99 protein-coding genes are annotated in these 115,343 nt (G+C 37.4%); 28 read left to right on the top strand and 71 right to left on the bottom strand.

Translation table 11 applies throughout. The features are described 5' to 3' along the window. Nucleotides 1-178 precede the first annotated feature (178 nt). Nucleotides 179-1,387: a hypothetical protein gene (locus NK356_RS00930; RefSeq protein ID WP_253315962.1), complete on the bottom strand. Its 1,209-nt coding sequence runs from the start codon at nucleotides 1,385-1,387 to the stop codon at nucleotides 179-181. Nucleotides 1,388-1,475: 88 nt separating this feature from the next. On the opposite strand from NK356_RS00930, the gene NK356_RS24095 reads away from it, so the two are divergent. Beyond that, on the top strand, nucleotides 1,476-1,598 hold the full coding sequence (locus NK356_RS24095; protein ID WP_301287903.1) for a hypothetical protein: 123 nt from the start codon (nucleotides 1,476-1,478) through the stop codon (nucleotides 1,596-1,598). A gap of 2 nt (nucleotides 1,599-1,600) precedes the next feature. Next, complete coding sequence (locus tag NK356_RS00935; RefSeq protein ID WP_034697956.1) at nucleotides 1,601-2,092, top strand: hypothetical protein; 492 nt, start codon at nucleotides 1,601-1,603, stop codon at nucleotides 2,090-2,092. 35 nt (nucleotides 2,093-2,127) lie between these two features. On the opposite strand, the gene NK356_RS00940 is transcribed toward NK356_RS00935, so the two are convergent. Further along, on the bottom strand, nucleotides 2,128-2,973 hold the full coding sequence (locus NK356_RS00940; RefSeq protein WP_253315963.1) for an AraC family transcriptional regulator: 846 nt from the start codon (nucleotides 2,971-2,973) through the stop codon (nucleotides 2,128-2,130). Nucleotides 2,974-3,063: 90 nt separating this feature from the next. Between NK356_RS00940 and NK356_RS00945 the strand changes: the two genes are divergently transcribed. The 6 genes from NK356_RS00945 (at nucleotide 3,064) to NK356_RS00970 (ending at nucleotide 8,506) form a co-directional block, all read left to right on the top strand. Next, nucleotides 3,064-4,047 (top strand): polysaccharide deacetylase family protein, encoded by a 984-nt coding sequence (locus NK356_RS00945; protein ID WP_253315964.1) that lies wholly within the window; start codon nucleotides 3,064-3,066, stop codon nucleotides 4,045-4,047. A gap of 100 nt (nucleotides 4,048-4,147) precedes the next feature. Further along, nucleotides 4,148-4,534: a DoxX family protein gene (locus NK356_RS00950; protein ID WP_253315965.1), complete on the top strand. Its 387-nt coding sequence runs from the start codon at nucleotides 4,148-4,150 to the stop codon at nucleotides 4,532-4,534. A 243-nt stretch (nucleotides 4,535-4,777) separates the two neighbouring features. Then, the gene (locus tag NK356_RS00955) at nucleotides 4,778-5,713 is read left to right on the top strand and encodes an NAD-dependent epimerase/dehydratase family protein (protein WP_253316060.1); all 936 of its coding nucleotides are present in this window, start codon (nucleotides 4,778-4,780) and stop codon (nucleotides 5,711-5,713) included. A 134-nt stretch (nucleotides 5,714-5,847) separates the two neighbouring features. Next, complete coding sequence (locus NK356_RS00960; RefSeq protein ID WP_253315966.1) at nucleotides 5,848-6,756, top strand: AraC family transcriptional regulator; 909 nt, start codon at nucleotides 5,848-5,850, stop codon at nucleotides 6,754-6,756. A gap of 7 nt (nucleotides 6,757-6,763) precedes the next feature. Next, the gene (locus tag NK356_RS00965; RefSeq protein ID WP_253315967.1) at nucleotides 6,764-7,453 is read left to right on the top strand and encodes a type 1 glutamine amidotransferase domain-containing protein; all 690 of its coding nucleotides are present in this window, start codon (nucleotides 6,764-6,766) and stop codon (nucleotides 7,451-7,453) included. Between the two features lie 558 nt (nucleotides 7,454-8,011). After that, the gene (locus tag NK356_RS00970) at nucleotides 8,012-8,506 is read left to right on the top strand and encodes a DoxX family protein (protein WP_051934514.1); all 495 of its coding nucleotides are present in this window, start codon (nucleotides 8,012-8,014) and stop codon (nucleotides 8,504-8,506) included. 537 nt (nucleotides 8,507-9,043) lie between these two features. Here the strand turns inward: NK356_RS00970 and NK356_RS00975 are convergent. From NK356_RS00975 to NK356_RS01060, 18 genes are all read right to left on the bottom strand, one after another. Beyond that, nucleotides 9,044-10,561 (bottom strand): TSUP family transporter, encoded by a 1,518-nt coding sequence (locus NK356_RS00975; RefSeq protein WP_253315968.1) that lies wholly within the window; start codon nucleotides 10,559-10,561, stop codon nucleotides 9,044-9,046. Between the two features lie 5 nt (nucleotides 10,562-10,566). Further along, nucleotides 10,567-13,443, bottom strand: a complete 2,877-nt coding sequence (locus NK356_RS00980) for a TonB-dependent receptor (protein WP_253315969.1) — start codon at nucleotides 13,441-13,443, stop codon at nucleotides 10,567-10,569. Between the two features lie 358 nt (nucleotides 13,444-13,801). After that, complete coding sequence (locus NK356_RS00985) at nucleotides 13,802-15,478, bottom strand: NADPH-dependent assimilatory sulfite reductase hemoprotein subunit (protein WP_253315970.1); 1,677 nt, start codon at nucleotides 15,476-15,478, stop codon at nucleotides 13,802-13,804. A 35-nt stretch (nucleotides 15,479-15,513) separates the two neighbouring features. After that, complete coding sequence (locus tag NK356_RS00990) at nucleotides 15,514-17,226, bottom strand: sulfite reductase flavoprotein subunit alpha (protein WP_034697981.1); 1,713 nt, start codon at nucleotides 17,224-17,226, stop codon at nucleotides 15,514-15,516. Beyond that, nucleotides 17,216-18,061: a uroporphyrinogen-III C-methyltransferase gene (gene cobA / locus NK356_RS00995; RefSeq protein ID WP_253315971.1), complete on the bottom strand. Its 846-nt coding sequence runs from the start codon at nucleotides 18,059-18,061 to the stop codon at nucleotides 17,216-17,218. Before cobA ends, NK356_RS00990 begins: the two co-directional genes overlap by 11 nt. A 23-nt stretch (nucleotides 18,062-18,084) precedes the next feature. Further along, on the bottom strand, nucleotides 18,085-18,996 hold the full coding sequence (gene cysK, locus NK356_RS01000; protein WP_253315972.1) for a cysteine synthase A: 912 nt from the start codon (nucleotides 18,994-18,996) through the stop codon (nucleotides 18,085-18,087). Nucleotides 18,997-19,022: 26 nt separating this feature from the next. Continuing rightward, nucleotides 19,023-19,853 (bottom strand): serine O-acetyltransferase EpsC, encoded by an 831-nt coding sequence (gene epsC / locus NK356_RS01005; RefSeq protein ID WP_253315973.1) that lies wholly within the window; start codon nucleotides 19,851-19,853, stop codon nucleotides 19,023-19,025. 5 nt (nucleotides 19,854-19,858) lie between these two features. Further along, nucleotides 19,859-21,097: a sulfate adenylyltransferase subunit 1 gene (locus NK356_RS01010; protein WP_253315974.1), complete on the bottom strand. Its 1,239-nt coding sequence runs from the start codon at nucleotides 21,095-21,097 to the stop codon at nucleotides 19,859-19,861. 107 nt (nucleotides 21,098-21,204) lie between these two features. Then, nucleotides 21,205-22,113 (bottom strand): sulfate adenylyltransferase subunit CysD, encoded by a 909-nt coding sequence (cysD, locus tag NK356_RS01015; protein WP_034697996.1) that lies wholly within the window; start codon nucleotides 22,111-22,113, stop codon nucleotides 21,205-21,207. Nucleotides 22,114-22,125: 12 nt separating this feature from the next. Continuing rightward, nucleotides 22,126-22,839, bottom strand: a complete 714-nt coding sequence (locus tag NK356_RS01020) for a phosphoadenylyl-sulfate reductase (RefSeq protein WP_034697999.1) — start codon at nucleotides 22,837-22,839, stop codon at nucleotides 22,126-22,128. A gap of 83 nt (nucleotides 22,840-22,922) precedes the next feature. Next, a complete protein-coding gene (locus tag NK356_RS01025; protein ID WP_051934516.1) occupies nucleotides 22,923-23,339 on the bottom strand; it encodes an Rrf2 family transcriptional regulator in 417 nt (138 codons plus the stop codon). Further along, nucleotides 23,336-23,995 (bottom strand): GNAT family N-acetyltransferase, encoded by a 660-nt coding sequence (locus NK356_RS01030; RefSeq protein ID WP_253315975.1) that lies wholly within the window; start codon nucleotides 23,993-23,995, stop codon nucleotides 23,336-23,338. The genes NK356_RS01025 and NK356_RS01030 overlap by 4 nt, the downstream gene beginning before the upstream one ends. Before the next feature lie 252 nt (nucleotides 23,996-24,247). Further along, nucleotides 24,248-26,395, bottom strand: coding sequence for a zinc-dependent metalloprotease (locus NK356_RS01035; protein WP_253315976.1), 2,148 nt, complete (start codon nucleotides 26,393-26,395; stop codon nucleotides 24,248-24,250). Nucleotides 26,396-26,477: 82 nt separating this feature from the next. Beyond that, entirely contained in the window at nucleotides 26,478-27,743 is a 1,266-nt protein-coding gene (locus NK356_RS01040) for an FAD-binding oxidoreductase (RefSeq protein ID WP_253315977.1), read from the bottom strand. Nucleotides 27,744-27,752: 9 nt separating this feature from the next. Next, nucleotides 27,753-28,751 (bottom strand): 4-hydroxyproline epimerase, encoded by a 999-nt coding sequence (locus tag NK356_RS01045; RefSeq protein ID WP_253315978.1) that lies wholly within the window; start codon nucleotides 28,749-28,751, stop codon nucleotides 27,753-27,755. Next, complete coding sequence (locus tag NK356_RS01050) at nucleotides 28,748-30,232, bottom strand: aldehyde dehydrogenase (NADP(+)) (RefSeq protein WP_253315979.1); 1,485 nt, start codon at nucleotides 30,230-30,232, stop codon at nucleotides 28,748-28,750. The genes NK356_RS01045 and NK356_RS01050 overlap by 4 nt, the downstream gene beginning before the upstream one ends. Beyond that, a complete protein-coding gene (locus tag NK356_RS01055) occupies nucleotides 30,229-31,152 on the bottom strand; it encodes a dihydrodipicolinate synthase family protein (RefSeq protein WP_034698018.1) in 924 nt (307 codons plus the stop codon). Before NK356_RS01055 ends, NK356_RS01050 begins: the two co-directional genes overlap by 4 nt. 93 nt (nucleotides 31,153-31,245) lie before the next feature. Beyond that, nucleotides 31,246-32,130: an AraC family transcriptional regulator gene (locus NK356_RS01060; protein WP_253315980.1), complete on the bottom strand. Its 885-nt coding sequence runs from the start codon at nucleotides 32,128-32,130 to the stop codon at nucleotides 31,246-31,248. Between the two features lie 187 nt (nucleotides 32,131-32,317). Here NK356_RS01060 and NK356_RS01065 point away from each other — a divergent pair, with 187 nt between their 5' ends. The 3 genes from NK356_RS01065 to NK356_RS01075 all read left to right on the top strand — a co-directional run bounded on the left by NK356_RS01065 (nucleotide 32,318) and on the right by NK356_RS01075 (nucleotide 36,800). Further along, nucleotides 32,318-33,712, top strand: coding sequence for an aminopeptidase P family protein (locus NK356_RS01065; RefSeq protein ID WP_253315981.1), 1,395 nt, complete (start codon nucleotides 32,318-32,320; stop codon nucleotides 33,710-33,712). A 14-nt stretch (nucleotides 33,713-33,726) separates the two neighbouring features. After that, nucleotides 33,727-35,898 (top strand): S9 family peptidase, encoded by a 2,172-nt coding sequence (locus tag NK356_RS01070; RefSeq protein WP_081906506.1) that lies wholly within the window; start codon nucleotides 33,727-33,729, stop codon nucleotides 35,896-35,898. A gap of 296 nt (nucleotides 35,899-36,194) precedes the next feature. Continuing rightward, the gene (locus tag NK356_RS01075) at nucleotides 36,195-36,800 is read left to right on the top strand and encodes a DNA-3-methyladenine glycosylase (RefSeq protein WP_034698023.1); all 606 of its coding nucleotides are present in this window, start codon (nucleotides 36,195-36,197) and stop codon (nucleotides 36,798-36,800) included. A 3-nt stretch (nucleotides 36,801-36,803) separates the two neighbouring features. Here NK356_RS01075 and mug read toward each other — a convergent pair whose 3' ends face one another. Next, nucleotides 36,804-37,307 carry a G/U mismatch-specific DNA glycosylase gene (gene mug / locus NK356_RS01080; RefSeq protein ID WP_253315982.1) on the bottom strand — a complete coding sequence of 168 codons (504 nt, stop codon included), beginning with the start codon at nucleotides 37,305-37,307 and terminating at the stop codon, nucleotides 36,804-36,806. A gap of 232 nt (nucleotides 37,308-37,539) precedes the next feature. Between mug and NK356_RS01085 the strand changes: the two genes are divergently transcribed. Then, on the top strand, nucleotides 37,540-37,857 hold the full coding sequence (locus NK356_RS01085) for a multidrug efflux SMR transporter (RefSeq protein WP_034698029.1): 318 nt from the start codon (nucleotides 37,540-37,542) through the stop codon (nucleotides 37,855-37,857). 188 nt (nucleotides 37,858-38,045) lie between these two features. Here the strand turns inward: NK356_RS01085 and NK356_RS01090 are convergent, their stop codons facing one another. From NK356_RS01090 to NK356_RS01110, 5 genes are all read right to left on the bottom strand, one after another. After that, complete coding sequence (locus NK356_RS01090; RefSeq protein ID WP_253315983.1) at nucleotides 38,046-38,747, bottom strand: LytTR family DNA-binding domain-containing protein; 702 nt, start codon at nucleotides 38,745-38,747, stop codon at nucleotides 38,046-38,048. After that, entirely contained in the window at nucleotides 38,728-39,765 is a 1,038-nt protein-coding gene (locus NK356_RS01095; RefSeq protein WP_253315984.1) for a sensor histidine kinase, read from the bottom strand. Before NK356_RS01095 ends, NK356_RS01090 begins: the two co-directional genes overlap by 20 nt. A gap of 184 nt (nucleotides 39,766-39,949) precedes the next feature. Then, a complete protein-coding gene (locus NK356_RS01100) occupies nucleotides 39,950-40,345 on the bottom strand; it encodes a DoxX family protein (RefSeq protein ID WP_253315985.1) in 396 nt (131 codons plus the stop codon). A gap of 356 nt (nucleotides 40,346-40,701) precedes the next feature. Then, complete coding sequence (locus NK356_RS01105; RefSeq protein ID WP_253315986.1) at nucleotides 40,702-41,205, bottom strand: TlpA disulfide reductase family protein; 504 nt, start codon at nucleotides 41,203-41,205, stop codon at nucleotides 40,702-40,704. 1 nt (nucleotide 41,206) lies between these two features. Beyond that, on the bottom strand, nucleotides 41,207-41,635 hold the full coding sequence (locus NK356_RS01110; RefSeq protein WP_034698043.1) for a hypothetical protein: 429 nt from the start codon (nucleotides 41,633-41,635) through the stop codon (nucleotides 41,207-41,209). Nucleotides 41,636-41,786: 151 nt separating this feature from the next. Here NK356_RS01110 and NK356_RS01115 point away from each other — a divergent pair, with 151 nt between their 5' ends. Further along, complete coding sequence (locus NK356_RS01115) at nucleotides 41,787-43,445, top strand: FAD-binding dehydrogenase (protein ID WP_253315987.1); 1,659 nt, start codon at nucleotides 41,787-41,789, stop codon at nucleotides 43,443-43,445. 18 nt (nucleotides 43,446-43,463) lie between these two features. Next, on the top strand, nucleotides 43,464-44,267 hold the full coding sequence (locus tag NK356_RS01120) for an SDR family oxidoreductase (protein ID WP_253315988.1): 804 nt from the start codon (nucleotides 43,464-43,466) through the stop codon (nucleotides 44,265-44,267). A gap of 166 nt (nucleotides 44,268-44,433) precedes the next feature. Here the strand turns inward: NK356_RS01120 and NK356_RS01125 are convergent, their stop codons facing one another. The 7 genes from NK356_RS01125 to NK356_RS01155 form a co-directional block, all read right to left on the bottom strand. Continuing rightward, a complete protein-coding gene (locus tag NK356_RS01125; protein WP_253315989.1) occupies nucleotides 44,434-45,243 on the bottom strand; it encodes a phosphatase PAP2 family protein in 810 nt (269 codons plus the stop codon). 33 nt (nucleotides 45,244-45,276) lie between these two features. Next, a complete protein-coding gene (locus NK356_RS01130) occupies nucleotides 45,277-47,697 on the bottom strand; it encodes a TonB-dependent receptor (RefSeq protein ID WP_253315990.1) in 2,421 nt (806 codons plus the stop codon). Nucleotides 47,698-47,748: 51 nt separating this feature from the next. Beyond that, nucleotides 47,749-48,504, bottom strand: coding sequence for a hypothetical protein (locus NK356_RS01135; RefSeq protein ID WP_253315991.1), 756 nt, complete (start codon nucleotides 48,502-48,504; stop codon nucleotides 47,749-47,751). 96 nt (nucleotides 48,505-48,600) lie between these two features. Next, nucleotides 48,601-49,887: a HAMP domain-containing sensor histidine kinase gene (locus tag NK356_RS01140; protein ID WP_253315992.1), complete on the bottom strand. Its 1,287-nt coding sequence runs from the start codon at nucleotides 49,885-49,887 to the stop codon at nucleotides 48,601-48,603. 45 nt (nucleotides 49,888-49,932) lie between these two features. Further along, the gene (locus NK356_RS01145) at nucleotides 49,933-50,286 is read right to left on the bottom strand and encodes a four helix bundle protein (protein WP_034698058.1); all 354 of its coding nucleotides are present in this window, start codon (nucleotides 50,284-50,286) and stop codon (nucleotides 49,933-49,935) included. 23 nt (nucleotides 50,287-50,309) lie between these two features. Further along, nucleotides 50,310-50,999: a response regulator transcription factor gene (locus NK356_RS01150; RefSeq protein WP_253315993.1), complete on the bottom strand. Its 690-nt coding sequence runs from the start codon at nucleotides 50,997-50,999 to the stop codon at nucleotides 50,310-50,312. A 72-nt stretch (nucleotides 51,000-51,071) separates the two neighbouring features. Further along, nucleotides 51,072-52,064, bottom strand: coding sequence for an aldo/keto reductase (locus tag NK356_RS01155; RefSeq protein WP_051934519.1), 993 nt, complete (start codon nucleotides 52,062-52,064; stop codon nucleotides 51,072-51,074). A 223-nt stretch (nucleotides 52,065-52,287) separates the two neighbouring features. Between NK356_RS01155 and NK356_RS01160 the strand changes: the two genes are divergently transcribed. From NK356_RS01160 to NK356_RS01170, 3 genes are all read left to right on the top strand, one after another. After that, nucleotides 52,288-53,556 (top strand): NAD(P)/FAD-dependent oxidoreductase, encoded by a 1,269-nt coding sequence (locus NK356_RS01160; protein WP_034698066.1) that lies wholly within the window; start codon nucleotides 52,288-52,290, stop codon nucleotides 53,554-53,556. Nucleotides 53,557-53,592: 36 nt separating this feature from the next. Next, a complete protein-coding gene (locus NK356_RS01165; protein ID WP_034698069.1) occupies nucleotides 53,593-54,585 on the top strand; it encodes an SDR family oxidoreductase in 993 nt (330 codons plus the stop codon). A gap of 123 nt (nucleotides 54,586-54,708) precedes the next feature. Continuing rightward, entirely contained in the window at nucleotides 54,709-56,556 is a 1,848-nt protein-coding gene (locus tag NK356_RS01170; protein WP_253315994.1) for a chloride channel protein, read from the top strand. A 166-nt stretch (nucleotides 56,557-56,722) separates the two neighbouring features. Here NK356_RS01170 and NK356_RS01175 read toward each other — a convergent pair whose 3' ends face one another. The 10 genes from NK356_RS01175 to NK356_RS01220 all read right to left on the bottom strand — a co-directional run bounded on the left by NK356_RS01175 (nucleotide 56,723) and on the right by NK356_RS01220 (nucleotide 70,966). Next, entirely contained in the window at nucleotides 56,723-57,667 is a 945-nt protein-coding gene (locus tag NK356_RS01175) for an aldo/keto reductase (protein WP_253315995.1), read from the bottom strand. Nucleotides 57,668-58,062: 395 nt separating this feature from the next. Continuing rightward, a complete protein-coding gene (locus NK356_RS01180) occupies nucleotides 58,063-59,871 on the bottom strand; it encodes a hypothetical protein (RefSeq protein WP_253315996.1) in 1,809 nt (602 codons plus the stop codon). Between the two features lie 212 nt (nucleotides 59,872-60,083). Beyond that, entirely contained in the window at nucleotides 60,084-61,235 is a 1,152-nt protein-coding gene (locus tag NK356_RS01185) for an efflux RND transporter periplasmic adaptor subunit (RefSeq protein WP_253315997.1), read from the bottom strand. 7 nt (nucleotides 61,236-61,242) lie between these two features. Continuing rightward, the gene (locus NK356_RS01190) at nucleotides 61,243-65,580 is read right to left on the bottom strand and encodes a CusA/CzcA family heavy metal efflux RND transporter (protein WP_253315998.1); all 4,338 of its coding nucleotides are present in this window, start codon (nucleotides 65,578-65,580) and stop codon (nucleotides 61,243-61,245) included. Between the two features lie 286 nt (nucleotides 65,581-65,866). Next, nucleotides 65,867-66,229, bottom strand: a complete 363-nt coding sequence (locus NK356_RS01195) for a hypothetical protein (protein WP_156106525.1) — start codon at nucleotides 66,227-66,229, stop codon at nucleotides 65,867-65,869. Nucleotides 66,230-66,361: 132 nt separating this feature from the next. Then, complete coding sequence (locus NK356_RS01200) at nucleotides 66,362-66,931, bottom strand: Crp/Fnr family transcriptional regulator (protein ID WP_034698089.1); 570 nt, start codon at nucleotides 66,929-66,931, stop codon at nucleotides 66,362-66,364. A 53-nt stretch (nucleotides 66,932-66,984) separates the two neighbouring features. After that, on the bottom strand, nucleotides 66,985-67,731 hold the full coding sequence (locus NK356_RS01205; protein ID WP_253315999.1) for a siderophore-interacting protein: 747 nt from the start codon (nucleotides 67,729-67,731) through the stop codon (nucleotides 66,985-66,987). A gap of 2 nt (nucleotides 67,732-67,733) precedes the next feature. After that, complete coding sequence (locus tag NK356_RS01210) at nucleotides 67,734-68,909, bottom strand: MFS transporter (protein ID WP_253316000.1); 1,176 nt, start codon at nucleotides 68,907-68,909, stop codon at nucleotides 67,734-67,736. Between the two features lie 85 nt (nucleotides 68,910-68,994). Beyond that, nucleotides 68,995-69,603 carry a hypothetical protein gene (locus NK356_RS01215; RefSeq protein ID WP_253316001.1) on the bottom strand — a complete coding sequence of 203 codons (609 nt, stop codon included), beginning with the start codon at nucleotides 69,601-69,603 and terminating at the stop codon, nucleotides 68,995-68,997. Between the two features lie 580 nt (nucleotides 69,604-70,183). Beyond that, a complete protein-coding gene (locus NK356_RS01220; RefSeq protein WP_253316002.1) occupies nucleotides 70,184-70,966 on the bottom strand; it encodes an AraC family transcriptional regulator in 783 nt (260 codons plus the stop codon). Between the two features lie 71 nt (nucleotides 70,967-71,037). Between NK356_RS01220 and NK356_RS01225 the strand changes: the two genes are divergently transcribed. Further along, the gene (locus tag NK356_RS01225) at nucleotides 71,038-72,243 is read left to right on the top strand and encodes an MFS transporter (RefSeq protein WP_253316003.1); all 1,206 of its coding nucleotides are present in this window, start codon (nucleotides 71,038-71,040) and stop codon (nucleotides 72,241-72,243) included. Between the two features lie 69 nt (nucleotides 72,244-72,312). Here the strand turns inward: NK356_RS01225 and NK356_RS01230 are convergent, their stop codons facing one another. Then, on the bottom strand, nucleotides 72,313-73,425 hold the full coding sequence (locus tag NK356_RS01230; protein ID WP_253316004.1) for a serine hydrolase: 1,113 nt from the start codon (nucleotides 73,423-73,425) through the stop codon (nucleotides 72,313-72,315). 70 nt (nucleotides 73,426-73,495) lie between these two features. Then, nucleotides 73,496-74,263 carry an MBL fold metallo-hydrolase gene (locus tag NK356_RS01235; RefSeq protein WP_253316005.1) on the bottom strand — a complete coding sequence of 256 codons (768 nt, stop codon included), beginning with the start codon at nucleotides 74,261-74,263 and terminating at the stop codon, nucleotides 73,496-73,498. 92 nt (nucleotides 74,264-74,355) lie between these two features. On the opposite strand from NK356_RS01235, the gene NK356_RS01240 reads away from it, so the two are divergent. Then, nucleotides 74,356-74,670, top strand: a complete 315-nt coding sequence (locus NK356_RS01240; RefSeq protein WP_034698105.1) for a helix-turn-helix domain-containing protein — start codon at nucleotides 74,356-74,358, stop codon at nucleotides 74,668-74,670. 127 nt (nucleotides 74,671-74,797) lie between these two features. Here NK356_RS01240 and bioA read toward each other — a convergent pair whose 3' ends face one another. The 5 genes from bioA to NK356_RS01265 form a co-directional block, all read right to left on the bottom strand. Continuing rightward, on the bottom strand, nucleotides 74,798-76,090 hold the full coding sequence (gene bioA, locus NK356_RS01245; protein WP_253316006.1) for an adenosylmethionine--8-amino-7-oxononanoate transaminase: 1,293 nt from the start codon (nucleotides 76,088-76,090) through the stop codon (nucleotides 74,798-74,800). A 429-nt stretch (nucleotides 76,091-76,519) separates the two neighbouring features. Next, the gene (gene bioB / locus NK356_RS01250; protein WP_034698110.1) at nucleotides 76,520-77,503 is read right to left on the bottom strand and encodes a biotin synthase BioB; all 984 of its coding nucleotides are present in this window, start codon (nucleotides 77,501-77,503) and stop codon (nucleotides 76,520-76,522) included. After that, entirely contained in the window at nucleotides 77,503-78,117 is a 615-nt protein-coding gene (bioD, locus tag NK356_RS01255; protein WP_034698112.1) for a dethiobiotin synthase, read from the bottom strand. Before bioD ends, bioB begins: the two co-directional genes overlap by 1 nt. Before the next feature lie 73 nt (nucleotides 78,118-78,190). Continuing rightward, nucleotides 78,191-79,300 (bottom strand): pyridoxal phosphate-dependent aminotransferase family protein, encoded by a 1,110-nt coding sequence (locus NK356_RS01260; protein WP_253316007.1) that lies wholly within the window; start codon nucleotides 79,298-79,300, stop codon nucleotides 78,191-78,193. Continuing rightward, nucleotides 79,293-79,916 carry a hypothetical protein gene (locus NK356_RS01265; RefSeq protein WP_253316008.1) on the bottom strand — a complete coding sequence of 208 codons (624 nt, stop codon included), beginning with the start codon at nucleotides 79,914-79,916 and terminating at the stop codon, nucleotides 79,293-79,295. Before NK356_RS01265 ends, NK356_RS01260 begins: the two co-directional genes overlap by 8 nt. A gap of 66 nt (nucleotides 79,917-79,982) precedes the next feature. Between NK356_RS01265 and NK356_RS01270 the strand changes: the two genes are divergently transcribed. Then, entirely contained in the window at nucleotides 79,983-81,473 is a 1,491-nt protein-coding gene (locus NK356_RS01270; RefSeq protein WP_253316009.1) for a PLP-dependent aminotransferase family protein, read from the top strand. A gap of 396 nt (nucleotides 81,474-81,869) precedes the next feature. On the opposite strand, the gene NK356_RS01275 is transcribed toward NK356_RS01270, so the two are convergent. From NK356_RS01275 to NK356_RS01315, 9 genes are read right to left on the bottom strand one after another with little or no spacing between them, the layout of a single operon-like run. Next, entirely contained in the window at nucleotides 81,870-83,060 is a 1,191-nt protein-coding gene (locus tag NK356_RS01275) for a PepSY domain-containing protein (protein ID WP_253316010.1), read from the bottom strand. A gap of 2 nt (nucleotides 83,061-83,062) precedes the next feature. Then, a complete protein-coding gene (locus NK356_RS01280; RefSeq protein ID WP_081906507.1) occupies nucleotides 83,063-85,504 on the bottom strand; it encodes a TonB-dependent receptor in 2,442 nt (813 codons plus the stop codon). Next, nucleotides 85,491-86,879 (bottom strand): AMP-binding protein, encoded by a 1,389-nt coding sequence (locus tag NK356_RS01285; RefSeq protein WP_253316011.1) that lies wholly within the window; start codon nucleotides 86,877-86,879, stop codon nucleotides 85,491-85,493. Before NK356_RS01285 ends, NK356_RS01280 begins: the two co-directional genes overlap by 14 nt. 4 nt (nucleotides 86,880-86,883) lie before the next feature. Then, complete coding sequence (locus NK356_RS01290; protein ID WP_002979498.1) at nucleotides 86,884-87,129, bottom strand: acyl carrier protein; 246 nt, start codon at nucleotides 87,127-87,129, stop codon at nucleotides 86,884-86,886. A 1-nt stretch (nucleotide 87,130) separates the two neighbouring features. Continuing rightward, complete coding sequence (locus NK356_RS01295; RefSeq protein ID WP_253316012.1) at nucleotides 87,131-88,534, bottom strand: MATE family efflux transporter; 1,404 nt, start codon at nucleotides 88,532-88,534, stop codon at nucleotides 87,131-87,133. Next, entirely contained in the window at nucleotides 88,531-90,342 is a 1,812-nt protein-coding gene (locus NK356_RS01300; RefSeq protein WP_253316013.1) for an IucA/IucC family siderophore biosynthesis protein, read from the bottom strand. The genes NK356_RS01295 and NK356_RS01300 overlap by 4 nt, the downstream gene beginning before the upstream one ends. A gap of 7 nt (nucleotides 90,343-90,349) precedes the next feature. Beyond that, nucleotides 90,350-91,666 (bottom strand): lysine N(6)-hydroxylase/L-ornithine N(5)-oxygenase family protein, encoded by a 1,317-nt coding sequence (locus tag NK356_RS01305; RefSeq protein WP_253316014.1) that lies wholly within the window; start codon nucleotides 91,664-91,666, stop codon nucleotides 90,350-90,352. Then, the gene (locus NK356_RS01310) at nucleotides 91,659-94,067 is read right to left on the bottom strand and encodes a GNAT family N-acetyltransferase (RefSeq protein WP_253316015.1); all 2,409 of its coding nucleotides are present in this window, start codon (nucleotides 94,065-94,067) and stop codon (nucleotides 91,659-91,661) included. Before NK356_RS01310 ends, NK356_RS01305 begins: the two co-directional genes overlap by 8 nt. Then, nucleotides 94,039-95,565 (bottom strand): aspartate aminotransferase family protein, encoded by a 1,527-nt coding sequence (locus NK356_RS01315; protein ID WP_034698137.1) that lies wholly within the window; start codon nucleotides 95,563-95,565, stop codon nucleotides 94,039-94,041. Before NK356_RS01315 ends, NK356_RS01310 begins: the two co-directional genes overlap by 29 nt. A 216-nt stretch (nucleotides 95,566-95,781) precedes the next feature. On the opposite strand from NK356_RS01315, the gene NK356_RS01320 reads away from it, so the two are divergent. Together NK356_RS01320 and NK356_RS01325 are read left to right on the top strand one after the other, a co-directional pair. After that, the gene (locus NK356_RS01320; RefSeq protein WP_034698140.1) at nucleotides 95,782-96,879 is read left to right on the top strand and encodes a TauD/TfdA family dioxygenase; all 1,098 of its coding nucleotides are present in this window, start codon (nucleotides 95,782-95,784) and stop codon (nucleotides 96,877-96,879) included. 445 nt (nucleotides 96,880-97,324) lie between these two features. After that, on the top strand, nucleotides 97,325-98,731 hold the full coding sequence (locus tag NK356_RS01325) for a serine hydrolase (RefSeq protein WP_253316016.1): 1,407 nt from the start codon (nucleotides 97,325-97,327) through the stop codon (nucleotides 98,729-98,731). Between the two features lie 199 nt (nucleotides 98,732-98,930). On the opposite strand, the gene NK356_RS01330 is transcribed toward NK356_RS01325, so the two are convergent. From NK356_RS01330 to NK356_RS01365, 8 genes are all read right to left on the bottom strand, one after another. After that, complete coding sequence (locus NK356_RS01330; RefSeq protein ID WP_034698143.1) at nucleotides 98,931-99,743, bottom strand: alpha/beta hydrolase family protein; 813 nt, start codon at nucleotides 99,741-99,743, stop codon at nucleotides 98,931-98,933. Between the two features lie 173 nt (nucleotides 99,744-99,916). Then, on the bottom strand, nucleotides 99,917-100,894 hold the full coding sequence (locus tag NK356_RS01335; RefSeq protein WP_034698146.1) for a 3-oxoacyl-[acyl-carrier-protein] synthase III C-terminal domain-containing protein: 978 nt from the start codon (nucleotides 100,892-100,894) through the stop codon (nucleotides 99,917-99,919). Nucleotides 100,895-101,026: 132 nt separating this feature from the next. Then, a complete protein-coding gene (locus tag NK356_RS01340) occupies nucleotides 101,027-101,614 on the bottom strand; it encodes a Crp/Fnr family transcriptional regulator (RefSeq protein WP_034698377.1) in 588 nt (195 codons plus the stop codon). Nucleotides 101,615-101,656: 42 nt separating this feature from the next. Then, the gene (locus tag NK356_RS01345) at nucleotides 101,657-102,178 is read right to left on the bottom strand and encodes a GNAT family N-acetyltransferase (protein WP_253316017.1); all 522 of its coding nucleotides are present in this window, start codon (nucleotides 102,176-102,178) and stop codon (nucleotides 101,657-101,659) included. A gap of 18 nt (nucleotides 102,179-102,196) precedes the next feature. Further along, a complete protein-coding gene (locus tag NK356_RS01350; RefSeq protein ID WP_253316018.1) occupies nucleotides 102,197-102,778 on the bottom strand; it encodes a nucleosidase in 582 nt (193 codons plus the stop codon). A gap of 102 nt (nucleotides 102,779-102,880) precedes the next feature. Beyond that, nucleotides 102,881-103,582, bottom strand: a complete 702-nt coding sequence (locus NK356_RS01355) for a DsbA family oxidoreductase (protein ID WP_034698156.1) — start codon at nucleotides 103,580-103,582, stop codon at nucleotides 102,881-102,883. A gap of 259 nt (nucleotides 103,583-103,841) precedes the next feature. Next, entirely contained in the window at nucleotides 103,842-105,008 is a 1,167-nt protein-coding gene (locus tag NK356_RS01360) for an MFS transporter (RefSeq protein ID WP_253316019.1), read from the bottom strand. Nucleotides 105,009-105,015: 7 nt separating this feature from the next. Further along, nucleotides 105,016-105,945: an alpha/beta hydrolase gene (locus NK356_RS01365; RefSeq protein ID WP_253316020.1), complete on the bottom strand. Its 930-nt coding sequence runs from the start codon at nucleotides 105,943-105,945 to the stop codon at nucleotides 105,016-105,018. Nucleotides 105,946-106,104: 159 nt separating this feature from the next. On the opposite strand from NK356_RS01365, the gene NK356_RS01370 reads away from it, so the two are divergent. Continuing rightward, on the top strand, nucleotides 106,105-106,488 hold the full coding sequence (locus NK356_RS01370; protein ID WP_034698162.1) for a helix-turn-helix domain-containing protein: 384 nt from the start codon (nucleotides 106,105-106,107) through the stop codon (nucleotides 106,486-106,488). 56 nt (nucleotides 106,489-106,544) lie between these two features. On the opposite strand, the gene NK356_RS01375 is transcribed toward NK356_RS01370, so the two are convergent. Continuing rightward, nucleotides 106,545-108,167 carry an IS1182 family transposase gene (locus NK356_RS01375; protein WP_253316021.1) on the bottom strand — a complete coding sequence of 541 codons (1,623 nt, stop codon included), beginning with the start codon at nucleotides 108,165-108,167 and terminating at the stop codon, nucleotides 106,545-106,547. 154 nt (nucleotides 108,168-108,321) lie between these two features. Beyond that, nucleotides 108,322-109,506, bottom strand: a complete 1,185-nt coding sequence (locus NK356_RS01380; protein ID WP_253316022.1) for an MFS transporter — start codon at nucleotides 109,504-109,506, stop codon at nucleotides 108,322-108,324. 244 nt (nucleotides 109,507-109,750) lie between these two features. Between NK356_RS01380 and NK356_RS01385 the strand changes: the two genes are divergently transcribed. Beyond that, complete coding sequence (locus NK356_RS01385) at nucleotides 109,751-110,482, top strand: MBL fold metallo-hydrolase (protein ID WP_034698381.1); 732 nt, start codon at nucleotides 109,751-109,753, stop codon at nucleotides 110,480-110,482. Nucleotides 110,483-110,498: 16 nt separating this feature from the next. On the opposite strand, the gene NK356_RS01390 is transcribed toward NK356_RS01385, so the two are convergent. Then, nucleotides 110,499-110,840 (bottom strand): hypothetical protein, encoded by a 342-nt coding sequence (locus tag NK356_RS01390; RefSeq protein WP_051934527.1) that lies wholly within the window; start codon nucleotides 110,838-110,840, stop codon nucleotides 110,499-110,501. 527 nt (nucleotides 110,841-111,367) lie between these two features. After that, a complete protein-coding gene (locus NK356_RS01395) occupies nucleotides 111,368-111,997 on the bottom strand; it encodes a chloramphenicol acetyltransferase (protein WP_253316023.1) in 630 nt (209 codons plus the stop codon). Between the two features lie 209 nt (nucleotides 111,998-112,206). On the opposite strand from NK356_RS01395, the gene NK356_RS24210 reads away from it, so the two are divergent. The 4 genes from NK356_RS24210 (at nucleotide 112,207) to NK356_RS01415 (ending at nucleotide 115,311) form a co-directional block, all read left to right on the top strand. Next, nucleotides 112,207-113,067, top strand: a complete 861-nt coding sequence (locus NK356_RS24210; protein ID WP_367399289.1) for an NAD(P)-dependent oxidoreductase — start codon at nucleotides 112,207-112,209, stop codon at nucleotides 113,065-113,067. Between the two features lie 11 nt (nucleotides 113,068-113,078). After that, entirely contained in the window at nucleotides 113,079-113,525 is a 447-nt protein-coding gene (locus NK356_RS01405; protein WP_034698173.1) for a PPC domain-containing DNA-binding protein, read from the top strand. Between the two features lie 47 nt (nucleotides 113,526-113,572). Beyond that, nucleotides 113,573-114,157 (top strand): Crp/Fnr family transcriptional regulator, encoded by a 585-nt coding sequence (locus NK356_RS01410; RefSeq protein ID WP_253316025.1) that lies wholly within the window; start codon nucleotides 113,573-113,575, stop codon nucleotides 114,155-114,157. Between the two features lie 86 nt (nucleotides 114,158-114,243). Then, the gene (locus tag NK356_RS01415) at nucleotides 114,244-115,311 is read left to right on the top strand and encodes an SDR family oxidoreductase (protein ID WP_253316026.1); all 1,068 of its coding nucleotides are present in this window, start codon (nucleotides 114,244-114,246) and stop codon (nucleotides 115,309-115,311) included. Nucleotides 115,312-115,343 lie beyond the last annotated feature (32 nt).

Here is a 115,343-nt window from a genome sequence, read left to right on the forward strand (position 1 = left end):
ATAGGAACGGGCTATTATCCTGAGCGTAGTCGAAGGGAGCCCGTTTTAACAATAAGCAAAAAATCCGATGGCTTTAGTCAAAACTTAATACTTGTAAAGTTTTGGCTGAAGCCTTTAATAAGGAAACAAAAAACAAGCGGGCTGAAGCCCGCTTCTATTGATAATATAATTAAAACTTCTAACAATAAAACATACATTCATAGCTGAAAAGTTTTCCTTCTTTGAATGTAAAAATAAAGACCCCTGCATCTCCATTCTGAATATAATATTCGTGGGGAGAAGCAATCCAGTGTGTTGAGAGCAAATCTCCAAAACGGGTAACAAAATCCCTTTCATTATAATTGGAATCCATGCGTTCATTTCCGAGAATTACAGCTTCACCGTTGTTAAAAGACATTTTGTAAATACTTCCGGAAATTTTTCCTTTATATTCTTCAAAGGCTACAATAATGTTAGGGTTTTTATAAAAATATTGAGGTTCCCAGCCACATTCAGGGGTATTGGGAATGTCTTTTACCTTCTGCATTTCCAACTGTTTCACCTGTGCCTCTGTAATTTTTCCATCAAAAAGTTGGGTTTCTTTCCATAGGAAATGCATATTCAAATCTTTCAGCTTTTTCTCATAGATTTCAGTTTGGGGCTTTTTCGCCAATTGATCTGCCAGAAGAAGTTCAAAATCGATATCTGTTTTTGGATTTTCTATCCCTGAATAAGATTCTTTCCAATAAAGTAATGCTTGTTTAAGATTTTTATCTTCCAGCCATGCTATTTCGCGTAATCTTCCAACCTGAGTCAGTTCTTTTTCCTTGTTCTTTCCTTTTGCAGCCAGATAATCTTTCAGAATTTTGTCGTAGGAAAGTTCTGTTCCCAGGTATTTCATCTGGATATATTCAGGATTTTCGTGGAAATGGTCGCCAATATATACCCATCCATCCTGATATAAAGGAACATAATCAATACAAATCAGTTCATTTAAAGCCGCTTTTCGTGTTGCTGTACTTTCTGTTGTTGGTCCCTTTCGTACACGTAATTCTGATCCCTGCACATAAAAATGAGGACATTGGTATCCCTCTTTTCCTCTATAGAAATACTGTAGGGGTTCACCTGCTGATTTTTTTCCACGCATAGACTTTTGGAGTGGCTGGCGGTCTATAAAACCAATATCACCATTGCTTACCTGTACTTTGTATTGTGTTTGGGTAGAATCCAGAACGTAAACTGGTGCTTCAGTAGAAAAAATTCCCAAAACATCCTTATTGTTTCCATTTTCACGATAAAGGTGACCCCATTCAGAGGTATAGAGCGGATGTACTCCGGCACTCTGAGCCTTCATATTGTAGAAGCAGCACTGAATGATTCCGGCTGCCAATAGTATCTTATTCAACATATTGTAATTTGTATCTGCGAAAGTTTCATGCCTTTTACAGAGGTGTTCATAATGGTTTTTATGGTTATTCATTCAAAAATAATGAAAAATGAGAGTTTATCCTAAAGTTATTGTTATTCAGAATGGGTATAAATTCCATCCTATTCATCTGTTTCCATTGGGTAGCGTAAATAAAAATACTATTTTTATCGCCCAAAAAAGTAAAGACTAAATATGCCGACTGATGCTTCTCTTAAGCTGATTCCTATGACTACTTTCGTGCTGGAGTATTATTCCCACGAAGGATATGCTGATCTTCAGATTTTGAATCTGATGAATAATTATGCCAATTTCTTAAAGAAGCGTCTGACTCTTGGAATGTTTGTTCCCATAGACCGTAAAGGAAATATCCTGAAAGAGCCTAAAAATTATACTGAGTGGAAATCTCTTGACCATAATGATGGAAAAAGAACCGATAATGTCGGTTTTGAAGAATATGCTGAATATCAAAAGGCTGAACAGAACTGTATGTTTGAAGGGTTCAAAGTAGACTACAATGGATATTCAAAAGTGAGAATCATCGCTTCTTATGATCCTTCTATTGAATTGTCTTTTAATAAAAATGATCTGATTCCTTCGGGATTCAATGATGTAGAATCACTGACTGTGTTTGATGATATCTTTTTAACTTCCAGTGCATTAAAAGCAATTGGAATAAAGAGATAAATAGTATTTCCGGTATATATTAAGCTATTACCTTATTATAGTATCTTTTTGAACTCAGAAGGAGACATTTCTTTGTACGCCTTGAATATTTTATTGAAGTGGCTGGCATCATTAAAGCCCAGTTTATCAGCAATTTCACTGATATTATAATGACTCTGTAGTAAAAGCTTTTCAGCAGTTTTTATTTTATGCTGTATAATATGATGTTGGATGGAGAAACCCGTCTGTTTTTTGATGAGTATGCTGATATAGTTCGGAGACAGCATAAATTCTTTGGCAAGGTTTTCAATTTTCATTTTATCGGCATCCAACGCATTGACATTGATATAATATAAGATCTTCTCAATTCTGCTTACATTTTGAGTGATCCAGTTTTTTGCAGTCGCATTTTGCATCGTATTTCGGATCAGAATCGTAATAATACTGGAAAAGAGATCAGTCGTTATCTCTTTGTTATAGGTGTTTTTATGGCTGAATTCATACAGAAGAATCCGGGCAAGCTGTAACAGATGTACCCTATCAGTATTACTCTTAATCACTGATTCATAAACGAAAGAATGATCTTCCATCAGGAGCTGTACCACTTTCTGAAGTTCATTCTTTTTATTAGACAGCAAATTTTCCCAGATATACTGTTCCGTAAATTTGATATAAATGAATTTCGTTTTGTTTTTAATCGAAAATTCATGGCCATCGCTCGGCCTTAGAAGAAAAACATCTCCTTTTTTGTATGGGAAAGTAATACTGTTAAGATGATGAAATCCTTTTCCACTTTCTATGATAATCAGCTCATAAAAGTTATGATTATGATACTCAACATCCCAATTTTCTTTTTCAATACTGAAAACATTGAAAGAATTAAAATTTACAATTCGCTTCATAGAAGAATGGATTTTTACAAATTTACCATTAATTTTTACAATATCTACTGATGGATTATTGATCAAATTTGTACTATCAATACATTCAAAATGAAATATATAAAACAATCCGTATTGCTGCTTGCTTCCACCATTGCTTTGATGTCCTTTTCTGATCGTCATGATGGTGATAAAACTGATAAAAAACAACAGCATAAAACACAGGTTTCAACTAAAAAATACTGGCCCAACGGAGCTCAATTGGTTATTTCTGTTTCCATGCAGTTTGAAACCGGAGGGCAGCCGGAAGGTGCAGAAAGTCCGTTCAGCGGAACACCTCTGCCTAAAGGTCAACCCGATCTTCCGGCAGAAAGCTGGTATCGTTACGGTGGAAATGAAGGAATTTATCGTATGCTTGATCTATGGAAAAAATATAATATTAAAGTAACCTCTCATGTAGTGGGAACCGCTGCTGAAAGATATCCTGAAGTCGCCAAAGCTATTGCCAACGGTGGTCATGAGATTGCAGCCCATGGTATTGCCTGGGACAACCAGTGGAATAAAAGTTATACTGATGAACTGAATTTTGTAAAGGAAGGTGTAGATGTCGTTGAAAAGATTACAGGGCAGAAAGCTGTTGGTTATAATGCGAATTGGCTTAGACGAAGTCCAAATACCCTTAAAGTATTGCAGGATCTTGGTTTTCTGTATCATATCGATGACTTAAGCCATGATGAACCCTTTATTACTAAAGTAAAAGGGAAAAATTTTGTGGTCATTCCTTATACATTACGTAACAATGATATTGTTAATATTGAAGGAAAACATTGGAGTCCTGATCAGTTTTTAGCACAGCTGAAATTTGAGTTTGACCGTCTTTATGAAGAAGGTGCATCTAAAAGAAGAATGATGAGTATCAGTTTTCATGACAGAATTGGTGGAACACCCGCAATGGTTCATACCATGGAAGAGTTTATTAAATACACCAAAGAAAAACAGGGCGTAGTGTTTATGAGAAAAGATGATATTGCCAAAATGGTGATGAATGATCCTGATACCCCTATTGATAACAGTGAAGAAAAGTTTAATAAGTGATAAGTAAGGAAGCTGGAAGCAGGAAGCTATCGAAGTCTGTAAAGTAGTTTTATAACTTGTATAACTTCCATCTTCGCTCTTCCATCCTAAAAATACCTCTATGAATACAAAAACAGCTTATTTTTTCCTTCGTGTATCTATGGGAATCAACCTTTTAGGACACGGATTGGTTCGTCTCGTAAAATTACAGGACTTTGCATCAGGAATGATGAAAGGTTTTGAAACCAGCTGGCTTCCGCAGCCGTTGGTGCATCTTTTTGGAGTTATACTCCCCTTTTTAGAATTTATCATCGGATTATTGCTGATGATAGGTTTTAAAACCCGTATTGCCACCATAGCCGGAGCTTCTCTGATTATCCTGTTGCTTTTTGGAAGCAGCACTGTCGAAAACTGGGAGGCAATGGGCATTCAGATGATTTACGCAGGTTTGTTCTACATTCTGATCAGCAGAATTGAGGATAATTTTCTGGCATTGGACAGGAAGTGATAAAGAACAACGAAAGAGATTAAGGTTGGGAAAGAAAAGGAAACGAAGAGAATAAGAATATCATTCAAATTTTGTTAGCTTTTATTTCCCGGCTTTTTACATGATCTGAGATTATGTTACAACTTCCATGGATTCTGCTACTCTATTTTTATATTTATGCCCGAATTTTGCATTAGAAATAAAAGCAATTGAAAGTAATTCGTTTATTTTCAATGTAGTAAAACAACTTTAAAATAGAAAATGATGCAAACCATATTAGGAGCCAATGGACAGATTGGCGAAGAGCTGGCAAGAGAACTGAAACGACATTATACCTCGGATATCCGTATAGTCAGCCGAAATGCTAAAAAAGTAAATGATACTGACATTGTTTTTTCCGCAGATTTATCAGACAGAGAAAAGGCGATTGAAGCTGTGAAAGGAAGTGAAATTGCTTACTTTACCCTTGGACTTCCTATGGATACAGAGCTGTGGGAAAAGCAATTCGTGGTCATCATGAAAAACGTTATTGAAGCTTGTAAAATCAATGGTACCAAGCTCGTGTTTTTTGATAACACCTATATGTATCCTCAAAATAATAAGGTTTTAACGGAAGAAACCCCATTTGCTCCTGTAGGACGAAAAGGAATGATAAGAAAACAGATGACAGAAATGCTTTTAAAAGAGATGAAAGCAGGAACAATAGAAGCTGTCATTTGCAGGGCTCCTGAATTTTATGGTCCCGGAAAAACGCAGAGTATTACCAATAGTCTTATTTTAAATGCTATTAAAGAAGATAAAAAGCTGAAAGTTCCTTTAAGAGATGACCAATTAAGAAGCCTGATCTGGACTCCGGATGCAAGCCGTGCAACTGCTTTAATAGGAAATACTCCGGATGCTTATGGACAGACGTGGCATTTACCTATAGATGATCATAAACTGACTTATAAAGAATTCATTGCGTTGGCTTCTCAGATCTATGGAAAAGAGTTCAGGTATTCTGTTATTCCGAAACTGGCTTTTACCATAGGATCTTTATTCAACAAAAATGCAAAAGAATTACAGGAATTACTTCCAAGATACCAATATGATAATCTCTTTGATGATTCAAAATTCAGGAAAAGATTCCCAAAATTCCCTGTAACGACCTACAGACAGGGAATCGAAGAGATTAAAAAAGAACAGCAAACGACACAATAATCCCTTAAAATAAGTAACTTAGAAACACCAATACCACAACCGAAGGACAAAATATTCCCCTCCTGTGGAGGGGTGGCGAAAATTCAAAGAATTTTTGACGGGGTGGTTAAAGATAAATTTAAACAAATAAGGAAATGAAATCTCCCGAAAAAGTAACATCCATCACTGCATTACACAAATTCCTGAACTTGAAAAGACCTTCCAACCCGTTGATCAGTGTATTTGATTTTAATGAAGTGAATATAGATCCGGAAACCATTCTGAGTGCCATAACCACAGATTTTTATGTGATTTCCATTAAAAAAGACTGTGCAGGAAGATGTAAATACGGGCAGCATTATTATGATTTTGAGGATGGAATCATGTATTTCATTGCTCCTCATCAGGTACTTCAGTTTGAAGATATTCTGCTTTCTGAAGTGAGAGGAAATGTACTCGTTATTCATCCTGATTTTCTGCAGGGATATCCGTTAGCTTCAGCTATAAAAAATTATGGCTATTTCTCCTATACAGCCAATGAAGCCCTTTATCTTTCTGAGAAAGAAGAAAAATCGGTAACAGATATCATAGACAATATCAACAGAGAAATTGAGGCCAATATGGATGGCTTTACTCAGGATTTGTTGGTGTCTAACATTGATTTATTGTTAAAATACTGTGACAGGTTCTACAACCGTCAGTTTTTAACCCGGAAAAAAGTGAATCACGATCTTTTGACCCAGCTTGAAATGTTGCTCAATGATTATTTTAAAAATGAAAAACTATTGATTAACGGGATTCCTACGGTACAATTCGTGGCAGCACAGATGAATATAAGCTCTAATTATCTGAGTGATATGCTGAGAGTTCATACAGGGCAGACCACGCAGCAGCATATTCAGAACAGAATGATTGAAAAGGCAAAAGAATTGCTTTCTACCACCACAATGTCGGTTTCTGAGATTGCTTATAATTTAGGATTTGAACATCCTCAGTCTTTTCACCGCTTATTTAAAAACCAGACCGCTGTTTCTCCTTTAGAATTCAGAAAATCTTTTAATTAAAGGGCTCATGATGAAAAATATCTTATTAATTGTAACAAACGTAGATCAATATGCCAGTGGCAACTTTAAAACAGGCTTATGGCTGAGCGAGCTTACTCATATTTATCATATGGCAAAGGAAAAAGGATGGCAAATTAGCATATCTTCTCCTAAAGGTGGAAATACTCCTATTGATCCGGAAAGTTTAAAACCGCTGGTACTTGACAATCTTTCAAAAGGCTATTATGAAAATCCGGAATTTATGAATGAATTGGCCCATACGAAGAGCCTTGATGAGATAAAGAATAATTCTTTCGACTGTATTTATCTTGCAGGAGGACATGCAACCATGTATGATTTTCCTGACAATACTACTTTACAGGAAATTCTCAGAGATCAGTATGAAAGTAATAAAATGGTGGCTGCAATCTGTCATGGCGTCGGAGGATTACTGAATGTAAGACTTTCCAATGGAGAGTATATGATTAAAGGTAAAAACATCACCGGATTTGACTGGTTTGAAGAAACATTAGCCAGAAGAAAAAACGAAGTTCCTTTTAATCTTGAAGCGGCCCTTAAAGAACGAAATGTACATTATAAAAAAGCATTTATTCCTATGACATCCAATGTGGTGGTTGATGGCAATTTGATCACAGGACAAAATCCCTTCAGTTCTAAAGAAATGGCCAAAACAATCATTCATGAGCTTGAGGAATAACGATGCATGTAAAAATCAGCTATGAATATTTTACTATATTTGTCTTCATTCTATGCAGTTTATGGGGAAAAGAAACGGATTATGGCAGTATATACAGGTATTTAATATATGTGTAATCTTACTCCATTTGATAATCCTAAAAACTGAAAATTCCCGTTTTTCTTCTATCAATACTAAACAGCATTACAGTCAGGAAGCGACTTCTCATAAAAAATGCAATAAGATTTATCTGGAAGAAAATAACAGAACGCCAATACCATGCAACAGTAATTATTGTTTCAGCTTCTCACCATGTTTTACAGCTTCTTTTTATTCTTTTACATTTGAAAAATTTATGGATCAGGAAATAAACAACCGTTATTTCTTGTATGACGATCCACCCTATTCTTCATTTTTTAATTCTATCTGGATACCTCCGAAAATATAATTCAGAACGTTTTATTTTACTGATTTCTGAAAATTATATAAGAAATCCAATTATCTCATCAAAATCACATGAGCAGCTGTTGTTCATGGTTTTACCATGTGAATCTAATCAATCAATGAATTAAAAAAATAATGAAAACAATACTATCAAACTTCGAAAAAAATACAGTCAATATCTACGTAATATGCAGAATACTCATTGGATTATTCTTTTTTATAGCAGGTTTCAACAAACTTTTCCATCCTATCTTTCAAGGGTATATGTTTAATACAATCAGTACAATTGGATTTCCGTTTCCACAGTTTACAGCCAATTTTACTGCTTTCTGTGAATGTATATTCGGATTATTTTTAATGCTGGGTTTCTGGACGAGAATAAGCTCCGTATTTTTAATTATTATTATACTTGTTGCCTTATTCACACATGATCTGAGTACTATTCCAAAGGAACTTATTCCTATAAAATCTGAAACCGGAGTTTATGAAATGGATCCTTTTACCTGGCTGAGCTATTTTCTTTATCTGCCTCAGACCTTGTATCTTCTGCTTTTGCTCCTCTTCCTGTTTCAGGGATGTTCAGGCTTTGGACTTGATACTTTCTTAAAAACAAAATCTGGAAATAATTAATTTCTTAAAACAGTTCTCTTTTTTGGGAGCTGTTTTTTTGTTGAATAATCGCAAGGGCGCAAAGATTTTTTTAATTTTATGTGAAATTTTTAAGTCGCAAGAACATTCCAACTTCGCTCAATATGAGATTTTCAGAAAATGAAGTATTATTAATTTTTCTCGCAGATGATACAGATTATGCAGATTTTTTATTAAGATCTGCATAATCTGTAAAATCAGCGTGAGATAAAAAACGAAGTATGCTGTATTCAATTTTATCGGAGATAAAATCCTTGCGCCTTATAGCAGATCATTTTATGTAATTTTGCGCCTTTGCGTACCTAAAACATACAAAACCATATTGTTTAAAAAATTATTTAAAATAGAAGAACGCAAAGTTTTAATGGTTTCAGATTTTTACTAAAAATGAGTAATAATAGTGTCTATAGACTGTATCATTGATTTTCCCCCTTTGATATCTCAAAATAAAGTAAAACATTAAAAGCTTTGCGTTCAAAAAAACACACTTTTTTCCGAAGGTTTATTATTATCGGTTTCTTATGATACAATTGATTTTGTTATGGTAACAAGGCTCATCAGGATTACCACGATTCCTACCACAACAAACATTTTCTTTGTGGGAAGCTTTGACGTTAGCATGGCAGAGAAAGGAGCGGTAAAAACACCACCCAGCAAAAGTCCCAACACAATATTCCAATGATGAATACCAATCGTGAAAATGAATGTAATGGCACTTGTGATGGTCAGTAGAAACTTGGCAACGGTAGAACTTCCTACTACATAACGGGGAATCCTTCCTTCTTTAATCAATGTTCCGGTAACCAATGGTCCCCAGCCGCCACCTGCAAAAGAATCAATAAAACCTCCTGCCAACCCTAATACCCTTAGATTGGTTCTTCGTTTGGTTTTGCCTTGTCCTTGCTTTTTATCTTTAAATGCATTTCTTAAGATATTAATCCCAAGATACAGTGTGTAGCAGGCAATAATTGGCTTTACAATATGAGCATAATGTTCGCCATAATGAGACAAAGTTAAAGCACCGATAATAGAACCTACGATAGCCAATGGGAATAAAACCCATACCATTTTTTTATTGACATTTCCCAGTTTATAATGGCTGAAACTTCCTGCTGCAGTGGTAAATGACTCCGCAGAATGAATACTTGCGCTTACAACGGGAGGTGGAACATTCAACAGTAAAAGAATGGTGGTACATATTACGCCATATCCCATTCCCATGGATCCGGCAACAATCTCTGCCATAAATCCGGCAAACAGCATCCAGTAAAAAATATGACCATCTTTATTCAGAAAATACTGAATATCTTCGGAAAGATTGAACTGGTAGACCACAAGTCCAAACAGTCCGAAAAGAAGTAAAACTCCTATGATGCCCAGATAAATATTGGCTTTTCTCTGAGCTGTTTTGGTTATATTGATCAGTTTTTCAATTTCCATGTCTGGTTTTGCAGCAACTTTTCCGTCTGACAGATATTCCGTAGTAATTTTATTGAGTTCTTTTACCTTATAATTGAAATCTCCTGTCAGTTGATTTCGGATATGCTGCATATTATCCAATACATGATCCATTTCATCAGGAATAACTTCAGTAAAGGTTTCTCTTAATCTTTTAGCAATGGTTGGAGATTTACCGTTGGTGGAAATAGCAATTTTGAGACTTCCTTTTTTGACAATGGAACCTAAATAAAAATCACATAAATCCGGCTTGTCTGCAATATTGACCAGTACATTTTTTTTCTGCGCTTTTTCCCTGATCTCTCCTGCCAGTTCAATATCATTTACCGCAATAATGGCCAGATCAGTATCATTAAAATCATGATCATCATAGGCTCTTTCGTGCAGTATTATATTGGAAAACTGGTTTTGTAAGGTTCTTACCTCAGGAATGATTTCTTTGGCTACCAGTTTGATAGATGTTTCCGGTGAATTGCCCAGTACAGATTCCAGTTTTTCCAGAGCTACCTTGCCACCACCGATGATCAGTAGTGAAAGGTTTTCAAGTTTTAAAAATATGGGGTATAATGAATTGCTCATCCTGATTACAGTTTTAAATCATAAGTAAATGCCAGATAATACAGTCCTCCGATTTCAGGACCTGCCGCATATTGGAAATAACGGCGGTTCAGCAGATTGGTTGCTCCAATTTTAATATTCGCACGGATTTCAGGCAGCTTCCATGTTGCTTGCGCATCAATGGTGTAATAAGCCGGAATTTGACCTGAGGCTAAAGGACTTTCCCACATAAAACCGCTCTGCCATCTTGCCACAAGGGTAAATCCTATATTTTTAACAATCTCTCTGTTTCCTACACTTACATTCACCATCCATTTCGGCGTATTGAAAGCTGTAATAAATAAGTCTGAGTTATTATTGGAAGCAAGATCATTATAAGAAACATTGGTATTCACATTATAATTTCCTGTGATATTATAACGAATTCCTAAAGACGTCCCATAGCTTTTATACGTATTGTTGCTGTTGGTATAAACTCTATATCGGTCCTGTTTGCTTCGGTCCAGCATGGCAAGAACAGCAGCATTGCTTCCTATCTGACTGTTTTTTGGGACAGCTACTTCTACCTGTCCAAGAAATCCTTCGTAAATGTTATAATAAAAATCCCAGTCCAGCACAAGCTTATTATTGAAAAAAGTAGACTTATACCCTACTTCAAATGAATTGATTTTTTCCGGCTGTAATTTTTGCAGATTGGCTACGGTTAAAAGTTGTTTGTTATCCTGAGCCGCCTGACCCTGGGTTTTTCCGGCATCTACATCTGCATTTACTGCTGAGGTGAATTTATCGATGGAAGCCAATGTGTAAGAATTTTCCAGATAGCCTAATCCATCATTCACTTTTGAAAGGCCGCCTACTCTTCTTACATTTCCGTTGTTCACAAAAGAAAGGGCTTCAAATAGTGATGGAAAACGATATCCGTTCTGGAAAGAAGCTCTGAAATTATGTTCTTTCACCGGAGAATAGACAACACTTATCCTTGGATTCAATTTGGCTTCAAATTCAGGGTTTCTGTCGATACGTAATGCGGCATTGATTTTTAATTTATCATCAAAGAAAAGCTTGGTAATCTGTGCAAATGCGCCATATTTCTGATAAATAACATCTTTTCCAAAAGGACCGTTGGCTAAAGGAATATTTCTTTCATTGACAGGACGGTTGAAATCAACAAAATTGTTTCCATCCGGAGTAATGCTGTACAAACGGTAATCTACACCCGCAAGAAGATTGAATATCTTCACAAACCTGCTGAAATCATAGGTAAGTTCACCCTGATAAAAGCGGGATTTCTGTTCAAGCTTGGCACCTCCCGTTGCCGGAGCTCCTGCTACTCCTCCATTGGCTGAATCCCAGTTATTGATCCCGATGATGGTATTCTTTAATTGCTCAAAGGCTGCCGTTCCCGGTACAACTCTGTTTTTATCTGCTTGCTGCCGAGCCAGGATAAATGCATCATTGAGATTAACCCCTGAATTAAGACTATTCTGAAGAGTCGTTTGAAATATGTTTTTCCAGTTGGTATTGGAAAGATTGGTCAGATCAAGATTGTCTGCCAAAGGTTTCAGATTATAAGAATCTCCTGTATTTTCTATAGAGACGTAAGCTCTGAAGGTCAGTTCTTTTCCTGTGAGTTCTATTTTATGGTTCTGAACGGTAGCATTCTGCAAACGGATTTTATTTCCTCTCTGGAAAGTTCCGTCCAGTAAGCCATAGCGATAAACATATGATGTTCTCCACTGATCTCCAAAACGGTAGTACAATCCTGCATCGAACTTGATATTTTTCACATCCGGACTCACAAGATCTTTTTCCAGATATCCTGTCCTTGAAACATTGAATGTGGTTGGTTTTCCATTATAATCTACTTTTACGGCTACACGGTTGTTTCTTTCATCGCCATATTTATTCCAAAGGTCTTCTGCCGGATTATTAGCCAGCGCAAAATTAGGATTGGCGGTGACCAATGATCCCGGATTCTGATCGGTCAGATTGTTCGAAATCCAGTCGGTTCCACTGAAATAAGAGGCATTGACTTTTACAGCAAAGTTTTTATTGATCACCTTTGCAAAACGGATGGCACTTTCTCCTAATGAACTTATTTTATGGTTAACATTGTCTACATGATTCACTCCACCACGGAAATAAACACTTATTCCTTCAGAGGTAAACGGATCTTTGGTCTGTAAACTTGCCAGTCCGTTGATGGCGTTCATTCCGTACAATGCAGAAGCTGCGCCCGGAGTGACTTCCATAGACTGGATATCGAGTTCTGTAGGGCCAATGGCATTTCCCAACGGGACTCCCAACGTTGCCGACTGTACATCTACTCCGTCTACTAACTGCATGAAACGGAAATTATTAGGCGAATTGAAACCCCTTGAATTAGGAATTTTCAACGTAAGGCTTGAGGTTAACAGCTGAAGTCCTTTTACATTTTCCAATGTTTCATAGAAGGAAGCTGCCGGACTTTCCCTGATGGTCTTGATATCAATTTTTTCAATGGCAATCGGAGATCTTAATATTTTTTCCGGAACTCTGGATGCGGAAATCACGACATCATCAATGATGGTATTTTGTGGATTAAGACCTATCGTTATTTTATTGGAGGGAGAAAGAATTTCAACAGTTTGTCCTGTAAATCCATCTTTCTGAATAACCACTCTGAATGGAATGGTGACTCTTGTTCTGATTTTGAAGTTACCCAACTGATCCGTGAATGCGTTATCCTGTGTATTTTCGATCTGTACTTTTACGGAGTCAAGACCTTTTCGTGTATCTGTATTTTTGATACTTCCGCTAAGCTCTATAAGCTGCTGCTGTGCTTCTGCGAAATTAAAGAATAGAAATGTGAATGCAATAATACCTGCTTTTGGTAGAAAATTTCCCTGTTTTTTGTTTTTCATTTTTGCTTCATTTTTTAGATTGAGAATGAAGCTGTCTGAAATTTTTATTTCTATGATGAAAGTCTTCTATATTGGTTAATATTACAATTGAAGGGCTTAGAATTCCCCTCTTTTGGAGGGGTGGCGAAAATTCAAAGAATTTTTGACGGGGTGGTTTAAGCCATTCATATTATTGCTGAGATTGCTTCACCTTCGGTTCGCAATGACAGTTTGTTAGACTTCCATGATTCAAAAATTTCAAACAGCTTTGTTTGTATTGTTATTTGAGAATCAACAACACATACACATTCGTCCGCCTAAATGAAGAGGTTTAGTTTTTTTGTTTTTTTTCAGATCATAATGAAAATTAGCCATATAATTAATTTAAGGTATGTAAGTAACGGTATGAAAAATCACCAAATGTTTCTTCTGCAAGTCTTTTCTGTACATAAATTCCGAAAAGTTCATCCAGAGTGGCCAGAATTTCTTCTTCACCAATATTTTCTTTAAATTTTGTATTCAGTCGCATTCCTAAGCGATCTCCTCCGATGTGGAGATTATATTTCCCATAAGCTGTACCTACAAATCCGATTTCAGCATTGGGAGACCTTCCGCAGCCATTAGGACAGCCGGTCATACGGATGGTAATATCTTCTTCCAGCAGACCATATTTTTCAAGAATAGGTTCTATTTTCGTGACTAAAAAAGGTAAATAACGCTGTGCTTCCGCCAAAGCCAGTGAACAGGTATTCAGGGCCACACAGGCAACAGAGTTTTTACGTAATGCGCTGGCTCCATTGGTATATTCTGAAATTCCATGTTCTTTTAAAATCTTTTCAATTTCATACTTATCTTTTTCATCAATATCGGCCAGAATAAGGTTCTGATTACAGGTAAAACGGAAATTAGCTTTACCAGTCTGTGCTATTTTTAATAACCCTGATTTTAAAGGATATTCCGCTGTGTTAAGAATTCTCCCATGCTCTACAAATACGGTATAAAACCATTTTCCTTCATGATTCTGAATCCAGCCGTAACGGTCTTTTCTTTGTTCAAATTTGAATTCTCTTGCCGGTTCAAAGCTGAATCCTGTTCTCTTTTCTACTTCAGTCCTGTACTGATCGATACCCAATTTATCAATCGTATATTTTAATCTTGATAATTTTCGGTCGCTTCTGTTTCCGAAATCCCTTTGTACTGTGATGATTTCGTAGACTGCTTTCAATACTTTTTCTTCGGTATCTACAAATCCAAGGATGGATGCAAGACGTGCATAGGTAGCTTCATTTCCGTGGGTCGCTCCTAATCCTCCTCCTGCAGCAATATTGTAGCCTACAATTTTATCATTTTCGATAATCGCAATTAAGGCGATATCATTGATGAATACATCCACATCATTATTAGGCGGAACAGCAATTCCTATTTTCAGTTTTCTCGGAAGATATCTGTCCTGATATAAAGGATCTTCCTCTGCTTTACGGTCTACCAGAAGTTCATCATCAATCCAGATATCATAATAAGATTGGGTTTTTGGAAGACACATTTCACTGATTTTTCCTGCCAGTTCATAAGCTTCCTTGTGCAAAGGTGATTCAGAAGGATTAGCAGTACAGGTTACATTTCTGTTGACATCTCCACAAGCCGCAATCGAATCCAGATGCTGCAGATTGAAGCTCTGAATGGTAGGTCTTAAATGAGATTTTAAGATTCCATGCAGTTGAATGGTTTGTCTTGTGGTTACTTTTATCGTTCCTGTAGAATGATCTTCAGCAGTTTCATTCAATCCTACCCATTGTTGAGGAGTTAAAAAACCTCCTGGAAGTCTTAAGCGGATCATATAAGAATACAGCCATTCCAGTTTTTTGGAGACACGTTCTTCTCTTCTGTCTCTGTCGTCCTGCTGGTACATTCCGTGGAATTTGATGACAGTCTGATCATCTTCTCTGATGGCTCCGGTGAAGTTGTCTGCAAGGCTTTCCTTTAAAGTTCCTCTGAGTCCGTTACTGCCGGTTTTAATTTTTTCTACCGGTGAAAGGTTCTCTTTATTGTTGTTCATAATTGTTTCCTTTAATTTTTACGGGTACTTCTTTTTTAATACACATCTTTCGCATATCTGCCGCTCAGTTCCATTTCTTCGAGGTAAACAACAGCGTCTTCTTTGCTGCGTTTTCCTTCATTCTGGATGATGCTGAGAAGCGTTTGTTCTACATCGTAGGCCATGGGTTCTTTCGCTCCGCATACATACACAGAAGCACCACCTTCCAGCCAGTAAAATACTTCCTGAGCATTTTGTTCTAATCTGTGCTGAACATATACTTTTTCATCTGTATCTCTTGAAAAGGCAAGGTCTAAATGCGTCAGGCTGCCTGTTTTAAGAAAATCCTGAAGTTCTGCCTGATAAAGGAAGTCTGATACAAAATTTCTGTCTCCGAAAAATAGCCAGTTTCTCCCTTCTGCTCCTGTAGCATCACGCTCCCAAAGGAATGATCTGAAAGGTGCAATACCCGTTCCCGGACCAATCATGATGATATCTTTATCGGCTTCCGGCAGTTTGAAATGTCCTGCATCCTGAATATAAAATTCAACGTCTTCACCTTCTTTGAATTCGCTCAGAAAACCACTGCATAATCCGTTATGTTTCTGGTGGTCAATAAAGAACTCCGATTTGGCAACGGTAATATGAATTTCCGTATCACCATGAGCTTCCACAGAGGAAGAGATGGAATACAAACGAGGTGACTGAGCGGTTAATATCTGAATGATTTCCTCAAATTCATCTGCATTTTTTACCGGATAAATCCTAAGCAAATCAAGAAGACTTAATCTGACTTCAGGAATGGAATGTCCCGTTATTTTTGCATATTGAGCAACCACAGATTTAAGCAGATAACTGATATTAAGATGCTTGGACAAAAGTTCTTCTACAGAATCCGTAATTTTTGTTGTTTCAACTTGTTTCTGAGGATCAATTCCCGTGAGAGTAATGATTTCGTATACTACTTCTTTCGAATTGAACGGAATCACTCCCAAAGCAGCACCTGGTTGATAGGCAAGGCTTTCTTCGGTTTCAATTTCGATATGATAAGTTTCTTTTTCAGACGTAATATCATTCAGATTGATGATGGCGGAAACTTTTCCCTGAAATTTCTTTCTTCCACTAGAAGCTTTTGGAGCTGAAACATTTTTTGTACTCTGACCAGCATTTTTATTAACGGTTTCAAATACATGTTCTATCCAGTGGGAAGCTTCCTGTTCGTAATCAATATCACATTTTTTTAATGGAATAATACGCTGAGCACCTAATATTTCAAAACGTGAATCTACATCTTCACCGGTTTGGCAGAACAGAGGATAACTGCTGTCTCCCAACGCCAGAACTCCATATTTTAGTCCGCTGAGATTAATTTCATTTTCATAAATATAATCGTAGAATTTTTTAGCAAGAGCTGGTGGTTCACCTTCTCCCTGAGTGCTGATGACTACAAAAAAGAATTCTTCTTTCGCCAAATCTTTAGGCTTGTATTGGGAAAGGTCTGCCAGTTTTACCTGAAGTCCTTTTTTCTTAACAATAGTTGCCAGAGCAGTAGCCAGTTTTTTACTGTTTCCGGTTTCTGTGCCATAAGCCAGTGTTATTTTCTTTACAGCATTCTGTATAATACTATTCGTTTCCTGTGGTGGCAGAACAGCTGTCAGTGATGATCCTCCGGCGATACCTGCAAGATATCCGCTTGCCCAGATGGCTTCGTCTCTGGAGAGGTCTCCCGAGATTTGTTTTAATACGTTTAATTTAGTTTCAGACAGCATATTCAAAGAAATTTTGAGTGGTAGGGATGAGACTTCCGTTTTCTACTGATTTAAAATAAAGACCTTCCTGCTCGGCATTTTCAAGCCATGAAAACTCTTCGTGGAGGTTTACAATTTTACCCACTACTACCAATGAAGGTGATGCAAAGTTTTTGTCCCCGAATTTTTCATTAAAATCATCAAATGATGATGTGTACACTTTTTGGAAAGGAGTCGTAGCCTGTTCAATGACTGCAATTTTTTTATCACCCGAAATCTGAAGTGCTTTCAGTTTTTCCACAAGAGGAGTAAGATTTCCTTTAGACATGTAGAAAACAAGAGTATCATTGGTTAAAGCAAGCTCTTTCCAGTATTCTTCGCTCACGATTTCCGATTTATAGTACGTCAGAAAACGGACGGATGTAGAATATCCTCTGGCAGTTAAAGGCATTCCCGCAAATGCTGCAGCTCCTAAAGCGGCTGTAATTCCCGGAATGATTTCGTAAGAAATATGATGTTGTTTTAAAGCCTGCAGCTCATCCAGAATATTAGAGAAAATAGAAACATCTCCTCCTTTCAATCTTACAATAGTTTTATTCTGAAGGGCATATTCCACCATCAAAGTATTGATATGAGACTGAGGGGTGGAAGCATTTTTACTGCATTCTTTCCCTACATAGATGATTTCTGTGTTTTCATTGACGTAGGTTTCCAGAATTTCCGGACTTACAAGGCGGTCACATAAAATGACGTCTGCTTCTGCGATAGCTTTTACTGCTTTTACAGTGATCAGTTCAGGGTTGCCGGGCCCTGCACCGATAAGGAAGACCTTTGGTGATTTTATATTTGTTTTCATTGAAGTAGGTGTTAATTAAGGATTTAGAAGAGTCCTTCTACAGACAGATACCTTTCTCCGGTATCGTAGTTGATGGTAAGAATTTTAGCGTTAGGTTGTATTTCCGGTAAATGTTTGGCGATGGCTGCTAAAGCGGCTCCTGTGGAAACTCCTACAAAAAGGCCTTCTTTTTTAGCAGCGTTAAGAGCATATTCATAAGCTTCTTCCTTGCCTACGGTGATTACTCCGTCTAAAAGGGTAATATCCAGAATGGAAGGTACAAAGCCTGCTCCTAATCCCTGTAACGGGTGTGGTGCCGGGCTTCCTCCGCTTAGTACGGGAGATAATTCCGGCTCTACGGCAATTACTTTTACGTTAGGATATTTTTCTTTTACTGTTTTTGCGATTCCGGTGATGTGTCCTCCGGTTCCTACTCCTGTAATGATATAATCAAGTCCATCCGGGAAGTCTTTTAAGATTTCCTGAGCGGTGGTTTCTACGTGTACTTTTACATTGGCAGGATTGTCAAACTGTCTTGGAATCCATGAATTTGGAGTTTCTTCAGCCAGTTCATTAGCTTTTTCAATAGCCCCTTTCATACCTTTTTCTCTTGGAGTAAGCACGAATTCTGCTCCGTAAGCTTCCATGATTTTACGGCGTTCTATACTCATGCTTTCCGGCATGACAAGAATAAGTTTGTATCCTTTTACAGCAGCTACCAAAGCAAGTCCTATTCCTGTATTTCCACTGGTAGGTTCTATAATGATGCAGTCTTTATTTAATAATCCTTTGGCTTCTGCATCTTCAATCATTGCTAATCCAATTCTGTCTTTAATGCTTCCGCCAGGGTTGCTTTTTTCAAGTTTGATCCAGATTTCGTGATCTGAACTGAAGAGTTTATTAATTTTCACGACGGGTGTATTTCCAATCGTTTCTAATGCATTCTGAAACTTCATATCAATTACTTTTTATTTTTGTTTTTTTAAATTACAAAGGTTAATGATTCCGGTAATGAACTGTTATCCTTTATTTTTATTTCACTTTTGTGGTAGACTAGAGAATTGGCGGGAACATCCTGTGTTACCCAGACATTTCCTCCGATAATACTTTCTCTGCCTATAGTAGTTTCACCTCCAAGAATGGTTGCCCCCGAATAGATAATCACATCATCTTCAATATTGGGATGCCTTTTCTGATGGGCTTTCTCTTTGGAAACGTTCAATGCTCCGAGGGTTACTCCCTGATAGATTTTGACATTGTTTCCGATAATGGTAGTTTCTCCGATCACAATTCCTGTTCCGTGGTCAATGAAAAAAGACTTTCCAATGGCCGCTCCCGGATGGATATCAATTCCTGTTTTACTGTGGGCATATTCTGAAATGACACGAGGTAAAATTTTCACTTCCTGAATCCAGAGCTGGTGCGAAATACGGTAGACATACGTAGCAAAAAAGCCGGGATATGCCAGGTATACTTCTTCCAGGGAATCGGCGGCAGGATCAAATTCCAAAATGGATTTTGCATCCAACACCAACTGGTTATATAATTCTGGTAGCGCTTCAAAAAACTGACTGACATGTTTTTCAGTAAGGGTTTTATCACCTGTTACTGTATTGATAAGTTCTGAAAGTGTTTCCTGCAGTGCTTCAAAATTCCTTTTCAGCTGATCTTCAGTATTGTCATTCTGAGGAAGGAAGAGGGTTTCATACAAATCCTTCACCCATCTTTTGGTCTTTATTTTATCAAAGAATCCATGAATACTGTTCTGTTTGGTCTGATGAATTCTTTCTATTAATTGATCGGAAATTGCCATTTTTTCTATTGAATTATACAGGCTGCTACCGTTGAATTGGACGTTTCATCTACCAAAATGGCAGAGCCCGTTGTTTTATTATTGGTAAAGCTGTCATAGACCAAAGGCTGTGCCGTTCGTAGGGTAACTTTCACAATTTCATTGAGTTTAATGTCACCATTTGCCTGCTCCCGGATAAGAGTATTGACATTGATTTTGTAATCAATCTCTTTTACCACGGCTTTAATAAGTCTGCTGTTCTGCTGCAGAAGGTATTTATTCCCCGGCTGCAAAGGTTTCTGGTCAAGCCAGCATAAAAGGATTTCAAGATCTTTTTCAACGGTAGGAACATGTTCTTCCGTAGCAAAAATATCTCCCCTGCTGATATCTACATCGTGAGCCAAATGGATAACTGTTGGCTGCCCTTCAAAGGCTTCTTCTTTTTCAATACCATTGATCTCAATTTTCGTGATTTCAGTGGTTAAATCTGCGGGAAGAATGTGGATTTTGTCACCTTTTGTGAACTTTCCGCTTAATATTTGTCCGGCATATCCTCTGTAATCGTGTAATTCTTCTGTTTGAGGCCGAATCACATACTGAACCTGGAAACGGCTTCCATTATTTTTTTCTTCATTGATCGTTACTTCCTCAAGGTATTCCAGAAGAGCATTTCCTTCGTACCATTCTGTTCTCGAAGATGTTGAAACGATATTATCTCCTTTCAATGCTGAAATTGGGAAATAACTTACATCATTTAAACCCAGATTTTCTGCAATTTTTGCATATTCTGATTTTATATTTTCAAAAACTTCTTCAGAATAATCTACCATATCCATTTTATTAATGGCTACAGCTACTTTTTTCAACTGTAATAAAGAAGCGATGATGGAATGTCTTCTGGTCTGTTCAATCACGCCTTTTCGGGCATCAATCAGAATAACCATCAGATCAGAGTTGGAAGCTCCGGTGATCATATTACGGGTATACTGCACATGGCCCGGAGCATCGGCAATGATAAATTTTCTTTTTGCGGTTGAAAAATAGCGGTAGGCAACATCAATGGTGATTCCCTGCTCTCTTTCTGCACGCAGACCGTCCGTTAAAAGGGCAAGGTCTACTCCGTCTTCATTTTTGTTTTTAGAGTGTTTTTCAAGGACTTCCAACTGGTCCTGTAAAATACTTTTGCTATCGTAAAGCAGTCTGCCGATAAGGGTACTTTTACCGTCATCTACACTTCCTGCTGTTATAAATCTTAATATATCCATCCGATTTTTGTTATAAATAATGAGTAATGGACAATGAGTAATGTTCTGTTGTTAAGAAGTAAAAGGTGTTTGTCCTAATTACTTATTACTCATTGCTGATTGCTTATCTAAAAGTAGCCTCCTTTTTTTCGGTCTTCCATTGCGGCTTCTGTTACCCTGTCGTCTATTCTGGTCTCACCACGTTCTGAGATTCTGGTGGCTACAATTTCTTCTATGACAGCATCTATTGTTACAGCACTGGATTCTACAGCTGCAGTACAGGTCATGTCTCCTACGGTGCGGTAACGGATTTTCTTAGTAGTGATAATATCTTCCGGTTCTAACACAACGTGTGAAGAATTGGCCAGCCACTGTCCATTGAAATCGATCACTTCTCTTTCATGCGAAAAATAGATGGAAGGGAGTGCAATTTTTTCTCTTCGGATATAGTTCCATATGTCAAGCTCTGTCCAGTTGCTGATAGGGAAAACTCTTACATTTTCACCTTTGTGGATTTTCCCGTTAAAAATATTCCAAAGCTCCGGACGTTGCAGTTTAGGATCCCACTGTCCGAATTCATCACGAACGGAGAAGATTCTTTCTTTGGCTCTTGCTTTTTCTTCATCTCTTCTGGCACCTCCGATGCAGGCATCAAATTCAAATTCTTCAATGGTATCAAGAAGTGTATAGGTTTGCAGCCAGTTTCTGCTTGGGAACTTCCCTTTAGCCTCAGTCAGTTTTTTACTTTTTATCGTGTCTTCCACTTTTCTCACTACCAGATTCACGTCTAACTGTTTTACCAGCTGATCACGAAAATCCAACACTTCCTGAAAGTTGTGCCCGGTATCTACATGAACAAACGTAAACGGTATTTTCCCATGGAAGAATGCTTTTTTAGCCAGATGAGCCAGCACAATACTGTCTTTTCCTCCACTGAATAATAAAGCCGGACGTTCAAACTGACCTGCTACTTCTCTTAATATATAAATAGATTCGGCTTCTAACTGATCTAAATAGTTTAACTGATGTATTGACATTTTTTTCTTTTTTTATTGATGAATATGCAGACCACATTCTTTTTTGTTGGCATCTTCCCACCACCAACGGCCTGCTCTGAAATCTTCCCCTTCTTTGATTGCTCTGGTACAGGGTTCGCATCCTATGCTTACAAATCCTTTTTTATGAAGGTGATTGTAAGGTAAATGATGATCTTTTACATACGTTGTCACCTGTTCTGTCGTCCAGTGAAGGATGGGATGAAATTTTATGATTTTGTTATCCGGATCCCATTCCAGCTGAGGCATATTCTGTCTGTTGGCAGAATGTTCGGATCTCAAACCGGTGACCCACACTTTATACCCTTCCAGTGCTTTTTTTAAAGGATGAACTTTTCGGATGGTACAGCATGCTTTCCTCTTTTCTACAGATTGATAGAATGAATCAGGACCATTTTCTGTAACAAATTCTCTGAGCTCTTCCATATCCGGATAATAGGCTTTGATCTTCTTTTTAAAGAAAGCCTTTGTGGAAGTCCATGTTTCGTAGGTCTGTTCAAAAAGCCTTCCTGTATCCAGGGTGAATATTTCAATATTTAAATCTTTTATCAGATGAGTGATGACCTGATCTTCGTAACTGAAACTGGTTGAAAAGATCACTTTACCCGGAAATCTTTCAGTCAGTATTTGCAGCCCATCCGTTTGAAAAGAAGCTCCACTAGCCTCTTTTATAAGATTTTCGTATTCATTTTTCAGACTGTTATTCATTTTGAATTGAGATTTAAGTCTTGCAAATATATACAAAATTCTATAACTCCTATCAAAATAGTAGAATTTAAATAAAAAATTTTTTATTCCCTGGTAATAAACTTGGTAAGAGTGGCTTCCATCATACTTGTTCTGGTCTTTTCACGAACGATCATTAATTCTTTTCTCAGATAGCAGACTGCTTCGTCTACACAGTCGTCACATGCTTCGTAAAAGTTTAAAGAAACACATGGGGTAAGCGCAATGGGGCCATCGAAAATACGGTAAATATCTGCTAATGAGACATCATCAGGTGATTTCAGGAGATAATATCCACCTACTTTACCCTGCTTGCTGTTGACCAATTTGGCTCTTTTAAGTTCGAGAAGAATTTGTTCCAGAAATTTCTTGGGAATGTTTTCGTCCTGTGCAATAACGGAAGTTGGCAGAAAGCCCTGGTTATAATTCCTTGCTAATCTGACCATTGCTTTAAGCGCATATTTGCAACGTTTCGACATCATAATTCCTGCAAGTTATGATAAATTATCTGATAAATGAAATGTTTTATGGCGAAGAAGTTGGAAGTGGGTGTATGTAAAACCACCCCGTCAAAAATTCCTTGAATTTTCGCCACCCCTCCACAGGAGGGGAATTCCCTGTCCTTCGTTTGTAATATGAGACACAAGTTTATTCCTTCTCTAAAATAAGCCAGTTCTCTGTCTTCTCGTGCAAGATTTTCAATTCTGTTGAAGCCGCTTTTCAGAAGCACTTTTTGAGACCCGATATTATCAAGATCGGTTACTGCAACGATGTCCTTTTTAGGATGTAATGAATAGCAATAGTCAACAAGAGCTTTACATACTTCTGTTCCGAGCCCTTTTCCCCAGTAATTTTCTCCTAAGGTATAGCCTATTTCTACCTGTTCCGGATTGTCCAGAAAGACTCTGGCAAGGCACATTCCCACAAAATCATCAGTTTGGGTGTTGAATATCCCCCATCTGCTGAATGGTCCTGCTTCATAATCTGCCAGTGCTTTGTCAAACATTTCTTTATACTCTTCAGGAGTTTTGTAAGGCAGATACCGGGTAACATTCTCATTTTCAAAAAGAGTAGAGAATAAAGTAAATTCTTCGGGCGTAAATTCACGAATAATGATCATGTCATTTTTATATTTCATAGAAATAAATAGAATGTAAATGTTTAATAAACGAATAAAATTAGGTAAATAAATCTGAAATGATTACTGAATATCCATTTAATATAAAAAAATGGGCTTAAAATTAAACCCATCATTGCTGAAAATAGGAAGGTGAAATAAAAGAAGATGAGCTCAATGAGCCCATCTTAATCCTTTACCACCTCAAAAATACAGGCAGTTAAAATCAAACCTTTTACTAATAATCATATTGTATCAATATGCCGTTTGATCCTATTTTTTAATGAATTTCTGAGAGGATTTCCCTAAAGAAGTTTCAATATCAATTAAATAAGTTCCGTTCTGGCAGTTTTTAAGATCAACTTTATGGCCAGTAACCGGGGCATTAATCTTTCTTCCGGACAAATCATAAACAGTAACTGATTTAATTTCTCCTTTTGTTTTAATATTCAAAACATCAGAAGCCGGATTGGGATAAACAGAAGTTTCCGGGCCTGTTGCCACCTGAATATCTTTATTGGACAGTATATTACAAGGTGTTGTGATGCTGCCAAATGGTTGTGTATTGTATGCATACTCAGTTACAGAATAATTTGAACCATTTGCCCCCACAATCACTTTTAAATAACCATTAATGCTGTAGCCATCGAATTGATTTCTAAAACCAACATAAGCTGTTTTTCCGGACCAGGTAGTATAGGTAGGAGTATACACATCCAGTTGTCCGGGAGTCCAGGTTGGATACCCTATATTATTTGCATTAGTGATGGTGGTACAGGCTGGAATTAAGCTGATATTTCTTGTTCCTGTTTCGCATACTAATCCTTTCCAGTAGGTTTCCAACTTTAACTGATTGGCAGCATAGTACCAGGCCCCATATCCTGCATCATCGCTAAGTTCCGGGTTAATGATAAAATATTTCCAAGTTGCTCCGGAGTTGGTGGTTACGGTTGTTGCTGTTGGGTTGGCATAGCTTTCTAATGGAGTTCCGGTCACTATTTTATACGGATCTTTATAAGAGAAAGTTAGTGCTAAAGCTGTTGTTGCCCCTAGTGAAGCTGCTCCTCCTGTTATAGCTGGATTCAGGAACGTAATTGATGAATTCAGGACCTGGCTTTTTGGGTGACTGGTTGCCGCACCATTTATGGTAAGAGCAGCAGTTGTAGGGCTTGTAACTACTATACTTGCAGCTAGTCCTGCTGGTAATGAAGAGGTGAAATGTGTTCCCGAAACAAGAGTTGTTCCATTTGGTACGGCAAATGTTGCTGAATTTAACGTAACTGTTGATGTAGGAGCAGAGGCTACTGTCCCATCTAATGACACTGCTCCATTATTGTTTAAGTTTTCTGTAAATGTACTGTTGCTAAGTGTTAACCTGGGTGGAGTATTGGCAACTCCGGTTGCTGCTAAGTTGGCAGGCTGCCATAAATTTGTTCTTGAAGGATGATTCAATGCGGCTAGCATTCTGTTGACCTGCCCAGCGGTAAACATTTTATAACAACCGGAAGAACCGTTGTATCCCATATAGTTTTCAACGTTCACTTTCTGTCCAAGACAATTAGTGCCAGTTGCACATCCTAATCCGGAAGACATATTTTCTACAGGAGTGTCTGCAACTCCATCACCATCATTACCAGGGTTTGCAGTTGAACAAAGAACATTGAAAGTATGCTGAAGATTGAGCCAGTGCCCAAATTCGTGAGTGAATGTATCAGAAAACTCGTTTGAAGCCACTGTTCCAGCAGCATTGAATATATAACGTCCATTATAAACAACTCTGGCTGTATTTACTGAAGTCATGTATGAATCCGGATACCAGGCAACTCCTGATTGATAAAAATCCTTATTAGCATAAAGATCATTTTGGATATACACATTCATATACTTTGAATTATCCCAGGCATCTGCACCAATTTGTGCATCATACCCGCCACCATTGCCATATCCGCCTTTGAAAGGATGAAATACCACTCCGCTGGTTGCTTTTCCGGTGGGATCAATTTTAGCTAAACGGAATTCAATGCTTAATGAACTTCTAATGGATTGGAAGTCAGGGTCAACCGTGTTTGAGTCAGTATTGATTCCATTGAAATTTAAGTTGATCTGTTCCAGTAAGTCAACTACTTTTTGATAATTTACTTTTACATCACTTTGAGATTCTCCGTATACATGGAAAACCACAGGGATGATGTAGGTTGGATTTTTGATACTGTTACTCAATGATCTTTTGCCTGAACCCATTTTTTTTACGAAATCTTGAGTATATTTTTCAAAATTTTCATATTCAGCCTTAGATTCAGGATGCAGCTCAAAATGTTTTTTCATCATTTCATCTGCTTTACACTCATGAGGTCTTCTTTCTTGTGCAAAACCTATTATTGGAAATAGGGAAACAAGTGCTAGTAATTTAAATTTTTTCATAAAATTTTGGATTTGGTTGTTAATAAATTATTTAATTAATCAAATTGTTTTGTGCTTAACTTGGTGTGGTGTGTGGTGTTTTTTAACTAAATCTTTCAGGGTTGAATATCTTGATCTCAACCGTTGGCTTTTCGTCATTGGCAAGTTCTGAAACTGTTTTTCCAAAAATGGGTCCTAAACTTAGTCCCATCATTCCGCCGCCGCCTGCAATAATGAGATTCTTTAATCGGGAAGATCTGCCTAAATACGGAAGTCCGTCCGGAGCGCAGGGTCTGTATCCAAACCAGATTTCAGATTCTTTGGGTGTTTCAACCTGAAAGTCGGGTAAATATTTGGGGATGGACTGAATGATTCCTTCCACCCTTTTCATATTAATTTTATCCTGATGGGAAGCCAGTTCCATCGTTCCGCCAAAACGGATCTGCCCGTTCATAGGAGTGACTGCTACTCTAGCCTCAAGCAATAAGGCAGCATGTTCTAATGTATTGAGAGGATTTTCCGGTTGGTGCATCAAGGAATATCCTTTCCCGGGCATTAATTGAATTTTAATACCTGCTTTTTGGGCAAGCTCAGGTAAGAATGAACCTCCCGTCATGATAAATTGGTCTGCCGTAAATTCTTTACCATTGGCAATGACTGTTTTAATAGTATTTCCAGAAGTTTCAAACTGTGTTACTTGATGATGAGTATGAAAAATGACACCCTTATTTTTAAGATAAGAGATCATTTGTTTCATCAGTTTCATTGGATTCATGTGGCCGTCACATTTATAATTGACCCCACCGATTACATCCAGCCGGGCATTGGGTTCCAGTTCCTGAATTTCTGATCGATCCAGAATATCAACGGGTAGTCCCATATTGATAGCCTTGTAAGCCAATTCGGTTTCCTCTTCTGCAACTTTCTCTGTTTTATAGAGCATTAGAATACCATTTTGATTCAGTTCAAAATCAAATCCGTCTTTTTGGGCAATTTCATTATAAAGCCTGCTGCTTGCAAGATTAAGATCCCGGATTGCAGATGCAGAGTAATCAACATGTTTCTGGTTGGAATGTTTCAAAAACTTCAATCCCCAGGAAACCAGCCTGGAATTGAGGGAAGGCCTTACATAAAACGGACTTTTACTGTCAAACATCCATCGTATTCCCTGGGCAACAACTCCTGGTGCTGCCAATGGGGTAAAATGGCTGGGTACAATCATTCCTGCATTTCCATAAGAACAATTGTTGGTAAGATCATTCTGTTCAAGAATTTCCACCTGCCAGCCTTTCTGTAAAAGGTAATACGCTGAGCTTAATCCTGCTATTCCTGCACCGATGATCAGTGCTTTTCCTTTATTCTGTGTCATCTTGTTTGTTTACATCACCTGAAATCCCTGCCAATAAGGATCTTCGTCATCAATAATAATATGATTATAGCCGGTAATTCTGGCCCAGCCTTCTACTGAAGGGATAATGGCTGGCCTTCCATCAACAGTAGTGGTTCCTTCAATTCTCCCGATAAACTGAGAACCGATATAGCTTTCATGAATGAATTCTTCCCCTTCTTTTAATTTTCCTTTAGCATACCATTGAGCCATTCTTGCAGAAGTTCCTGTGCCGCATGGAGAACGATCCAGAGCATTTTCCCCTACTAACACTGCATTTCTTCCACTGGCTTTAGGATCTGTAGGATTGCCTGTCCACTGAATATGACTTAATCCGCTAATATGTTCAATTTCAGGATGGAAGAATTCATATTTTTCATTGAGTAATTTTCGGATAATCTTCCCATAATGGATGAGCTGGCTGGCCGTAAAATCAGAAATATTTCTGAAATTTTCCTGAGGATCGATAATGGCATAAAAGTTTCCGCCATATGCAACATCTGCACTTATTAATCCAAGATCCGGGCATTCAACTTCCAGGTTTTCTGCATATAGAAAAGACTTTACGTTGGTAAGTTTTACCGATTTTACTTTTTTTCCTTCCTGTACGTAATCAATAAGAATAAGACCTGCAGGAGTTTCAAGTCGTAATTTCCCGGGAATTTTAGGAACAACAAGGCCTTCTTCAATTGCAATGGTGACGGTTCCGATTGTTCCGTGTCCGCACATGGGAAGACATCCGCTGGTTTCAATATATAAAACTCCGATATCATTATTTTCATCTACAGGAGGATACAGCATACTTCCGCTCATCATATCATGACCACGGGGCTCAAACATTAATCCCTTTCTTATCCAGTCGTATTCTTTCATGAAGTGAAGCCTGCGTTCCATCATGGAATTTCCTTTTAAAATGGGAGCTCCTCCTGCAACAAGGCGCACAGGACATCCACAGGTATGAGAATCTATACAAAAAAATGTTCTGTTCATGTTGTCTGTAGTTTTAATGATCCTGAACTGACTGCTCCATCTACTATTCTGCTGATTTGTAATGGATTGTCGTTCTTTAGCTCTTCAGGTAAAAATTCATCCGGCCAGTTCTGGAAAGAAATAGGACGGACAAAGCGTTTAACAGCATCCGGTCCCACAGAAGTAAAACGGGAGTCTGTAGTGGAAGGAAACGGCCCTCCATGCTGCATGGCATACACAACTTCTACTCCTGTAGGCATTCCGTTGAATAATAATCTTCCGCATTTATCTCTCAGAAGATTGATCAGCATCGTATTATCCCTTACCTCTTCATGGGTAGCGGCAATGGTGATGGTTAACTGCCCTTTTAGCTGCTGGGCGATTTTCGTTATCTCTTCTTCTGTTTCACACGCTACAAGAATACCAAACGGGCCAAAGACTTCTTCACTCAGTACAGGATTATTCAGGAAGGTCTGAGCATTGGTTTTTATCACCGAAGCACTTCCCTGATAATCATCTGCTTCTGATGAAGCAATTATTTCAACATCTGTCTGTTGTGTTGCTATATTTCTGTTTTTTTCAAAACTTTCAAATATCCCTTTGTGAAGCATTTTAGCCGGAGCCACGTTTTGAATTTCTTCTTTTAATGTCTTGATAAAACGGTCAAGAGGTTTTCCTTTCAAAGCAATAAATACTCCCGGATTGGTACAGAATTGTCCTGCTCCTAACGTTAAAGAAGTACTATATTCTTTGGCTAATATTTCTGCCTTGGTTTCAAGGAGGTTTTGAAAAGCAAATACAGGATTTATGCTTCCCATTTCCGCAAATACAGGAATAGGGTTTTCACGACGGTTTGCTATATCAAACAAAGCTTTTCCGCCCTGGAAAGAACCTGTAAATGCTACAGCCTGGATATCAGGATGCCGGGTGAGATAAGTTCCGGTCTCATAGGAAGTTCCGGTAATATGGCTAAAGATCCCTTCAGGCCATCCAAATGCACTTACAACTGCGGTGATGGCATCCGCCATCATTTGTGAAGTCTTAGGATGTGCCGGATGTGCTTTTATAATGACAGGGCAGCCTGCCCCGATGGCACTGGCAGTATCTCCTCCCGCAGTAGAAAATGCAAAAGGAAAATTACTGGCTCCGAAAATGACAACCGGTCCAATGCCTACATTGTATTTTCTGAGATCTCCTTTTTGTTTTTCAGGCTGGGCAAGATCTATTCTGGCTTCCGTATAGGTTCCGGCAGCAACAGCTTTGGCATAGCTTCTCCATTGTCCTACAGTTCTGGCTTTTTCACCAATAAGTCTGGCCAATGGCAATGACGTTTCCTGATGAGTAATTTCCAGAAGTTCTACTCCCAGTACTTCAATCTGATCAGCGACAGCATTCATAAATTCTGCCCGTTCAGTAACTGTTGTGTTTTTTAAGAATTGGAAGGCTTCAGAAGCCTTCCGAATTCTTTCATCAATATATTGTCTTGACGCTTCTTCCATCATATTTGTTGTTCTGGAATTAATAATACAGGACGATTAGCTCTGCCTTCTTCAATGATTTTTTGAACTTGTTCAGCTTCCTTTCCATGAAGTTCAAGACGTGGAGCTCTTACATAAGGATTGCTTATCCCTTCTGCTGTTGCAGCCAGTTTGATATACTGAATAAGTTTAGGGTGAATATCCAGTTCCAGCAATGGCATAAACCATCTGTAGATCTCTACAGCTTTATCATATTCATTGGCTTTCACATGGTTGTACATCGCCATGGTTTCATTAGGAAACGCATCTACAAGACCTGCCACAAGACCGTCTGCTCCAAGCATCAGGGTTTCCAGACAGATAGTATCTACTCCACCAAGAATTTTGATCCTTTTTCCGAAACGGTTGATCATTCTGGTTACGTTCGCCAGATCTCTTGTTGATTCTTTTACAGCCTGAATGGTCGGATATTCAATAAGCTCCTCGAACATTTCAAGGGAAACATATATTCCATAATCTACGGGATTGTTATAAATAAGAATAGGAAGATCTGTAGCGGAAGCTACTGCTTTGAAATACTCAACAACTTCATGGTTGTCTGCTTTGTAACGCATCGGTGGAAGCAACATGAGACCGTCTGCCCCTAATTCTTTTGCTTTTTGGGCAAAGTTGACTGCATTTCGGGTAGTATTTTCAGAAAGATTGAGAATGACAGGAATTCTTCCCTGTGTTATTTTTTTTGCATATTTCAGCAGTTCAAATTTTTCCTCTGTTTCTAAAGCACTGGCCTCTCCTAATGTTCCTGCAAGGATAATCCCGTGAACTCCTGCTTTAATCTGGGCTTCTGTATTGATAGCAAACATTTCAAAGTCTATCTCACCTTCTTTTGTAAAAGGAGTTAATACAGCGGGATAAATACCTTCCCAGTTTAGTTTTGTACTCATATCAAATAATATTTATCCAAAACTAGCAGAATTTCAAAACGGTAAATGTTAATATTTTAATAGGTTCTAACCGTATTTTAACATGTTGTTTTTTTATTGCTCTATGGTAGCCTCTTTGTAGTGCTTCAGGTATTCTTTAGGAGAATATTTCATAATGGATTTGAACACCCTGTTAAAATTGGTAAGGCTATTGAACCCACTGTTAAAGGCAACAGAAGAAATACTGTACATATTACTGGCAGTTAATAGTCTGCAGGCCCTTTGTACACGAAGTTCATTGAGGTATTCAATATACGTAATGCGGGTACGTTTTTTAAAAGACCGGCAGAAAGCCTGAGGTGTCATACAGGCTTCTTTGGCAATAAGATCTAGAGTCAGTTTACTTTGTGCGAAATTTTTCTTGATAAAATTCTGGGCATCTATAATTCTTTGATCCGTATCAGAAATAGGATTAGGTAAATTCTTTTCTGAAGATAAAGGGATATGCAAATGCCTGTTTTGCATAAGATGATTTAAAATCCTGATAAAATCGATAATCTGATCTACTCCTTTTGTTTTTTGCAGGGCAGCAATATCTTCTGCGATACTTTTTTTAAGCTTGGCTGCTACCTGGAAACCTACTTCGGAATGACTGATGAAATTTTTTAGTTCCTCAAATTCAGGTAATTCGAAAAATGCAGCGATCTTTTTATGAGGATCAAAGAAAATAGAGATGGCATGAACCTTCTGTTTTTCATTTTTCTCAAAATTGCCCCTGAAAACATGGGATTGATTAGCTCCGAGATAGAAAATGTCGCCAGCTTCAAAATTAAAGAGATTCTGTTCTATGGCCAGTGTGCCATGTCCTTTAAGAATCCACATGATTTGCGTTTCTGTATGGCGATGGAAATAAGGATAGAAATTAGGCATTATATCTTCCTGAATACGAATACTTTTGTTGGTGTCGGCAGGAACAGAAAACTGGAGACTCTTCATCATAATATGAATGCTTTACTGGGTTATTAGATTAGCAAGGTTAAAATATTGCTGAAGTTAAGCAAAATATGAACATTAAATATCATATTAAAATACAAATTTTACATATTCTTATTTTTAATGAATAAAGTACTATAAATAGTACAAAATTGTAACTTTAAACTTTTAAAATAAAAAGTATTCATAATATATGTTTTCAGCACAAACTTATCAGGACAGAAGGTCAGTATTACAAAGAAGTGTGTCTAACGGAATCTTATTATTTCTGGGAAATATAGAGAATCCTGTAAACTTTGAACACAATCCTTATTATTTCCGCCAGGATAGTACTTATTTATACTATTTTGGAATTCAGGAACCCCGAATTGCAGCCATTATCGATATCGATGAAAATAAGACCATTGTTTTCGGAGATGAATTAAGTATTGATGATATTGTGTGGATGGGCAGGCAGGAAACTTTGAAAGAAAAAAGTCTGAAATCCGGCGTACAGGAAACTTTACCTTATGCAGAGCTTTCTCAATATATTTTAAAAGCAAAAGCTTCAGGAAGAAAAGTACATTACCTTCCTCCCTATCAGTCTTCCAATAAAATTGTACTCGGAGATCTTCTTGGGATTAAAATTGCTGAATTGCAACCATCTGTGGAAATGATTAAAGCTATTGTAAAACAGCGTTCCATCAAAGAATCTCAGGAAATTGTACAGATCGAACAGGCTGTGAATGTATCCAATGAAATGCATTTGCTGGCCATGCGTGCAACGAAGCCGGGAATGAAAGAATATGAAATTGCCAATGCAATCCAGTATCTTGCAGCCAACAAAGAGTGTCAGATGTCTTATCCTCCTATTGTGACTATCAACGGAGGAATTCTGCATAACCATTACCGTCTCAATACCATGAAAGAAGGCGATCTTTTCCTGAATGATTCCGGAGCAGAAACTGCGATGGGATATGCGGGTGATCTTACCAGAACATTTCCTGTAGGGAAGACTTTTACAACAAAACAAAAGGAAATGTACGAAATCGTTCTGAATGCTTTTAATCAAGCTCAAAACCTTTTGAAACCTGGAATACGATTTAAAGATATTCACCTCAAAGCAGCACAACATCTGGTAGAAGGGCTTATTGATCTTGGATTGATGAAAGGAAACCCTGAAGATGCCGTAAAGAATCATGCTCATACCCTATTCTTTCAGTGTGGACTTGGGCATATGATGGGACTTGATGTACATGATATGGAAGACCTTGGAGAACAGTATATTGGCTATACTGAAGACGAACCAAAAGACACCAAAACTTTCGGATTGAAATCTTTACGTTTAGGAAAAGCTTTGGAATCCGGTTTTGTCGTAACGGTTGAACCCGGTATTTATATGATTCCGGAACTGATTGACATATGGCAGACTGAAAATAAAAACGCAGACTTTATTAATTATGATAAAGTAAATGAATACCGAAATTTCGGAGGAATCCGTGTGGAAGATGATTTCCTGATCACAGATAACGGATACAGACTTTTAGGGAACGGATTGATCAAAACCGTTGAAGAAATTGAAAATTACAGAGCTGAACATTTAGCTTAATTCAAATACGATCTATGAAGAATATAAAAAAACTAACAGCTATTGCATTGTATTTCCTGTGCCTGTCACCATTGGCGGCACAGAAGACACAATGGACTCCGGATGGCAACGCTTATTATTCATTTACTAAAAAAGGGGTTGAAATTGTTGATATACTACATCCCGGGAAAGATCAGCTCCTTTTAAACAGCAGCGAACTGGTTCCTGCAGGAAGTTCTGAAGCCTTACAGGTACAGAGTTTTCAGGTATCTCCTGATGATAAAAGTTTATTACTTTTTGCCAATACAAAGAAAGTATGGAGAGATAATACCCGCGGAGATTACTGGATTTACGACAAAAATACTAAAAAGCTTACCCAACTGGGAAAAGGATTACCCGCTTCCTCACTGATGTTTGCAAAGTATTCCCCGGATGGCAAAAAAGTAGCTTATGTGTCTAAGCATAATATTTATGTTGAAGATCTTTCCAGTAGTCAGCAGACTAAAATCACTACCGATGGTACAGACGGAATGATCAACGGAACTTTTGACTGGGTATATGAAGAGGAGTTCGGAACTCAGGATGGTTTCAGATGGTCTCCGGACGGTAGCAAAATCGCTTACTGGAAGCTGGATGCACGTGGTACGAAAAATTTTCTGATGATTAATAATACGGATAGTCTGTATTCTTTTACTGTTCCCGTAGAATATCCAAAGGTGGGAGAAAATCCTTCCGGATGCAGTATCTGGTTTTATGATCTGGCTTCCAAATCTTCAAAGAAAGCTGATATTGCAGGAGATGAAATGCAAAACTATATCCCAAGAATGGAATGGGTGCTGGATTCTAAATCCATTATTCTACAGCAACTGAACAGAAAACAGAATCAAAGTAAAATTATCGTAGCAGATGCCAATTCCGGAAGCAGTAAGACGATTCATACAGAAACTGATGCGGCATGGATTGATATAAAATCCCGTTGGAATGACAACGATCCAAAGGGTTGGGACTGGATTGATAATGGAAAAGAATTTTTATGGCTTTCTGAAAAAGACGGATGGAGACATATTTATAAAATAGATATGAACGGTAAGGAAACATTAATTACAAAAGATGCTTACGATGTTATAAAACCGGAATTCTTTGATGTTAAGAACAATCAAATTTACTTTTTAGCTTCCCCGAATAATGCTACTCAGAAATACCTGTATAAAGTAAGTATGAAAGGAGGAAAAGCCCAAAAAGTAACTCCTGAATCCTATACGGGTTCTAATACTTATACGATATCACCTAATGGAAAAATTGCCATGTTTACCAATAACAGTGTCAATGCATTTTCTGCAGATGCAGTGATATCACTTCCGGAACATAAAGAATTGGTTGCTGCCAACAGGTCTGCAAAAGCAGATCCTGCAAAATCTAAAGCTGAATTTTTCCAGATTACAACACAGGACGGTATTACATTAGATGGCTGGGTAGTAAAGCCTAAAAATTTTGATCCTAATAAAAAATATCCGATTGTCTTTACAGTTTATGGAGAACCTGCTATGCAAACAGTAACAGATGATTTTTATACCGGCTGGAACTGGTTATATGCCGGAAATATGGCTGAAGATGGTTATTTATATGTTTCTCTTGAAAATCGTGGAACGCCTTCTCCGAGAGGACGTGAATGGAGAAAATCAGTCTATCGTAAAATAGGTCAGATGAATATCCGTGATCAGGCAATGGGAGCAAAAGCTTTATTTGCAAAATGGCCTTATATCGATACTTCAAGAGTTGCCGTATGGGGCTGGAGCGGTGGAGGTTCTTCTACCCTGAACCTTTTAGGACAGTATCCTGATATTTATCAAACAGGAATTGCCATTGCACCGGTTGCCAATCAGTTATTCTATGACAATATCTATCAGGAACGTTATATGGGGCTTCCACAGGAAAACAGAGAAGATTTTGTGAAGGGTTCACCATTAGCTTATGCTAAAAACTTAAAAGGAAACCTTCTGTTGGTTCATGGAACAGGTGATGATAATGTACATTATCAGAATACAGAAGTATACATCAATGAACTGGTAAAATACAACAAACAGTTTCAGCTGATGTCTTATCCTAACCGTACTCATGCTATTAATGAAGGAGAAGGAACATCGCTGCATCTGACAACTATGTTTACGAAGTACTTAAAAGAACACTGCCCTCCGGGAGCAAGATAAATAATGAAAGTCTCACAGTGATGTGGGACTTTTTTATTTCTTAATAATTAAAAATTAGTTTCTGCGGTAAACAAAAATTCCCCGGATTGCTCCAGGGAAAAAATAAGTGTCAAAACCTATAATTTTTTTATATTGGTGTGGAATGATGTTATAAAAGAAGCAACAATGGATGTGCCAAAATACTCACTATTTTATGAAATGTGACTTTTTGTGGTATCTTTTCTTACCTCCTTCTCTGCCGCTTCTATTTTTACAGGATTATCACTAAATTTGAATTGATAATTCTAACATCATTCATGAAACTACCACCCTCCTATTATTCCAATCACGATGTTCTTTTTCTGGCTCAGGACCTTTTGGGAAAAGTACTTTTTACAAAAATCAATGGTGAAACAACAGCCGGAATTATTGTAGAAACAGAAGCCTATTTTGGCGTTAAGGATAAAGCTTCCCATGCCTATGGAGGCAGACGTACAGATCGTACAGAAACATTATACAGTCATGGCGGTGTATCTTATGTGTATCTATGCTATGGGATTCATCATCTTTTCAATGTGGTGACTTCAGTGCAGGATGATCCTCATGCTGTTCTTGTGAGAGCTATAGAACCTTTAATTGGAACAGAAATTATGGAGCTCAGAAGGAATATGTCAGTTTCTAAACCTTCTATTTCTGCAGGTCCGGGATCGGCAGCGAAAGCATTAGGAATTGACCGGACATTCAATAAAAAAGATCTGGCCGGACATGAGATCTGGATTGAAGACCATGGAATTTCATATGCTCAGGATGAAATCATTACAGGTCCTCGTATTGGTGTTGCCTATGCACAGGAAGATGCGCTTTTGCCCTGGCGTTTTTTTGTGAAAGGAAATAAATATGTGAGCAAACCCAATAAAGTATAAATATCAGGATTCATGAACCGAATGATAGAACTCTTTATAATACATCACCAGACTGTCAAGAGAGAAACCCCGGTTCAGACCACTCGTATTGGGTAGAACCCATACTTTTGCCCCACAAAAATCTTCTGGCTGCTCTCCCCAAAGAATTTCTTTTTTCTTAGAAAATGCTTTGTAAGCTGCTTTGCCTAGAAAAGCAACATATTTCGGTTGGTATTTTGTTATTTTCAGTTTAAAACTTTCAAGAGATTCATCAAATTCTTCCTTTGAAAGTTCATCTGCGCGGGAGGTTGGTCTTGCTACTGCAGTTGTCAGCCCATATCCAAAATCCAGAAGAGAAGTATCATTCACCGCTTCTATTTCATGGGGTGTAAATCCTACCTGATGCAGTACTTTCCAAAAACGATTGCTCCTTCCTGAAAAATGGTGGCCGTCATTTGAGGATTTTAAACCAGGGTTGATTCCACAAAAAATAACGTTAAGATGTGTTGAAATAATGTCTGTCAGCATAATGATATTAAGTTACTTCGTGGTATAAAGGTATCACTATTTGTGTTATTCAAATTCCATTATATTATATGAAACGTTTCATCTTCGGTAAAATACATTCTATCTCTGCTTTTTGCCGGATCACATAGTTTATAGGGTTGAATATAAATTGATAATGATAATTTTGTATTGTAAAAGCAATGAATTTTCTTTAATAGATTTTCATTCTCAATATCATTAAAACAAGAATAGTATGAACTGGATTGCATTAATTATCGCAGGAATTTTTGAGATTGGATGGCCTTTGGGGCTTAAATTATCCCAACAGCCGGAAAATAATAAATGGAGCTGGATCATGTTTTCGATCTTATGCATGACCATCAGTGGTGGATTTCTCTGGTTTGCTCAGAAAAGTATCCCTATAGGAACAGCATATGCAGTATGGACAGGAATTGGGGCGGTAGGAACTTTATTGGTGGGAATTCTCTTTTTTCAGGACTCTGCAAGTATTTTAAGATTGCTTTCTGCTTTATTGATTGTAGTGGGAATCATTGGTCTTAAGGTATTTTAAACAAAAATTGGCTCAGGATAATGATAAGTCTTAAGCCAAAACATTATTCAACATTCAAATAATAAACGATCTTCATATATTTCCCACCCTTTGCATTGAAGGACTTAAAAATTCCCTTTCTCTGAGGGGTGACGAAAATTCAAAGAATTTTTGACGGGGTGGTTTTAAACAAGGCTTCAATCTGACTCTTAAAGCTCTATCAATGGCTTATAAGTTCTCCCCACGGGAAGCTGTTTTCCATTGATCTGAATAATATTGGCAGATTTCACCTCTATTTTTGATTGTGATATAATATAGGATTTATGAATGCGGGTAAACATTTTGGGATTTAGAATTTGCTCTATTTTACTGATGGGCATTTTAAAAGTGAAAGTCTCTGTCTTCGTGTGAATATGAATGTATTCTCTTAAACTTTCAATATAAAAAATATCCTGGAGAATAATTTTAACCTTCTTTTTACCACTGTTCATGAAAATAAAATCACGTTCAGAAACTTCGAGTAAAGCATCTTCTGCTTCCATCAAATGCTTGAATTTTTCAATAGCAACAAGAAAACGGTCGTACGGGATGGGTTTCATCAGATAATCTGCAATATCTAGCTCATAGCCTTCTACCGCATACTGATGATAAGCGGTTGTAACAATTACAAACGGCGGATTTTTTACATTTCTGAGAAAATCAAAGCCTTTTATTACCGGAAGATGAAGATCAAGAAACATTAAATCTACAGCATGAATACTTAAAAGACTGCTGGCATATACTGCATCGGCACATTTTCCCAAAAGATTCAGTTCCTGATCTCTGGAGATAAAGTTTTCCAGAATCTCAGCAGCAATAGGTTCATCTTCTACAATAATACAGTTGTATCTTTTAGTGGCTGGTTGTATCATGGAAATCAATGGTTAGAGTTATAATATAGCGGTTATTCTTATCTTCTACAGAAAGCGTATGATTGGGATAAAGCAATTCGAGCTGCCTGCGGATATTTTTCAGCCCTATTTTTGTGGAATGCTCATGGGGTTGTTCCTGTTTGGAGTTTTCTATGAAATAAGTAAAAATTCCGTTTTTTAATCGGATATTTACGGTAATGAACGCTTCTCCCAGGCTTTCGGAAACGCCATGTTTAAAGGCATTTTCTACAAACTGTATCAATATCAGAGGTGAAATTTCCTGAGAAGGATTATCAATATCTTCTGTAAAACTCACGGTAAGCTGACGGTAACGAATCTTCTGAATCTGGATGAAATCTTTAATATTCTCAATATCCTTGGCTACAGAAATAGTTTTTTCTGCAGCTTCATAAATATTATACCGCATTACTTTGGAAAGCTGAAGGATCACATCCGGAGTTTCATCTGCTTTTTTCAGAGCCATTCCGTAAATGTTATTAAGCGTATTGAAAAGAAAATGAGGATTGATCTGAGCCTTCAGCATGGTAAGTTCCTGATCCAGTTTTTCTGATTTTAATTGAGAGATCTGTTCTTTGAGTACATTCTTTTGCCGTGTAATTTCAACTCCGAAAATAAGACCTACCATAAAAATAAGATCCATAAAAGAATTAAAAGCCACATAGCCATTGATAAATCCTGAAGTATGCTTTCCGTCCAATGTTTCTGTAACGCCATAAATCTCAGGATAAATAATATAATGGGTTAAAAACCGGTGACCCAAAATAGCTGCTATTACAAAGAAAATATAGAGAATATATTTAAAAACAAGCTTAAGATCAAGCCTTTCGTATACATACAGCAAAGCATATGCTAATGGAATTTTTACAAAAAGATATCCGAGCTCCAGCATAAATGTATTCTGAAGTCTCATTTGCCATTTGAAATCCGGAAACTGATATCTGGACCAGTAAAAGTCAAGGTAAACTTCCAGAATATAATACAATATCCAAAAAAGCAAATGAATCCGCCATTTAGATTGACTGTCTGATTTCAAGCTTATTATGATTTAAAAGTACAAAGTACTATTTGTTCTCTCAAATATAAAAAATAAGTCTATCAAATGGACGTAACCATCTATAAACTATCAGTTTTGATTATGAGCGGTAATAAAGTTGAAGGAAAAACAGATGATTTGTGAAAGTCTAACCCTTCTTTTTACTCATAAAATGCAAAGAAACTTTAGGGTACATAAGATTCAAAAAGCAGAAGATCAGTAACACATTGAATTCAATACCATTCGTTCCTCCACCTACCACAAACCATCCATTTTGCCAGTGGACGTAATAGATTCCAAAAATGAAAATCAAAATATTACTAACAGCCACTGGCTTGATCCATCTGTCAATCCAGATTAATGGTACCGATAAAAGATGGGTCAGTTTTACTACCCAGGCTATATAAATTCCTACTGGGTTGAAACCTAATCCATTCAGATAGATCTGTCCAAAGTCATTTACATCCCCGCTGAAAATAGAAATCACACTATGCATCAGCAAGATCACTGAAAGCGCAAAACGGAGGTAGAAACTCTTTTTCATAGAAACAAAATTAGTATACAAAAACAAAGGCTCAATATTCTGTATATCAACAACTCTGAAATCAATATAAAAGTTTTAGCTTCGTGGTAATTATAACTTTTATTGGTGAACAGTATTTTAATGAGATATTAATTTTATAACATATTTCAATATAAAGTGATTTAATTGGTAAAATTTATTATCTTTACGCTCGGATACAATGATGAGTTCCCTCATAATCATTAACCTGTCTTCAACAGATATTTCAAATGATTATGGCAAGATTCTAATACACAAATACTTCTATCTTTTTTAATTAAAAAAGAGTGGCAAAATAATTGACCACTCTTTTATATTATATCCAGAAAGAATCTTTCTTAATTCTGTGTCAGATTTTTTTTAATGAAATCTTCCAGTTCTTTGCCATGAAGGTTTTTAGCTAAAATAGTTCCCTGCCCGTCAATAATGACATTAAAAGGCAGTTCATCTACTTCATAAAGCTTTGCTACAGGGCTTTTCCAGAATTTTAAATCACTGATCTGTATCCAGTTGATCTGAAATCTGTCAATCGCTTTCTGCCAGCTTTCTTTATTCTTATCCAAAGATACACCCAGGATTTCAAACTGATTATTTTTTATCTGTTCTGAGTAGGTACTATACATCATTTTCAACTGAGGCTGTTCCTCTACACAAGGAGCACACCATGTTGCCCAGAAATCAATCAGAACCAATTTCCCTTTCAATTCGGAAAGAGAAAATGAAGTTCCATCCGCTTTGGTCATTGTAATTTCAGGGGCTTTCTTCCCTATTTCTATTTTGTTTTGAGCATTCATATAGCTCGAAAACAGTATTAAAAATAGTAGTTTAAAACCATTCTTCATATTAATCATTTGTAGGATAATCTTTATCAAGCCAGTCTGTTTTGATATTTTTCGGAAGATTTAAAAGCTTCGCATTTTTGAAGCCCATTTCCATCAGCAAAGCAAATGCAGGACGAATATTAGGACATTTTACAAAAGGACAACATCCGCAGTAAATCACAATTTCTCTGTTCTTTGGAATATCTTTAAGATAATTTCTCAGTTTTTCCAGATTTTCTGGTTCATGAGTTGGTCCAATGTCTACAGAGCCTTTCACAATAGCTTCTGGACCTACTGAAATAATTACCAGATCTTTTGTTTTATTCTTTTCAATTCTGGAAGCCAGTAACGCCGGATCCATCAGCTGGCTGTCTTTCCATGGATCCTGTTTTTGCTGTGCCTGACTGAAAACCGAACAGACCAAGCAAGCAATGATAAACAAATACTTCATTCTTCTATTTTTCACAAAGATAAGTTGAAAAGTTCAGAGTACAGGACTGTATGGTTTCCAATAGACTTATTAAAATTTTTAATTTTAAAACCTTTAGCAAATAATTTTATACATTTATGTGAAGTATTGTTGAATAAAAACACTCTTAACAATGGAAGAAAGATTCCAGCCTGATGCAATCATCATCGGAACAGGGCTTGCAGGGCTTACTGCAGCCATGGAAATTACCAATACCGGAAAGAAAGTTCTGCTTTTGGATCAGGAAACTGAACAGAATATTGGCGGACAGGCATTCTGGTCATTCGGAGGATTATTTCTTATCAATTCACCCCAGCAAAGAAGAATGGGAATCAAAGATTCTTATGAATTGGCTTTACAGGACTGGAAAGGAACTGCTGGTTTTGACCGTCCGGAAGACTACTGGCCTCGTCAATGGGCTGAAGCTTACCTGAAATTTGCTGCTGGTGAAAAATACGAATACATTTCCAAACTGGGAATCAAGCTGATGTTTATGGTAGGTTGGGCAGAGCGTGGTGATGGTTCTGCAACAGGTCACGGAAATTCCGTTCCCCGCTTCCATGTGAGCTGGGGAACAGGCACAGGTGTGGTAAAACCTTTTGTTGAAAAAGCTTACAAAGCTCAGGAAAAAGGGTTGCTTCAGATGAAATTCAGACATCGGGTGACTGAAATTATTACTGAAAACGGGAAGATCAAAGGTGTTAAAGGAGATATTCTTGAAAATGACATTCAGGAAAGAGGTGCTGAGACCAATAGAAATGTAATCTCTTCCTTTGAATATACAGCCCCGAATATCATCATCGCTTCTGGAGGAATTGGTGCTAATCATGAGCTGGTAAGGAAAAACTGGCCTGATAGATTAGGAAAAGCACCTGAGAACATGGTGTGTGGTGTTCCTGCTTATGTGGATGGAAAAATGATAGGCATTGCAGAAAATGCAGGTGCTCATATCATCAATCCGGACAGAATGTGGCATTATACGGAAGGATTACAAAACTGGAATCCTATCTGGCCAAAGCACGGAATCCGCATTTTGCCGGGACCATCATCGCTATGGTTTGATGCGAAAGGTGAACGTCTCCCCGCTCCTTTTCTTCCGGGATTTGATACGCTGGGGACTTTACAGTATATCCAGGAAACAGGGTTTTCCTATTCATGGTTTATCCTTACACAGAAAATTATCAAAAAGGAATTTGCCCTTTCTGGTTCAGAACAAAATCCGGATATTACGAATAAAGATTATGCTCTTTTTCTGAAAAGAATTTTTGGTAAAAAAGCGCCCGGACCTGTAGAAGCTTTTAAAGAACACGGAAAAGACTTTATTGTTTCAGATAATCTGGAAGATCTGGTTAAAAGAATGAATGAGCTGGCAGGAAATAGTCTCCTGAACTATGAAAATATAAAGTCACAGATTGAAGGCAGAGACAGAGAGTTAGACAATAAGTTTTCAAAAGACACTCAGGTTAATTATATCAGAAATACCCGAAATTATTTAGGCGATAAATTGGGAAGAGTTGCTGCTCTGCATAAGATCTTAGATCCGGAAAACGGACCTTTGATTGCTGTACGTCTTAATATTTTAACCCGAAAAACGTTGGGCGGAATAAAAACCAATCTGGATGGTCAGGTATTGAGAGAGGATGACAGTGTTATTGAAGGATTGTACGCTGCCGGAGAAGCAGCTGGCTTTGGCGGTGGCGGAATGCACGGTTACAGAGCCCTGGAAGGAACATTTTTGGGAGGCTGTGTCTTTTCAGGAATGAAAGCCGGAAAATATATTGCAGGACTTTAAACTTAAAACCTATTGAATATGAGTAATTATTTTGATCATAAAGTCATTTGGATTACCGGAGCATCATCAGGCATTGGTGAAGCTTTGGTAAAAGAACTTACCAGAAACAGTAACGCCAAAATTATCCTTTCCTCCAGAAAAGAAGAACAGCTTCATTCTGTTGCTGAGAAAGCTGGTTTGAGTAAAGATCGGTATGCGGTGATCCCTTTAGATCTTAAAAATTATAAAGAAATGCCTGCCATTGCAGCAAAAGCATCAGAACAATTCGGCAAGATTGATATGTTGATTAATAATGCAGGATTGTCACAACGGTCTTTAGCTATGGAAACCGATATTGAAGTAGATAAAAAGCTCATCGATATTGATTATATCGGAACAGTAGCGCTTACAAAGGCTGTTTTACCTTATATGATTAAAAATAAAGGAGGACAGATTGCTGTTGTGTCCAGTTTAATGGGAATTTTCGGTACTCCTATGAGAAGCGGATATGCCGGAGCCAAACATGCATTACATGGTTTTTTTGATGCGCTCCGGGCAGAATTATTCAGCCAGAATATTAAGATAACCCTTATTTGTCCCGGTTTTATACAGACAGACATTTCTATAAATGCAGTTACCGGAGACGGTTCATTACAAGGCACAATGGATGACGCCACACAGAATGGAATGCCCGTAGATATTTTTGCGAAAAAAATGCTTTCTGCTATTGAAAAACAGAAAAGGCAAAAAGCTATAGGTGGTAAAGAAGTAATGGCTGTGTATCTTAAGAGATTCTTTCCCGGTTTATTGGCAAAAATAGTCCGTAAGGCAAAAGTCGTATAATGAAAAGAGGCTGTTTCAAAAGTCAAACAATTGGCTTTTGTCATTCTGACGAAGGAAGAATCTTATTGATGAACAACTATATGAGATTCTTCACTGCATTGATGAACTACGTTCGCAGACTTTAGTCTGTGTTCAAAATGATACTTTTGAAACAACCTTTTTTATATCAGAAGGTTTTTACCAATCCTATTCCCACAATTTTATTCTGATAGAAAGGCATTACCATGGTGGATGAAAGCGAAGTTTTAACTTTATTTTTTCCTCGTAATAAATTATCAATTTTTGGAAACAACCAATAAGCCAGCTCTGTAGAAAGAATTCCGAATCCGGCTCCCGCTACAACATCTCCCAGCCAGTGCTTATCATTCAGCATTCTGTAAACTCCGGTGAAAATTGCAAACGGATATCCGGAGATACTGAGCCAGAAATTGGTGTCTTTATATTCCCGGAACATAAACTGTGCAGAAGAAAACGCTGTGGCAGCATGTCCTGAAGGAAAAGATAATGTATTCGATCTGTCCGGTCTTTCTTCTTTTACCAGATACTTTAATGGCATTGTAAAAGCAGCTGCAATCAATTGTGAAGATGCGTAAATGATGGTGCGGTCTCTCAGATTATGTTTTCCTTTTATCCCCATTGCATTAAGCCCGTATACCATTACTGCCGGAGCATATTGGGTATAATTATCCAGCTGTATCTGTTTAGGCTGATGTTCATTGATTTCAACCTTAGTAGATACATTAAGCTGCTTCAGATTCTTAATGGAAAGACCTGCTACTCCGTAGGTAATAAATGCTGCAGGAATGATCAAACTCTTATAATTCAGAGTACTTTTTGTAACCTCCGTCGTCCTAATGCTATCCTGTACAGGCTTTTGAAACTTAATTGTATCATTGACACTCTGTGCATTGATTCTGCTTAAAAGTGAACTCAAAATCATTACATACATCCATGTTTTTTGAAACTGTTTTTTCATTTTAAACCATATTTAAAATTATCCGATTCTGTATTAAAATTTATAGCTGTATCCCAAACGAACCACCTGGGTTTCGTAGTAATCATTGCTGGTATAGGCAAATCCTTTACCCTGTACAGACTTCTTGATTACCATTGTATTGAGTAAATCTGAGGCGTTAAAAAAAAGTTCTCCCTTTCCTTTCTGAATGGCTTTTTTCACTCCTGCATCCATCGAAAATCTTGATTGTATTTTTCCCTGAGGAATAATATCCGGAGCCAGATACACCAATGTAAACTGCATATCTAACCCTTTGGAGAAACGAAAAACATTGTTCATCTTAACATTCCCTGAGATAGCCGTTTGCAGATCTGCAGAGAAAGTATTGGGTTGAGGATACAGATTTTGTACAGTAAATGCATCGATCTGATTACGATATATATTTCCGTTGATATTCAGGGAATAAACATCCGATACTTTTTGGTTCAAAATTGTTTCAAGCCCTGTATTATAGCTCTTTCCTGCATTTTGGAAGATGGCATAAATTAAAGTGCTGCCGGGAACAATACTGGAAATTCTGGTGATTGTTCCATTGGCAAAACGGTGGTATAATGCAGAATATAAATATCCGCTATCCCAATTGTGTTTATATCCAAGTTCGATAGAATTAGTAAACTGAGGACGTAATGCAGGATTTCCAACCTTAATGATTTCTGCATCATCATATTTTGGAAATATTCTGATATCCACTTCATTAGGACGGTCTACCCTTCTGTTATAGAAAACGGAGAACTTATTACGATCATCAAGCTTATACGCCAGCCTGAAATTCGGGAATGGCTGGGTGTAATTGTATCCGTCACTTTTATAGGTAGGATGGTTTGGATTTACATCATACTGAATTCCCACATATTCCAGTCTAAGCCCCAATTCTGCCTCCCATTTTTCATTTTCAAAAACATAATTTCCATACACGGCAGGAATAAATTCTTTATAATCTGCCTTTCCACCGGCAGAAACATCCAACACAGAGTTCGCTCCCGGAATAAAATTCATATTGGTAGGAATGCTTCTGTTTCTCAGCTTAATTCCGGTTTCTATTCGTCCATATTTCAATGGTTTTACATAATCTACATTAAAATCGTATACCTGTTCATCCGATAATAGCTTAAAAGCATCAGTTCCGGTAGAAGACGGCAGATAATTGTCATAGAAATATTTTTCATCTTCTCTATGAAAAGTATAATTGAATCCCACATTCAATACATGTCCTGCTTCTTTGAATTTATGCTGATAGGAAGCTGTTCCCATCACGGTTGTTTTCAGCTCATCCTCCAGAAACTGCCAAAGACGCAGCCGTCGAGACATATCCCCATTGAAAAAAGGCTGGTCTCCCCTGTCGATAATCTTTTCACTTCCGTACATTCCTGAAATGGTTAAGGTATTCTGAGCATCAATATTCCAGTCTATTCCGGCTTTGGTCGTAAAGAAATTGGTATTTCTGTTTCTTTTCAGCTGGGAATTGATCACTGTTCCGTCATCATAAGTACGGGTTACAAATTCATTCTTATTAAGTGTCTCCGTGTACAGATTATCTGCCTGTAAAAATATATTGACTTTGTTTTTTCTATAATTGACAGACAATGATGGATTAATTTTAGGCGTAAGGGTGTACTGTGGTCTTATCGTAGGAAGATTTTCCTTTCTTACCCAAAGTGAACCTAAACCAGTGGTGAATCCTGCTTTTCCGTTCCATCCGTTCTGTTTATTTTTTTTCATGATGATATTGATGATTCCGGCATTTCCGTTCGCATCGTACTTTGAGGAAGGATTGTTGATGATCTCAATTTTATCAATCGCAGAAGCAGGAATATTATCCAATCCGGTCTGACTTCCAAAACCTGTAAGAGCAGTCTGTTTGCCATCAATTAATACAGTTACTTTATCATTTCCCCTAAGCTGTACTTTACCATCCTGTACAGTAATTCCGGGAAGATTCTGCATACTTTGTAATACTGAACCACCACTTTGACTGATATTATCTGCCACAGAGTATGTTTTCTTATCCAAACGGCTGTCTATTTCATTTTTTTTAGAAGCTGTAATGGTAATCGCCTCTATTTTGGTTTCCGTTTCCTGCTGCGCAGTCAGTTCAATGGTAGGAATTTCCAGAAACTCAGAAAGACTTCCTATAAAAACGGGTTGTATCTGTATACGATATCCTGTGAGTGAGGTTTCCAGAAGATAATGGTCTGGTTTTATTCCGGTAAGAGAAAATCTTCCTTCTTCATTGGTAATTGTTCCTGCTGTAAAAGTGCTGTCTTTTTCTTTCTTTAAAATAATATGAGCATATGGTAATGCTGTCTTGTCTTGACCGGTAATTCTTCCTGAAGCCGTCACAGAAGCTGTCTGTGCAGAAACAAGGGAAGAAGCCACTATGCAGGCTGGAAAAAATATCAGAGCTGTCTTATTCATTCTTCTAGTTTTATTTTCTTTAAAATATTTTTTATTATATGAGGTGTTGGATTATTCGTTTTGAAGGGGGAATTCCCGGCTGTGTTTTCTTTGTGAAATGACGATCATCAATACCATCAGAGCAAGGGATATCAGAGAAGCATTGAGAGTTCCCAGATCCAGTCCTCCTTTCGCTAAAGGCTTGGTTAAAAGATCTCCGAAAGTAGCACCAAACGGTCTGGTAAAAACAAAAGCAATCCAGAACAGCCACACATGATTGATCTTTGTGGCATAATGAAGTACGACCACAATAAGGATAATGAGTCCGGTAATCAAAGCTCCTGTCATGTAGCCGAGTCCTAAATTATCACTCAGAAAATCCCCAAAAGCAGTTCCCAGGCTGTTGGAAAATAAGATAGCAGTCCAGTAATACAGTTCTTTATTCTTTTCAAAAATGGGATACACCTCAAGGTTGCCATACTTTTTGTACCATAAAAACAAAGAAATTAAAAGGCCGGAAAGCAAAATTAAACTGCCTGTAAGGTAGCCTGTTTTCAGAGTTCTGTCGATGAAGTCAGAGATTTCCGTTCCTAAAGTGGTTGTTCCTACAATTACCATCCAGTATACGGCTGGTATATATTTTTTTACACCTAGCTGCACGGATAAAATGATGACAAAGAACAACAGGGTAATCAGAATACCAACTACATAGCCCAGATGAAGCGTCATAGAAATAAAATCACCTAAAGTCTCTCCTAATGTAGTGGCTACAATTTTCATCAGCCAGAACAGAAGAGTAACGGCCGCAACTTTGTTTACTGTTTTCATTTCTAAATAAAATTTATACCTCAGTATGTTTTCAATACAAAGGTGCAACCCGATTTAGAAGAAATTTAGAATTGTGGGAAAAGGGAATATTTTTAACTATAATTTAACAGAGAAAATATGGTGTTGATTCTCAAACCTGTAGTTGATAGGCCACTGATGAAACCTACAGATTTCCTGAATAATAGACAACCCCAGCCCGCTTCCACTATTATCCGTTGAAAGTTTTGAAAATCTTTTGAATAAGAAATCCGTATTCAGCTTCTCAGTCCCTGAATTGGAAACCTCAAAAACAGAATGGGTAAGCTGTACGGAAATACTGCCTCCTACAGCTGTATGACGAATGGCGTTGATGATAAGATTGTTGATTAATATTTCTGCCAGAATATTGTTTCCACTTACCTGTACCTCATTTGAAATGTGTTCTGTAACTGAAATATTTTTTTGCTCAAAATGTTCTCTGAGAATATCAATGCTTTGATGAAGCAAAAGATCAAACGAAATAATTTCCGAGCTGTCGAACTGGTTATTATCAATTTTAGCAAGCAACAAAAGGTTTTTATTGATGCGGGAGCTTCTTGTAAGCGCCCTGTTCATATCTTCTGCAATGCTGTATTGTTTTTCGGTAAGATTCTGATCCTGAAGCAAAAGATCCAGTTTATTTTTAATGATGGCCAGCGGAGTCTGCAATTCGTGGGAGGCATTTTCAGTGAACTCTTTCTGGGTTTTGTAAGCCGTTACATTACGTTCAATAAGCTTGTAAAGAGACTGATTGAGTTCTTCAAATTCAGCAGTGTCAGAAGTCGGAAATTCTATAGCATTCTGACTGTTAAGGTTAAAAGTTTTCAGCTGATCCAATGTACTTCTGAACGGTTTCCAGACAGATGAAGAAAGCCTTCTGTTAAGATATAAAAGCCCAAGAACAATCACCACGAAAAAAAAGATGGTAATCATGGCAATGACAGCTATGGTTTCATGAGATTCCTCAATATTGGTCTGTATAGTAAAAAGATAAGGTTTATTGTGAAGATAAATTACTTTTTCAAGACATCTGTAACGCTCTTTTTTCTGTTCCGAAATGAATGGCAGATGTTTTTCATAAGTATAAACACTGTCCTGCTTTACCTGGCTGGGAGAAATTCTTTCAATATTGGTTTCAGGCTGAATATGATTCCATAATTCAAGGCTTTTGCCCAGTGCTTCTTCAGAAAGTTGCAGCTGATTGAATTCATAAGCCGTTTTCTCTACAATAATCTGATTATGCTCATCCAGCTCACTTTTCCAGATCGTATCCACCACAAAATAATACACAGGAATACTGATCATCAGTACAATAAGTACGTAGATAAGAAAGGGTTTGGTGGTTTTGGTGAGTAGAGGCTTCACAATAGTTATGAATTATAAATTATGAGTTATGAATTCTTGTTTCTGTTATTTATTCTTTGCTGTAATGATGATACTTCGGATTATTTTTAATATTTCAGTGGCTTCATTATTGATGCTTTCATATTCAGTGAATGTTAAATAATCAGTGTGAGATAAAAGCTCTATCCAATAAATAGATTCATCACATTTTTTTTGAGCAACAGCCAGTTTATGAACAAAATCTGCTTTACTTTCAGCGTTTTGTGATTCTCTTACTAAAGCTCCAACTGCTGTTCCGCTTCTTAACAACTGTTTACTCAGAACATATTCACTTTTAGCAGTAAGATATTTATAAAGATTAATAATCCTTATTGCAAAACTAAAACTTTTATCTTTCAGCACATTTTTCTTTTCACTCATAACAATTCATCATTTATAACTCATCATTCATAATTATTAAAGCTTTCCCACTTATACCCCGTTCCGTACACTGTTTTAATATAATGTCCGCATCCTGCATCATAGAGTTTTTTCTTAAGATTTTTTACATGAGCATATACAAAATCATGATTGTCAAGCATATCAGCGAAATCTCCGGAAAGATGTTCTGCCAGAGTACTTTTGGAAATAACTTTATTTTTGTTTCCAATAAAATAAATGAGGAGATCAAATTCTTTCTTGGTCAGAGAAATCACTTCATCATTTACGGCCACCGTTTTTGCCAATAAATCGATTTGAAGTTCATTTTGTTTTACCACATTAGAACTACTGAACTGTTTCCGCCGGATAATAGAATATACTCTGGCCATAAGCTCAGAAAGATGAAAAGGCTTAGTAAGATAATCGTCAGCGCCCAGCTTTAGTCCTTCAATTTTATCATCAAGAGCATTTTTGGCGGAAATAATGATTACTCCGTCCTGTTTCTGTTGTTTTTTTAATTCTTCCAAAATGGTAAGCCCATTTCCGTCCGGCAGCATAATGTCCAATAAAATACAATCATAGTCGAATGTTTCAATTTTACTCATCGCTTCACCGAAGGTACTGGCCGTTTCACAGAGGTAATTTTCTCCGGAAAGATATTCGGAAATACTTTGAGCTAGAGCTACTTCGTCTTCAATGATAAGAATTTTCATGCGATAAAACTATCATTAAATTTAGAAGAAATTTTGAATTTATACTATTTAAAGAATAAAAAAGAAAATTTGTTACCCTTCAGGAATCTGTGCCTTCTCATAGATCAGACCTTCATTCTTCAATTCCTGCCAAAATTCAAAAGGAATAGTCGTATTAAGAGCCTGCATATTGTCTTTCACCTGTTCAGGCTGGCTGGCCCCCGGAATAATGGAAGCAAATTCATTAGCTGCCAATACAAAATGAAGGGCCGCATCAATAAGACTTATATGATATTTTTCAGCAATGGAAGTTATTTTTTTACGTTTTTCATGCATTCCTTTTGGAATTACATCTTTATAATTATAGCGTTCTCTTCCTGCTATATATCCTGAATTATAGCCAGCTCCCGAAACCAGTTTTACACCCGCTTTTTGAACTGCCGGAAGAAGGCGGTCCACTGCATCTTCATGTTCAAGAATAGAATATTGCGTTGCCGAAAGGCAGATGTCAGGATCAGCAGATTCAATACAGTCTAAAATAGGCTCTATCTTATTAACACCCATACCCCATGCTTTTATTACTCCCTGCTCACGAAGTTCAGAAAGTATTTTAAAAGCTCCATTTCTTGCTTGTTTCAGAAAATAAGGATAACGGTCTCCTACCTGATCCTCAGACAAATCATGAATATAAACAATATCAATATAGCTCAATCCGGTTCTTTCCAGGCTGTCTTCAATAGATTTCTTTATAGCATCGGCTGTATAATCATGGAAGAAATCGTAGCTAAGAGGTTTTTTCCACATGGTTGGAGGAACATCAGATTCAGAGACCTGATGAAAAAGTCTTCCCACTTTGGTAGAAAAAATAAAATCATCTCTATCCTGATCTTTTAGAAAATGTCCAAATCTCCGTTCACTTTTGGTCAGCCCGTACCAGGGAGAAGTATCATAATATCGGATTCCAGCGTTCCAGGCCGTCTGTAGAATCTCATCAGCCTGTTCATCTGTAATATTTTCAAAAGCTGTTCCTATAGCTACTCCGCCTATTCCCAGTCGGTGCTTTTTTGTTAAAATGTGTGATTTCATATATGAATATTTAAAGTGTTTGATTATTAATAAAGTACAAACATCATGCTGACCTCTATAGAAACGTTAAAAAGAAGATGGCCAGTAAGTCTGAAATCCATACCGGATAACGGGATAAAGGCTATTTCAGCATTTTGAATATTATGTTAAATATTTATTTTGTGCCTGCTTTGGTCTTGTTATTGAATGAAATTCAGTACACCATTTGAAATAATCACATACTATGAAAAAGCATATTCTAGTCGTAGGAGGAGGATTTGCGGGCATTAACCTTATCAAGTCTCTCAAGAATGATAAAAGGTTCAGAATAACTCTGGTTGATAAGAATAACTATCATTTTTTCCCGCCACTTATCTATCAGGTAGCTACTTCGTTTATAGAAGCGTCCAATATCAGCTACCCTTTCAGAAAACTGTTTTCAAACAATAAAAATGTGAAATTTCACATGGGAAGCCTGCTCAGAGTAAATCCTGAAAGTAAAACCATAGAAACAGATACCGGAAATCTTAGCTACGATTATCTGGTGCTGGCATTAGGTACAGAATCTAATTTTTTTGGAATGGAAAATGTAAAAAAATGTGCCCTTCCAATGAAAAATATAGAAGAAGCACTCTATCTGAGGAATCATATCCTGCTGACTTTAGAAGAAGCTGCAAGAAATAAAGATATTAAAGAAGCCGAAAAACTTCAGAATATCGTGATCGCCGGAGGCGGACCCACAGGAGTAGAACTGGCAGGTATGCTGGCAGAAATGGGAAAATATATTGCCCAGAAAGAATATCCGGAAATCAAATTGGGACTTTCCAGTCTCTATCTAATTGATGCCTTACCTACTTTACTTTCGCCTATGAGCCAGCTGGCTCAGAAAACGGCTTATGATAAACTAAAAGAATTAGGGGTAAAAATACTTCTCAATGTTTCGGTAAAAGATTATACAGACAGTAAAGTCATCTTAAGTGATGGAAGCTCCATCGAAACGGAAACCCTGATCTGGACTTCCGGAGTCATTGGAAAAGAAATCCCCGGATTACCTGAAGAAACAACTGGAAAAGGCAGAAGAATACTGGTGGATGACTATAATAAAGTAACCGGAACTACCAATATGTATGCATTAGGAGACATATCTCTTATGCTTACTGAAGAAAAATACCCGAAAGGACATCCTCAACTTGCTCAGGTTGCCATTCAGCAAAGTATAAACCTCGCTTCCAATTTTAAACGGATAGAAGATGGAAAAGTTCTGGAGCAATTCCGTTACAATGATAAAGGAAGCATGGCTATCATATCAAAATACAATGCAGTAGTGGATCTTCCGAAGCATTCTTTTAACGGATTTACAGCCTGGCTTACCTGGCTTTTCATCCATATTATTCCTCTTGTAGGATTTAAAAATAAACTGCAGCTAGCCATGGACTGGTTTCGGTTATTTATCACCAATAACCCATCCATCAGGCTTATTCTTTTTCCCAAAAGAAGTACAGGAAACGGATGACGATAAGAAAATAAGAACCTATAAATCTATGATATTATGAAAAATCAAAGAAGACCTCCATTTTTTGGAGAAACAGTTGTCATTACAGGTGCTTCAAGCGGAATCGGTAAAGCTACAGCAGAAGCCTTTGCAGAACAGGGAGCTGATCTTGTTCTGGCGGCAAGAGGAGAAGAAGCACTTACAGAAACTGCTGAATTATGCAGAAAACTGGGCGCTACAGTACTTGCTGTTCCAACAGATACTTCTGTTGCAGAAGATGTTCAGAACCTTGTAAGAGAAGCTCTTGAATTCACCGGAAAAATTGATTACTGGGTAAATAATGCCGGGGTGCTTGCATTTGGAAAATTTGAAGAAATTCCCATTGATGTCAGTGATCAGATTGTGAAAACAAATCTTTTAGGGTATATGCATTCGGCACATGCAATACTTCCTGTTTTTAAAAAACAAAAAAAAGGAGTGCTGCTTAATAACATTTCTATCGGAGGATGGATGCCGGCACCTTATGGAACAGCCTATACAGCTTCTAAATTTGGTGTTCGCGGTATGGTAGAAACATTGCAGGGAGAGGTTTCAGATTTTCCAGATATTCATATATGTGCGCTGTACCCCGGTTTTCAGAAGTCGTCAGGGATTGATCACGCAGCTAATTACTCAGGAATAAAACTCAGCACACCTCCTCCAGCATTTGATCCTCGTAAACTGGCAGCTTCCATTGTTAAAACAGCTAAAAATCCAACGGAAACTTCTTATCCGGACTGGTCAGCAGTAGTTTTTAAAAATTTATATGAAATCTTTCCCGGAATAGTACGTTACGTATCTTCCGCAGGGGTGAGAATGGTAATGAAGAAAGCTAACAAAGATGAAAATACCGAAGGAAATGTGCAAAATCCTTCCTCAGGAAATATGAGAATTGACGGAAAGACGTTATTTTCTATTCCTAAGAAACCATTAATCTTGGCAGCTGCAGGAATCATTGGAGCACTGGCTGTTGGACTTATTTTTTCAGGAAAATCAAAAGAAATAGAATAAGACTGATAGAAATAAACAGTCATCGATATATTTTGAAAAAGTCTCTTTACTATATTTTTTGTGATATATTTCATAAATTTACGGTGCTGTATCAATCTGATGATAGTATAAAATATTTCCAAGGTGAAAATTCACAACAAAAAAAAGTACCTGAGCTTCCTTAAATTTAAAAGAGATTTCCAAAAATACGGACTAGAAAAAGCACGCAGTTATGAGCTTATTCTGCATTGGCTGAACAACAGGCTAAGCAGAAATCAGTTTCTTGTTCTTTCCGGAATTCTGGTAGGCTGCACAGCAGGTCTGGCAGGAGTTATTCTGAAAACGCTGGTACACAATATTCATTATTTCATTACCAATAAAGTTCATTTTGAATATCAGATTTTATTCTATATCGTTTTTCCTTTTTTAGGAATTGTTCTGACCACAATGATCGTTTTAACCTTGTTAAAAGGTCAGGATCGTAAAGGAATCGGTGCTATTTTATACGAAATTGCACAGAATTCCAGTATTGTAGCTTCCGTTAAAATGTATTCCCAGGTGATACAAAGTGCTGTTACCGTAGGATTGGGAGGTTCAGCAGGATTGGAAAGTCCTATTGCCGTTACCGGAGCTGCTATTGGTTCAAACTATGCCCAAACGTACAGACTTAGTTATAAAGAACGTACTTTATTACTTGCTGCAGGAGCTACTGCGGGGATTGCATCTGCTTTCAATGCTCCTATTGCCGGGATTATGTTTGCCTTTGAAATTCTTTTAACCGGAGTGGTTTTCACAGATTTTATTCCTTTGGTGGTTGCAGCGGTCTGCGGAAGTCTTTTATCAAGGATTCTCCTTCAGGAAGATGTCCTTTTCAGATTTTATACCCGAGACCCGTTCAACTATAAAAATGTTCCGTATTACCTTATTTTAGGAATTGTTACAGGGTTGTATGCCCGTTATTTTGTCATTATTTCTCAAAAAGTAGAACACTTTATAAAAAAACTTCAGCTTTCGAGAATGCGTAAGGCAATGTTCGGAGGAGCTGTACTTTCCCTGTTATGCGTACTTTTTCCACCTTTGTTTGGGGAAGGATACGAAACGGTAAAAGCTTTTACCAATGGAAATACCTACTCTATTATTGAAAACAGTTTTTTCAGATATTTTGAAATCGGAGACTGGACCATTATTATATTTTTAGTTCTGGTATTGCTTTTAAAAGCATTTGCCACTTCATTTACCATATTCAGCGGTGGAAATGGTGGTAATTTTGCACCTTCTCTTTTTGCCGGAGGAACTTTAGGGTATTTATTTGCACTGGTTTGCCAGCATTTAGGCTTTACGGATGTTCCTGTCACCAATCTTGTTCTGGTAGGAATGGCTGGTGCCATGAGTGGAGTTCTGTATGCTCCGCTTACCGCTATTTTTCTGATCGCAGAGTCAAGTTTCGGATATGATTTGTTTATTCCCTTGATGATAGCCTCTATCATATCTTACCTTATTGCCAAATGGTTCTCTCCTATTTCTCCGGAATTAAAATCATTAGCTGACGAAGGAAAAATTTTCACAAACAAGCATGACAAAAACCTGCTTTTCGCCCTGAGAACTGAAGACTTTATTGACAAATATTCACAAACAATCAGTCAGAATGCCTCAGTTACAGAACTGTTTGAAATGGTAAAGAATGGAGACAAAAATATTTTCGCTGTGGTAGATGAGAACAGAAAACTGAAAGGAGTTCTTACTTTGGATGATATAAGACCTTATTTATTCAACAAAGAAATGGAAAACTCTCAGACGGTTACTCAGATCATGAAAGCGCCCCCAGCTATTCTTCATAGGGAAAATAGACCATTGGATATTCTCCAGACTTTTGACGATACAGGAGTATGGAATTTACCTGTAGTGAGTGATAATAATGATTTCATAGGCTTTATTTCAAAATCTTCAATACTGATGAGCTACAGACAGCTTCTGAAGGAATATTCCGATTAATATTGATAGCAGAATATAACAACTGAAGAACTCCATTCCACTTCTTTGGAGGGTTGGCGAAAATTCAAAGAATTTTTGACGGGGGTGGTTAGCATCGTCACATCATAAAAAAATCCGTTCATTGCTGAACGGATTTAATTTTAGTCTATAATGAAATTTGAAAAAATTAGTTGCTTGCGTTATTCAGCAGATCTATATCTTCCTGATCCAAAACAAGTTTGGGTGCATTGAAGACTGTTTCAAGCTGAGAGGCACTGGTTGCACTTACAATAGGTGCTGTAATCAATGGATTGGATAATAACCATGCCAAAGAAACCGTTCCCTGAGTGGTATTATGTTTTGCACTTACCTGATCCAGAGCATTTAAAACCTCAAGACCTTTAGCATTTAAATATTTTCTTACTCCTTCACCTCTCGCACTTTTTGCAAGATCAGCTTCATCACGGTATTTACCCGTCAGGAAACCTGCAGCCAGTGACCAATACGGGAATACACTTAAACCAAACTGTTCTGCCAGAGGAGCATAATTTTGCTCAAAACCTTCTCTTTCCATCAGGTTATAATGAGGCTGCAGAGCGACATATTTAGGAAGATTATTCTTTTCTGCTGCGTCAAATGATGCCTTTAAACGCTCCGGTGATAAGTTGGAAGCCGCAATATATCGTACTTTTCCGGCTTTAATGATCTCATCATATGCTGCAAGGGTTTCTTCTACTGGAGTGATATTATCGTCAAAATGAGTATAATAGAGATCAATATGATCGGTCTGAAGCCTTTGCAAAGACTCATCTACAGATTTAAGAATATGTTTTTTGCTGATATCATAACCGTGTTCTTTCGTTTCTGAACCTACTTTGGTTGCCAAAACAATATCATTACGGTTAGCTCTGCTTTTCATCCACTTTCCGATGATCTCTTCAGACTGTCCACCTTTCCCGTTCACCCACCATGAATAGGTATCTGCAGTGTCTATAAAATTGAATCCGGCTTCAGTAAAGCGGTCCAGTATATCAAAAGACTGTTTTTCGTCCAGTGTCCATCCAAAAACATTCCCTCCGAAATTGATAGGTGCAATCGCTAAGTCGGTGTTTTTGATCTTTCTTTTTTCCATAAAAATAATTTTACTAAGTGAGCTCTAAGGTAAGGAATATTAAGGCTGGAGAATATTCAAAATAGCCATTCCGTCTATAGTTATTATAAATGAAAATGCTGATGCTTGCTGGTGTTTTTTGATTATTATCTTTGTTGGAAAACGCAAAGGCGCAAAAATATACTAAACACTAACTGCTTTAAGACGCAAAGATTTTATCTCCGATAAAATTGAGTGCTGTTTATTTTTGTGTCTCTTGCAAAAAACTATAATATCTTTTAACATATCACTTGCTGAAAATCTTTGATTTTCTTAAATAATACCTTGCGTCTTTGCGTTTTCCAACAAAAGCAGCTAAAAAAATAAAAACAGCCCATGTAAAAGCTGTTTTTATTATCTATCAATTAAAAATACGGTTATTTTTCAACCTGTGGAATATCAATAGCAATAAGCTGAAGTTTGTATTCCTGTAATTGAAGATGGATGGTTGATAAACCGTTGCTGAAAAATGACGATGCTGTAAAAAGCTCATGATAATATGCGATCCCTTCAAGAACATTTTTCCTGAAAGCATTCCATTTTTTGGTCTGCGAATGAGTAATCTGTACAGTGGATTCGGTGATTTCCTTTCTCAGATAATCCACATACATTTTCAATTCATTAATAAACATATTCGGGCGTTGATTATCAGAAAGAATATTGGTGTTTCCGTAGATATGTTTTACCATTTCTGAAAGAGAAACTTCCTTATCAAAAAATGCAATATTCGGTCCGGGACATATCACAACGCCTTGTTTTTCACCTTTAATTTCTAGGTTCTGTTCCATGTATGCTGCATTCACAAGTCCTACACAAAGACAGGCTTTATCGGTAATTTCGGATTTTCGTTTATTGAATTCTTTTTCAGTGAATGCATCTTTATTTTCGTAAAGTTCTTTCAGTTTGATATCCTGATATTTTCTGGAGGCGGTACATGTTCCTTCCTGGGAAAATTCTTTGCTTAGTGCGAGAAGTTTTTTGGGACACGAACTTCCATATTTCCCTTTTGCTTCTTTCTCATACTTCAATACTTCGTTAGATGTCCCTTTTACGGTATTGAAAGGCACTCCCAATGGCGAAATATTACTCAGATAGAAATCCTGCTCTTTTGATTGTACAAGTAGATTTCTGGTTTCAGTGTCTACCGATGTTGCTTCAGGTACAAGTAAAAATGGTGAACCCCATCCAACACTGTCTACACTATAATTAGCCAATAAAAACTCATGCTCTTCAGAAGTTCCTACTCCACCCTGAACGGTAATCTTCATTTCCAAAGGTTCGGAAACTACATGTTTTCCTTTTTGTTCCAAAGCAGCCGTCATTAAGGTGTGAGCTGATTGTATCAGATCGTTTTTTTTCTGCTTGAATTCTTCCATGATGGGCCCGAGAAGCATTCCTTCAGTGGCAAAAGCATGACCACCGCAATTCAGTCCGGATTCTATTCTGTATTCTGAAACCCATAATCCTTTTTTAGCCAGGAAATTTCCCTGAATCATGGCAGAACGGAAATCGCTTACTTTAAGGATAATTTTCTTTTTAATGTTGCCGTTTTCATCCGGGAAAAAATCGTCAAACTCTTCCATATAGCTGTACAAACGGGGATTCATCCCTGCAGAAAGAACCATTGATGATGATAGTTTACTTTTGGCAAATCCACGCAGAGAGGCATGTGCATCGTTGTACATCACAGGAAGCTGTTCATTATTCTGATAATTGTCTTTATCTACTTTCGTCATGATATTGACATCAATACTTCCCGGTTTTAAATTGGATTCTATGAAATTTTTAATATTAGAACTCCAGTTCTCCTTTTGGTTGATTAAATTTTGAAGACTGTTTTTGAGATCTGATGTATTGGGAAGCATAGCCATGAAATCCTTCAAAGCTTCCTTGTTTTTGCTGATTTCCTGTTTGAAAGATTCAAATTTTTCATTCACAATATCATCCACCATATCCAGATAAGCCGTAACTCTTCTGGCTCTGTAATCTTCAGTTTTTGTTGAGATCCCGAAATAGTCAAGATTGAACTTTTTGTTGTAAAAGTTCTTCATTTTTTCCAGGATTTCATCATCAATGATGGAGATCACAGAAGAAATTCCATATTGGGCAACACGAATCGGGCTGTCTATGGTATAAGCCAGTCCCATTACCGGAATATGGAAATTGTGCAAAGGTTTTTGTGTCATAAAGTTTTTGATAAAAGTTTTTTGTTATTCCTCTAAAAATCCTTTACAACTATTCACTTCTTAAAAATATTATTTTAAAATGAATTATGCATCAAATAGTATTTTTATTATCGAAAACATGTCAAATGTCATTTTTTTTACATTGTTTGAAATAAAAAAGATCAGCTGAATAACTGATCTTTTCTTCTTGAAAGCTTTATAGTTTCACCTAATTATTCAGCTTTGTTTTTAAGCATCATCAGAAGACTGTAAGCTCCTTTCTGTACAATTTTCTTATCCTTTAAAAAATCGGCTTTTATAATCTCTGTAAACTGGTCATCAGCAATTCCGGTCACTACAGGAATCATTTTGTAACTGGAATTTCCAAGGTCTTCAAAAACATAATTCCTGTTTTCAAAAGAAACTACGGCTTCGTTAGGAAGTCCCATGGTATAACGGCTGCTGATATTTACTTCGGCATTCACGTACATTCCCTTTACAAAGTCAGTATTCACAGAAGATAACTTGGCTATAGCAGTGGCAGAACCTCCGTTTTCAATACTGGGAACTACGCTTACAATTTTTGCACTGGATTTCACATCTGGATTCTGATTGTTGTACACCAAAATTTCCTGCCCTGCTTTTATATCATTCACATCATTTTCAAAAATCTTCAGCTCTAAAAGCAATCCGGCTGGATTGATGAGTTCAAATAAAGTATCAGCCGGGTTGATATACTGCCCGTTATTCACAAGAATTTTACTTACAAAACCTGTAAACGGAGCATAAATATTGATTTTACTTCTGATATTTCCGGTACTCAGACCTTTGGCACTGATTCCTATGATTCTCAGTTTTTCTTCCAGCCCTTTTAAAGTGGCATTCAAGGTAGAATAATCTGCCTGAGCGTTCTGCATGGTTTTGTCACTGCTGGCTTTGCTTGTATTCAGATCTTTCTGACGATTATAGTTCAGTCTGGCAGCCTCAAGCTGAGCTTTGGTCACCAGATAATCCTGCTGCAATTGTATAAACTGAGGATCTTCTACTACTGCAAGCACTTGTCCTTTGCTGAAATGACTCCCATTAATGACATTGATCGATTTGATATGTCCACCCATAATACTGGAAACAAAACTGATATGCGATGGTGCAATTTCTGCCTTTCCGTTTAATTTCACCAGTTTTTCCATATTCCTGTTCTGAATACTGGTTGTTGTTAATCCTACAGACTGAATCTGTTTTTCTGTAAGATGAACGGAGTTTTTGTCGTTCTTAGAAAATTTTGTGTTTTCATACACCGTTTTTTCCTCCTCATTTTTTCCTGAACATGAAGATAAAGTAAGGATGAAAGCTAGGCTGTATAGGGATATATTCTTGAAATGCATGATGGTATTATTTTGAAATTAAGAATTGAAGTTCAGCTCCGATCTGATTCAGTTTTTCCAGCTGATCAATATAATCTGCTTTGGTTTTTACGGCCTGATTCACCAGGATTACCCAGTCCAGATAATCTATTTCTCCTGCTTCCATCTGTTTCTGAGCAGTTTTTAGAATGGTTTCAGATTTTGGAAGCTGTTTTTGTTCATAATTTTCGATGATCTGCTGTTGGTTCATATAATTGTTCAATTGCTGACTCAATCTGTTTTTAAGCTCAATTTCTTTTCTCTGATACTGATTTTCGGAAATGGCAATTTTAGCCTGTGCTGCCTTTGCCAAAGCTCTCTGTCCTTTGGTAAACAAGGGAATTCCCACGCCCACCTGAACAGAATTGAAACGGTTATTATTGATGTTTTTCATGCTCTGGTTGGTATATCCTATAAGAAGATCCGGAAGCAGTCTGCTTTTTTCAAGCTGCACCTCTGCCTCTTCTACTTTGATCTGTTGCTGCAGGTATTGAAGCTCAGGATGCTGTTTTATCATTTCTTCTGAAACCTGAAGACCCACATTCATCGTAGGCTGATCAGCGACAGGTTGATAAAGAATGGTAGACTGAAGTAACAATTGAAGCTGAAGTTTTGCCATGTTCAGGTCATTTTCCAAAGTGTTTAACTGTACTTTTACCTGTTCTTTCTGAATTTCTGCGGTGGATTCCTCCAGAATATTGGCTTCTCCTTTTTTTAATCTTAATCCTGCTTTTTCAGCAAAATGATCGTACAGCCGGCTGATGTATTCCAGGACTTTTTTCTTCTCCTGAAGCACCAGTATTCTGTAGAAAACATCTGTCACTTCTTTGGTAAGCTGTGTTTTGGTGAGATTCTGATTGATGACACTGGCAGACCATTCCGCATCCAGCATTTGTTTTCTTTTTGAATACACGGTCGGAAAACTGAACCTTTGAGAGATTCCGAATGAATTATCCGTTTCCTCGCCCTGAATCTGTCCGAATCCACCGGTAATTTCCGTCTGGGGAATATCCAGATAACTGGCTTTCAGCTTTTCCTGATAATCTGATACCAATTTGGAATTTTTAAGCGTACCATTCTGCTGATACGCCTTTTCCAAAGCCTGATCATAAGTAATGTTTTCCTGAGCCTGATAGGTTCCGAAAGATATTAGCAATAGGAAAACAGACTGTTTTTTATAGTTGATTTTTTTTGAGAATTTCATTTTATCTTTATTAATATGTTCAAAAAGGACGTATAAGATGGGAAGGACAAACAAGGTTAAAAGGGTCGCAAGCATTAACCCTCCAATCACCACCGTTGCCAGAGGCCTCTGTACTTCAGCTCCGGCACCATTACTGATCGCCATGGGAAGAAACCCCAGAGAAGCCACAAATGCCGTCATTAAAACCGGACGAAGCCTGATTTTTGTGCCTATGAGTACAATTCTGCTGGTATTGGTTATCCCATTCTTTTTCAGCCGGTTGAATTCTGATATCAAAACAATTCCATTAAGTACGGCCACTCCAAATAATGCAATGAATCCTACCCCTGCACTGATGCTGAAAGGCATTCCTCTCAACGCCAGAAAATACACACCTCCTATCGCAGATAAAGGAATAGCGGTATAGATCAGAAGGCTGTGTTTTACAGAACCGAAAGCAAAGAATAAGAGCAGGAAAATCATCACTAACGAAATAGGAACTGCAATTCCCAGTCTGGCTTTGGCTTCATTTAAATTTTCAAAAGCACCGCCGTAAGAAACAGTGTATCCGGGAGATAATTTCAGGCTTTTATCTGCTTTTTGCTGAAGTTCTTCCACGATACTCTGGACATCTCTTCCTCTCACATTAAAGCCTACAATAATCCTTCTTTTGGTATCTTCCCTCTGAATCTGGTTCGGACTGTTTTTAAGCTCTACTTTAGCAAGCTGTGACAAGGGAATCTGTTCTCCTGAAGCGGTAGGAACCAAAAGATTTTGGATGCTCGTGATATCTTTTTTATGCTCATTATCCATTCTCACTACGATGTCAAACTTTTTTTCACCTTCATATAAAGCTCCCGCAGTCTGACCGGCAAAAGCCATATTAATTACCCTGTTGATATCTGCCACAGAAATATTGTATCGGGAAAGCTCTGAGCGGTTATAATCAATCACAACCTGCGGAGCGCCTACTACCGGCTCAATATAAAGGTCCTGCGCTCCTTTTACCGTATTAATAATAGTTCCGATCTTTTTTGCGTAGGTAGCAAGGCTGTCCAGATCATCACCATAAATTTTACAGACCACATCCTGTCTTGCTCCGGTCATCAGTTCATTGAAACGCATCTGTACAGGAAACTGAAAGCTGGTGGTAAGGCCTGGGATAACGCTTAATGCTTTGCTCATTTTGTCAGAAAGTTCAGGAAATGTTGCTGCAGAGGTCCATTCCTTTTTAGGCTTCAGTACTACGATCATATCTCCGGAGTCCATCGGCATAGGTTCTGTAGGGATTTCTGCGCTACCGATCTTCATCACTGCTTTTTCTACTTCAGGAAACTGGGTTAAAAGGATATGCGCAGCCTGAGTGGTAGCTTTCTTGGTTTCATTGATATTACTTCCCTGAAGAATCCTCATTTCAACAGCAAAATCACCTTCCTCCAGAGACGGAATAAACTCTCCACCCATTCTGGAAAGGGTAAAAACAGCACCTGCAAACAGGACTAAAACCCCAACAATAATGGTTTTTCTGAATTTAAGAGCTTTCATCAATAATTTCTGATGCCCGGTTTCCACTTTACCCATCACACGGTCTGAGATATTCTCCTTTTCTTTTTTCTTTCTGCTTAATACCAGAGAACTCATCATCGGAATATACGTCAGGGAAAGAATAAATGCCCCTATCAGGGCAAAAGCCACCGTCTGTGCCATAGGCTTGAACATCTTTCCTTCAATGCCCTGAAGGGTAAAAATCGGAAGATAGACGATTAAGATAATGATCTGCCCGAAAACCGCACTGTTAACCATTTTGGCCGCAGAACCTGAAACCTGATCATCCATTTCTTTTTTGCTGAGCATATTGTCTTTTCCAAAATGCTTTTTATGAGCAAGCTGATGCAGCACGGCTTCCACAATAATGACGGCTCCATCTACGATAAGACCGAAATCCAGTGCCCCAAGGCTCATCAGATTTCCTCCCACACCGAAAATATTCATCATGATAATCGCGAATAGCATCGCCAAAGGAATGACGGACGCCACCAATAATCCTGCTCTGAAATTTCCAAGGAATAAAACCAGAATGAAAACCACAATCAATGCTCCTTCCATCAGGTTGGTTTTTACCGTACTGATGGTATTATTCACCATTTTAGCACGATCAAGAAAAGGCTCAATCACCACTCCTTCCGGTAAAGATTCCTGGATTTTTTCAAGTCTCTGCTTGATATTTCCAATCACGACATTGGCATTTTCACCTTTCAGCATCAGAACAATTGCTCCGGAAACCTCTCCGGTATCATTATAAGTCATAGCGCCATACCTTGTCGCATAACCGATCTTCACAGATGCTACATCTTTGATATGCACAGGAATGCCTTCTTTTGTTTCCGCTACCTGAATGCTTCCAATATCTTCCGTACTTCCCAGAAGCCCTTCGCTGCGGATAAACAGAACGGTTTCTTTCTTTTCAATATAAGCCCCTCCGGTATTCTGGTTATTCTTTTCCAGCGCTGCAAATACATCATTGATATTGATGTTAAAGGCCTGTAGTTTATTTGGATTAATGGCAATTTCATACTGCTTTAATTTTCCTCCGAAGCTGCTTACATCTGCCACTCCTTTCGTTCCAAGGAGCTGTCTTCTGACCACCCAGTCCTGGATGGTTCTGAGTTCTGTTTCATCATACACATTTTCATATCCTTTTTTGGCCCTTACCACATACTGGAAAATCTCTCCCAATCCGGTTGAAATAGGCCCTAGTTCCGGTTTACCGATTCCCGCCGGGATATTGTCCTGAACGAGCTGTAAACGCTCCTGAACCTGCTGGCGTGCCCAATACACATCCGTTTTGTCATCAAAAACAACAGTTACTAAAGACAGTCCGAAACGTGAGAAGCTCCTCAGCTCCGTAATTCCGCTGATATTGCTGGTCGCCTGTTCGATTGGAAATGTTACAAGGCGTTCTATATCTGCAGCCCCATAAGAAGGAGCTGTGGTAATGATCTGAACCTGATTGTTGGTGATATCCGGCTGGGCATCAATAGGAAGTCTGGTGGTTTCATAAACTCCAAAAAGGATGAGCGCCACTGTAAACAGAGCAATGATGAGTTTATTCTTTACAGAAAACTCAATAATTTTATTTAACATGGAAAAAACTATTAATTATAACCCGGAATGCCTTATGAAAACTGATGTCATTAAAAAAGTATGATTAAAATGATCCTGCAAAACCACGGATCTTCATTCAAAAGAATAAGTCTTTTGGATCTGAGCGGGGATTTCCTACAGCAGAAAGATTCAAAATAAAGCTTTTGTAACTCCTGTAATGAATGGTGAAGCATCATGATAATGCATTGCGGATTAATTGATATATAACAAGAATTGACTGCTTTAAGTAAAAAACATAAAGCATTAATTTTCAATATAAAGTCAATTAAGAAAGCCGTGGAGGCTGGAAAATCTGAGAAAGATACTGTTGGAAGAAATCTTTTTCCTTGTAGATACTGGTTTTTTTTGAAACAGTAATCTCTTTAGGTTTTTTTATTTCAAATGAAAGTTCCGGAAGCTGGGCATGCACTGTCAATACAATCGGTGGATTGATAAACGGCAGTTTCTGATCAGTATCCCAGTCTGAATCCTGCTTGTGATTATCATAATGCTCCATGACAAACTCTGAAAGGCTTCCGTGGTATTCCATGAAATGTTCCACAAACATAGGCACTTTCAGTACTTCCCCCGCATTGGTGGTAGCCAGCACATACATCATTGAACATAATATGGAGAACCATTTTAACATGGGTGCAAATATAGGGCTTAAATTTTTCCTGAATAGGCTTTAATATTAATTTTTTGAGAATTTTAGCCAGTTTAAAAGCAGTTTAAATAAATAATAACTCTTCGTAAAAATGTTAGGTTTGTCAAACAAAAATTAAAGCCTTGACTTCAGTCTGCTCAATGTCTCCTGTGAGATATTAAGATAAGAAGCCACCATTTTATTGGAAAGCCTTCTTACCACCACAGGGTTTTCATCCAGAAGCTGACGGTATTTTTCAAGTGCATCCTGAACAAGGAAAGACATCAGCCTTTTGGTATTATTTACATAAGCAGTTTCAAGATATATTCTGTAAAACTTTTCCCATTGAGGAATAATCTCCAGAAGATGATAAAAATCTTTATGAGTAATATAATATACTTCTGAATCCTCTACGGCTTCTATGAATTCCTCAGAGGGTTCAGAAGTAATAAAACTGGTGAGTGCGGTTGCAAACTGATTTTCAAAAGCAAAATACCGGGTAGAATCCTGCCCTTCTTCATTAATAAAAAATATACGGAGACAGCCATTTACAACAAAAAATGTTCTCTGGCTGTTTTGCCCGTTGGAAAGTAATAACTCATTTTTTTTCAGGGAAATAACTTTAAAATAAGAAAGTATAGTTTCCAATTCATGATCTGTTATTGATATTCTATTTTTGATATATGACGTTAAAAGTTCCTGCATGTAAGCAAAAATAGTGATAAATGGCTTTGCTTACACCTTTTATTCTTTACTGTTTAGAGGTTTTCTGCCTGTCCGGCTTTCCAGTATGAACAAATGTACATGCCATGCGGATCCCATTCCAGTGTTGTTTTGAAGTAAGTACGAAGCTCATGTACAGTGGAATATTCTGCAGCGATATAAACATATTCTTTTAAAATCCCAGGTGGAAAATGAACAGATTTTACAGCTTCTGCAAGCTTGCTTCCCTGCTCAGGATGAGGATTATGCAGCCATTCTACAGATAAATCTGCTGCAGAACACAAGATCAGTTCGTCCTCTTTATCTGCCACCTCCAATATTATTTTTGCTCTTACATAGGAAGGAAACTGTTCTGCGATAGCACAAATCACAGGCAGTGCCGTTGCGTCTCCTGCAAGCAGGTAAAAATCAGCATTCGGAACTAATGGTTTTGAACTTTCTTTCATACCTATTTCCAATAGATCTCCTGGTTTGGCCTTTAATGCCCATGCAGAAGCTGGTCCATTGTCACCATGAGCTACAAAATCAACACTCAGTTCTTTTTCTTCCAGGTCAATTTTTCTATTGGTATAGGTTCTGATCAGAGTGATGTTTTCCTCAGTGGGGATAAAGATTTTATTATTAGATCCGGGCTTAACATTCGCCAATAGTTCAGCCTGTTTTTCATCAATATCAAATATAACACGGATTAAATGTGGTGTAATAAAGAGTTTCTTTTTAACGGTAAATACAGAACGTATTTTTTTCGTTTCTTTTACTTGAGATGTTAGTGAATGTTCCATTTTTATTTTTTGTTAAATAGTAAAATAATCATTGCAATGATACAGCTGATGCCTCCAAACAGGTATACAGTCTGATAATCAAACCAACCGGCAATTAATCCTGCAATGGGACCTGCCAATCCTAATGAAAGATCAACAAATGCGACATAGGCTCCTAGCGCTGTTCCTCTCATCTGCGGTTTTACTTTTTGAATGGCAAGAACTCCCAAAGCCGGAAATACCAATGAAAATCCAACCCCTGTTAATCCACATCCGATAATAGCCAATGTTTTGGAAGCAGAAGTCCAGATCAGCATTTGTCCCGCCACTTCGATAATCAGAGAGATCAAGGCTATTGTAAAACCTCCGTATTTATCTGGAAAAGAAGCAAAGAAAATTCTGGTCAGTACATAGCATGCTCCGAAGATCATAAAGGCAAGTGAAGCATCACCCCAATTTTTTTGTGAGAAAAATAATGCAATAAAAGAAGCAATACATCCAAAAGCCATTGATGAAAAAGCAAGACTTAAACCCTGACCTGATATGGCACCAATTACCTTATAGAAAGGCGTTCGCACATGATCTTTATCCACGGGAACAGAAGGAAGTTTTGCTGTGGAAAGCCAGCTCACCAGCGGAAGTAAGGCAATAAGAAGAAAAGCAGGCAGAATATTGTATTCTTTACTTAACCAGATACTGATGGGAGCTCCGATTGCAATTCCTGCATACATGGCAATACCATTCCAGGTCATTACTTTTCCTGAGCTGGAATGTCCTACAAGACCTATTCCCCACGTTAATGCTCCGGTAACCAGAAAACTTTCACCAACCCCGTGAATAATTCTTGCCAATAAGAGAAAAGCAAGTGCAAGGATAGGATTAGCTTGGAATACTACTGCCAGTACATAAATAATCCCAGCAATAACAGCCAGTATTACACCCGACATTTTACTTTTCTTTGCCCCTTTGGTATCTGTAATTTTTCCGGAATAGGCACGGGTTAAAAGTGTTGACAATGATTGCAGCCCAATCACAAGCCCTACAATAATGCTGTCAAAGCCTAATGTGTTCTGAACAAACCTGGGAAGTACTCCCAAAGCAATTCCTATGGTAAGGTAGACCGCAAATACCGAAATGATAATAGGAGCAGTTGCCTGATAGAAATTAATAGTCTGTCCTTTTTCTAATGTTGTACTCATAAATTTTGTTTAAAATATTCGGGTGCAAAGGTCCCGGTACAACAGATAAAAAACTTTGACTTAGATCAAAAAAGGAAGAACAGCCTTAATCAAGATTCAAAAAACCGTCTGTAAGACCTTTCCATTGTATTTTAGCAATCCCCATCATTCCACCTATAGCAGTAGCAAGATTTCTAAAAACATCCAGGAACTGAGCATTCAAGTTGGGGCTTTCATTTCGTCCGTATACAGCTGCTTTTAAATAAGCTATATTTCTGGATATCATAAAGGTTGAGCTTGCTGCAGAACTGTAAAAATGGGCAATATGACGACTTTTTTTATTTTGTGGATTTATCGAAGGTTTGCATGTGATTGATATACTTTCGGAAAAACTGTCCTGATAGAAACAGATATCTGTTATTTCTACCCAATCGTATCCTTTAGCCTCAGGTTCTCCCGGACCCGGAATATCAATCCGGATAAAATCTCCTTTTTGAGGTTCTCGGTTTGCAGGATTCCCATCAAAATCATACAATTTAAATGTAGCAAATGCTTTTCCACTATAACTTCCCCAATTATTAACTGAAAAAAATCTTTCTTTTAATATGGTAAACTTTTCCGGAATCAAATCCTGTTCAAATACTTTTCTGCTTTCTGTATCATGGAAACCTCCGAATTTTTGTGCAGGAACTCCCTTAAATATCTTTGGACTCATATGACAGGTTTTTAAGCAAAATAGAATAAAAAACCTATAAAATTTTATGAGCAGGGTCACAAAAGAGTTAAACAATTGTTTGAATACAGACTCATCAAGGTCTTATTTTGATAATAATTCACTTTTTACGACTTTCTTATTTTGGATAAAAAACAGGCATACAATTCTTCAGGTGGCGAATTATATTTAAATAGATATATTTTTACGCTAGTAATTTCGGAATCCCAAAGAAAACCAACAACATTTAAGGAATAATTATTTTCACTTAAAATAAATATTTTTTAAAAAAAATAAGCTTATGATGTTTTGCATACCATGATTTTTGTTTATATTTGTGAATCGAAATAATTTTTTTTCATCATTTGTGTTTTTTTAAGGTCTTCACTCGTGGAGACCTTTTTATTTTCAATAATCTCATAATTGAATATTGGCTATTGAAGTGAAAAAATGAACGAAATGTGAAATATTATCTTTTTCAATCTCCCCAATCGCTTTTACACAAAGGAATGTATAAAGTTTTGAGATGTTAATAACTCTTCTTTTCAATAAATCCCGACCCGCTTTGTATGTATTTTAAAGCCTATTGAATGGTTTTAATAAAATCAGTTGGCCTGAACTGCATCACAGACTGAAAACTTCTGGTATAGGCCTGAACACTCTTGTACCCTACTTCATAAGCTGTTTCTGAAATAGTAAGATTTCCCGAGCTCAAATATTCCAGACTCTTGATGATACGGAGCATTTGCTGATATTTGCTTAAGGTAAGACCGGTTTCTTTTTTGAAAATACGTTCCAGGGTACGGAAAGATAAAAGTGCTGTATCACTGAGGTCTTCCATTTTGATCTCATCCCGGTAATGATTGTGGAGATGTTCTATAACTTTTGCAAGGCGTTTATCTTTAGGAAGACTGATATGAAGAGTAAGAGAATGTTCTACAAACTGTGGAAGTTCGTTGAACAATGCTTTCAGAAATAGACTCTCATGATGATCTAGGGTCATCAGCTTAGACCATTTCTCTGCATATTTTATCATTTCCTTCAAAACAGGAGGAACAGAAAATACGTTCACTTCATGATAAAAAGGTTCTTGGGTGCTGATCTCCGCAAACATGATCATCAGCTTGATCTTTTCAGAATGGGAATTGGTTTTATGGACAGCATTTGGAGGAATCCATACCGCATGATTTTGAGGAAGGAGATAGATTTTTTCTTCGATAGTAATATACTGAAAACCACTTTCCACATACACGAGCTGCCCTTTCTGATGGTGATGCAGAACATTATCATGCACCCAGTTTTCTTCAAACCATATAAAATAAGGTTTTTTCAGTTCATCTATTTTTATACTGTCGTTAGCGTTCATGTCGTTTCAGGTTAAAACTTTGGCAAAATTAAACAAAATTACTGTGCTAATTTTGTACAAAAGTTTTTATTATGATGAAGAATGAAGTAAAAAAGAATGCTTCGTATGTTTTATTAATCATTAATGTTCTGGTTGTTATATTAATTTCCAGTAACCTCCGTTCACCTATTGTAGCGGTTGCCCCTGTACTGGGAGAAGTAAGAGATGCATTGAAACTGGATAATTTTCAGGTGAGTCTGCTTACGTCTATTCCACTGTTTATGTTTGCTGCCTGTTCTGTTCTGGTGAGTAGATTTTCCAATAAGTTCGGGATCAGTAAACTTCTGATGTACTCTCTGATTATTTTAAGCTTCGGGTTATTTTTACGAATCAGTGGATCTCTATGGCTTTTGTTTTTAGGTTCTCTATTCATTGGTTTAGGAATATGCATCGGAAATGTGGTCACTCCGGGATATGTTAAGAATAATTTTCCGAAGCAGATAGGTCTTATGACGGGAATTTTTGCTGTATCTATGAATCTCACTGCAGCTTTAGCTTCCGGATTCAGTGTGAAAATAGGAGAACTGACAGGTTTTGGATGGAAAGGATCTCTGGGAATCTGGTTGGTAATTGCTGCATTAGGTTTCCTTGTTCTATCATTGGAATTTATATTTAACAAAAGAAATCCGGCTCCACCTAAAACAGCGCTCAGTACTTCAGACTTTAATATGTTCAAATCTGCCCAGGCATGGAATATCAGTATTTTTATGGGACTGCAGTCTTTATTTTATTACTGTCTGGTAGCCTGGCTTCCATCATTTCTTGCTGATTTTCATATGCAGGGAGAAAGCTCGGGATGGGTATTTTTTGTGATTCAGATCACGATGATTCCTGTGACGTTTTGCTGCCCTATTATTGCCAGTAAAATGAAAGACCAAAGACTGATGATCCTTTTCATATGTACCCTAATGTTCGGAAGTACCATGATGTTTGTATTCCTGAAATCTCAGTGGATTTATGTAAATGCCGTGATTATTGGTATTTCTAATGGATTGTCTTTCAGTTTGTCAATTCTGTTCTTTTCTACGAGAACAAAAAGCAGTATCAATGCTGTTAAAATATCAGGAATGGCACAGTCTGTGGGATATCTGATCGCTGCATTTGGGCCTCCGTTGTTTGGAAAACTGCATGATTGGGATATTTCCTGGAACAGTTCATTCTATTTATTAAGCTGTGCTGTATTGCTGATGCTGTATTTTGGATTGAAAGCGGCAAGAAATAAGTATGTGGAAGATTAAAGCTTAACCTTCAGCATAACTAAAAAAGGATAGAAATAAGTTCTATCCTTTTTTTATTTTGTTTCTATGTTAATTCTTTTTTAATGCCTTTAATTTCGAGGCCAGCAGACTGCTTAGTTCTACAGCTACACTTCTTTTGCCTGCTTCTACAGAAGCTGAAGAAATACTTGCATTAAGCTCGGGGATATAAATAGCATCCGTACCCAATCCGCCTCCGTGATTATAGGCTGTCATTCCTCCACTTTTAATTTTCCTGATTCCAAGGCAGTAATTGATTTCCAGATTTGGCGGAACATCTGTATACATGAGCTGTAAAATTTTTGGATCTTCAATTACTTTTCCATTAAATAATAACTGGAAAAACAAGGCCATATCTTTCACATTGGAAGCAATTCCACCACCACCATAGAGATCCCATGAAGGATTAAGTTCTTTTATTTCCCAATTAAACTCTTTCCAATATTGATTCACCAATGGAAGCGATTTTTTTGGCTGTTTTTCAAGCTGAATAAACCATGTATGATCAAGTCCCAGCTTTTTATAATCTAAAAGACTGCGCAAAGCCTGATAAAAAGGCTTTCCTGTTTTCTGTTCTATGATTTCAGAAATTAATACATAATTGATATCAGCATATTTGAAAACTGTACCCGGCTCTCCTATTTTATGTTCTTTTCCTGCCAATGCAATCTGCTCATCCCTTGTCCACTGATGGGTTTTATTACTGTTGATAAAACTGAAGTAATTTTCCGTCACATAATCATGAATTCCGGATGTGTGGGATAACAAATGACGAACATTGACTTTATTCAGATCATATCCGGCACTGGAAAGGACTTTTGCTGTTTTGGGAGTTAAAAGATTTCTCAAAGGATCATCAATGCTTATTTTACCATTTTCTACCAATCTTAGAATAGCGGCTGCCATAAAAGTCTTTGTAGTGCTGGCGATCAGAAGCGGTTGTGAAGGATTAATGGGTGTATTGCTTTTGTTTCCATTGTATCCTGCTGCATAGCTCCAGGAAATATGCTGATCCGGAGACTCTACATCTACAATCAATCCGATCATTTCAGGATGAGCATTGTACGTAGAGTCAACTATTTTTTTTAACAAAGCTTCAGTATTTTGAGCAAAAACAGAGGTACTTATTGCTAAAGAAGCTGTGATAGAGAGTAGTAAACGCATAACGCAAAAGTATTAAATCTCCTTGTAATTAAAGATCACGAAGAGATTTATTATTTCTATTGTATTGAATTTAAAAAGGAAGTTCAACTTCTTCTCCGTCGTCAAGGACAAAGCATCTCTCACTTAATCCATTTTCCGTTATTTTTCCCTGAATAAATTTTATGTCTTCTCTGCAATGGCTTACCGCTTCCAGATGAGTCACCCAAACCGTAGATTCCGGTGCATATTCACAGACTTTTACAATATCTTCACTGGTCATAATAATAGGATCTCCCACAGAGAAAGTGGCAGCACCTCCTGCTACAATGATGTTTTGTGGCTGATGTCTGTCAATTTCTTCTGCAATATCATCATACCAAATCGTGTCTCCTGCAATATAAACTGATTGATTTTCTTTTTTAAAAACAAAACCATTCACAATTCCCATCTTCTCTCCTATTTCTCCCGTTCCGTGCTGGCCTTTGGTGGTTGATATTGTAATGTTTTTCCATTGAAGCTGATCTTTTACGGTCATAATATTGGTAAAACCCTGTGCTGCAATATGATCTGAAATAACATCCGGACAGATGATCGGAATATTTTTACCAAGAAGTCTGACAGCCTCAGAATCCCAATGATCAGGGTGAAGATGAGTGACAGCAACTGCATCAATTTCTTTTAATCTGTTACTTAATTCTTCTTTATTAAAAGGCAGATCTGTGAGAGGGTTCAGTAATTCGCTTTCTGTCATCGGCATTTTTCCCATAGAGCCTTTTTCACCCAGCATAGGGTCTACGAGGATGGAAATTCCATCAATATTCAATAGCAATGTAGCATTGCGCCATAATTGTAATTTCATTTTGAGTATGTTTGCAGAACAAAGCTATTGCCCGAAGAGGGTAAAACAATCGAAGGTTACCAAAAGGTTAACCATATATATTCAATTGACTTATGAATTTTGAAGAATTTAAAAACTGTGGATTAAGACGAAGTCTGGATATTCTTTCAGGGAAATGGAAACCTTTGATTTTACACAATCTTTTTGAAGAAGATCAGGTGCGTTTTGTGGAACTTTGGCGAAATATGCCACGGGTTTCCAAAAAAGTACTTGCAGAACAGTTGAAACAGCTGGAAGATGATCTTATTATTGAACGGATTGAAGTTTATAATTTTCCCCCTGAAGTACACTATAAATTAACAGATAAAGGACAAAAGCTTGGGCCTATTCTTTCCGAACTTCATTCATGGGGAAATGAAATGAGGTGAAATCATTTCACTGATATTTTATATATTGTTGAAAACTACAGGGTGATAAGATAAAAACCTTACAGGTTCTGGAAACCTATAAGGTATATTAAAAAAATTAAAAAAAATTATTACCGGAACAGATCGTTTATTCTCTAAACTGATTCAGCACCTCTGTAATATTCTGATAGACAAAATTCAATTCTTCTGATGTAATACAATAAGGAGGAACGAGATAGATTACGTTTCCCAACGGCCTCATGATAATCCCTCTCTGTAAGAATTCATTGTAAAGCTTCTTCCCTATTTCATTGAAATAAGAAGTGTCATTCCCGGTTTTAAAATCGAACGCTAAAATAGTTCCGATCTGACGAACCTTTTCTACATGAGGATGCAAAGCAAGTACTTTCACAAACTCTGAATGTTGATGGGTGATGCGCTTGATATTCATTTGAGTTTCGTTTGTAAGTAGCAATTCCATACTGGCAAGAGCCGCTGTACAGGCTAAAGGATTAGCTGTAAACGAATGCCCGTGAAATAATGTTTTATAACGGTCTTCAGAAAGGAAAGCCTCATAGATTTCATTGGAGCAGGTAGTGATTCCCATTGGCATAGTTCCTCCTGTCAATCCTTTTGAAAAACACATAATATCCGGCTTTTCCGTAAGATAATCTGCTGCGAAAAGCTTACCCGTTCTTCCAAATCCTGTAAAAACTTCATCCTGGATCATAAGAACACCTTCTTCCCTACAGAATTTCATCAGCTGGCTAAGGTCTTCTGCTTTATACATCAACATTCCGGCAGCTCCCTGAACTAATGGCTCATAGATAAAACAAGCCACTTCATCAGCTAATTCTTTAATCTGTTTCTGCAGGCTTTCCAGATTTTCTGCATTGGGTGTATCTATGAAAACAACTTCAAACAGCATGCTTTCAAAAGGTCTTGTCCAGAAGCTTTTTCCACTTACAGACATGGCCCCGAAAGTGTCTCCGTGATAGGCGTTTTTAAAAGCTAAAATCTTTGTCTTATTTTTCTCTTGATTGTATGCATATTGAATACACATTTTTAAAGCCACTTCCACTGCGGTAGAACCATTATCCGAATAAAAGACCTTTTCCTGGCCAGCCGGAAGAAGTTTCAGTAAATTTTCTGAAAGCTGTACCGCAGGTTCATGGGTAAATCCTGCGAAAATCACCTGTTCCAGTGTATTTAACTGTTCAAAAACACGTTGTGCAATATAAGGATGAGAATGTCCGTGCAAAGTTACCCACCATGACGAGACAACATCCAGATATTTTTTTCCTTCGTTATCATACAGATAAATTCCTTTTCCTTTAACAATAGGAATTACGTCATCAGCTGTTTTCATCTGCGTGTACGGATGCCAGTTTACCGCTTTATCTCTCTCCTGCAGGCTGATTTCTTTTGTTATTGTATTCATATATTGATGTAAAGAATAGAAATGAGTGATGGAGTTGGATTAAACAATAATTTAGTTGAATATGTTGTCGTAAATGTTGGATTAATCGCAAAGGCGCAAAATTTATCCTCGATTACTATTATTTTAAGGACGCAAGAACATTTCGACTTCGCTCAATATTAGATTTTCAGCAAGTGAGGTTTCATTTCCTTGTAGTTTTTTTTAAATTTCATCTGCTTAATTTGCATAATCTGCGAGAGAATGAAAATTTGCAATGTTAAATTTTATCGGAGATAAAATCTTTGTGCCTTAAAATATTACTTACTACAAAAACTTTTGCGCCTTCGCGTTTTCCAACTTATAGAGCAGTTTATAAAAGATCAAAAACCAATTTTATAATAAGCGCTATAATACCAATAATCCAACTCATCACTCATAATTCATAATTATCTAGCAGCATGTTTCTTTTTTCATCATAGGTTTCAGTCCTAATGTCTGGAGCATCTGCATATCTTCAGAAACTCCCGGATTTGGTGTTACCAGTAATGTCTCTCTTTCTCCTGTGAAAATGGAGTTAGCTCCTGCCATAAAGCACCATGCCTGCTCTGTTTCAGACATTTCTATACGGCCCGCACTTAGTCTTACCATAGAAGAAGGCATTACGATTCTTGCGGTGGCAATCATTCTTACCATTTCCCAGGTATCAACTTTTTCATTGTCTTCTAATGGAGTTCCTGCTACCCTTGCTAATGCATTAATTGGAACGGATTCCGGATGTTTTGGCATTGTTGCCAACGTTAAAAGCATTGAAATTCTGTCTCTGTGCGTTTCACCAAGCCCGATGATTCCTCCGGAACACACTGTAATTCCCGCTTTTCTTACGTTATTTATCGTATTGATTCTGTTGTCAAAAGTTCTGGTAGAAATGATTTCTTCATAATATTGCTCAGAAGTATCAAGGTTGTGATTGTAAGCATATAATCCGGCTTCCTGAAGTCTGATCGCCTGTTCTTCAGTAAGCATTCCCAGCGTACAACAAACTTCCAGACCAAGATCATTTACTCCTTTTACCATGTCAATTACCCTGTCAAAATCACGGTTATTACGAACTTCACGCCATGCTGCTGCCATGCAGAACCTTGAAGATCCGGAATCTTTTGCTTTCTGAGCATGAGCAATTACGGTTTCTGTAGGTAATAAAGCCTGTACTTTGATATCTGTGTGGTAACGGGCTGCCTGTCCACAGTATGAACAGTCTTCAGGACATCCGCCTGTTTTGATGGATAATAATGTGGAGATCTGCACTTCAGAAGGATCATGCCATTCGCGGTGTACGGAGGCTGCTTTATAGATCAGCTCCATCAGAGGAAGATGATAAATTTCTTCGATTTCTTCTTTAGTCCAGTTGTTTCTCAATGTTGTTTTTGTATCCATTATCCTATTTTTGTTATTGTTAATTGCCTTGCAGCATGTTGTATAGATTCCTTATCCGTACTGTTGATTTCGGGAATCTTTATAATTTTTGTTTCTTTTTCGATAAAACTGCAGATCACTCTTTCTGTATCTTCCGGAAAATCTCCGTTAAGAATTAAATATTCCAGCTGAATTCCCCTCTGTTGTAAAGCCAGGATTGAGAGCAGGCTATGATTAATGCAGCCTAAATAATTTCTGACCACCAATGCTGTCGGAAGGTTTAATTCTTCAATAAGATCTATCATGAAAGTAGTGTCTGATATAGGAACCATAAGCCCTCCTGCTCCTTCTACAATCAGAGGATTTTCTGTCTCTGGTAATTGAAAATCACTCAGGTGTATGGTGATATTTTCTTCTCTTGCGGACTGGTGTGGTGATGCAGCCAGCTGTAAACGGTAAGTTTCCGGATGGCAGACATTAGTATCGGTCCATTTTTCAATTTTATGACTGTCTGTATAGTGAAGATCTCCAGACTGTATGGGTTTCCAGTATTCTGTTTTAAAATGCTGAACCAAAATGGCTGAGCAGACTGTTTTTCCTATTTCGGTTCCTATTCCTGTTATAAATAATTTCATGTGGTTTGGGATTCGGGGTTCGGGATTCGTGTTCCGAGTTTTGAAGGTTTACTTCTTTAGTTGTGTTATCGCTTTAAATAAATTCTTTAATAATTCCGGTGAGTTTTACAATTTCTTCTTCCTTATTAAAGCTGTGGAGGCAGATTCTCAGTCTTTCGCTTCCTTCTTTTACTGTAGGGCTGTATATGGCATAGGTTAAAAATCCTTCTTCAGATAAAATATCCTGTAATTCTTTCAGTCTTTGGTTGTCCGGGATCACAATAGCCTGAACCGGGCTGGTTTCTGCTGATGGAGACTGTAAATTTCTGCTTCGGAAAACTTTGATGTTATCCTGAAGTTTTTTAGCCAAGTCATGATTTTGATCTAAAAATTCATATCCGGTTTTGATACTCATCCACTGAAAATCCTGTGCTGATGTGGTATAAATAAACGGACTTGCAAAATTAATCAGGTAAGATTTCACTGTTTCATTGCAAAGGATGGCCGCTCCATGAGCTCCCAGAGCTTTTCCGTAGGTCACCACTACAGCGGAAACCTGATTCTGTAATTGGAATTTTTCAATCAATCCATATCCAAAAACGCCAAATGCATGGGCTTCATCTACAATCAAAGAGGCCTTATATTTACTGGCTATCGCAGCGATTTCCTGAAGAGGAGCAAAATCTCCCTCCATGGAGTAAAGACTTTCTATCGCGATATAACAGTGTCCTTTCTGTCTTTTTAAAATATTTTCAAGATCTTCAGGGTCATTATGCTTGAATTTCAACTTCTTAGCATTTGAAAGTTTACAAGCATCATGTACTGACCGATGGATATGTTCGTCCACAATAACAGTATCATGACGGCTTGGAAGTGTAGAGAATAAAGCCAGATTCGCATTATATCCGGATGGAAAAAGCAATGCAGACTCAAACTGATGTTTTTGAGCAATATCCTTTTCCACAGAAACTGTCATATCACTGTTTCCGCTAATCAATCTTGAACCTGTACTTCCGGAAAGCAGCTGAGGGTTATCTGTAACCTTTTGCAGCAGTAATTGTTGAAGCTCTTTACTTTTTGCCAACCCCAAATAATCATTGGAATAAAAATCAATTCCATCAGACTGAATTCGCAAACGCCTTAACGTCCCTTCCTCCTTTCTTTTGTCAAGAGATTCCTGAAAACGAGAGCTATTGTTAAGCATAATTTAACTGAACCACTTCCTGAGTAATTGCATTGATCCACTCTTCGTGCAGTTCTTTTTCTATCGTCAGAATTTGATCCGCGTGATGTTTCCAATCTGGCGAAAATTCATTAAGCTGGTTAATCATTTCTTCCAAATGTCCTTCTTCTTCCAGAATAATAGATTTTACCATAATTTTAGAAGAAGCTTCAGTAAGCGCCTGCTGATATACGGGATAAAGCTCATCTGCACGAACTTCAATAGCATAGGTTACAAAAAGATAAGCGGCATATTTAATATCTGTTTTGTCAAGATTGAAAGCCTTCTGTAGATAACGACAGGCTTTAATATCCAATGAGTGAAGATATTGGCTTGTGGCTATAGGCGCCAGAAGCTCTGTACTTTCATAGGTTTTGCAAAGTTCGGGGTTTATTTTGCCAATTTGTTTTTTTAAATAATAGGCGTGACGGTGTTCTTCAGCAGCATGTTTCAGCTGGATCTGAGAAACCAGGGTTGGATGTTCACATTTTGATATTTTTCTTGCACCGGCATTTTCCATAAAAGAAAGCGTATTCAGCCATTTGGCATGGGTACTTCCTTCCTGTACAATTTTTTTTAACAGATGATTAAATTCCATAGATTTTTATTTTGATGTCAAAAGTAGTATATTGCCGGATGGTTACATTGTGCCAGTTTTGATATTATGGATAGTCCGGTTAGAATTCCCTACGAAAGTTTTATTAAAATAGATAGAAAATCAGAGACTTCTATCTATCTGCAGATTGCCAATCAGCTGATCAATGCCATTCAGAGAGGGTTTCTTCCCTTTGGCACAAAGCTTCCAGGTACAAGAACTTTCAGTGAAATGCTTGAAATACATAGAAACACAGCAGTTGCGGTTTACGATGAACTGTCGGCCCAGGGCTGGACAGAGAGTTTTCCAAACAAAGGAACTTTTGTGATTGGAAAGGATCAGGAAAAACCTGTTAAATTGAACGATTTTAAGCAGAATAACCTTCAAAACTATCCTGTTTCCACTGGTTTTTCATTCAAAACATCCAATATTCTCGATAATCCTTTTGAGCACTCGAATTGTGAATATGTCTTTAATGATGGGGTACCGGATATCCGCTTAACCCAAATCGGACAACATTCGCGGTTTTATAGTTCTATTCTGAAGCGTAAATCTAACCAAAAAGCTTTGGGACATTATAACCATGACGGAAGTGAGTTTTTTAAAGAACATTTATCCCAATACCTGAATCTTTCCCGTGGACTTCCTATTTCCAAAAACAATCTGCTCATCACCCGAAGTACGGAAATGAGTATTTATATTGTTTCCGAGATTCTTCTCTCAGCTGGTGATACTGTATTGGTAGGAGCATTGAGCTACTTCTCCGTCAATATGATCTTTATGAAAGCTGGTGTAGACATTGTTTCAATTCCCATTGATGAGGAGGGAATTATCGTAGAAAGCGTACGAGAAGCCTGTAAAAAGCAAAAAATACGGATGCTTTACCTGACACCTCATCACCACTATCCTACTACTGTTGCATTGAGTGCTCAGAGAAGATTTGAGCTATTGGAATTAGCGAATGAATATGGATTTATTATTCTGGAAGACGATTATGATTATGAATTTCATTATGATAAAAGTCCAATCCTTCCTTTGGCCAGTGCTGATACAAACGGAATGGTAATTTACATTGGTTCTTTCGGAAAATCCTTGGCTCCGGGATTCAGGACAGGTTTTATTGTTGCTCCGGAGAATCTGATGACAGAAATGCGTAAATATCTGGGAATTATTGACCGTCAGGGAGATATTCTGATGGAAAGAGCGCTTGGAGAAATGATTGCAGAAGGGGAAATCAACCGTTATCTGAAGAAATCTTTAAAAGTTTATCAGGAAAGGCGCGATTATTTTTCTTTGTTGTTGGAAGAGAATCTGGGTGATTATATTACTTTTCAGAAACCTTCCGGAGGGCTTGCCATATGGCTGGAATGGAATATTCCACTGAATCTGATGCAACTGAGCAGGAACTGTGCAAAGGAAAATCTTTTTATTCCTAAAACATTGTTGTATCAGAATAAAGGGCTTACGGCGATGCGCTTAGGATTCGGAGATCTTAATTTTGATGAGATGAATAAAGGGATTGAAGTGTTTTCAAAAAATGTGAAGGGATTGATTGGGTGATGAAGTATCACACTAATTGAATAAATTACGGTTTCTCTTGCTGAAAATCTTTGATTTTCTTGCGTCTTAAAAATGCATGAAGATTAAAAATCTTGCGCCTTTGCGATTTTCCAAAAAAAAGAGATTATTTATTTTTTTGAACGCAAAGGCGCAAGTTAGATTATAATAGTTTGTTTTAAGGCGCGAAGATTTTATCTCTGATAAAATTTGATACTTGGATACATAACATAAGTAAAGAGGTTATTCAGAAGGGTCATTCTGAACACAGACTAAAGTCTGCGAACGTAGTTCATCAATGTCGTGAAGAGTCTCTCTTAACCTAAATTATTAATGAGATTCTTCCTTCGTCAGAATGACAAAAGTCGGATTATTGCCCTTTGAGATAACCTTCTCTCTTTACTGATGATGAGTAGGAAAAACTACTTTGTTTTTCTTATGTTTTGGTTTCTTCTTTTTCTTGTTTAAGTAGATAATAAAACCGGTAATCGGGAGTGACAGTGCGATGATGGCGGCCAGAAAATAGATAATTCTGGTGGTCAGTCCCAGGATGCTTCCGGTGTGAAGATCATAATTTCTTTCTCTTAATGCGGTTCCATATCCGATATTTTTGTTTTTATAAGATTGAGATTTTAAAATATCTCCTGAATATTGATCAAAATTAAAATGTTCGTTTCTGTATTGCCTTCCGTCATAAGTCAGCTCAGCATAATAGGTTCCTTCTTCCGATCTTGGAAAATTAACAAGTGCTGATTTTTTGTCTTTCAATCCTTTTTCCATGGTATTTCCAATGAGATTGAGAATATTTTCACGGTTTGAAAATTCTTCGGAAGGGATTGTACTTTTAGTTTTCTTTTCTATGGGAATATTTCCGTTCAATGTGTTCTTTACCCATATATCTACATCTTCAAAGCTCCATATCAATGCGGAATAAGAGATTAAGAGTAAAGGAATGATGGCATAGAATCCCAACACATTATGAGCATCATAGTTAATCCTTTTCCAATTGGCAGATATTTTAATGAAAAACATTCCTTTCAGCATGGCTTTACTCATTTTTCGGGGATACCATATCACAAGCCCCGATAAAAGAATGATGGCAAATATCAATGTGGAATAACCGGTAATCGCTTTTCCGATTTTTTCGCCCAATAGAAGCCTTCGGTGAAGATCCAGTACAATTTCGAAGAAATCTTTTTTGGCATCTTCTACTTCCTGTACTTTTCCGGTGTAAGGATCTACGTAAATTCGATAATAATAAAGATAAGTTCCCCAATACGTCCATGCGTCGTTATCCATTTTTAAGGTACGGAATACATACGTTCGTGAGGGATCAGAAGGCATAACGACTCTTTTGACCTTTAAACCTTCAGGAAGTGCTTTTTCTGCTTTTTCCGTAAGTTCTGCCAATGAAAGTTTTTTTCTTCCAATGTTTTCAACGTAATATCGGTTGGGGTGAACAATATGTTTTAATTCTTCTTCAAAAACCAGGATACATCCTGTAGCAGCCATGATAACAACTATAAGCCCGGACGTTAGTCCGAGCCATAGATGTAACTGATATGCAATTTTTCTAAACTTTAACTTCATTCTTAAAATTTAAAGCTTACCTCAGCAACAAAATTACGAGGCATCTGAGCGACTACCACTCCCTGTCCTGCAAAATATTGTACATTACCCAGGTTATTCATTTTAAATCCTAATCTGTATCTTTCTTTTTCAAGGGAGATAGAAGCATTGATCAAGGTGTAAGCAGGGAATGCAAACTGTCCGGTTTTCACTTTGTTTCCGGTAATCTGTTTTCCTACACGGTTGACCCCGAAACCTACTCCCAATCCCTGAAGTCCTTTGATAGGAAGGATATAACTGATCCAGGAATTGAATACATTGGCAGGACCTGCAGATTCCGGACGACGTCCTTCTACATCTGCATCTGCTTTTTCAAATCTGCTGTGGTTATAGGAATATCCGGCCATAATGTTTAATCCCTGAACCGGATTCATGATGGTTTCAATTTCAATCCCTTTACTTCTCTGTGTTCCATCCTGAACAACAATATTGTATTCTTTTCCGTCACGGATTACGCCGCTTCCTCTCTGGATATTATCCACAAGAATATCGTAGTATCCTACGGTGAAATTAATTTTATTTCTCCAAAGATTTCCTTTGATTCCCACTTCCCACTGATTGGCCATCTGAGGTTTCATTTCTCCGCTAATGTCCGGTAGCTGCTGCGCAACAGGTGCTGTATAGCTGAAACCGTTCATATAGTTACCATAGGCAGATAACTGATCTTTAAGGATCTGGTATACGATTCCCACTTTTGGAGACCACGCAGTCTGCTTAAAATCACCGGTACGTTTATTATCATTCAGATTAAGCTGTCCTTTACTTTCGTAATGATCCATACGTAAACTTACTAAAGTAATCAAACGGTCGGTAATATAGGTTACGTTTGAAATATACGCCCCATAAAGATTTGCTGCAGATGTATTTCTTACTAAAGGAGTCTTTTTTAGATCAATGGCAGCCTGAGTAATGGCCTGGATTTTCTGAAGAGCAAGATCTTTAGAAATATTCGGATATCCTTCTAAGCTTTGTCCGTTAACATTATCAAAGACTACAATTGGAGAATGGTTATTGTTGATCGTCTGATTCAAATAATCCAATCCGATCAATACTTTATTTTTAATTTTACCGATGTTAAATTGTCCATTGAAGTTCTGCTGAATACTTGTAGAAGAAGCTTCTGAGTTCTGCCATTGTACGTTACGTTCCAGCATGGCATCACTTGTATTTCCTCTGATAAACTGATATTGATATAATCCTTCTGTTTTTCTGAAGTTTCTTGAAAGTAATGTCTGTGAAGTCCATTGATCTGAAATTTTGTAATTTGCTTCAGCTTTCACATTGATAGATGGCGCTTTTAAAGTCATATCATTGTTGGAATATGATCTTTTCCAGTCGAAGCCTAGTTCATCCGGATTGTGAGCAAAATAGGCTCTTGTTCTCGGAAGGAAAATAATCGGAGTATTTGTTCCTTCATAATTGTAAATCTGAGCTCCTAAGTTAAATTTCAATCTTTCATTAACCTGATAACTTACTGTAGGAGCTACAAAGAATGACTTCCTGAATTCAGAATCTCTGAATCCGTTCTGATACTGATAAGCAGCATTCAAACGGAATAACATATTTCTGGATTCTGTAATCGGTCCATAAACATCAGCGGTTACACGGTTCAGATTATAGCTTCCCATCAGATAAGAAGCCTCTCCTCCAAAATAATCTTTTGGTTTTTTAGTTACAGCATTAATCAAACCTCCAAAAGAAGTTACTGCACCTCCATACAATGTTCCTGAAGGACCTTTGATCACTTCAAGACGCTCTAGATCAGCAGGATCTATTTCTCCGTTGGTAGTTGCAGGCACTCCGTCTACCATGGATACTTTGGTAGGAAAACCTCTAAGGCTGTAATAGAAACTTCCGTCTCCGGAACCTCTTCCCGGACTTCCCTGCATTTTTACCATACCCGGAACGTTTTTCAATACTTCTGAAATATCGTAAGTAAGCTGTTCTTTCATGATCTGCTGGTTGATGCTTGTGTAAGCCTGTGGATTTTCAAGAACTTTCAAAGGCATTTTAGCCACTGAAGTACTGTCTTTATCCAAAAATTTATTTCTGCTCACTGCATATACAGTAATTCCTTCAATCACATTATTGTGTAAAGGAGCGTAGATCGCAGGAATTTCGTAGACATCTTTCTGAATGTGGATGGGTTCCCTCATCAGCTCGATGTCATTTAAAACCACCTGAAGTGTATATTCTCCAGGTGGCACATTTTCAAAGTAATATTCTCCTAAATTATTGGTTTTTGCCTGATAAGACGTGTTGACAAGTCTTAAAATAGCGTTTTTTACTGGTGCTTTTTCAGACAGCATGATTTTGCCATGAATTCTGTCGCCCTGCTGTGCAGAAAGCGAGTTTGAAGATAAAGCAAGACCAAGAAGTAATATAAGGGTTTTAGATGTTTTCATGCTGTAAGTTTTGTAACAGGGGATAGTTTATTTTACCGTTTTGTGATAATGGGAATGATTCTATACGTTCTGTGCGTACATATTGGGGATTAATACGCAGTTTATTTTTAATGATTTCGGTGATGATCTGAGGATCTATTTCCGGATTGTCATACAATACCACGATCTTTTTATCATTGGCATTCAGACATACGAAAGTATTGCCCTGCATTTCATTTTTAAGAATGAATTCTACCTCATCGAGATTAAGACGTATTCCGAAAAGCTTCATGATACGCTTTATTCTACCTGTGATGTAATAAATTCCGTTTTCACCTTTTCTGGCGGTATCTCCGGTATGCAGTACGGAAGGCTGCTCATAGGTAGCAAGATCTTCCAGTTTATTGGCATAGCCTCCGAAAATACTGACATGAGAAAACAGCAATTCATCCGTTTCAGGATCAATTTTGAAGCTTCCTCTTTCTACCACATTTCCGATTGATGTTTCTTCTTCCAGCAATCCTTCTGTGGTAAGATAAGCCATTCTTCCTCCTGCTTCCGTCTGACCATATTGCGCAAAGAAATCTTTTTTAAATTCATGACAATAAGAGAAAATAGTTTTTCTCAGCTCAGCGTTGATTACTCCTCCGGTATGGGTAAAATACCTCAGACTTGGAGAATCTTTTCTGAAAAATCCTATTCTGTTCAGATTTTCATAAAGAAAAGGAACTCCACCCAACGTACTGTAGCCATACTCCTCCATTTCATCCCAGAATGCTTTCTGCATAATGTCTTTATCTGTACACACAATTCTTCCGGCACGCATACAGTTGGTAGTGAAAATAGAGAATCCATATACGAAGTTGATCGGTACATTTAGAGGAACTACATCCGTTCCCTGAACCGGCATGTATTGAAGGATGCTCAATGCATTCTGATAAAGGCTTTCATCAGATAATTTAACAAGCTTTGGAACACCTGTTGTCCCTGAAGTACTCAAAAGGATTTTGATGTCAGGATGAATGGTAACTTCACTCTTATAATCATCCTTTGCAAAGATGCTGATGTTGTCTGAGAATGCTTTCAGAGTATATCCTTCAATGGCTTCTCTTTGGGGATCAAAGATGTATTTCGGACGGTATTCCGCCTCAATACGTTCTTTGAATTCCTCATGCAGTTTCTGCCCCAGTACCGCAATGGTGTGTGCTGTTCCATAAAAATTGAGCAGCACTTCAATACTTGACAACTGATTGTCATTGTATAAAAAGAGCAGCCCTTTTTCTACGGGGTTTAAGCCTAAAGACCGGTACAGCGTTCCTACCGGTATTGTTGTACCGGTGGAAGCATCTGTAACCCCCAAGTTCTTATTGGCAATTACATTTTCTAAAATTTTCATATGCTTAGTTTTCTACGAATACATCGTATTTTTTCATTTTTTCGCGAATCTTTCCGACGGTTCCCATCTCCAGAATATCGTTAAAATCAAACTTGATCTGATAAAACTGTTCAAGCGCTTCTACGATAAGAAGGTGAGACATAGAATCCCATTCCGGGATTTCCTGATACGTTAGTTTTTCATCTACCAATTCTTTCTTTATTGCGATGGCAGAGGCGATAATTTCATAAAATTCTTCTGTAGTGTTCATTTTAAATTTTTATAGTTTTCCATTTTCCATTTTTAAAAATCATGAGGAATAGCACAGCCAAAACAATTTCCGAAGAAACGATAGCAGTAAATATTCCTCTCAGTTCCCACTGAAACCTTACTCCTAAGAGATAAGCCAGCGGAAGCTGAATCACATAAAACATGACGAGGTACAGCAGTGTAACCTGCAGAATGTTTCCCGCCGCATTCAGAGCGCGGCTGATCACCATGGTGAAACCTAAAAGCAGATAAGCCATAGAAACCACATGGATGTATTGAACCGCATATCTGGCAACTTCCGGTTCTGTCGTGAAAAATTCCACTACATATTCCGCTGCAATCTGCCAGAATAAGGCTACAAGTACCAGATACGTCATATTGATCGTTCCGGCTCTCCAGACAGTTTTTTCAGCCCGCTCAGGTTCTCCGGCACCCAGATTCTGACCAGTAAGAACTCCCGCAGCATTTCCTATTCCCCAGGCAGGCATCGTTGCTACCGAAGCAATACGCTGGGCAATAATATATCCTGCAAGCGCAGTGGTTCCGAAAGTGGAGATAATCTTCACCATAATCAGCCAGCTGGATGTAGGAATGATATACTGAACCAATCCTCCAAAGGCAATTTTCAGAATCTTCTGCAGCAATGGAATATCAAGCTGTAAAGGAACTCGGATGATGATACTGGTTTTTCCGGACATCAACACGAAGGCTTGATATAAAACCCCTAATAGCCTTGATAAAACCGTAGCATAAGCCAATCCCATCAATCCAAAAGCAGGAATAAATCCTAATCCGAAAACAAGGATCACTGCAAAGATGATATTGGAAATATGGCAGATCCAAAGTGATTTCATAGCAATATCAGCGTCACCAGCCCCTCTGAAAAGTCCATTCACAGACAAGCGCAGAATCACAAGCCCGATACTCAGGAAGACCAGTCTAGAGAAAGAAACGCCTTCGGTCACCGTACTGGCATTGATTCCCAGAAAACCAACGATTTCTGATGCGAAAAAGCAAGAAACTCCACCAATAAGCACTGCAAAAAACAGAGCCAGCAAGATGATGTATTGGGCTGTTCTGCCCATTCCCTCTTTATCTTTCTCGCCTGCTCTTCTGGCAGTAAGGGTTGCTGCTGCAATTCCCAAACCTACTGCAATGGCATAAGCAAAATTGATATAGTTATCTGTAATTCCCACAAGACCAAGAACCTTGTCTCCTAATTTTGCGATAATCAATAGATTGACACTCACAAAAACAGATTCCATGACAAGTTCCATCACCATGGGAATGGCAAGACTAAAGATGGAACGGTTGATACTTCCGGAAGTCAGTTCAACTTTTTTTCCAGCTATGGCTCCATACGTAAAAACCGCTCCTTCTTTTAGTATATGCAGGAATTTCCTCATACTGCTGCTACTGAATTTTTATTGGCAATCTGATACAGCGGATTAGGCAGTGCTCCGTCTTTTCTTGGAATAGCAAATGCTTTGTTTTCACTGTAACCGTTATTTTTCAGACGCAGACTGTTGATATAGAATCTTTTGAATGCAGGCACGTACAGGTCATACTTTTCGTAACGTTCCTGAAGATGGGTATTCTCAGCTTTATAATTTTCTACACAGTTGTGAACCAGTTCCCAGAATGTCTCTTCATTAAAGTTGGAATAGGTATGCAGCGCATTCGACAGATATCTGAAGAAAGCATCAAAAACGCCAAGCAAAATAAACAACGGGATATTTTCTTTGTTGGAAGACTGAATCAAACCATCTGCAAGATGTGCAGGAAGCTTTTCTCTTGCCTCAGTGGTTAAAACAATATCATCCACAAAGTCTTTGATTACGATTCTCTTCGGAACTCCGTTTTTCAGAACCACCATAATGTTTTCTCCATGCGGTGTTACACATAGCGAATGCGTGTAATAGATATGCAGTAAAGGTGTAAGATAAGCATCAAGATAGCTTTCAATCCATTCTTTGATACTTACACCTGCTTTTTCCGCAAATGCCTGAACCAATGGAACTCCACTTTCGTCTACATACAGTAAAGAGGCCATAGTTACCATTTGTTCGTCTTCTTTCCGATAATTTTCAGCACTTTCTCTCCATAATGCTCCAAGGAATTCATTGTATTGATATGGTACGCTGGCAATAGCTCCATATTGTGGATGCAAATAAGTGATGGCAGCTTCTTCTCCTAAGAAAATAGTCTCTTTGTTCTCAAGGTAAGCATCATCTTTAATTAAGCCTTTTACCCAGTCTGTAATGGCTGGAGCAATTTTCATCTGTTTAGGTGATAATCCTCTGATATTTCCTGTGCTCAGAATAGAAACTGCCGTTTTCAGGTATCTCTTTTTAGGATGATCTACATTGAATAACGTTCGGATACTCTGCTGCGGACTGTAGGTATCACTACCTTCTCCTAATTGAATTAAAAGTCCGGAAGCAATATCTCCGGCAAAATGAATCTGAAGCTTATGCTCCCACTGCCATGGATGTACAGGGATAAAGTGATAATCTTCAACAACTTTTCTTTTACTCAACAGCTGCTGCTGAAAATCATTATATAATTCCTCTCCTATTTCAGAACGGTAAAACTCATCTCTGTTGATATGTTCCAAAGACTGGAATGATGATCTGCTTTTATGAGAAGCCAGCCAGATTACTTTTAAATTTTCATCGGCTTCAGGAGCAAATGTTTTAAGATCTCTTGGAGAAAAACCTAATCGGCTTTTGTTCACAATTACCCATGGATGTCCGGTCATATTATGTTCTACTGTTTGATAATCCGCATCCGCAAGCTCTTTTGAAGACATCACTCCTCTTGATAAGATTAAAGCATCACAATACAGCGTATGCAGTAATTCTTCCGTGTATCTTGCAATGGTATAAGGATCTAAATCGAATACAGACTGCATTTCCAGGAAGAAAGCCGCTACATCTACTGAAGACAAATCTTCACCGTTTTCTGTTTTTGTAATACTGTCTTTATCAATATGCCAGTAATCCATCATTCTTTCCTGTCCGCGGAAACTGTAGATAATATTTTCAACTCCTGTTTCAAGGGTAAAAACAGTATATCCATTTTTATTTTCAAAGGTTATCACAGGTTTTAGAAGCTCTTCGTGCATCAATTCTGCGATGGTTTTGGCCATTAGGTTTCTGTTGGCCTGATTCCAGTTTTCCTGGCTTACTGTATTTTTTAAGTTGGTGTTCATTTTTTGATTAAATTTTGGCAGTTGGTAAATCAGCATATTTTTCTACATCGAAATCCTGGAAAGCAATTTTCTTTTCAATTTTATAGTGCTCTCTTCCCAGAATATCATTGATGATGTAGGAATTACGGTAAGCAGCCATTCCCAGATCCGTAGAAATATAGCTGTGGGTATGAACTTCAGCATGAAGCACATAGATTTCTCCTCCGTTGTGATCTATTGAATAATTTCTGTTGACATCAAACAATCCGCTGGAATCTCTCTTGATTCTATCCTGAATATTCTCTAAGAATGCAGGCTCATGATAACGGTATCCTGTTCCCAGAATCAGATAATCAGCTTCCTGATCATAAGGTACTTCCTGTTCCAGTTGGGTAAATTCAAGATTGATGAAATCCGGATTGCTGTTGTCTACTCTATTCAGCTGGCTGTTAGGAATAATTTTAAGATTAGGATCAGCGTTGTCGATATTCAGATCATAAATAAAATCGTAGATATCATTAATCAGATCATAATTGATTCCTTTAAACTGAGCTTGCTGTTTGCTTAAAATGGTTTTCCTTGCAGATTCGCTTCTGTTGTAGAAATATTCTACATAATCAGGCGAAGTAAGCTCCAGTGTCAGTTTAGAATATTCCATAGGGAAAAATCTGTCCGGACGGGAATACCATCCCAGTTGTGTTTCTTCATTTCTGTTTTGAAGAAGGTCATAAAAAACTTCTGCCGAACTCTGGCCAGAACCGATAATCGCTATTTTTTTACCCTGAGCCAAAAGCTCTTCTTTTCTGTACAGATAAGAACTGGTATGAATAACACGGGAATCATCTTTCGGAATGAAAGAAGGAATATGAGGCTGGGTTCCCGTTCCTAAAATCAGTCTTTCCGTTTTGAAAACCGTAGTTTCTTTGGTTTTTGTATGAATAGTCGTTACATGATATAAACCCTCTTCATAAATAATATCTACCACCTGAGTAGAGAAACGGCATTGTGGAAGCTGTTCAATCACCCATTGGCAGTAACGGTTGTATTCTTTTCTCGGAATGAAAAAATCTTCTCTGATAAAAAACTTATAGAGTCTTCCTGTTTCTTTCAGATAATTTAAAAGACTTAAAGGATTTGTAGGATCGGCCATGGAAACGCAGTCGCATAAAAATGGAGTCTGCAGGGTTACATGGTCAATCATCAGTCCCGGATGCCAGTCGAAACCATCTCTCTGGTCCAGGAAAAGGGTTTTCAGTTCCGAAATCGGATTAGATAATGCGGCAAGTCCCAGATTGAAAGGGCCTATACCTATGCCTATTACATTGTATACGGCTTCGTTAGTCATTTTTTGTGATGTTTGTGGTGATTTGTACCTCTTTATTCTGTGGGAATTTTTCCCAGTACCATTCTCTGTAACAGAAGTTCAGATTGGCTTTTTTATGAGGCATTTCTATTACTTTATCTACTTTGAAGCCTACATGAGCTTTATTCATCATAGACGCAAGCGAGTCTACAGATCCTTCGCCTACCATTTTTCCTACCTGTGGCTGTGCAAAAACATAATCAACCATAGATTGAGTAGATGGAGATACAAATTTCTTTTTAGGATCAATAGGTGCAATAAACTGGTGCGTTCCGTAATCGGTAGGCAGTACTTCATAATAATCGCCTACAATATCTCTGCAAGCCCAATACACCTCGATATTACATGAAGGTTCATCGTTTCCTGCAATGATATAGCTGTGTGCTTCATCACTTGGAAGCATCAGTCTGTAATAGGTTTCCAGCTCGTCAATAGGCCAGTTCATCTGCCAGATTTTTACGGCATGTTCACGGTTGAACCATTCATGAAGCATTTCAAGGTCGTTTTCAAGATCTATAGGACGCATGCTCATCGTTACATCCTCTTTCTGGAAATATCTTTTAAAGAAAACTTCTGTTCCCTGCGGATTGATTAGCTGATCCGAGAAGAAATGTTTGTGAAGAAGATTCGGAACTTTAGCATAAGAAATTGAAGAAGCATTCACGCCTCCGTCTACATCAGCAACTGCCGACTGAAGGTTTGATTTTACTGCCCAATATCTTTGATTCAATGCATAATCTGTTAACGATGAAGGTTCAGTTTCATGAAGATTTTCAAACTCTCTGTACAGAATATGGATTAATCTTCTTTCTTTAACCAATCCTGTTTTACCTATTGAAGCAATCAGTGCGCTCAGATTACTTACCAGAAGATGGTGAGAAATAATGTCAAGAAGACGCTCATCTCTGATGAAAAGATCTTCCACTTCAGGATAATCTTTAATTAGTGATTCATATTTTTCTTTAAAGCTTTCTTTGATCAGATATCCTTGCCCGTCTCTTACATAAATAGACTCAGGAAGGAGCTGATTATCCAGCTGTACAAGAAGATTCTGCTGATGAACTTCAGGAGCCATCCCTGATTGATTGTACAGTCTGTTCAAAGGAGAAAGCAATAGGTTTACATACTTTTCAAACCAGATAATAGCTGCTTTTTCTGCATCTACACCCAATTGATTTGCAACATTCTTAAAGAAGTGCGTCGTAAAATTGAAGCCGTCTGTAGATTCATCCTGACAAAGCCTTGCCAGTAGAATCACTTTATCTTCATTGGAAAAAGGATTTTCGCGAAGCAGTATATTCAGACTGTCCATATTCTTCCCTTCATAATGAACGCTTAACGTGGATGGTTCCAGCAATAATTTAAAATTCGGGAAGTTTTGTTCAAATGAAGCTTTTTGATGCTGCCACCAGATTGCGGAAGCATATCCTCTGTTGAGATCTTTTAAGCTGTTTGTCCTCACAGAGCCTGTCATTAAAACATGCAGAGAGAATTTCAACATCCAGCTGAAATCCGGATTGTATACCGTTCTTATGGAAGATGTTGCATAAAAATCCTCACCCAATGGCCCGATGTGAATAATTTTCCCGGAACCCAACATTTCAGGGTATTCTGCTGTTGATAAAAGATATTGTGCCTCCCATGGATGGCATGGAACTATATAAAAATCATTGATGTTTTCAAAATCGTAGCTTTCCGGAAGTGAAGTCCATTTTTCGAAGATTTCCTTTGCTGAAATTCCTGGAAGGGATTTTTCTGTGATGCAGTCTTTATGAATCAGGAAATAATCCAGCTGAAATCCTTTTCCGAATTCAGGGCCGTATAAAAACTGTTCTTCCTCAGAGAATCCCATTCTTGATTTGGTGAAAGGATGCAGATTGTGCCCGGCAGGAAGCATTTGCTCAGATTCAAGAAAAGAATACGTTAAAAGCTGATCATCCTGAAGACAAGCTTCTGTTGTCAGTTCCAGATTTCTTAAGCTGCTTTGAATTCTTTCCACAAAGTTTCTGAAACCCGTTTCGTTTGTAGTCTCAGAAAGCTCTTTGTAAACCAGCTCAGTAAGCTTTTGATCATTCACTTCAAAAACTTCCTGATTTTGGTGATCTACTGCCCACAAAACAGGTCCGTATTCATGAAAAAGAGTTTCGGAACGATAAGAAACCGGAGCAAATAAAAACAGTCCGCTTTTCTTCATTTCAAATCTCATAAACAATGAATAATCACTGTTCTGAAGAGCTTTTGCTGTCAGAAGATCATATTTTGGAACGCCCTGATAGAATTTTCCGTTTCCCAGTTCTCTCAACATTCCGTTCAACAGAATTCTGAAAGTAATTTCCCGGGCTTTTTCTCCTGTTCTATTTTTCTGAATTAAAGTCTTTTCCATGATTTTTGATTGTGGTGAGAATTTGATGAATGTCTTCTGTAGTCGTAATCGGGTTCAGGAATGTAAACTTCAGATAGAAGTTTCCATCCACTTTTGTACTTGCTACAAGGATTTCTCCGCTGTAGAACAGTTTCATCTTGATGTATTGATTCAGGGCATTCAGATCACTGATTTCCGGATTTACATATCTGAAAACAAGAACACTTAAGTCAGAATCTGAAAGAAGTTCAAAATCTGCATCTTCCGTAATCATTGCAGCTGCATCTTTTGTAAGATCAATCACAGTATCTGTATATTCTGCCAATTGTTCTTTCCCCATCATTCTTATCGTAAACCAAAGTTTTAAAGCATCAAATCTTCGGGTACTTTGCGTAATGGATTTATTGATCTGTGCCGGAATTTCCTCTTCGTCCATTTCTTTCGGATTCAGATAATCGGCGTGATGTTTAAGAATCAATAGTTCTTTTTTATTTTTAACAATGAAAGCACTACTGCTGATAGGTTGGAAGAATGATTTGTGGTAGTCAATCGTTACAGAATCTGCTCTTTCGATACCATTGATCAGATCACGGTATTTCTCGCTTAATAATAAAGCACAACCGTAAGCAGCGTCTACGTGCATCCAGATGTTATATTGTTCTGCAATATTCGCGATATCATCCAGTGGATCAATATTTCCAAAGTCTGTGGTTCCAGCTGTAGCCACAATACCAATAGGAATATTTCCCAGCTGTTCTTCTCTCTTGATATATTTTTTCAAAAGAGAAATATCCATACGGAAACGGTCATCTGTAGGAACTTTAACAATACTTTTCTCACCCAGTCCCATAATGGAAGCATTTTTCAGATTGCTGAAGTGAGATTTATCTGAAACAAATATTCTGAAACGGCTTGCCTCCGCTGGCAGACCATCCATTTTAATATTGTGGTTGTATCTTTTCTGAGAAAAACAGTCACGCATCATGACCAATCCCATTAAATTACTCTGTGAGCCTCCCGCAGTGAAAACACCGTCGCTTTCATTTGTATTATATCCGATCTGACCGGCAGTCCAGTCGATCAGTTTTCTTTCCATAAAAGTTCCTCCAGCACTCTGATCATAAGTATCCTGTGAAGAATTGATGGCACTTACAAGAATTTCTCCTGCCAATGCCGGAATTACTACAGGACAATTAAGGTGAGCTACATATTGTGGAAGGTGAAAAGCTGTGGCATGTTTTACATAAATATCATCTACTTCTGCCAGAAGCTCATTATAATTAGAAAGTTTTTGATTAAGATCAATCTGTTGTACCATTCCTTTCATTGTTTTGGCTTCTATACCACTGAAAGGCTTGTTGTTTCTGTGTAGAAATTCCTGAACCAGGTCTAAAGTACTATTGACAGCATTACGATAATGATCATAATTGTCAGGATGAAAAATATTCCCAAAATTCCCCGAAATGTGAGGTGAAGTTGTGCTTGCGAGCTCTTCCAGGGATATTAAATTGTTGTTCATAAAAGTTTTGTAATGTGATTTTTTAAATCTGTGAGTTGTTGTGGTTTTTTCGATATACGATTGTATATATCTGATAGTCAGGTTTTTAAATTTTACATTTTTTATTATAATTTATTTGGTGATTACGTAATTATTACTAAATTTGAACCGGCTATTGTTATTTAGAATAATTAAAAACAAAGATAAAAATTATTACTTAACACCAAATTTTTTTTAATGAATTCTACAGAAATTTTAGATAAAGACTGTTTAACAGCGGTAAAACTGCTTCCTACGGTCATAGAAGTCACCTCTCAGGAAAGAAGAATGATAAAAGATGCGGCGCTGCATCTTCAGAAAAAGTATGACAATTATGAAAACCGTGATTTTATAAAGCATGTCCATCAGCTGGCGTCTTATTTCTTACCGGAGAGAATTTTAAACATAGCGGCTGATTTTGCGAGTGACTTTTCAAAAAATCAGTATGGTGCCCTGATCTTTACAGGATTAATGGATATCGATCAGGAGGATATAGGCTCTACCCCTCCCAATTGGCAGGCGGCAGATTATTCAAAATTTAATTTATATGGTTTTGCATGTGCACTTATTCATGGGGCACTTCCTTCCAAACCTGTACAATATTATTCACAGCGTAAAGGAGGTGGATTGATCCATGCCATTATTCCTGATGAGAAAATGAAGGAGACACAAACCGGATCAGGATCTTCAACAGATTTATATGTACACACTGAAGATGCTTTTCTGAAACATCAGGCTGACTATTTAAGCTTTATGTATGTAAGAAATGAGGAACAGGTTCCTTCTACGCTTTACTCTATCCGTTCTCATGAATCTATCGGGGACAATTACAGACCTCTTTTTGATCGTATTTATAAAATCCCGAAAGATGCCAATCTGGAAACGGCAGAAAATGAAGAAGAAACATTAGATTCTGTATTATATGGTAATTATAGTCTTCCGTTTATGAGATTTGATGCTGCCGAGCAGCTTTTCAATTCCAGTATAAGGCAATCGGATGAAGCACAGAATACACTGCATGAGTTCTGGGAAGAAGCCAGACATTTGATCTACTCCGGATTTACACCTCAGGCAGGAGATGTTATTCTGGTAAATAATCATTTATGTGCTCACGGAAGATCTGCTTTCCGTGCGGGAGTACGAAATATTGACGGTATAGAACAGCCGTGTGAGAGAAGAATCATGCTTCGTATGATGAGTAAAGTGAGTCTTATTGATATGAGAGCACACACGCTTACGGAAGATCCGTTCTTTGTGATAGAAGAACATTTAGGTAAAAACTTTCAACACTTTTAATATGCTGACTTGTTAGCAATTTTTAACATCAATCAATCGAAATCCTTTTTGGGCATAGCTCAAAAGGGATTTTTTTATTTGATTTTAAGTTTTGGCTAAAGCCGTTGGAATTTATATTTAATTATTAAAACGGGCTAAAGCCCGTTCCTATTGAATATTTAAAACATTCAATGTTTTATGATCCTATTATTATTTCAAAAAATTTCATACAGGTTTTATATCAATAGAAGTGGGCTTTAGCCAATTAAAAGTCATTTTGCTTTCTTTTATCTTCTACTCATTCCCTGATCCATGTTAAGGTTTGAAACCTTGACTTGGATAATAATTTAAAGGAATTTTCATAAAATTGAATAAATTATTCTTTTTCATGAAACATATACTGTTACCATACGACAGATATTAATGGAAATTAACAAATAAATATTTTCTTTAAAAACTATTCATCATGATACAATCAACAAAATTATTTACAAAAAAAATAATCAGTCTTCCGCTGGTATTATTTGCCATGGGAACTTATGCCCAGAATGAAGCGAAAACACTGGATAGCCTCTTTACAGCTCTTCATAGCCAGAATAAATTCAACGGAAATGTCCTGGTTGCTGAAAAAGGTAAACCTATTTTTGAGAAAAGCTATGGACTTGCTGATGAAGGAAATAAACGTAAACTTGATGTACAGAGCACTTTTGAACTGGCCTCTGTATCCAAACAGTTTACAGCAATGGGAATTGTTCTTTTACAGAAGGCAGGAAAGCTAAACTATGACGACAAAATATCAAAATATCTTCCTGAACTGGCCTTTTATGATAAAATTACAGTGAGAAATCTTTTGAATCACACCGGTGGACTTCCCGATTATATGGATTTGTTCGAAAAAAACTGGGATAAAAGTAAATTTGCAGTAAATGATGATATCATCAAAGAATTTGCAAAATATAAACCTACACTGGAATTTGAACCCAATCAACAGTTTGAATATAGTAATACGGGATATGCTTTTTTAGCAAGCATTATTGAAAGGATTTCTAAAAAATCTTTTGGAGAATTTTTAAGCCAGAATATTTTCAAGCCACTGGATATGAAACATACATTGGTATACAGGAGTCGTTATCAGCCACAGTCTGTTTCCAATTATGCTTTAGGGTATGAAACTGCTGAGTCAGGTAAAAAAGTCCTGCCGGACAGTCATGGAAAAGAATATTACACCTATTATCTTGACGGAATTGTAGGTGATGGGATGGTAAATTCTACCCTGGAAGATCTTCTTAAATGGGACAGAGCCCTTTATACAAACAAGTTGGTGAATGAAGATGATAAAAAACTGATATTTAATGATATTACTACAGCCAATGGGAAAGCAAGTAATTATGGATTCGGATGGTTTGTTAAGAAGACTTCCAAATATGGAAAAATAGCCAATCATTCCGGAGGCTGGGCAGGGTATGCAACCTTCATAGAAAGGCATCTGGATAATGACAAAACTTTTATTTTACTTCAAAATAACAGAACTCCACTCACTAAAATTCCATCAGATGATATTCGGAAAATACTTTATCATGAAAAACTTGGATCTGAAAATCTGAAAAAAGCCAGCCTTTCTGCAGATCAGCTTCAAGCTTATTCTGGAGTATATGCTGCTCCCAATTTCCCGATGAAAATAAAAATATTTGTTCAGAACGGAGCTCTTTACGGACAGGCAGAGGGTCAAAACGCATTTGAGCTCACTGCTTACGAAAATCATATTTTTAAATTTGACAGTGCAGATATAAGAATGGCCTTTGATCCTTCAAAAAAGACAATGGATTTCACGCAGGGAGGCGCTTCAAAATTCACGTTTTCCAAAGAAAAGTAATACGAATAACAGGTTTTGGCTAAAGCCAATATTATCATAAAAAATAGATAAAGCGGGCTAAAGCCCGCTTCTATTGATAGAAAAACTAATCAATATTCAATAGGAACGGGCTATTATCCTGAGCATAGTCGAAGGAAACCCCGTTTAATAATTAAATATAAATTCCAATGGCTTTAGCCAAAACTTAAAAGGTTATAATTTACTGTTTAAAGAACCTGTCAAACAAAGACAATTGCTCAGACAATGATCTGCTCCAGTATTCGGTAACATGTCCACCTAAAGATTCGGTGTAAAGATGCTGGATTTTCATTTCTGTCAGTTTTTTATGAAAATTCCGGTTCATCGTAATCATTTGGGTATCTTCAGTTCCACAATCGAAAATATATTGCTGTCCTGCTCCTGCCATTACCTTTATTTTACTGTCCGTAAGATAATTGGGATTAATAGACTCCAGTGGTCCGAGTACTTTATTCACCATATATTTTTGATAGCCTTCTCCGAAAGAATTGAAATCCAACGCTCCGCAAGAACTACCTACGATACCAAATGTCTTATTATAAGTAACTCCGATATTGGTTGCCCCATAACCTCCCATACTCCATCCCAGAATTCCACGGAATTTTTTCTCTGCTTTCACCGGATAATTTTTATCAATAAACTCTACCAATTCTTTTCCTATAAAGGTTTGATATTGAGAATCTTTAACGATCGGACTATCTACATACCAAGAGCTGTAATTTCCATCCGGAAGTACATAGATCGTTTTCAGTTCTTGTGCTTTTTTTACCAGATCCGGTAGGTCCTGCTTAATGATTCTGTCCGGATTTCCACTGAAACCATGAAGGATATAAACAGACGGATATGTTGTATTGGGTTGAAGATTGGGAGTAATAATTACTGTTTTGATTTTCTTATTCATTTTCGGACTGAAAATTTCCTGATGAATAATTTTTTGTGCTGATAACTGAATACAGGCGGTCAGTACAAATACAATGTTGATAAACTTCTTCATGTTGCAAAATGTTTAATTAATGATCATCACTGGTCTCTAAATGACAAAACACATAGCGTACCAATGACCTTTTGACACAACAAAATTGCAGTAGAAAAAAGAGAAAAGCCTCAACATATGTTGAAACTTTTGTTAATTTATTTTGTTTTTGAGATGATTAGATCCGTTAATAATTAATATCTCCAAAGCATCAACCCTGCCTGATAGCCTGTTCCCAGCGTCCATATGAGAATATAATCTCCTTTTTTCAAACGCTTTACTTCTTTTTGGTATTTGTCTAAAGCTAAAAATGGACTGGAAGCTCCCGTATACCCAAGCTCTTTAGAATAAAAAGGAATTTTTTCTTCCGGTAGCCCAAAGTAATCACGGATCATATTGATATTCTTTATAGAAAACTGTGAAAATAAAAATAATTCTATCTGCTCCAGACCTATCTGATTGTGCTGTAAAAACTGATTGATATTATCCAGTGCAAAATTAACACTTCCCATTCCGTCAAAAATCCGGTCCCAGGTTGTAAGATCCCCATGATGATGTCCGGAATTTCCTTTAGGCGGGTACAGTACGGTATTGCAAAAGCTGCTGTCTGTATGATATAATACATCTATTAACCCTGAGGTAGCATCGCCGTCATTTTCTACAATGAAGGCAAAAGCAGAATCTGAAAGACAAAAAGCTGTTGTCGGATTATCAGGATCTAATATCGTCGAAAATTTTTCAGCACAAACGACTAAAGCATTTGCCCCTTTGTCAGTTCCTTTTAAATATTTTGATACCTGATCCAGTGCTATAAATCCTCCGATACAGTTGGCGTTAATATCATAACATAAAGTATCTGGTTTTCCCTGTAATGCATGATGGATATGGATAGCATCACAAGGAATATGATGTTCAGGAGAGCTGCTCACAAAAATAATACTATCTATATCGAGAATAGAAATATTACTTTCATTAAGAACCCCTCTTCCTGCTTCTATTCCCATGGAAAGTGAAGTTTCAAAAGAATTCTCCGGAATAATAAAACGGTCTTCCCTCCCTAAAGCATTCTGGATTTTTTGCATTGAAATTTCCTGGAGTTCAAAGCGCTCAATAACAGCAGCATTATTTTCTACAAACTCAGGATGATAGAAATACATGTGGTGTAGTTTCATGATTGGTTACTATTTAAATTATATCTATTATTTGTGATATAATACAAAGCTAACACAATATCAAAATATATCCCAATAACATGAAATATATCATTTAATGTCTGATCATTAAAAGTTTATGGTAAAATTTAATCAGTAATTATCTCCGTGGATATCCTTTTTTATCCGGCTTAGTTGTGTAGGCGTAATTCCCAGATAAGAAGCAATATGATGCTGTTTCAGTCTGTTATATAAAGACGGGTTTCCCAGTAACTGTAAATATCGTTTTTTTGCAGTTTCATATTTCAGGGAGACTTCCAATGGTTCTTTTTTTACCACCCAGTTTTTCTCCAGATAATAGAGATGAAAAAGAGCCAGGTCATGGTGCTTTTCCAACAATTCACGGTAGGCTTTTGCAGGATATTGTATCACTGAGCAGTCTTCCAGGGCTATGATATTGAAATCACTTGGCTCATTTTTAATAATGGCCGCTGTGGAAGCTACAAAACTGTTTTCTTCGAAGAAAATTTTATAAATATTATTTCCCAGCTCGTCTACTGTATAATACCCTATCAGTCCGGATTTGATGAAATAATAATATCTCGCCATGGATCCGGATTCCAAGAGAAGATCATTTTTGTGATAATATTCTTCCGTACAGATATCCAATACATCTTTAACCGTTTCTTCGGATAAAGGATAATATTGATTAATATGCTTTAGAAATTCTGAATTGCTCATTTTGGTAGACATCATTATCTGTGAAAATCTGTGGGCAAAAAGTTAGTCCAACATTTTTTTCATCATCAGATCTGTCTGTTCTTCTTCTCCCAATCTGAAAATATGTTTGTCAAACTCAACAAATCCATTCTTTCTGTAAAATTGTAAAGCTCTCTGATTTTCCTCCCAGACTCCCAGCCACAGATAGGATTTCTTGAGTTGCTGAGCCGTTTCCAAAGCCTGATCATACAGCAGCTGTCCTACTTTTTTACCATGATGGCTTTTCTTCACGTAGATTCTCTCAATTTCAAGACTGGTAGCATCCTGAAGTTCTGTCTGAGCATTTCCTGCATTTACCTTCAGATATCCTACTGGATTGTCTTCTTCCCAGGCAATATAGAAATGAGAATCAGGATTATTGAGTTCAGATTTTATTTTTTCAGTATTGAAGCTTTCCTCCAGATACTTTTTCATGGCCTCCTCTGTATTATCTTCTGCAAAAGTTTCAGAAAATGTCTGTATTCCCAAACTTTGTACAATTTCTACGTCTTCAGCCGAGGCTTTATTAATAATGATTGAGCTCATGATGGTAAAGATTAAATGTTATGAAAAGAGTATTTTCTTAAAAGCTTCAGAAGCCAGATGAACCTGTACACTCCAGTCGTCTGCCGCATCACTTCCGGCATCATCGGAGATATATTTTAAACACAGGAACGGAATGTTTTCCTTTTGAGCAATCAATGCCAACGGATAAGCTTCCATATCTACAATATTATAATCGGTTTCAGAGTGGTTCATTTCAAAACTGTCACCACTTCCGCAAACACCTTCTTTCAGGGTATCCATTTTAAGACCATATTCCAATACAGGCGGTACTCCGGATAATGGTGTTTCATACAATTGGAACCCTAATCCTCTTACATCCATATCTCTCTGGATGAATTTTGTACAGCATACTACTTCTCCTTTGTGAAATCCTTTACTTCCCGCAGAACCTAAATTCACAATCAGTTTAGGTTTTCTTGTATGAATTTCTTTGGTTAATTCGATCGCTGCATTTACTTTTCCGATGCCGGTAATTAATTTGTTTTTATCGTCGAAAACGGTTCCTGCTTCGGAATCTAATGCAAAAACAAAAAGGGTATCATCAATTGAATAATGACTTTCGTTGTTAATTTTTATCATTGAAAAATCAGATTTATACAGATGTTGTCACTGTGTAACAAAGATACGAGACTCTATTCAATTAAAAACCCCAAAATAAAACTATTTTGGGGTTCTCATATCTTAGATGCTGCATCCATCTGCATCACAGGAAGCTCCGTTTTCACCGGAAATATCCTTAAACGGGCTCACTGTTTCTTTATACGTCTGCTGAAGGGCATTTTCAAATACTTCTGCAGGCTGCGCTCCGGAAACGGCATATTTTCCATTCAAAACGAAGAAAGGAACTCCGGAAATTCCGTTGTTTCTCGCCTCCTGAATATCCTGGTTGACTTCATAATCCAGTTGATCTGTTGTAACGGCCTGTCTTGCTTCTTCTTTATCAATTCCTAAACTTTCAGCAAGATCAATCAGAACTTCTGTATCTCCCACATTTTTACCATCAATAAAATGGGCAATAAATAATGCTTCTTCCATTTCATTGGATTTGTTATGCTTTTTAGCTAAATGAAGCAGTTTGTGGGCACTGAAGGTATTGGTGATCAAAGTTTTCCCAAAATTAAAATCAATTCCGGCTCCTTTTCCCATTTGAGTTACCTGTCCAAGCATTTGGGTAGCCTGAGCTTCAGGGAAACCTTTCTTTTCTCTGAAATATTGCAGGGTATCCTGAGTTTCTTTCGGATCTAAGCCTGGATCCAGTTGAAAACTCTTCCACTCTACTTCTACTTCATCTTTAAAAGGAAGTTTATTCAAAGCCTGTTCAAAATTGTTTTTTCCGATATAACAAAACGGACACATCACGTCCGACCAGATTTCTATTTTCATTGTATTTAATTTTACATCAAGAAACTGTTTAAACTTATCAAAAAATATTCAATATCTATTAAAATCATTAAGAAGGATTTAAGAGATAAAGTATAATTAAGATGAATCATTCTGATTTTTAAGCTTAAAGCAAAGCTCATCTTAATACTCTTAAACTCTCATTAAATCTTAATGGTTCAAAAATAAAAGCTTAAACCAATTTCAAATTAATAGTACAAAGATACTGTATTTTATTTAATGTAACAAAAATCATTACAGTTTAATTCTGACAGGTGGAAAGTACCTGACTACGCTTCTCTACGATCCCTTTTAGAATCATCATTGCAAAGGCAAGAAGTCCAAAAACAAGACCTATCCAGGGAGTATACTCTACTCCTTTTGTAACGATAACCCATCCTCCGATTGTAGTACCCACCGTTACTCCAAGATTTCCGAAAGATGTAGCAAGACTATTAGCAAATTCCAGTGATTCCGGTGCTGAAGAGATCATGTAAGTGGATGCATTCAAAAAGCTTGGTGAATACAGAAATCCCCAGATTCCGATAACAGCAATCGTTGCCCATGCATTTCCGTCAGAAAAATAGAGAAGAACTGGTACTACAATAGTTCCGGAAAGGAAAATAGCGGTTGTACCTGCGACATTTCTATTCAGCATTTTTCCGGCTACTCCATTGGCGAATACTCCGATAATTCCAAATAATAAGAGCATATAGCTTACCATTGAAGTATCCATTCCTTTGGCTTTGTTCAGATAATCTGCAAAATAACTGTAAGTAGAAAACCAAGCCGTAATCATGAAAAAATTAGTCAGTGTACTGAGTATAAAAGGAGGTTGCTTCAATATTCTGATCTGATTTCCATAAGACTTTTTCTCTTTCACAGGCATTGAGGGAAGCATAAAATAAATGACTACCAGGGCAATCAGACTCACCACAGTTTGCATCATAAATGAATATTCCCAGGACCAAAGCCCCGCTATCCAAGTAGCGAAAGGAACTGTAGTTACCATGGCAATGGCTACTCCATTAAAAACGATTCCCATAAGCTCATTCTTTTTCCGTTCATCTGCCTGAGATATCGCCACAGATAATGCGGTCGCAATATAAACAGGCTGAAGAAATGCAGGTAAAATTCTCACCAGCATCAACAGCCAGAAAGGAGGTGAAAAAGAAGATACAAATCCTGTAATCAGAAACATGAAAATAGCAGTGAGCATTATTTTCTTACGGTCAAAACCTGAGGTAAGCAAGGTCATAAAAGGTCCTGTAAGAGCAATGATTAAAGCAAAAGCACTCAAGAGATATCCAGCTTTGTCTATACTGATTTTATAATGCTCAGCAATTTGCGGGAGAATTCCGATGACACCAAATTCTGTTGTAATAACGGCTATAAATCCAAGACATCCAATGTATGCATATTTCTTCATGATCCTCTTATTCATCAGATTTTAAGTTTTGATGGGCAAAATCAGTCATTTCATCCACCGCCGACTGTACTTCTTCCAACAGTTCTCCCATATGCATAAATCCGTGAACCATATCTTTGTAGAGGCTTGTTTTAAGCTTAACACCTGCATTTTTCATGTTTTCAGAAAGCTGTTTCCCATCATCCAGCAAAGGATCATGTTCTGCCAGAATGATTAAGGTAGGTGGTGTTTCTTTAAAATCTCTTATCAAGACAGGAATTGCCAGAGGATTTTCTTTCTCTTCTTCCGGAAGATATCCTGCCCAGGCTTCTATGCCTCCTTGTTTATTAAGAACCGGGCCGTTTTCATAAGTTTCCCAGGTCTTTGAGTTCAATTGATTGTCTACAGCAGGGTAAATCAAGGCCTGAAATTTCAATTGTTTTCCAAGCTGAGTAGAAACTGCCGTTGATAAAGCTGCTCCGGCACTGTCACCTATGATTCCAACCTTATCAGGATCGATTCCTAAAGATTCTGCATTTTCAAATACCCATTTTACACCATCAATACAATCATTTAAACCAGCTGGAAAAGGATGTTCGGGAGCAAGACGGTAATCTATAAAAATAACGACTGATCCGGTTTTATTGGCCAGTTTACGGACTACAGCATCATGAGTCTCATACCCACCAGCAATAAACCATCCTCCATGAATATAAATAATAGCTGACGACTGTTGAGCTTCTCTTCCTTTGGGACGGTAAATTCTGATAGGAATCTGATGATTTTCCTGTGGAATATGCAGTTCTTCAATCATCGCTACTGATTCTTTTTTCCCGCTAAGCTGAAGAGACATGGTTTCAAGAAATTTGCGTGCTCCGTCTAAAGAATCCTGAGGATTGAAGGGTTGTATGGTTTCTAAATGATTTAAAATCTGCGTTATCTTAGGTGTTAATTGCATTGTATTTTGATTTAAATTGTTATTGTTTCTGCTGAGAACATGAGCGCTATAGTTCTTCTATTACAGTATATTTTCTGTTTTGTTGAACAAAATTAAATCTCAAACCTTACATTTGCATTGTATACAGCTAAATGTATGGTACTAACAAATTTGTAAGTAATGGGCAAAATAAAAGAAAACTCAACGAATAATATCAACAAACAGTATATCCAGGGATGTGATCTGAGCTATGCAGTATGCAAAATCGGAGGGCGTTGGAAGCTTATCATTTTAAACAAGTTAAAAGACGGAAAATTACGTTTCAGTGAGCTTAGAAACTCCATTTCAGGAATAACGGAAAGAATGCTAACCCTTCAGCTGAGAGAACTTGAAAAAGAAAGCCTGGTAAAAAGAACTGTTCATGCTGAAGTTCCGCCAAGAGTAGACTATGAACTTACAGATATTGCCAGAGAGCTGATCCCTATTTGGAAGCAGCTTGATGAATGGGGTGGAAAACACAGAGAAATGATGCAGGCACAGGAAAATGTAGAAGAATTATCATAAAAAGAGGCTGTCCAAAAAGGTCAGCCTCTTTTTTTTTGTTTTGAGACTGCGTATAGTTATGCAGCAATTTTATACTTTTGGATTTTCATATACTTATGGAAAAGATGCATATGTTGTTTGCATTTAAGTGTATTTAGCCAATTTTTACGGTTAAGTTTTCTGTTTTTCACTAATTTTCTAAGATTATGTGCCAATGCCATTAATCCAAATTCAATATTTACTTTTTCAAGTCCTTTTAGAGTAAATCTTGAAAATTTATTATTGCTTTTTAATTGCCCGAATACAGCTTCTACTTCTATAGGCCGTTTACTTCTGTGGTAATGCCCTTTTTCAGATATCAGCCTTTGTCTGGCTTTCATTCTGTGATGGTTCAGATTATAATTCACTTCGATTAATCGATTATCCTGGCTTTGATGGCAGCTTTCTCTAAGAGGACAACCCTGACATCTGAAAGCCTGATAATAATGTACCTGAGATTCATATCCGTTACTGCTGATTCTTTTGCCTTTACCGATAAAGTTCATTTGCTGTCCGCAGGGACATACATAGAAGTTATTTTCCTCATTATAATATAAGTTCTGTACAGCAAACGCATTGTTCTTCTCACTGCGCTTCTGTTCTTTATGAAAATTATTATATTTTACATAGCCCTCTATAGCTTTTTCTGCCATCATTTCGTAATTCTCTTCACTTCCATATCCGGCATCTGCTACTACCTCTTTACTTTGTTTGTGATACTGATTTTCAAAGCTGTTAAGATGATCCTTCAATGTAGTGGTATCTCCAGGAGTCTGATGAATGCTGTAATGGGTGATAAACTGGTTTTCAGTACTGATCTGTGCATTATAGGCTGGCTTAAGCTGCCCATTTTTCATATGGTCGTCTTTGAGCCGCATGAAGCAGGCGTCGGGATCTGTCTTACTATAACTGTTGCGGCCTGAGAGTATTTTTAATTGATCTTCATACTTCTGTAATCTGGGCAGGTCCTGATGCTGAAGCTTTTTAATGAGCTTCTTACCGGTTTTATTGTCCTGTGCCACAGAGTGATTAAGTTCTGCTATTTTATCCTGAAGCTCTCTGCTGTCAATAGATTTTGGAAGGGTCTTTTCATGGGATTCATAACGCTCTTCTTTGATTTGGGATTCAATATCTTCAAGTACGGAATGAATTTGAGCTTCCAGTTTTAATTTATTCTTTTCTACAGATTTTTTCCATACAAAGCTGTATCGGTTGGCAGATGATTCTATTTTTGTACCATCTATATATTGAACATTTAAACTTACGTAACCTAAATTCTGCAAAACAACGGTAACATCTGCAAAAAGACGGTGAATATGGTTTTTAAGCCGTTTGCTCCTAAAGTAATTGATGGTTCTGTAATCAGGCTTACTGTTGCCGGAAAGCCACATGAAATGAATATTTTCTCCAAGTGCCTTTTCTATTTTACGGCATGAATAAATATTGTTGAAATAGGCATAGAATAAAACTTTGATCATCATCCGGGGGTGAAAACTTGTCGTTCCACCGCCTTTATATTCACTTATAATATGATCGATATTCAAGTTATCCACTAATTCATTGGTAAGACGTACCGGATCATTAGCACCTATCTTATCAAAAATATCTTCAGGAAATAAGCTGGGAGTATTGGTGGGTAAAGATTTAAACCGTACTTTCATATCAATGTTTGTTTGGGTGCACCTTAAAGATAAATCTTAAAGGACAAACAACAAAAAAATCCCCGAAACTTTTTAAGTAACGGGGATATTTTTTTGGACTTTTTAGACAGCCTCCATAAATAAGGTTAAGTATAAAACAAATATACTTCTTCCTCTATGCTTTATTCACTCTTTTACAAAACAAAATGTGCGCTATTAAAGCCAACACTCCAAAGACTGTTCCAACGAAGCATACACCCGTCCATTGAGCCTTTTGCCAGGCAATAGATGCCAGCCAGGTTCCCAATGATCCACCAATGAAATAAGATACCATATACACGGTATTCAGCCTGTTGACAGCATTTGATTTGATAAGGAAATAATTGGTCTGGTTCATAATGTGACTTGACTGTACTCCCAGATCAACAAGAATTACTCCGACAATCAGTCCCCAATAGGTTTCTCCAGCAAAATAGGTAAAGCCCCAGCTTCCTATCACAATCAATAAAGAGTACAATATAATCCTGTTAATATCCAGATACTTTTGAAGTTTTCCCACCTTAGCCGCGGCTAAAGCTCCTACAGCACCTGCTAATCCAAAGCTCCCCACTACAGAAGATCCTGCATTAAAAGGTGGCTTTTCCATATGAAAAACCAATGTGGTAAACAAAGCACACATAGATCCAAATGCCATTGCTCCACGGAATGATGCCAGCTGAAGAATCGGTTGTGTTTTGGCAAGTTGGGCTACAGAACGCATCAGCTCTTTATAAGTTCCTTTAAAATTAGGAGACAGCTCCGGAAGCATTTTATAAACGGCTAACCAAACCAGAATCATCAATCCTGCCGCAATTCCAAACATGGCTCTCCATCCCCAGACTTCCCCAACAATTCCACCCACAAAACGGGACAGAAGAATTCCCAATAACAATCCGGACATGACCAATCCAATGTTAGAGGATTTTTCTTTATCCGATGAAAGCTCAGCTGCAATAGGGACAAACAATTGAGGAATAACTGATGTAGCTCCAATCAGTAAACTGGCTGCATACAGCATCCACAACTGAGTAGCAAAAGTCATCCATAAAAGTGAACCGAAAACCAGACACAAATCAATTAAGATTAATTTCTTGCGGAAAAATTTATCTCCCAACGGAACTATCAGCAGCAATCCTAATGCATAGCCAATCTGTGTAAGGACAGATATTTTACTTGCAGCACTTTCAGAAACCTGAAGTTCTTCGGAAATGAGAGCCAATAAAGGCTGATTATAATAATTGTTGGCCACTACAAGCCCGGAAATAACAGCCATAAGCCAGATGACCGTCCGGGAAATACCATGGGAAGAACTCTCCTGCATTACGTATAAAGTTTTTATTTGAATTGAAAGTCATCTGACAGCAGATCGTCAGATTTTTAAGAGATCAAATATAATCATTAAAAAAAGAAAATTTCCGGTCTTATCTTTTACATCCTTATGAATAATCCGTAATGTTCCGATAAGTAGAATGATTTCAGCATTCTGCCTTTATGATTGTTTTTATTGATCATATATATCGATGAAAAACCTTTTGAATATTAGAAATATTAAGGAAATTTGCAGCATGAAAATTATTCCACTTAAAGAAGGCAATTTTTCGGCAAGCAAAACCAAAGATTTTACGCTTTTAACAGAAGAAAATTTTGATACCATCGGAGGAATCAAAATGTCTGTTCAACCGTTTCTTATCATTACGGAAAATGATTATATCCTTTTGGATGCAGGGATTGGCTGGAAAAATGAGTCCGGAACAACGGTGGTTTCAGAAATTCTTAAAAAGGAAAATATTCGCCCTGAACAGATCACAAAGTTATTGCTTTCCCATCTTCATAAAGATCATATTGAAGGCGCTGTAAAGCTTACAGAAAATGGTTTTGAAGCTGCTTTTCCCAATGCTCAGATCTATATCCAGAAACGCGAACTGGATTTTGCAATGGAAAAGAAAGGTAATCCTTCTTTTGACTTTGATATGCTGGATAAACTGATTCAGCTTCCGAATATCACATGGATGAATGAAGATCAGGGGCAGATTACAGACGAAATTTCATATGAAGTAGTTGGAGGACACACTCCTTTTATGCAGGTGTTCTGGATCAGGGAAAATGATGAAACGGCTTTCTACGGAGCTGATGATCTTCCTCAGGCTTCTTATTTAAAATACCATTTGGCCTATAAAAGCGATTTCGATGGCAGAAAAGCAATGGAGTTAAGGCTTCAGTGGGAAAAAGAAGCAAGAGAGAACAACTGGAAAATTCTTTTGTATCATGATTTGGATAATGCCATCGTAGAAGTGTAGATGCAGAAAAAATGGTTTAAAATTCATTAAACCATTTATAGATATCAAATTCAGAAGGAATATTCAGTTTTTTTCTGATTCTGTTTTTCCTGTTCTGTATTGCTTTTGGAGTGACAAAAATACAGGTTGCAATTTCCTTGGTGGTCATATTGAGCTTAAGGTAAATACAAAAGATCAGTTCAGAATTTTTAAGGGAAGGCTGTATATCAGATAACTTTTTAAAAAAATCGGGATAAACCAATCTGAATTTATTCAAGAGACGAGGAGAATTTGCTTTGGCCAATGCCATTATTTCGTCTTGTACAAGAATCTTTTGGGTTAAATCCTCTAAGTTAGTTTCAGGTGTTCTATTTTTCATAATACTTTTTCATCTCTTATTTCAGATACCACATCTCTTGTGTATCTGTACAAAGTCTTTTTTTCACTGTTCAATTTGTGTTTTACAGAATCAATACCGGGAACAAAATAATTTTTATGTATTCAAAATTCCATAAGTTTTAATTAATATTACTAATATTACGTAACGATTTACGTTGTATAACTTGCATTTATTGAAGGATTTTGTTAAAAAAACAACACCTATGAATTTCTTTACATTTTACAAAGGCAAAGAAAGAAAAAATGATTAAAATTTTATTAAATACGTGTACCACATAGATACCACGTTATATTTTGAGCCAAAATATCATAAATGCTTTTATCAGCCCGTTCCCTACTATTTGCGTTCTTATTTTGATAGGAAGTAAATGTAGTGGGTTATTGCATTAACTTTTTATGATCTCGATCAATGTTTTCTGCGTATTTACTACAGAAATGAATAAGGATGATTCATAAAAAAAGCCGGATTTATTGTAAATCCGGCTTTCTGATAAATTATGTACTATTTTACTCTTGATCCAACTCTTTCTGAAACTCTTCCAGATATTTGGAAAGGTGAATTCCATCTGCCAATCCGTGATGGGCTTCAATAGACACCGGAAGATATTTTCTCCCTTCTCGGATGTTGAATCTTCCAAAAGCAATTTTAGGCACCGATTCTGTTGTGTTAAAATCTGTTGGATGCAATATCGCACTGAACGAATTCCATGGAATGGTAGTGTGTCTGATGTGGTCCTTCCCCAGCCTTTCATTGCTAAGTCTCAACCCTGTACTTTCATGTACTCCTTTTATCTCCTCCTGCAGAGCTGCATTGAACGTTTCGAAATCTTCTGAGAAAGGTGTGAAAGAAAAACCGAAAGTACCATCCGGTCTGCCAATCGTACTACCAGCATGAACGGTATCAAACTGTATCACCTGCCCATCAATAATTCTCAGCTTTAGTTCGTCTACTCTATTGATCGCCACCATAGATTTGTGAAAATAATAGGCAAAAAATGAATACCCTTTTTCTTTTGCTGTACTGTAGGCGTGTGTACAGTCTACTTCTGTTGTAAATCCAAAATAAGGGCTTGCCATGTTAGAAAAAAATTCAAAATGTTCTTTTCTGTTCCAGCTCTCTATATCTACGATCTTCATTGATTCTTATTTGCTGCAAATTTCTGAAAGTTTATCCGGTTTTAAAAGTTTATGTTTAAAAATATAATTAAAACTTAATTTTGTAAAATACCCATTTGGTCGATATTTTGCTGCAAAACAATCATATTTTATACTTTCATTGATTTACTTTTCAACTAACTCCTTTTCATCCAGGAGATTGAAAACATACAAACTTAATTAATAACAAAATAAAAGATAGGACAATGGAAAAAGTCGGATTCATCGGATTAGGAAATATGGGACATCCTATGGCAAAAAACATTGAAAAAGCAGGAGTTTCCCTTTCAGTGTATAACAGATCATCAGAAAAAGCCAAAGATTTTGAAGAAAAATCTACAGTATATACCGGAGTTAAAGACCTTGTACAAAACAGCGATATTATCTTCACCATGCTGACCAACGATAGTGCTGTAAAAGCAGTATATAAAGAAATTCTTCCTTTAAACATTCAGGGAAAACTCTTTGTGGATATGAGTACTATTTCTCCGGAAACTTCCACAGAAACCGCTGCGGCTCTCAAAATAAAAGAAGCTTCGTTTATTGATGCTCCGGTAGCAGGAAGTACTTTACCGGCAAAAGAAGGAACACTGATCATTATGGCTGGAGGTGAAGAAAAAGACATCCAGCGCGCCATGCCTTATCTTTTGAAAATGGGAAAATCTGTAAAACATTTGGGTGAAAACGGAAAAGGAATCGCAGGAAAACTGTCTATCAATTATTTTCTGTCCACTATTTATCAGGGACTGGCGGAAACTGTTTTACTTTCAGAAAAATTAGGAATTGAACGATCAGATATGCTGGAAATCATCAATGAAAGTGCCAGCGGAAGCGGTGCTACCAAAGTAAAAACACCTCTGCTGATTACAGATCAGTATGCTCCGGCATTTGCCCTTGATCTGATGCTGAAAGACATTCTTCTTGCTAAAAATGCAGGTGCAGATTATCCTCTTTCTGAAGCTTTGATTCAAACCTATCAAAATGCCCATGATAAAGGCTTTGGTCAGGATGACGTTATTGGAATTATCAATTATTTGAAAACAATAGAATAAATATTGCAATCATGAATTACAAAGGAAACCATTGGTCTGCCAGAAAAACAGATCAGATTTACATCGTGAGCCTTGATAATCATTCCAATATTGTAGAAGGTTTAACAGACTTTATTCAAAACCAAAATATCCAGGCAGGAGAAGTAACCGGTATAGGAGCTGTGAGTGAAGCTACTCTCCGATTCTTTAATCCAACAACAAAAAAATATGTAGATAAGACTTTCAAAGAACAGATGGAAGTCACTAATATTTCCGGAAATGTTTCTGAAATAGAAGGAAAACTAGCTCTTCACCTTCATATTACACTCGGAAGAGAAGATTACACCGCTTTGGCAGGACATCTTCTGGAAGCGAAAATTCAGGGAGCCGCAGAATTTATTTTCTATCCATTGAATACAAGGACTTTCAAAATTAAAAATGAGGAAATAGGAATCAATCTCTATGATTTTGAAAAATAATGTTTTGATGCGTTTGAAAATAGTAATTTTGATGAAATATTTATTGGATGTTTGAAGTGCTGCTTTCCCATATCGAAAATAAGGTTGATATCACGGAAGAACAAAAGAATCAGATTAAGTCTTTTTTTACCCTTAAAAAACTTCGCAGAAAACAGTATCTTCTTCAGGAAGGAGATATCTGCAAATCGTTGTCTTTTGTAAGCAAAGGACTGCTGAAGTCTTATTTTCTGGATGAAAAAGGAAATGAGCACATCAATATGTTTGCCTTTGAAGGCTGGTGGATTTCAGATTTCAACAGCTTTATCAATCAGGAAAAATCGGTACTCAATATTGATGCGATTGAAGAAACCGAAATACTGACAATCACTTTGGAAGACTATGAAAAAATGATGCTGGAAATTCCTGTAATGGATCGCTATTTCAGAATTTTATACCAAAACAGCCTCGTAACGAAAGATTACAGACTCATTGTGTCCAATAGCTACACGGCTGAAGAAAAATATCTTCAACTGGCACAAAAGAATCCTGAAATGATCAAAAGAGTGCCACACAACCTTATTGCTTCCTATCTTGGCCTTGCTCCTGAAACGGTAAGCAGAATCCGTAAAAAGAATTCTCTGAATAATACTTGATCCAGATCAACTCAAACCCATGATCCAAATCAAGCATAAAAGCTTCTATCCAACCATAATTTTGTACAAGAAATTTTACAATACTTATGGAAAATATTGCATTGGTAGTAGGTGCTACCGGAATTACAGGAAGTAACCTTGCTGAAGAATTAATTGCACAAGGCTGGACAACATACGGATTATCAAGAAATCCCACCACCAATATTGATGGTCTTCTTCCCATTAAAGCAGACCTGCTAAATGAGCAAAACCTTGCAGAAGCGCTGGAAGGAATCTCTCCTACTCATATTTACTTTACCACATGGATGCGCAACGACACTGAAGAAGAAAATATCCGTGTCAACAGCCTATTGGTGAGAAATCTGCTAAACATTTTATCTCCTAAAAAGTCGGTTCAGCATGTAGCTTTGGTTACAGGGCTTAAACATTATCTGGGACCATTTGAGGCTTATGCTAAAGAAGGAGTTTTACCGGAAACACCTGTCAGAGAAGAACATCCAAGACTTCCTCTACCCAACTTTTATTATGCACAGGAAGACGAAGTATACAAAGCTTCTGAAAGAGACGGCTTTACATGGAGTATTCACAGGCCTCACACTGTAGTTGGATATGCCGTAGGAAATCTTATGAATATCGGAACTACATTGGCTGTATATGCCAGCATCTGCAAAGAAACCGGAAGAAAATTCATCTGGCCGGGTTCAGAGGCACAGTGGAATGGTGTTTCAGATGTAACTGATGCAAGAATACTGGCCAAACAATTGGTATGGGCTTCATCTACAGAATCTGCAAAAAACCAGGCTTTTAATATTGCTAACGGAGATGTTTTCCGATGGAAATGGCTTTGGAAAAGACTTGCCAATTGTTTCGGTGTACAAGCTGAAGGTTTCAACGGAACGATAAGACCTCTCGAAAAAGAACTGGAAAACGACAACGATGTATGGACAACCATTGCAGAAAAGTATAATCTCAAAGAGAAGAACCTTAACCGTTTGTCGTCTGCATGGCACACTGATCTGGATCTGGGAAGACCACTGGAAGTGATGTGTGATATGTCTAAAAGCAGAAAACTGGGCTTTACTGCATATACAAGTACAGAAGACTCTTTTATTAATGTCTTTGAAAGACTGAGATCAGAAAATATGATCCCTTAATAATATGTAGGATAACGCAATGAGGCAGGAAA

This window comes from Chryseobacterium sp. S0630 (genome assembly GCF_024158915.1).
In the GTDB taxonomy this organism is placed as follows: Bacteria; Bacteroidota; Bacteroidia; order Flavobacteriales; family Weeksellaceae; genus Chryseobacterium.

What these genes read in the sequence shown, in the direction of transcription:
- NK356_RS00930 (WP_253315962.1), bottom strand. Translation starts at nt 1,387, where the DNA reads ATGTTGAATAAGATACTATTGGCAGCCGGAATCATTCAGTGCTGCTTC.
- NK356_RS24095 (WP_301287903.1), top strand. Translation starts at nt 1,476, where the DNA reads ATGAGAGTTTATCCTAAAGTTATTGTTATTCAGAATGGGTATAAATTC.
- NK356_RS00935 (WP_034697956.1), top strand. Translation starts at nt 1,601, where the DNA reads ATGCCGACTGATGCTTCTCTTAAGCTGATTCCTATGACTACTTTCGTG.
- NK356_RS00940 (WP_253315963.1), bottom strand. Translation starts at nt 2,973, where the DNA reads ATGAAGCGAATTGTAAATTTTAATTCTTTCAATGTTTTCAGTATTGAA.
- NK356_RS00945 (WP_253315964.1), top strand. Translation starts at nt 3,064, where the DNA reads ATGAAATATATAAAACAATCCGTATTGCTGCTTGCTTCCACCATTGCT.
- NK356_RS00950 (WP_253315965.1), top strand. Translation starts at nt 4,148, where the DNA reads ATGAATACAAAAACAGCTTATTTTTTCCTTCGTGTATCTATGGGAATC.
- NK356_RS00955 (WP_253316060.1), top strand. Translation starts at nt 4,778, where the DNA reads ATGCAAACCATATTAGGAGCCAATGGACAGATTGGCGAAGAGCTGGCA.
- NK356_RS00960 (WP_253315966.1), top strand. Translation starts at nt 5,848, where the DNA reads ATGAAATCTCCCGAAAAAGTAACATCCATCACTGCATTACACAAATTC.
- NK356_RS00965 (WP_253315967.1), top strand. Translation starts at nt 6,764, where the DNA reads ATGATGAAAAATATCTTATTAATTGTAACAAACGTAGATCAATATGCC.
- NK356_RS00970 (WP_051934514.1), top strand. Translation starts at nt 8,012, where the DNA reads ATGAAAACAATACTATCAAACTTCGAAAAAAATACAGTCAATATCTAC.
- NK356_RS00975 (WP_253315968.1), bottom strand. Translation starts at nt 10,561, where the DNA reads ATGAGCAATTCATTATACCCCATATTTTTAAAACTTGAAAACCTTTCA.
- NK356_RS00980 (WP_253315969.1), bottom strand. Translation starts at nt 13,443, where the DNA reads ATGAAAAACAAAAAACAGGGAAATTTTCTACCAAAAGCAGGTATTATT.
- NK356_RS00985 (WP_253315970.1), bottom strand. Translation starts at nt 15,478, where the DNA reads ATGAACAACAATAAAGAGAACCTTTCACCGGTAGAAAAAATTAAAACC.
- NK356_RS00990 (WP_034697981.1), bottom strand. Translation starts at nt 17,226, where the DNA reads ATGCTGTCTGAAACTAAATTAAACGTATTAAAACAAATCTCGGGAGAC.
- cobA (WP_253315971.1), bottom strand. Translation starts at nt 18,061, where the DNA reads ATGAAAACAAATATAAAATCACCAAAGGTCTTCCTTATCGGTGCAGGG.
- cysK (WP_253315972.1), bottom strand. Translation starts at nt 18,996, where the DNA reads ATGAAGTTTCAGAATGCATTAGAAACGATTGGAAATACACCCGTCGTG.
- epsC (WP_253315973.1), bottom strand. Translation starts at nt 19,853, where the DNA reads ATGGCAATTTCCGATCAATTAATAGAAAGAATTCATCAGACCAAACAG.
- NK356_RS01010 (WP_253315974.1), bottom strand. Translation starts at nt 21,097, where the DNA reads ATGGATATATTAAGATTTATAACAGCAGGAAGTGTAGATGACGGTAAA.
- cysD (WP_034697996.1), bottom strand. Translation starts at nt 22,113, where the DNA reads ATGTCAATACATCAGTTAAACTATTTAGATCAGTTAGAAGCCGAATCT.
- NK356_RS01020 (WP_034697999.1), bottom strand. Translation starts at nt 22,839, where the DNA reads ATGAATAACAGTCTGAAAAATGAATACGAAAATCTTATAAAAGAGGCT.
- NK356_RS01025 (WP_051934516.1), bottom strand. Translation starts at nt 23,339, where the DNA reads ATGATGTCGAAACGTTGCAAATATGCGCTTAAAGCAATGGTCAGATTA.
- NK356_RS01030 (WP_253315975.1), bottom strand. Translation starts at nt 23,995, where the DNA reads ATGAAATATAAAAATGACATGATCATTATTCGTGAATTTACGCCCGAA.
- NK356_RS01035 (WP_253315976.1), bottom strand. Translation starts at nt 26,395, where the DNA reads ATGAAAAAATTTAAATTACTAGCACTTGTTTCCCTATTTCCAATAATA.
- NK356_RS01040 (WP_253315977.1), bottom strand. Translation starts at nt 27,743, where the DNA reads ATGACACAGAATAAAGGAAAAGCACTGATCATCGGTGCAGGAATAGCA.
- NK356_RS01045 (WP_253315978.1), bottom strand. Translation starts at nt 28,751, where the DNA reads ATGAACAGAACATTTTTTTGTATAGATTCTCATACCTGTGGATGTCCT.
- NK356_RS01050 (WP_253315979.1), bottom strand. Translation starts at nt 30,232, where the DNA reads ATGATGGAAGAAGCGTCAAGACAATATATTGATGAAAGAATTCGGAAG.
- NK356_RS01055 (WP_034698018.1), bottom strand. Translation starts at nt 31,152, where the DNA reads ATGAGTACAAAACTAAACTGGGAAGGTATTTATCCCGCTGTATTAACT.
- NK356_RS01060 (WP_253315980.1), bottom strand. Translation starts at nt 32,130, where the DNA reads ATGATGAAGAGTCTCCAGTTTTCTGTTCCTGCCGACACCAACAAAAGT.
- NK356_RS01065 (WP_253315981.1), top strand. Translation starts at nt 32,318, where the DNA reads ATGTTTTCAGCACAAACTTATCAGGACAGAAGGTCAGTATTACAAAGA.
- NK356_RS01070 (WP_081906506.1), top strand. Translation starts at nt 33,727, where the DNA reads ATGAAGAATATAAAAAAACTAACAGCTATTGCATTGTATTTCCTGTGC.
- NK356_RS01075 (WP_034698023.1), top strand. Translation starts at nt 36,195, where the DNA reads ATGAAACTACCACCCTCCTATTATTCCAATCACGATGTTCTTTTTCTG.
- mug (WP_253315982.1), bottom strand. Translation starts at nt 37,307, where the DNA reads ATGCTGACAGACATTATTTCAACACATCTTAACGTTATTTTTTGTGGA.
- NK356_RS01085 (WP_034698029.1), top strand. Translation starts at nt 37,540, where the DNA reads ATGAACTGGATTGCATTAATTATCGCAGGAATTTTTGAGATTGGATGG.
- NK356_RS01090 (WP_253315983.1), bottom strand. Translation starts at nt 38,747, where the DNA reads ATGATACAACCAGCCACTAAAAGATACAACTGTATTATTGTAGAAGAT.
- NK356_RS01100 (WP_253315985.1), bottom strand. Translation starts at nt 40,345, where the DNA reads ATGAAAAAGAGTTTCTACCTCCGTTTTGCGCTTTCAGTGATCTTGCTG.
- NK356_RS01105 (WP_253315986.1), bottom strand. Translation starts at nt 41,205, where the DNA reads ATGAAGAATGGTTTTAAACTACTATTTTTAATACTGTTTTCGAGCTAT.
- NK356_RS01110 (WP_034698043.1), bottom strand. Translation starts at nt 41,635, where the DNA reads ATGAAGTATTTGTTTATCATTGCTTGCTTGGTCTGTTCGGTTTTCAGT.
- NK356_RS01115 (WP_253315987.1), top strand. Translation starts at nt 41,787, where the DNA reads ATGGAAGAAAGATTCCAGCCTGATGCAATCATCATCGGAACAGGGCTT.
- NK356_RS01120 (WP_253315988.1), top strand. Translation starts at nt 43,464, where the DNA reads ATGAGTAATTATTTTGATCATAAAGTCATTTGGATTACCGGAGCATCA.
- NK356_RS01125 (WP_253315989.1), bottom strand. Translation starts at nt 45,243, where the DNA reads ATGAAAAAACAGTTTCAAAAAACATGGATGTATGTAATGATTTTGAGT.
- NK356_RS01130 (WP_253315990.1), bottom strand. Translation starts at nt 47,697, where the DNA reads ATGAATAAGACAGCTCTGATATTTTTTCCAGCCTGCATAGTGGCTTCT.
- NK356_RS01135 (WP_253315991.1), bottom strand. Translation starts at nt 48,504, where the DNA reads ATGAAAACAGTAAACAAAGTTGCGGCCGTTACTCTTCTGTTCTGGCTG.
- NK356_RS01145 (WP_034698058.1), bottom strand. Translation starts at nt 50,286, where the DNA reads ATGAGTGAAAAGAAAAATGTGCTGAAAGATAAAAGTTTTAGTTTTGCA.
- NK356_RS01150 (WP_253315993.1), bottom strand. Translation starts at nt 50,999, where the DNA reads ATGAAAATTCTTATCATTGAAGACGAAGTAGCTCTAGCTCAAAGTATT.
- NK356_RS01155 (WP_051934519.1), bottom strand. Translation starts at nt 52,064, where the DNA reads ATGAAATCACACATTTTAACAAAAAAGCACCGACTGGGAATAGGCGGA.
- NK356_RS01160 (WP_034698066.1), top strand. Translation starts at nt 52,288, where the DNA reads ATGAAAAAGCATATTCTAGTCGTAGGAGGAGGATTTGCGGGCATTAAC.
- NK356_RS01165 (WP_034698069.1), top strand. Translation starts at nt 53,593, where the DNA reads ATGAAAAATCAAAGAAGACCTCCATTTTTTGGAGAAACAGTTGTCATT.
- NK356_RS01175 (WP_253315995.1), bottom strand. Translation starts at nt 57,667, where the DNA reads ATGGAAAAAAGAAAGATCAAAAACACCGACTTAGCGATTGCACCTATC.
- NK356_RS01180 (WP_253315996.1), bottom strand. Translation starts at nt 59,871, where the DNA reads ATGACACAAAAACCTTTGCACAATTTCCATATTCCGGTAATGGGACTG.
- NK356_RS01185 (WP_253315997.1), bottom strand. Translation starts at nt 61,235, where the DNA reads ATGCATTTCAAGAATATATCCCTATACAGCCTAGCTTTCATCCTTACT.
- NK356_RS01190 (WP_253315998.1), bottom strand. Translation starts at nt 65,580, where the DNA reads ATGTTAAATAAAATTATTGAGTTTTCTGTAAAGAATAAACTCATCATT.
- NK356_RS01195 (WP_156106525.1), bottom strand. Translation starts at nt 66,229, where the DNA reads ATGTTAAAATGGTTCTCCATATTATGTTCAATGATGTATGTGCTGGCT.
- NK356_RS01200 (WP_034698089.1), bottom strand. Translation starts at nt 66,931, where the DNA reads ATGCAGGAACTTTTAACGTCATATATCAAAAATAGAATATCAATAACA.
- NK356_RS01205 (WP_253315999.1), bottom strand. Translation starts at nt 67,731, where the DNA reads ATGGAACATTCACTAACATCTCAAGTAAAAGAAACGAAAAAAATACGT.
- NK356_RS01210 (WP_253316000.1), bottom strand. Translation starts at nt 68,909, where the DNA reads ATGAGTACAACATTAGAAAAAGGACAGACTATTAATTTCTATCAGGCA.
- NK356_RS01215 (WP_253316001.1), bottom strand. Translation starts at nt 69,603, where the DNA reads ATGAGTCCAAAGATATTTAAGGGAGTTCCTGCACAAAAATTCGGAGGT.
- NK356_RS01220 (WP_253316002.1), bottom strand. Translation starts at nt 70,966, where the DNA reads ATGAACGCTAACGACAGTATAAAAATAGATGAACTGAAAAAACCTTAT.
- NK356_RS01225 (WP_253316003.1), top strand. Translation starts at nt 71,038, where the DNA reads ATGATGAAGAATGAAGTAAAAAAGAATGCTTCGTATGTTTTATTAATC.
- NK356_RS01230 (WP_253316004.1), bottom strand. Translation starts at nt 73,425, where the DNA reads ATGCGTTTACTACTCTCTATCACAGCTTCTTTAGCAATAAGTACCTCT.
- NK356_RS01235 (WP_253316005.1), bottom strand. Translation starts at nt 74,263, where the DNA reads ATGAAATTACAATTATGGCGCAATGCTACATTGCTATTGAATATTGAT.
- NK356_RS01240 (WP_034698105.1), top strand. Translation starts at nt 74,356, where the DNA reads ATGAATTTTGAAGAATTTAAAAACTGTGGATTAAGACGAAGTCTGGAT.
- bioA (WP_253316006.1), bottom strand. Translation starts at nt 76,090, where the DNA reads ATGAATACAATAACAAAAGAAATCAGCCTGCAGGAGAGAGATAAAGCG.
- bioB (WP_034698110.1), bottom strand. Translation starts at nt 77,503, where the DNA reads ATGGATACAAAAACAACATTGAGAAACAACTGGACTAAAGAAGAAATC.
- bioD (WP_034698112.1), bottom strand. Translation starts at nt 78,117, where the DNA reads ATGAAATTATTTATAACAGGAATAGGAACCGAAATAGGAAAAACAGTC.
- NK356_RS01260 (WP_253316007.1), bottom strand. Translation starts at nt 79,300, where the DNA reads ATGCTTAACAATAGCTCTCGTTTTCAGGAATCTCTTGACAAAAGAAAG.
- NK356_RS01265 (WP_253316008.1), bottom strand. Translation starts at nt 79,916, where the DNA reads ATGGAATTTAATCATCTGTTAAAAAAAATTGTACAGGAAGGAAGTACC.
- NK356_RS01270 (WP_253316009.1), top strand. Translation starts at nt 79,983, where the DNA reads ATGGATAGTCCGGTTAGAATTCCCTACGAAAGTTTTATTAAAATAGAT.
- NK356_RS01275 (WP_253316010.1), bottom strand. Translation starts at nt 83,060, where the DNA reads ATGAAGTTAAAGTTTAGAAAAATTGCATATCAGTTACATCTATGGCTC.
- NK356_RS01280 (WP_081906507.1), bottom strand. Translation starts at nt 85,504, where the DNA reads ATGAAAACATCTAAAACCCTTATATTACTTCTTGGTCTTGCTTTATCT.
- NK356_RS01285 (WP_253316011.1), bottom strand. Translation starts at nt 86,879, where the DNA reads ATGAAAATTTTAGAAAATGTAATTGCCAATAAGAACTTGGGGGTTACA.
- NK356_RS01290 (WP_002979498.1), bottom strand. Translation starts at nt 87,129, where the DNA reads ATGAACACTACAGAAGAATTTTATGAAATTATCGCCTCTGCCATCGCA.
- NK356_RS01295 (WP_253316012.1), bottom strand. Translation starts at nt 88,534, where the DNA reads ATGAGGAAATTCCTGCATATACTAAAAGAAGGAGCGGTTTTTACGTAT.
- NK356_RS01300 (WP_253316013.1), bottom strand. Translation starts at nt 90,342, where the DNA reads ATGAACACCAACTTAAAAAATACAGTAAGCCAGGAAAACTGGAATCAG.
- NK356_RS01305 (WP_253316014.1), bottom strand. Translation starts at nt 91,666, where the DNA reads ATGACTAACGAAGCCGTATACAATGTAATAGGCATAGGTATAGGCCCT.
- NK356_RS01310 (WP_253316015.1), bottom strand. Translation starts at nt 94,067, where the DNA reads ATGGAAAAGACTTTAATTCAGAAAAATAGAACAGGAGAAAAAGCCCGG.
- NK356_RS01315 (WP_034698137.1), bottom strand. Translation starts at nt 95,565, where the DNA reads ATGAACAACAATTTAATATCCCTGGAAGAGCTCGCAAGCACAACTTCA.
- NK356_RS01320 (WP_034698140.1), top strand. Translation starts at nt 95,782, where the DNA reads ATGAATTCTACAGAAATTTTAGATAAAGACTGTTTAACAGCGGTAAAA.
- NK356_RS01325 (WP_253316016.1), top strand. Translation starts at nt 97,325, where the DNA reads ATGATACAATCAACAAAATTATTTACAAAAAAAATAATCAGTCTTCCG.
- NK356_RS01330 (WP_034698143.1), bottom strand. Translation starts at nt 99,743, where the DNA reads ATGAAGAAGTTTATCAACATTGTATTTGTACTGACCGCCTGTATTCAG.
- NK356_RS01335 (WP_034698146.1), bottom strand. Translation starts at nt 100,894, where the DNA reads ATGAAACTACACCACATGTATTTCTATCATCCTGAGTTTGTAGAAAAT.
- NK356_RS01340 (WP_034698377.1), bottom strand. Translation starts at nt 101,614, where the DNA reads ATGAGCAATTCAGAATTTCTAAAGCATATTAATCAATATTATCCTTTA.
- NK356_RS01345 (WP_253316017.1), bottom strand. Translation starts at nt 102,178, where the DNA reads ATGAGCTCAATCATTATTAATAAAGCCTCGGCTGAAGACGTAGAAATT.
- NK356_RS01350 (WP_253316018.1), bottom strand. Translation starts at nt 102,778, where the DNA reads ATGATAAAAATTAACAACGAAAGTCATTATTCAATTGATGATACCCTT.
- NK356_RS01355 (WP_034698156.1), bottom strand. Translation starts at nt 103,582, where the DNA reads ATGAAAATAGAAATCTGGTCGGACGTGATGTGTCCGTTTTGTTATATC.
- NK356_RS01360 (WP_253316019.1), bottom strand. Translation starts at nt 105,008, where the DNA reads ATGAAGAAATATGCATACATTGGATGTCTTGGATTTATAGCCGTTATT.
- NK356_RS01365 (WP_253316020.1), bottom strand. Translation starts at nt 105,945, where the DNA reads ATGCAATTAACACCTAAGATAACGCAGATTTTAAATCATTTAGAAACC.
- NK356_RS01370 (WP_034698162.1), top strand. Translation starts at nt 106,105, where the DNA reads ATGGGCAAAATAAAAGAAAACTCAACGAATAATATCAACAAACAGTAT.
- NK356_RS01375 (WP_253316021.1), bottom strand. Translation starts at nt 108,167, where the DNA reads ATGAAAGTACGGTTTAAATCTTTACCCACCAATACTCCCAGCTTATTT.
- NK356_RS01380 (WP_253316022.1), bottom strand. Translation starts at nt 109,506, where the DNA reads ATGCAGGAGAGTTCTTCCCATGGTATTTCCCGGACGGTCATCTGGCTT.
- NK356_RS01385 (WP_034698381.1), top strand. Translation starts at nt 109,751, where the DNA reads ATGAAAATTATTCCACTTAAAGAAGGCAATTTTTCGGCAAGCAAAACC.
- NK356_RS01390 (WP_051934527.1), bottom strand. Translation starts at nt 110,840, where the DNA reads ATGAAAAATAGAACACCTGAAACTAACTTAGAGGATTTAACCCAAAAG.
- NK356_RS01395 (WP_253316023.1), bottom strand. Translation starts at nt 111,997, where the DNA reads ATGAAGATCGTAGATATAGAGAGCTGGAACAGAAAAGAACATTTTGAA.
- NK356_RS01405 (WP_034698173.1), top strand. Translation starts at nt 113,079, where the DNA reads ATGAATTACAAAGGAAACCATTGGTCTGCCAGAAAAACAGATCAGATT.
- NK356_RS01410 (WP_253316025.1), top strand. Translation starts at nt 113,573, where the DNA reads ATGTTTGAAGTGCTGCTTTCCCATATCGAAAATAAGGTTGATATCACG.
- NK356_RS01415 (WP_253316026.1), top strand. Translation starts at nt 114,244, where the DNA reads ATGGAAAATATTGCATTGGTAGTAGGTGCTACCGGAATTACAGGAAGT.